The sequence below is a fragment of the Mesorhizobium sp. P171375 genome (assembly GCF_057786075.1).
This window is the reverse complement of record NZ_JBYNWF010000001.1, coordinates 901,951-1,011,110: the sequence shown is the minus strand read 5'-3', so window position 1 is coordinate 1,011,110 and position 109,160 is coordinate 901,951. Positions and strand designations below refer to the sequence as shown.

Below are 109,160 nucleotides of genomic sequence, written 5' to 3'. Positions count from 1 at the left end.
CAGCTGGTCGACGACCTCGTCCAGCGCACCATCGAGCCGTGCAAGGCGGCGCTCAAGGATGCCGGCCTGAAGGCTGGCGAAATCGACGAAGTGGTCCTGGTCGGCGGCATGACCCGCATGCCCAAGATCCAGGAGATCGTGAAGCAGTTCTTCGGCAAGGAGCCGCACAAGGGCGTCAACCCGGATGAGGTCGTCGCGCTCGGCGCCGCCATCCAGGCCGGCGTGCTGCAGGGCGACGTCAAGGACGTACTGCTGCTCGACGTGACGCCGCTGTCGCTCGGCATCGAGACGCTGGGTGGCGTGTTCACCCGCCTGATCGAACGCAACACGACGATCCCGACCAAGAAGAGCCAGGTGTTCTCGACCGCTGAAGATTCGCAGTCGGCCGTGACCATCCGCGTCTTCCAGGGCGAGCGTGAAATGGCCGCCGACAACAAGGCGCTCGGCCAGTTCGACCTGGTCGGCATCCCGCCGGCGCCGCGCGGCGTGCCGCAGATCGAGGTCACTTTCGACATCGACGCCAACGGCATCGTCAACGTTTCGGCCAAGGACAAGGGCACCGGCAAGGAGCACCAGATCCGCATCCAGGCCTCGGGTGGCCTTTCGGATGCCGACATCGAAAAGATGGTCAAGGACGCCGAAGCCAATGCCGAGACCGACAAGCAGCGGCGTGCGCTGGTCGAGGCCCGCAACCAGGCCGAGGCGCTGGTGCATTCGTCCGAGAAGTCGCTGAAGGAATATGGCGACAAGGTTTCGGAGACCGAGCGCACGGCGATATCGGATGCGATCACCGCGCTGAAGACCGCGGCGGAAGGCGACGACGCTGCCGATATCGAGGCCAAGTCGCAGACCCTTGCCGAAGCTTCGATGAAGCTTGGCCAGGCCATGTACGAGGCCTCGCAGAAGGAAGCGGCGGAAGCCGACGCCAAGGCGGACGCCGCCAAGGATAGCGACGTGGTGGACGCCGATTTCGAAGAAATCGACGAAGACGACGACAAGAAGAAGTCGGCCTGAACGGCCTGACGGCAAGATAGTGCAGAAAGCCCGGCGCAGGCCGGGCTTTTTTGCAACCCTCGCTGAAAAAAGTGCGGGTCCTGCCGAAAAAGTCACCGAAAAACACGGACAAGTCCGCGCCGGCCCTAGCATCCGGGCAGCACCGCTCCTAAATCGAGACAACGTGCCGGCAAACGACGCGACATGCATCAAGACGTTGAGCATCCGGACTGCGGGAAAAGATGAAAGCTGATTTCTACGAAACGCTGGGCGTACAAAAGGGCGCGGACGACAAGGAGCTCAAGAGCGCTTTCCGCAAGCTCGCCATGCAGTTCCATCCCGATCGCAACCCCGGCGATCATTCCTGCGAGCACAAATTCAAGGAAATCAACGAAGCCTACGAGACGCTGAAGGACCCGCAGAAGCGCGCGGCCTATGATCGTTTCGGTCACGCCGCCTTCGAGCAAGGCGGCATGAATGGCAGCGCGCAAGGTTTTGGCGCCGGCGGCTTCGCCGACATTTTCGAGGATATTTTCGGCGACATGATGGGCGGGCGCCAGCGCCGCTCTTCCGGCGGCCGCGAGCGCGGCGCCGATCTGCGCTACAATATGGAAATCACGCTGGAAGAGGCGTTTGCCGGCAAGACCGCGCAGATCCGCGTGCCGGCCTCGATCTCATGCACGGAATGCTCCGGCAGCGGCGCCAAGCCCGGTACCCAGCCGGTGACGTGCTCGATGTGCCATGGTCACGGCAAGGTCCGCGCCACGCAGGGTTTCTTTTCGATCGAGCGCACCTGCCCGCAATGCCAGGGCCGCGGCCAGACGATCAAGGACCCGTGCCCGAAATGCGCCGGCCAGGGCCGTGTCACCGAGGAACGCTCGCTGTCGGTCAACATTCCGGCCGGCATCGAGGACGGCACCCGCATCCGGCTTGCCAATGAGGGCGAAGCCGGCCTGCGCGGCGGCCCCTCGGGCGACCTCTATATTTTCCTGGCGGTGAAGCCGCACGAATTCTTCCAGCGCGACGGCGCCGACCTTTACTGCAAGGTGCCGATCTCGATGACGACGGCAGCGCTCGGCGGCTCCTTCGAGGTGACCACGCCGGACGGTAGCCAGACCAAGGTGAAAGTGCCCGAGGGCACCCAGAACGGCCGCCAGTTCCGTCTCAAGGGCAAGGGCATGCCGGTGCTGCGCCAGCCCAATGTCGGCGACCTCTACATCCAGACTGCGGTCGAGACGCCGCAGAACCTGTCGCGGCGCCAGCGGGAGCTGCTGGAGGAGTTCGAACAGCTGTCGTCAAAGGAAAACTCGCCCCAGTCGAGCGGTTTCTTCGCCCGCATGAAGGACTTTTTCGAATCCTTCAGCGAGCGCTGATTTCCACGCACAGGGCCGCCACACTTCCCGAACGTCATCAACATCTTATGCCAGATCGTGCCTTGCCTTGGACCTGTTAGCTGCTAAGTAGCATGCAGGGGGGTGGTTGAGGAGAACTTGCATGGCACGTGGTCCGGGATTGCGGAAAGCGCTGGCGGAGAAGTTCGACGACGAACTCAAATTCTTCAAGGGCTGGATCGACAAGCCGAAGACCGTCGGCTCGATCGTTCCGACAAGCTCCATCACCGCCCGCAAGATGGCTTCGATCGTCAATCCGAAGTCCGGCCTGCCGGTGCTTGAGGTCGGCCCGGGCACGGGCGTCATCACCCGCGCCATCCTCGCCCAGGGCGTTCGGCCCGAAAACCTCTACGCGGTCGAATACAACACCGATTTCGTGCGCCACCTGCGCCAGCTCTATCCCGGTGTCAACGTCATCGAGGGCGACGCCTTCAATCTCAATGCGACGCTCGGCGACAAGCGGGACATGGTGTTCGATTCCGTCGTCTCCGGCGTGCCGCTGCTCAACTTCCCGGTCGCACAGCGCATCGCCTATATCGAAAGTCTGCTCGACCGCATCCCGGTGGGGCGGCCGATCGTACAGCTGACCTACGGGCCGCTGTCGCCGATCCCGCCCGGCCGCGGCGACTACACGGTCAAGCATTTCGATTTCATCTTCCGCAACATCCCGCCGACGCAGCTGTGGATCTACCGCCGCGAGGCGCATTGATTTGAGTGATCCTTGGCTGTACCTGTCCCGGGACAAGGTTGGCCAATGGCAGTGATTCCGAAAATCCTCGTCTTTGCCGGCTCGGTGCGCAGCGGCGCCTTCAGCGGCAGGACCGCCGATGTGGCGCAGAAGGAGCTGGCCATGCAGGGCGCCGAGGTGACGCGTATCTCGCTGGCCGACTATACGCTGCCGATCCTGGACGAAGATCTCGAAAAAGAAAAAGGCGTCCCCGACAATGCCGTGAAGCTCGGCCGGCTGATCGCCGCCCATGACGGACTGCTGATCGCGACGCCGGAATATAACGGCTCGATCCCGCCGCTGCTCAAGAACACGATCGACTGGGTAAGCCGGGTGCGCACGGATAGCGGCCGCACGTTCAGGCCGTTTGCCGGCAAGGTCGCCGGGCTGTGCTCGTCTTCCAACGGACATTTCGCCGGGATACGCTGCATCAACCATCTGCGCGCCGTGCTGGTGCGCTGCCGGATGGAAGTGGTGACGCCGGAATGCTCGGTAGCTGATGGCGGCAGTGCCTTCGACGCCGACGGCAATTTCAGGGATGAGAGACTGAACAAATCGATGGAGCACCTATGCCGCACGCTGATCGAAACCTCGCGCATGCTGTCGACCCGGATCGGGGCATGATTGCCGGAGCCATGCAGGCACAGACCATGAGAGACAGACTGATTGTCGGCCTCGACTTGCCGACGGTGAAAGAAGCCGAACGTGCGGTGAGCGAGCTCGATGGCGTCGTCTCCTTCTACAAGATCGGCTACCAGCTGGCCTTCGCCGGCGGGCTCGACTTCGCCAAGGACCTGGCCAGCGGCGGGACAAAGATCTTCCTTGACATGAAGCTGCTCGATATCGACCACACGGTGGCCAAGGGGGTCGAGAACATCGGCAGGATGGGCATGACGATGCTCACCATCCACGCCTATCCCAAGGCGATGAGGGCAGCGGTTGAGGCGGCCGAGGGCAGCGGCCTCTGCTTGCTGGCGGTCAGCGTGCTGACCTCGATGGACGAACAGGACGTGATCGACGCCGGCTATGAGTACGATCCGCATACGCTGGTACTGAGGCGCGCCGAACAGGCGCTGCATGCCGGCATGGGCGGCATCGTCTGCTCGGCCGAAGAGGCGGAAGCGGTGCGCCGCATCGTCGGGCCTGATCTGGCGGTGGTGACGCCCGGCATCCGGCCCAAGGGCAGCGACCATGGCGACCAGAAGCGCGTGGTGACGCCCGGCCAGGCGATCCGCAATGGCGCCAGCCATCTTGTTGTGGGCCGCCCGATCGTCGCTGCAAGCGACAGGCGTGCAGCGGCGGAGGCCATACTGGAAGAGATGCGCGCCGCCTGACATTTTTCGAACCAGGAGAAGAACAATGCCAAAGGGATACTGGATCGCCCGCGTCGATGTGCGCGATGCTGAAGGCTACAAGGACTATGTCGCGGCCTCAAAACTTGCCTTCGACCGCTTTGGCGCGAAATTCCTGGCGCGCGGCGGCGAGCACGAAAAGGCCGAGGGCCAGGGCCGCGCCCGCAACGTCATCATCGAATTCGAATCGCTCAGCGTGGCGCATGATTGCTATCACTCGCCGGAATACCAGCGCGCCGTCGCCATCCGCCAGAAGGTGGCCGACGGAGAGATCGTGCTGGTCGAGGGTGTCTAGCGCTTGAACCTGTTCGCGGCGGTTGCGGCCATCGCATCGGCCAGTGTCATGCCCCACTGTGCTCGGCAATAGGCACGGAAATCGAAGCAGGGCAGACCGGGGCAGACCTCGAACTCGATGAGGTGGACGTGATCGTCGGCCTCGACCCTGAAGTCGATGGAAAACACATCGCGCAGGCCAAGCCCGCTCATTAGTCGCTCGGCAATACGACGGATGGTTGCCGCGGCAGCCGGCTGGGCGTCGACGACCGGCTCCAGCACCGGTTCGCTGTAGAGCCCGGCTGCCTTGGCGGCTTCGCCGGTGTCGCCGTAAAGCGCCATCGAGTCGGCCATGGTCTGGAAATCGCCGGCGGAATCGACAAAGGCGATGCCGAGCGCTTCGGCGCCGGTTTCCGGCTCAAGCCCGAGGAAGCTGGCGCGGACATTGCGCCCGGCGACATAGGGCTGGACGACGACATCGTCGCGATAGGCGGCATAGACACGCCGGCTAAGTTCCAGCGCGTGCTGCAGATCAGCCACACGCGAATCCGGCCAGATGCCGACCTTGGAGCCGAGCCGGTTCGGCTTGACGAACCAGCCGGCGGCTGATGGCCGCGGCTCGGCCAGCCAGCGGCCGTCGCGCGCGAGGCCGGCCTGCGGCACCGGCAGGCCGAGCGCGCCGAGCACGGCGCCGGAACGGAACTTGTCCTGGCAGAGCGCGAACATCGCATCGTCGGCGCCGATGGTCCTGAGTCCATTCAGCCTGGCAAGTGCAGGCGCCGCAGCGCCGCGGAAATAGGCGATTCCGTCGGTCAGAGTCCAGACCAAGGTCGTTTCAGAATCGGCTTTCGCCAGCGTTGCTGCCGCATCGTGGAGTTCGATCGGCAGGAAGTCGAGGCTGCGTCGCTCGCAAGCGGCGGCAAGTTCATCGAATTCGGGGGCAAGATCGGTCGATTGCGCCAAATAGGACGAGATTTCCAGGGCACGCTCGACAGGAAAGCCATCGGCAACCAGCCGGTCGAAACAGGCCTTTTCCGGCTCGTGGACGAGGATCAAGGTCGGGTGGTTCTGCGGCATCGGATGGTCGGCTCCCGGCGATAGAGGCTATTACCATCGCACGGCAGGCACCATCGGCTTGCGTGAAACCGACCGGGCCGGGCGGTTGCGTGACAACCCTCAACGAAGCACTGGTGCCTCTCAGGCGATCAGCACGCGCGGCTCGAAGCGGCCGTTGACGGGGATGTCGAGCAGGAAGGTCATGCCGGCCTGCGGGTCAAGCTTGCGTTGCTTGTCGTCCTTGCCCTTCCAGGCCGAGGTCACCGCCAACCGGTCGGCCTTGAAACCGACAAAGGCCGGGCAGGAGGACTGCGTTGCCGGCATCGGGATTTCGCGCAGCAGCGTGCCGTCGGGCGCATAAGCCTTGACCGCCTTGCCGCCCCAGACGGCGTTCCACAACACGCCGTCGCGGTCGACGACCGAGCCGTCGACATAGCCCTTCGAGGAGCGGTGGTCGACGAACACTTTCGATTCGCCAACCGGCAGGCCGGTCGCGGGGTCGCAGGCGACGCGCATCAAAAGGCCGGTCGCGGTGTCGGTGTAGTAGGCGATCGTCCCATCCTGCGAGAAACAAATCGAGTTCGACACGGTGATGCCGGTGTAAAGCGTACGCAGCTCGCCTTTGAAGAACCAGTAGATCGAGCCGGCGCCCTTGCCCTCGTTTTTGGCCATGGTGCCGACCCAGAAGGCGCCGCAAGGGTGGACGCGCGAATCGTTGGAGCGCGTCAGCGCATTGCCGGCTTCGATGGCCGTATGCAGCGTCAGCTTGCCGGTCGCCACATCGCGGACGTGCAGGCCGGTCTCGGTGGCGATAAGCTGGCGCTTGTCGTCGATGATGGCGATGGCGCTGGCCATCTGGCCGAGCTCATGGACTTTCAGCACACCTGAGGTGACGCCCTGCTCCAGCAACAGCCCGTTGACGATGTCGAACCAGAACAGCGTATCGGTGGCCGGATCGTAGCTCGGCCCCTCGCCGAGTTCACAGATATGATCCGAAAAGACCGAAACCTTGTCCATCATGCCTCTCCGCCGAACGCCGCATCCCAGGCCGTCACCGCCGCCCGGGCACGCGTGGCCACCTCGTCGACGCTCATGCCCGGTTTGAACAGGCTGGAGCCGAGGCCGAAAGCGGTCACCCCAGCTGACTTGTAGCCGGCAAAGTCTTTCTCCGAAACGCCGCCAACGGCGCCGACCACCGTATCGGCAGGCAGCACGGCGCGCATCGCCGAAATGCCGCCGGCGCCAAGCACGCTTGCCGGGAAGAATTTCAGCGCCGAGGCGCCAAGCCGGATGGCCAGAAACGCTTCGGTGGGGGTGAACACACCGGGCATCGTCACCATGCCATGGTGCATGGCGCGGGCCATGACCTCGGCATCGATGTTGGGGCTGACCAGCAGTCTACCGCCAGCCTTGTGCAGCGCGTCGACATCGGCCGACGTCAGCACCGTGCCGGCGCCGACCAGCGCCGTCCTGGGCAAAGCCGCGACAATGCTGGCGATCGAGACGAACGGCTCGGGTGAATTGAGCGGCACTTCGATTGCTTCGATGCCGGCATCAAACAGCGCCTGGCCGATGGCGACAGCCTCGCCGGGCTTCAGCCCGCGCAGAATGGCGACAAGACCACGCTTGAGCTTCGGGAAAGGTGCGGTCTGGGTCACGCGCTCACTCCATTTCTGGCAATCATGCCATTTTCCCGCGCGGCCTCGATCAGGCCGGCACGCACCGCTTCGTCGGCGTCGACCGTCCTGACAGAAAGCCCGGCAAGGTCGAGCGCCTGCCGGTAAAGCGCCGCAAGCGAGCCGGAAGCGACCAACACGATTGCGGTAGTGCTTTCGCCGTAGCGGCGACCTGCCGAGGCGATCTCCCCGCCGATCAGCAGGCCGGACAAGCAGGCGGAGGCGTCATCTGCCTTGAGGTCCTGCAACAGGCCGGCGGCGCGGATCGAAAACAGCCGCGACGTTACATCCCCGCCCTCGGCCAGCGCCTTGCGGCACCAGTCCTGGAAGAATGGATTGTCAGCTGTGACCGGCTTCGGATTCTCGCCCAGCGAATGGCGCAGGATCGAGTGAGTGGCCAGCACCGAAAAAAGCTCGCCCGTTGGCCAGGTGCAAAAACCATCGACCGCCCCGTCCTCGACGAGTACCCATTTCGAATGGGTGCCGGGCATGCAGACGAGATGGCGACCCTTTGCCGGCAAACCGGCGCCGGCAAGCTGGGTTTCCTCGCCGCGCATGACATCCGGCGCGTCTTCCAGGCGCTGCGCCAGGCCAGGCACGATGCGGATGTCGCGGCTCTGGCCGGGAATGCGGGCGGCACCCGCGAGAATGGCGCCGATCGGCGCCGGCACGGTGACGTAAGGCGCCTCCACCCAGCCCTGGCGCGAGCCGGCCATGCCGCAGATTATGACCGGCAGTGTGTCAGGTGCGCCAAGCGCCGCTAGATGGCCTTCGAGGATGGCCGAAAAACCTTTCTGCTGCGCGGTGATCAGGCCGTCATCGCCGCGACGTTCGGCAAGCACCCCACCCGCCTCGTCGACCAGCCAGACCCGCATACGGGTCGTGCCCCAGTCGACGGCGGCGACGGCCGGAGCTTTGCCCGCTGCTGCCTGGCTTGCCGGGCTCACAGGAAACCCCCGTCGACGATCAGCATTTGCGCCGTCAGCATGCGAGAGGCGTCGGAGGCAAGGAACAGCACGGTGCCGACAATATCGTCGGGCTGCATGACCTGCTTGATGCACTGCTTGGCTACATGAGCGGCGAGCCCCTGTTCGGTGACCCAGAGTTCTTTCTGGCGTTCGGTGATCACCCAGCCCGGCGCAATCGCGTTGACGCGGATGCCATCGACGCCGAGCTTGCCGGCGAGGCCTTTGGTGAGACCGAGGATGCCGGCCTTGGCGGCGGTATAGGCCGGCATGTCGGGGTGGTTGATGAGATAGGAGGTCGAGGTGAAGTTGATTATCGAGCCGCCGCCGGCCCGCTTCATGCCCGGCGCCACCGCCTGTGCGGTGAAGAAATGCGGGCGCAGATTGACGGCGAGGTTGTTGTCCCAGAACTCGACGCTGACGTCAGCCACATCGTGGCGCTCGTCCCACGCCGCATTGTTGACCAACACGGTGACGTCGCCATGCACTTCTGCCGCCTGGGCCGCAGAGGCGCGCAGCGCCTCGACATCACGCAAATCGGTCTTGAGGTAGAGCGGCCGCCGGCCAAGTTCCTTTTCGACGCGGTCGGCAAGCAGCGTGCTTGGGCCATCGGCGATGTCGATGAAGGCGACATTGGCGCCCTGGCGAACAAAACCCTCGGTCAGCGCCGCACCAATTCCCGAACCGCCACCGGTGATCAGCACCGAGGCGCCCCTGAGGTCGGCAAAATCCGCCGATGGCATCATATTTTTTGTCTCCCAGAGCGGTTCCCCGTTTCATGGCAACGGGTAACAGCCCTATCTCTTTGATTGACGCAATTCCCAAGGGAAAGCGCTACGCGTTTTTCCCGGGAAAACCGTTTCACACTTTTCCTGGAATTGCTCTGGTCCGGTCGGCGCGCATCCTATCCAGCCAAGTCCGGCGAGCAAGGGCGAAAACGGCGATTTGTTCGGCTTATGTCAGACAAAAAGACGCAAGACGCTGGGCGAAGCCTAGCCCGGCCTGAAACCGCTGACCTGCTCGATGAATGGCATGCCGGCGCTCAGATCGCCTTGGCGTAGACGGCGCCACGATAGGAATCGCGGAGATAGCCGAGCGTGGCGTCGGCATCGACCGGCTTGCCGAACAAATAGCCCTGGCCGCCGGCGCAGCCGAACTGGACGAGGCGGTCGGCTTGCGCCTCCTCCTCGATGCCTTCGGCGACGACATCCATGCCGAGCCCCTCGCACATGGCGAGAATGGCGCGGATGATGTGCTCCGACGGACGGTCGTCAAGGATCGAGGAGACGAAGGCGCGGTCGATCTTGAGCTTGTCGAAGTGGAATTCGCGCAAGCGGCCGAGCGAGGACTGGCCGGTGCCGAAATCGTCGAGCGAGACGCGGATGCCGACGCGGCGCAGATCCTCGACGATCTTCTCCGCCGAGGCCGGATCGTTCATCAGGCCGGTTTCGGTGATCTCGATCTCGAGCCGGCGCGGATCGAAGCCGGTCCGGTCGAGGATCGACAATATGTGCAGGCCGGTGTTCTGGTCGACGAGCTGCGAGGGCGACAGGTTGAAGGACAGGAACAGGTCCTTCGGCCAGCTGCGCGCCGCTTCGGTCGCCTTGCGCAGCACCAGCTGCGACAGCGGGCCGATGATGCCGCGCTCCTCGGCGATGGGAATGAACACGGTCGGCGGGACGACGCCGAGGTCGCGATCGGTCCAGCGCGCCAGCGTCTCGAAGCCGATGGTACGGCGGGTGTTGAGGTCGACGATGGGCTGGAAATGCGGCTCCACCTCGCCGGCCGAGACGGCGCGGCGCAGCGCCTGCTCGATGCGGGTGACGCGTTTGGCCGCCTCTTCCATCTCTCTAGTATAGACGACGACGCGGCCACGGCCCGAACGCTTGGCATGGTAGAGCGCCGTTTCGGCCTTGTTGACGAGGATTTCCGTGGTTTCGTCGCCGGAATAGAACAGCGAGCAGCCGACCGAAGCCGAAAGCCTGGCGGTGCGTTCGCCGACATCGTAGGGCGCCGACAGGATTTCGATCATCATGCGCGACTTCTCGGCCGCGGCTTCCTCCGAGAACACCATCGGATAGAGGAAGGCGAATTCGTCGGCGCCGATGCGGCAGACGGTGGAGTGGCTGTCCATCGAGGCGCGCAGCCGCATCGCCACCTGGATCAATATGTCGTCGCCGGCCTTGTGGCCGAACAGATCGTTGATCGGCTTGAAGCCGTCGAGGTCGAGAATGCCGACGGTGAAGGGCGCGGGATCGTCTGCACGGTCGCTGATCAGGCGGTCGACCTTGTCGAAGAAGCGGCGATGGTTGCCAAGCCCGGTCAGCGTGTCGGTGAACGCCAGATCCGAGTTTTCCCTGCTTGCCTGCCCGGTGCCAAACGTCGTTTGCATCGGTATCCCTGTTTTGACGTCCGAAATTTACGCTGAGACTGGCAGCAAAGCGTTTAGGAACCGTATCGCGAAATCGATTTTTCGCTGGCGAATGATGCTTTAGCGGACGCGGTAGAGTTCGACCGGGTTTCCGCGTGTTTCGGCCAGCGGTTCGAGCCAATCGGGGACGCTTCCCTGCATCAGCCCGGCCAGGAAGCCTTGCGGCGCCTTGGCGGCGAGCACCTTGCTTTCGGCGCTGCCGCGGCAGAGCGCCACCAGGCCGACATGGTGCTGCGCCACGATCGCCTTGGCCTGGTCCGCCGATCCGAGGAAGGCATCGAGCGCAAGCAGGTCGCCGGCGATGTTGCGGTGATAGGGGCCGGCAAAGACGCGGTGGCCGGAATAGGCCAGGATGGGTGAGCCGAGATTGGAAATGGCAAGCACCGTGGTGTCCGGCAGCCTGGCCAGCGTTGCGAAGGAGGCCTTGCGCGTGCAGGCCGGATCGGCGTCCTTGGCCTCGGCGGAGACCTTATCGGCCTCGAATGCGCTCGAGGTGGCGGCGGCAGCGCCGGCCCAGACGGCATTTACCGACACCAGCCAGACTGCCGCCATGCGCAGCGACACGCTGCGCGAAGGGCTGATGCTCGCCCGTTCGCGCCATGTTGCGATCCAGGCCGACAGCGGGATGACGGCAAAGGCGATCGAGAATGTCGAGCCGCGGACCTGCCAGGCGCTGACGATGAAGGCGGCGGCCAGCAAGGCGCCGACGAGGCTGTCCTGGCGGCGCCACGGTCCGCGCAGCCGAAGCGCCATCAGCGCGATCGCCACCAGCGGCGTGACATAGCGCGCCGCCACCGAGGCCGGGTCGCTGACGGCAATATGGAACAGCGACTGTGCCTCATCGATGTGGTCGAGCCACAATTCCTTGAGGCGCGGATCGAGGTTTGCGTAGGGCGCGGCAAGGCACTGCGGGAACAGCGCCACGACGACGGCGCCCAGCACAAGCGCGAGTAGACCGAGCGAGATCAGCCGGCGGCCGGCCGTGCCATTGGACGCCCTGAGCGACGTCACGACGGCAAGGCCCAGTCCGGCGATTGCCGCAACAACGAATTGCACGGCCGAAAAGGCATCGCACTGCGCCTGGCCCCAAGTCGATGGCGGGATGGTGGTGACGAAGACGAACGCCGAAACCCCGGCAAAGCCGAGACCGAAGTCCCTTGCGATCCGGTGCTCGCCGCCGGGGTCGGCGACAAACAGCATGGCGATGCAGGCGCCGATGGTGGCGACATAGGGCGCGGTTTCCATGCCGACGGCCAGCGTCAGTGCCGCGCACAGACCCGAAATCAGCGCCGCCCAGCGGTGTGCAGGCGCCTTGAGCAGCAGGCTGAGGCTGGCCATGGTCAGCGTCAGCTGGACATTGTGATGATCGAGCGCACCCGGCAAGAAGATGCCGATGAAATGCAGCGCCGCCGCGCCGATGACGATTGCGGGCAGTACGGCGCCGGCGCCGGCAAAGCTGCGCGCCGCGCGGGCGAGGAAGAACACCGCCAGGAAAAACAGCAGCGCCGGCCACAGCACCTGTGCGATCGCCTCGGCCATGGCCATGCTGCCGGTCAGCGCCGAAGCGACGAGGATGATGGCGGCGAGCGGCGCATCGACCAGCCGCGACCAGTGCATGACGAAGCCGCCTTCCGGCCCCATCCGGTACTGATGCAGGTCGAACCAGCCCTGGCCGGCCAGCATATCGCGAACCTCGACCAGCCGCAGCAGGCTGTCATTGTCGCCGCCGGCATTGCTCAATTCGCGAAAGCCCGTGGTGGCATTGACGGCCAGCGCCACCAGCATGGCAAGCAGCGCCAGCGTCATATCGGACTTCCAGGAGGAAGCACCCGCCTTGGCTGCGTTCATCATCACGGCCTTTGTCGGAAAGAAGCTCGGCTTAAACCTAGCCTTAACAGCTTCAATAAATAGTAAAGTCGCCTGAGCGAGGCCGCATTTGAGCGCGGCCGGAGGCTCCGCCGGGCATCGGGAGACGGAAATGCCGCACGAAGTCCGCCACGAGCCGGCCATTGCCGTGCTCCTGCCCTGCTACAATGAGGAACTGACCATCGCCGAGGTGGTGCGGCGGTTTCGCGAGACGCTGCCGTCGGCCGCGATCTATGTTTATGACAACAATTCCAGGGATTTGACCGCGCTCAAGGCGCGCGCGGCCGGCGCCATCGTCATCCGCGAGCCGCGTCAGGGCAAGGGCAATGTCGTGCGGCGCATGTTCGCCGACATCGATGCCGATATCTATCTGATGGCCGACGGCGACGGCACGTATGCGCCGGAAGATGCACCGCAGCTTATCAACATCCTGCAGACCGAGCGCTGCGACATGGTGGTGGGTACCAGGCGCGGCGTCGCCGACGATGCCGGCCGTTCCGGCCATGCCTTCGGCAACCGCATCTTCAACAGCCTCTACAAGCAGCTGTTCGGCACCGACTTCACCGACATCTTCTCCGGCTACCGCGTCTTCTCCAGGCGTTTCGTCAAGAGCTTTCCCGCCGTTTCCGGCGGCTTCGAGATCGAGACCGAAATGTCGGTGCATGCCTCGCAGCTCAAGCTGCCGGTCAGCGAGATCGCGCTCGACTATGGCCGCCGGCCTGAGGGATCGTCGTCGAAGCTGTCGACCTATCGCGACGGTGCCAGGATCCTGTGGATGTTCGCCATGCTGATGAAGGAGACGCAGCCGCTGCGCTTCTTCGGCGCCTTCGCGATTCTCTTCCTGGCATCGAGCCTTACCCTGATGACGCCGGTGTTGATCGAATTCGCCCAGACCGGCCTCGTGCCACGCATGCCGACCTGGGTGCTGTCGGTCGGCCTGCTGCTGTTGTCTATGCTGGCGATGGTGACCGGACTGATCCTCGATTCGGTATCGCGCGGACGCGCCGAGCAGAAGCGCATCTTCTATCTCTCGGTCCCGTCTGGCCGGATCGAACGGCGCGAACGCACTGGTGAAACCGCGAAGGCCGAACCGGGCAAGACGCCCCGGGCCGCCTGAGGCCGTGGGCAGGCTCGCCCGCTTCGTCTTTGCCGGCGCCGTCGGCTTCTTCGCCGACGCCGCGGCACTCTGGCTGCTTTTGGCCGTGACGCCGCTCGGCGCCTTCGTCGCGCGCTTGCTGTCGATCGGCTTTGCGCTCTGCGTCACCTGGCAGATCAACCGGCACCTGACGTTTTCGCCGTCGAGCCGCGGCGTAACGCAGGAGGGTGCGCGCTATGGCGGCGTCGGCATCGCCACCAGCATCGTCAACTATGTCGTCTATTGCGCCATCCTGTTCGCGCTGCCGGCAATGCCGCCGCTGGTGGCCCTTGCGATTGCCTCGCTGGCGGCGATGGCGCTGTCCTTCCTCGGGTACTCCCGGCTGGTCTTCGACCGCTGAGATCGTTTGGAAATTCTACTCTGGCGGCCATCTGACGGCGTTTTCTGCGCTTCCGGTGCTCACGGACCCAAACGTCCGCTGCGCTCCGGTTCTCGAAAACACCACCATCTGACTCACCAGAGCGAATTTCGAAACGATCTCCTAGCGCTTGCACCAAGCGAAGCGCCGCCCGGCAATAGGCTCTGGCCGATTGGCAGAAGCCCCCGAGTTCCGTATATCGGCGGCTTGCCTTGCCGCAATTCCGGACGGAAAACCGCTACGCACTTTTCCTGGACTTGCTCGACCCGCTGGAGACCAGAAGATGCCCCTGAAGATCGCCGTCCAGATGGACCATGTCTCCACCGTCTCGATCGCCGGCGACACGTCGTTTGCGCTGTCGCTGGAGGCACAGCGGCGCGGCCACCAACTGTTCCACTACACGCCCGACCGGCTGTCGATGCTGAGCGGCAAGGTGTTTGCCCGCATCGAGGAGATGAAGCTCCGCGACGAGAAGGGCGATCACTACACGCTGGGCGACAAGGTGCGCACCGACCTGTCGGAGATGGACGTGATCCTGCTGCGCCAGGATCCACCCTTCGACATGAACTACATCACCACCACGCATATCCTCGAGCGCATCCACCCGAAGACATTGGTCGTCAACGACCCGGCCTTGGTGCGCAACAGCCCGGAAAAGATCTTCGTCACCGAATTCCCCGACCTGATGCCGGAAACGTTGATCACCAAGGATCCGCAGGAAGTCGCCGCCTTCCGCAAGCAATTCGGCGACATCATCGTCAAGCCGCTCTACGGCAATGGCGGCGCCGGCATCTTCCATCTCAAAGAGGACGACCGCAACCTCGCCTCGCTGCTCGAGATGTTCGCCCAGCTGTCGCGCGAGCCCTATATCGTGCAGCGCTATCTGAAGGATGTGCGCAAGGGCGACAAGCGCATCATCCTGATCGACGGCGAGGCGGTTGGCGCAATCAACCGGGTGCCGGCCGACCACGATTCGCGCTCCAACATGCATGTTGGCGGCCGCGCCGAAAAGACCGAGCTGACGGAGCGCGAGCGCGAGATCTGCGCCCGCATCGGACCGTCGCTGAAAGAGCGCGGCTTCATCCTCGTCGGCATCGACGTGATCGGCGACTACATGACCGAGATCAACGTGACCTCGCCCACCGGCGTACGCGAAGTGCAACGTTTTGGCGGCGCCGACATTGCGAGCCTGTTCTGGGACGCGGTGGAAGGGAAGCGGAAATAGAGCAGTTTCGCGGAACCACAGAACCGCTCTATCTCTTTGCTTTCACGCAATTCCTGCAGGAAAACCGTTTCATACCTTGCCCTAGATCACAATGAAATCGTCCGCGGTGACCCAGGTGCCCGGGTCGACGGCGGCAAATTTGACAGCCGCCGCGCCGCCTACCCCGTCCACATCGAACAAAAGGTCGCCGGTCACGTCGTTGTAAAGGATGTGGTCGCTGTCATCGATGGCTTTGTCACCTATCGCGAAGACTGCCGCGAAAAGCGGTCCGGCCTGCAGTCCGACAAACACAGAGCTGTCCAGGCGGATCATATCGTCTTGCGCATCGAAGTCTTCGATCCTGTCGCAATTCGCCAATCCAAGCGCGTCGAACACGAAGACATCCCTGCCCTCGCCGCCGGCCAGCCGGTCGCCACCGGCTCCGCCGTTGAGGATGTCATCGCCAACGCCGCCGCGCAGGTCGTCGGAGCCGGCACCGCCGTCGAGGGCGTCGTCGCCCTCATCGCCACGGATGCCGTCCGTGCCCGCGCCGCCGCTTAATTCGTCGTTGCCGGCGCCGCCCTTCAGCCAATCGGTGCCCGCGCCACCGATCAGGGTGTCGGCGCCGGCGCCGCCGAACAGCTGGTCGTGGCCGGCACCGCCGTCGAGCGTATCGTTGAACCAGGTGCCGGTGATGCGGTCGCCGCCACCCATTGCGTCGATGAGCACGGCACGATCGTAGCTTCCATAGCTCACGGTGTTCGTGGCGTCGGTCAGCGTGATGGATTCGGCCGGTGGAACAACCGTGATCGTAATCGTCGCCAGGTTGCTGTTGCCCTGGCCGTCCGTGGCATAAACCGTAAAGCTGTCGGTGCCGACGAAGCCAGCCTCGGGCGTGTAGTCGAACAGATTGCCGTTCAGAAAGTCGGCATGATAGTGCAGACTGTTGCCATAGTGACCCTGGTGAAACGGATAGTGGTTGCCGTCGAAACGCGTGCTTTGCTCAAAGGTGCCATGGTCCGGCCCATCGACGACGACAAAGCTCAGGAGATCATAGTCGGCATCGGCGGCGCTGAATTTGATGTCGTCGAGAAATTCCCCCTGCGAAACCGACACATTCAGATTGGCGACCGCGGGCGCATGATTGACGAACGTGTCGGGCTGCAGCGTGCCGCCCTCCAGGATGATCTGGTGCTGGCCGTATTGGGTGTTTTCGCCGCCGAAATACTCGTTCGCCCCGATCCAGGTGACAGTGATGGTGTCGGGGCTGTCGGCGTTGACCGAGACGATCCGGGCCGACAGGTAGGCCGCCTGGTCGGACAAGGTGCGGAGAAGATTGCCGTCGTTGTCGAAGACCTGCGTCTCGACCGTCGTCCAGGTCTCGGTCCTGCCCTCATTGGTGAAGCTGGTGATGGTGAAGAAGCCGTCGAAGACATCGACCGAAGCCACGTCGATCCCGCCGAACGGGAAATCGGGCTTTGCCCCTATCGGCCCGATCACGTCGCCGTCGGGTTCCGTGATGCTGAAAAGCACCGCGTCTGGACTTGGATTGGGATAGTCGGGTTCTTCCCATACGGTGAGCTGACTGCCATTGCTTAAGGTCGGCATCCTGTTTTCCTCGCTTTGGCGCCTGGACGCGCTGCGGATGTCCCCCAGTCCCAACCATACCATAGTATGCGAGTCGGATCGGTGACACCCAACCGCGCCGCGCCTTTGTGGTTAATTCTGTCTCGGGCGAAGGCAGGCGTCGGCATCGTATGGTGCCGGAAGGACGCGACACTTGCATGTTCCTGTAATGTTCTTGCAGAGCCGCGAGCGGGTGCAGGCGGCACTCCATGCGTCGGGCCTGTCGATGCCGTCGAAAAAGGTCACGGTCAACCTGGCGCCCGCCGACCTGCCCAAGGAAGGCAGCCATTACGACCTGCCGATCGCGCTCGGCCTGATGGCGGCGCTTGGCGCCATCCCGGGCGATATGCTGGCCTCCTATGTCGTGCTCGGCGAATTGTCGCTCGACGGCACCATTGCCGCGGTCGCTGGCGCGCTGCCGGCGGCGATCGGCGCCAATGCCGAGGGAAAGGGCCTGATCTGCCCGTTCGGCTGTGGGCCGGAAGCAGCATGGGCTGGCAAGGATTTCGACATATTGGCGCCGCGCAGCCTGATTGCGATTGCCAATCATTTTCGCGGCACGCAGGTGCTGTCGCGGCCCGAGCCCGGCATCCATGTCTCGGCGCGCGACCTGCCAGACCTCTGCGACATCAAGGGCCAGGAGAGCGCCAAGCGGGCGCTGGAAGTGGCGGCGGCCGGCGGCCACAATCTGCTGATGGTCGGCCCGCCAGGCTCGGGAAAATCGATGCTGGCGCAAAGGCTGCCCTCGATCCTGCCGCCGCTGGCGCCGAAGGAGCTTCTCGAAGTCTCTATGATTGCCTCGGTGGCGGGCGAACTCGGCGAAGGCAAGCTCACCGACCGGCGGCCGTTCCGCGCTCCACATCATTCGGCTTCGATGGCGGCGATGGTCGGCGGTGGCCTCAGGGTGCGGCCGGGCGAGGTCTCGCTCGCCCATCACGGCGTGCTGTTCCTCGACGAATTCCCCGAATTCTCGCCGCAGACGCTGGATGCGCTGCGCCAGCCGCTGGAGACCGGCGACTGCATGATCGCGCGCGCCAACCACCGCGTCACCTATCCGGCGCGCATCCAGCTGGTGGCGGCGATGAACCCGTGCCGCTGCGGCATGGCCGGTGAACCCGGCTATCGCTGCCTGCGCGGCGAGCGCTGCCGCACCGACTACCAGGCGCGCATTTCAGGCCCGCTGCTCGACCGCATCGACCTCAGGATCGAGGTGCCGGCGGTCTCGGCCGCCGACCTGATCCGCCCCGACCGGGCGGAAAAGAGCGCCGCCGTAGCCCAGCGCGTGGCCCGCGCCCGCACCATCCAGCGCGAGCGCTTCGAACGGCTCGCCGTCACCAGCGCGACCACCAATGCGCATTGCTCGCCCTCGATCATCGAAGACATCGCCGTGCCGGATGCAGCCGGCCTGTCGCTGCTGAGAGACGCCAGCGAAAAGCTCGGCTTTTCGGCGCGCGCCTATCACCGCGTGCTGAAAGTGGCGCGCACGCTGGCCGACCTCGACGCCAGCGAGACCGTCGGCCGCATCCACCTGGCCGAGGCGATTTCCTATCGCATGATGTCGGAGCGGGTGGCGCAGGCGGCTTAGGCGCCGCCTTAACTGAGCCGGACGATGTGCATTTCGCGTCGGGGGGCCGTGCGTGCTATGATCGCGTAGATCCGCGGGGGCGAGGGATGATCTCAGTTTCACCGGCCCGTAGCGCCGAAGACTTCGAGACCTTGGCAGGGCTCTGTCGCAAGCTTGCGCAATGGGATGTCGACGCTTCGGCCCCCCACGGCGTTTCGGAGGAGGATATCAGGATCCTCTTCCAGCCGGAAACAAGCGGCCCGGAGCTGGCGATGCAATTCGGCGTGCCTGCTGCCATGGCGTTCATTGCACGATCGGAGCGCCGGCCGGCAGGCTGCCTCGCCTTTGACCAGTTCGACGACAACACAGTGGAGCTTCACAGATTCTTCGTCGACGCATCTTTCCGCGGATTAGGGATAGGTCGCGAGTTGATGGGCGCTGCATTGGCGGAGATCGAGAAAGGGCCAGCCCGCACGGTGCTGATCCACACGACCTTCTATATGAGCAACGCCGTTGCCGTGTACGAGGCGTTCGGCTTCAGGCCCTGCGCACCTTTCCGCGAAACTCCGGCGCATGTCAGGCATACCGACGTCTTCTTGTCGCGCTCGATCCAACGCGTGTGAGGTCACCGCAACCGGCGACCACATGCGGATCCCGCCTCAGATGCGGAGCGGCCAGTAACAAGCAATTACCTCCGGCCGGGCTGAATCAGACCGTGCCCTGCTTCGCCTTCAGCTCCAGCCGCCGCGCGTGAAGCACCGGCTCGGTATATCCATTCGGCTGTTCGCGGCCCTTGAACACCAGGTCGCAGGCGGCCTGGAAGGCGATGGAACTGTCGAAGTCGGCGGCCATCGGCCGGTAGAGCGGATCGCCGACATTCTGCAGATCGACGATTGCCGCCATGCGGCGCAGCGAATCCATGACCTGAATCTGCGAGCAGACCTTGTGGTGCAGCCAGTTGGCGATGTGCTGCGAGGAGATGCGCAGCGTGGCGCGATCTTCCATCAGGCCGACATCGTTGATGTCCGGCACCTTGGAGCAGCCGACGCCCTGGTCGATCCAGCGCACGACATAGCCCAGAATACCTTGCGCATTGTTGTCGAGCTCGCGCTGGATCTCGTCCGGCGTCCAGTTCGGACGCACCGCCACCGGCACCGAAAGGATGTCATCGAGCTTGGCCTTTGGCCGGCTCTTCAGCGCCACCTGGACGGCATGAACATCGACCTTGTGATAGTGGGTGGCGTGCAGCGTGGCAGCGGTCGGCGACGGCACCCAGGCGGTGTTGGCTCCGGCCTTGGGATGGGCGATCTTCTGTTCCAGCATCGCCGCCATCAGATCGGGCATCGCCCACATGCCCTTGCCGATCTGGGCGTGGCCGGCGAGACCACATTCCAAGCCCGTATCGACATTCCAGGCCTCATAGGCGGAAATCCAGGCGGCCTGCTTCATGTCGCCCTTGCGGATCATCGGCCCGGCTTCCATCGAGGTATGGATTTCGTCGCCGGTGCGGTCGAGGAAGCCGGTGTTGATGAACACGACGCGCTCTCTGGCCGCGCGGATCGCCTCCTTGAGGTTGACGGTGGTGCGCCGCTCCTCGTCCATGATGCCCATCTTGATGGTGTTTTTGGCCATGCCGAGCAGCGCTTCGACGCGGTCGAAAATCTCGACGGCGAAAGCCACTTCCTCAGGCCCGTGCATCTTGGGCTTCACCACATACAACGAGCCGGCGCGGGAATTGGCGCGGCGGCCGTTCGCGCCGACATCGTGCAGGGCGATCAGCGCCGTCAGTGCGGCATCCATGATGCCTTCCGGCACCTCATGGCCGTCGCGGTCGAGAATGGCGGGATTGGTCATCAGGTGGCCGACATTCCTGACCAGCATCAGCGAGCGGCCAGGCAAGCTCAGCGCGCCGCCATTTGGCGCGGTCCAGACGCGGTCGGGGTTGAGCTTGCGGACAAAAGTCTTGCCGCCCTTGCTGATTTCTTCGGCGAGATCGCCCTTCATCAGGCCGAGCCAGTTGCGGTAAACCACGACCTTGTCCTCTGCATCCACCGCCGCGACAGAATCCTCGCAGTCCTGGATGGTGGTCAGCGCCGATTCCAGGATGACATCGGCAATGCCTGCCGGATCGGTGCGACCGATCTGGTTGGCGCGGTCGATTGATATTTCGACGTGCAGGCCGTTCTGGGTAAGCAAAATGGCTTCAGGGTTGGCGGGCTCACCGCGATAGCCGGCAAACTGTTTCGGGTTGGCCAGCGTGGTGCCGCCGGCGCCGGCACTGAGCCGCAAGATGTTGCCCTGGACTGTAAGCCCGTTCACCCCTGCCCATTTGCCCGAGGTGAGCGGCACGGACTCGTCGAGGAAGTTTTTCGCCCAGGCCACCACCTTGGCGCCGCGCGCGGGGTTGAAGCTTTTGCCCTTCTCGGCGCCGCCGGCCTCCGGAATGGCATCGGTGCCGTAGAGCGCATCGTAGAGCGACCCCCAGCGGGCATTGGCTGCGTTGAGCGCATAGCGCGCATTCATCACCGGTACTACCAACTGCGGCCCGGCGACGACGGCGATTTCGGGGTCGACATTGTCCGTGCTGACGCTGAAGGCCGGACCTTCGGGAACGAGATAGCCGATCTCCTTGAGGAAAATCTTGTAGGCCGCCATGTCGATGGGCGCGCCATTGGCGCGGTACCAGGCGTCGAGCTTCTCCTGCATGGCGTCGCGCTTGGCCAGCAGCGCCCTGTTCTTCGGCGCGAGATCATGCACGATGGAAGAAAAGCCGTTCCAGAACGTGTCGGCCGTAATGCCGGTGCCCGGCAGCGCTTCGCCGGCGACAAAGTCATTGAGTTCGCGGGCAATCCGCAATCCGGCGATCTCGACGCGATCGGTCATCGGGGCTTCTCCAGATGAAAGGCTTTGCGGCCTTTGGCATGTCAGGGGTGAAGGGTCAATTCAGCTTAGGGTGAAGGCGGGATTTTGGCAGGTTGGCGAAGACGGCGGCGACAGCGTCCTTCTCCCCGTTCTACGGGGAGAAGATGGCGGCAGCCAGATGAGGGGCGGCGCGGTGATATGTGAGGTGGCGAGACCGTGAAACTGCGTGGGTTGGCGCTGCCCCTCATCCGCCCGGGCACCTTCTCCCCGTGAAACGGGGAGAAGGAAGAAGGCTTACACCGCAATCCTTGGCCGGCCCGACGCCACCGCAACCACATGCGCTTCGATGAACATGCGCTGAGCCTCGACTGTGGAGACGCGGAATTCGGTGGCTACTTCGATCTCGGCATTGTCGGTGCCGGCATCCTTCGCCCGTTCGGCAACAATGGCCCGCACATCGGCTTCCGCCGCCGCGATCGCCTTGGCCTCGTCGGTGAAATCGCGCACCGTCTGCCCCGACGCGAGTCGAAACAGGCCTTCCTTGGGCTGGCTGACGCGGGCTTCGGCCGAGACGCGGACCTGGCCGACGACGGCGCCGAGGGCGTTGGCGACGTCGGTGTCTTCCGGCACCACGCATTCATTGCCGACCAGCTCGGCCAAGCCGGCATAGTGCAGCGGCGCCGAGGCGCCGAGGCCGATGACCGGGCGGTCGAGCGCGACGCTGAGCCTGGCGATGCCGGGATGGGCATCGACGGCGCGCTGCACCAGCGCGTGGGCGACGGTTGCCGCGCCATCCAGCCCGTCCTCGGCGAAGGCGGTCTCGAGAATGTACTCGGCCGACCAGCGCGTCAGCATCACCAGCACGCGTTCGGAAATCACTTCCGGCGAGGCTGCGATGTTCTGGCCGCGGCCGTCGCGCTTGCGAGCGAAGAGTTCGGCGCCGAGCCGGGCGGTGGCCACATCCCAATTGGCCTGCTTGCCCAGCACATGGGCGGCGTCCGAAGGCGTAAAGCCGGAGATGTGCACGAGGCCGCGCGAGACCAGCCGGTTCAGCGTGGCGTTCTGGGCGTTCGAGGCCAGTAGCCTGTCGACGGCCAGCGGCACAGTGCCGATCTGGTCGTAGAGTTTTGCCTCGGGCGCCGTCAGACCAGCGGCAAGCCTGTCCGGCACGCCCGTGCGCAGCGCAAAACGGCCATCCATGCGGCCGGGATTGGGCGCGCGGAGCTGGCGTTCGAGTTCCGATGTCACTGCAACGCCATGCATCATTCCGGCCAGCGCCAACGGCACCAGGCGGCGCGGGCCGAGCAGGATCTTCGGGTTGAGCGCGCCATCTTCCAGCGCCACTTCGGAATCGCCGCCGAGGCCGAAGGTGCGCATGGCCACCGCCTCGACCATGGTGCGGAACCCGCCGACCGTGGCGCCTTCGGGATCGAGCCGTGGGCGGCCGCCATCGAGCACTGCGACATCCGTCGTGGTGCCGCCAATGTCGGAGACCATGGCGTTGTCCAAGCCGGTCATGTGGCGGGCGCCGACCAGGCTGGCGGCCGGGCCGGACAAAATCGTCTCGATCGGCCGCTGGCGGGCAAAAGCGGCCGAAACCAGCGCGCCGTCGCCGCGCACTACCATAAGGGGTGCGGCGATCTTGCGCGCCTCGAGAAAGCCCTCAGTCGCCGCCACCAGCGGGTCGATCATCGAGATCAGCCGGGCGTTGAGCAAAGTGGTCAGCGCGCGGCGCGGGCCGCCGAGCTTGGCTGACAATTCGTGACTGGCGGTGACCGGCAGGCCGGTCTTTTCGCGGATCAGGTCGCGCGCGGCGAGTTCATGCGCCGGGTTGCGGGTGGCAAAATAGGCGCAGACGGCAAAGCCCGACACCGAGGCGCCGAGTTCGGGCAGCGCCGCCTCGAGGCCTGCGAGGTCGAGCTTGGCCGCATTGCCATGGACATCATGGCCGCCCTGACAAAACACCACCGGGTCGGTGCCGAGCGCGGTCTTCAACCCGTCGCGGGCAAGGTCGGCTTCGGTAAAACCGATCATGATCAGCGCAACGCGACCGCCCTGGCCCTCGACCAGTGCGTTGGTGGCAAGCGTCGTCGACATCGACACGAGTTTGATCGCGGCCGGGTCGGTGGCGGATTTCTCCAGCACCGCGTCGACCGCACCGGAAATGCCGACGGCAAGGTCGTGCCGCGTGGTCAGCGCCTTGGCCTTGGCCAGCACCTTGCCTTTAGGACCACCTTGTTCCGACCACAGCACGGCGTCGGTATAGGTGCCGCCGGTGTCGATGCCGAGGAACAGGGGGTTGGGCTTGGTGGTCATTTCTGGCGGTCCGGAATTCTGTTCCCCGCCCTTAGCCGATACGGCCTCGCGGATAAAGGCGGGAGAGGTGGGCCAGTTTGACCCTCCTCCTCGCGAGTTCATGCCCGCCAAACTTTGTAACGGTCACATTTTTTCATTGGTGCGCGGCCTGCCTTTGCGTGCACCATGCGCCGATCTCATCCCTCTCAGGACTTCGTCATGACCACGCTTCCCGGCATTGCCGACATCCACGCCGCCGCCGCGCGACTCTCCGGCCTGATCGTCGAAACCCCGCTGATCGAATTGCTGGAACTCAACAAGCGCTTCGGCGGCCGCATCCTGTTCAAGCCGGAGACGCTGCAGCGCACCGGCTCGTTCAAGTTTCGCGGCGCCTACAACAAATTGTCGACGCTGAGCGAGGAAGAGCGCGGCCGCGGCGTGGTCGCCTTTTCTTCCGGAAACCATGCTCAAGGCGTCGCCGCGTCCGCCGCCATGTTCGGCGTCAAGGCAGTCATCGCCATGCCCGCCGATGCGCCGGCAATGAAGATCGCCAACGTTCGCAAGATGGGCGCCGAGGTGGTGCCGTTCGATCGTTTTCGCGACGACCGCATGACCGTGGTGCGCCCCTATATGGACAGAGGCATGGTGCTGGTGCCGCCCTTCGACGATCCGGCCATCATCTCAGGCCAAGGCACGATCGGCCTCGAACTGATGCGCCAGGCCAAGGCGCTCGGCGTCAGCCTCGACGCGGTTCTCATCCCTTGCGGTGGTGGCGGCCTGTCGAGCGGCATTTCGATTGCGGTCAAAGACGCCTCGCCAGATACGGCCGTCTGGGCGGTGGAGCCCGAGCATTTCGACGACACCCGCCGCTCGCTGGCCAAGGGCGAAAGGGTTTCCAACGAACCCGGCCACAGCTCGATCTGCGATGCCATCCTCACCGCAGAGCCTGGCGCGATCACTTTCGAGATCAACCGCAAGAACCTGGCCGGCGCGATCGCCGTCTCCGACAAGGCGGCGGCGCAAGCAATGCGCGACGCCATGGCCCATCTCAAGCTGGTGGTCGAGCCCGGCGGCTGCGTCGCGCTGGCAGCACTCTCGTCAGGCGAGATCGAGCTGTCGGGCAAATGCGTGGCCGTGGTGCTGTCGGGCGGCAATGTCGATTTCAGCACCTATGCCGAGATCATGGCCGCGGCCTGAGAACCGATATGGCAGACGCTGACATAAGAGCGGCTCTGGATCGCCACTGGGCTGCCTCCGATGCCAATGATTTCGAGACGGAGCATCAGATCTATCGCGACGACGCGGTGCTCGACTATCCGCAGTCGGGCGAGCGCATTCGTGGGCGGCGCAACATCCAGTCGTCGCGCGCCGCGCAGCCCAACCAGAAGCGCTTCGCGGTGCGGAGGATCATCGGCTCAGGCGATCTCTGGATCACCGAATATGTCCTGACCTATGACGGCGTTCCCTCCTATACGGTGAGCATCATGGAGTTCGTCGATGGCAAGGTGGCCCGCGAGACCCAGTATTTCGGCGATCCGTTCGAGCCGGGACCTTCGCGCGCGCTATGGGTCGAGCGGATATCTTGAAGCCAGGCGGCGATAGGCGTGGCCCGCCGCTCACTCGCTGCCTAGGCAGCTACGCTCGAACACTTAGCTCTGCGTCTTGCAAAGGTGGTAAGTGCGCGTAATTTCGTTGGGGCGAACATGAGTGCACGATGGCTTTTTCAATCTACCATTATACGAAGCGAAAACTGCTCGGTCATGGCGTGAGAAATACGGACGATGGCAGTCTCACTCTGGCCGACAAAAGGTTATTCCTGCTTTTCGTCAAACTCGAAAGAGCGCAACGGGGCAAATCCTTCGAAGCCGTTCAGGCAGCAGTTCATGCGATTGAGATTTATACAGGCTCTATTGGAAAGCGGCATGTGGCCATTTTCGCCTACATGTATCTAAGGTTTTCTGACGGAACACCCAAAATGACCCATCTCGACGAGACCCTGGAGGGCGGTGGTGTCAGGAAAACAAAGGACTACAGACGGCCGGTCATCGACGAAGAGATCGTCATCGCCGAATGGGCGAAAGTCAGATTCAACCGATACGAAAATAGCTTCTTTCGCGCATTGCATATCAATCGGCAGTAAGGCTTATGCGCAGCAACAGGGCCGACATCTACCGCCAGCTCGACCGCGCCGAACTCCCGGGTGATACAGCCGCCCTCGCCCGCTATCTCATCGGTAAGGTGGCGGTCCGAGAACTGCCTGAAGGCATCGTTAGCGGCCGTATCGTCGAGACCGAAGCCTATGTCGTCGGCGATGCTGCCGGCCATGGTTATCGCGGCATGACGCCGCGCAATCGCTCGCTATTTCTCGGACCCGGACACGCCTACGTCTATCTCGCCTATGGCGTCTCCTGGATGCTTAACGTCTCGAGCGAGAAGGCGGGGACCGGCACCGGCGTCCTGATCCGGGCGCTCGAACCGCTCGAAGGCATTCCGCTTATGCGGGAGAACCGAGGTGTCGAGCGCTTGCGTGACCTGGCACGCGGGCCGGGACGGCTTGCCCACGCCTTGCGGATCGACCGTTCGCTCGACGGCCTCGATCTGTGCCGGCAAGGTCCGCTATGGCTGGCCGAAGATGAGCATCAAGCCGGCGACATCGGCCAAGGCATCCGCATCGGCATTACCAAGGATGCAGACCGCCCGCTGCGATTTTACGTCAAGGGGAGCCCGTTCGTCAGCGGTCCAAAATCGCTCAACCCTTGAGAGCTAATCCAGTGTCCGCCTGAACCGCACCAATGCGACGCCGGCAAACAAAGCCGCGAAAGCAACCAGCCAGGTGATCTCGCCCGCCACCGCCGGCAGCTCGGCGCCTTTCAGCATCACCGCGCGGGTGATGCGCAAAAAATGCGTCAGCGGGAAAATCTCGCCAAAGATCTGCGCCCAGCCCGGCATGCCGCGATAGGGGAACATGAAGCCCGACAGCAGGATCGACGGCAGGAAGAAGAAGAAGGTCAGCTGCAGTGCCTGCATCTGCGTGCGGGCAATAGTCGAGATGGTGTAGCCGAGAAGCACCAGCGCCAGCACGAACACCAGCACGGCGGTGAGCAGCAACGACATCGAACCGGTGAACGGGATGGCAAACAAAAGCTTCGACGCTGCCAGCACCACCACTACCTGCACCGCGCCGACCGCCAGATAGGGCAGCACCTTGCCCAGCATGATCTCGAGCGGACTGGACGGCATAGCCAGCAGGTTCTCCATCGTGCCGCGCTCGGTCTCGCGCGTCAGCGCGATCGAGGTCATCATCACCATGGTCATCTGCAGGATAACGCCGAGCAGCCCGGGAACGATGTTGTATTGCGAGATGCCTTCCGGGTTGTAGCGCCGGTGCACCACCACGTCGAGCTGGCCCCTGGCGTTCTCGGCCGCCGCCTCCTGCATGCCTTGCGCCCGAAGCAGCGCCTGGCTGGCGACAGTGCTTAGAGTCGAGATGGCGCCGCTGGCGGCGGCCGGATCGGTGGCGTCGGCCTCGATCAGGATCTGCGGATTGTCGCCGCGTTCGACCCGGCGGCCGAAATCGGCGGGGATGGTGACGACGAAGGAAACGTCGCCGCGCGCCATAAGGAATTCGGCTTGCTCGGCACTTTGCGCGACATGGTCGAAGCGGTAGTAGCCGGTCGTCTGCAGGGCCGCGACAATGGCGCGGGTGTAGGGGTCGTTGCTGGTCGCCACGAGTGCGGCAGGCAGGCTTTTGGGATCGTTGTTGATGGCATAGCCGAACAGCACCAGCTGTAAAAGCGGCACGCCCAGCATCATGGCGAAGGTGATGCGGTCGCGCCGCATCTGGATGAATTCCTTGATCAGCAGCGCACTGAGCCTGGCGAAGGAGAAGACACTGTTCATGCCATATTGTCCTTCGAGCCGGACATGAACTGGATGAACACATCCTCGAGACTGGTTTCGCCGGGTTTTACGCTGACGCCCTTGTGCTCCTTCTCGACATCGGCGAGCGCCTTTTCGAGTGCTGCCTTGTCGGAACCGACGACATGCAGCGTGGCGCCGAACGGCGCAACCTGGTCGACGCCCGGCCGTTCCTTCAGGGCATCGGCGACCTGGTCGAGGCGCGACCCTTGCAGCACGAAGGTGGTCAGCCCGGCATTCTTCACCACCTCGTCCACCGTGCCGGTGGCCAGCATCTTGCCATAGGAGATATAGCTGATGCGGTGGCAGCGCTCGGCCTCGTCCATGTAATGGGTGGAGACCAGCACCGTCAGCCCGCCGCTGGCGAGGCGATGGATCTCGTCCCAGAACTCGCGCCGCGCCTTCGGGTCGACGCCGGCAGTCGGCTCGTCGAGCAGCAGCAGCTTCGGCTTGTGCATGATGCAGGCGGCAAGCGCCAGGCGCTGCTTCCAGCCGCCCGAAAGCGTGCCGGCGAGCTGGTTGCGGCGCGTCGTCAGGCCAAGTTCTTCCAGCGTGCGCGCCACATGCTCCTCGACCGGCTTCAGCCGGTAGAGCCGCGCCACGAATTCGAGGTTTTCGCCGATCGTCAGATCCTCGTAGAACGAGAATTTCTGCGTCATGTAGCCGACTTCGCGCTTGATCCGGAGCGACTCGGTGCGGATGTTGAATCCCAGCACCGTGCCTTCGCCCTCGTCGGGCGTCAGCAGGCCGCACATGATGCGAATGGTCGTCGTCTTGCCCGAGCCGTTCGGCCCGAGAAAGCCGACGATCTCGCCTTCGGCCACCGACATCGTCACATGGTCGACAACGGTCTTGTCGCCAAAACGCTTGACCAGGCCATGGACGTCAATGGCGTTCATTGTGTCGAGGCCGCCAGCTCGACATCGACGATCTGCCCCGGCTGCAGCGCTTGTGCATCACCCTCCGGCCGCGCCTCGACGAGGTAGACCAGCTTCTGCCGGTTCTCGAGCGAATAGATGACCGGCGGGGTGAATTCCGGATCGGGCGAGACATAGCTGACGCGGGCCTTCACGCCCTCGCCGCAGCCGTCGCAATGGACGGAAAGCAGCGTGCCGACCTTGATCGATGAAAAGGCTCTTTCCGGGATATAGACGCTGAGTTTCACGGCGCCGTCGGGCAGCATCGAGATGACGGGCGCGGTCGGGCCGGCGGTATCGCCGGGGTTGCGGATGACGTCGTTGACGCGGCCGGGCGAGGGCGCCGCCAGCACCCGCTTCGACAGCCGCCACTCAGCCTGTTCCAGGGCCGACTGCGCCTGCTTGACCTGGTTGTCGGCCGCCTTAATTGTTTCGGGCCGCGCCGGCAGGCCGCCGACCGCGAGATTGGCTTCCGCCTGGCCGACCCGCGCATTGGCCGTCTCCAGCGTTGCGGACGCGGTGTCGTAGTCGGCCTGCGTGCCCGTGCCGCGCTTGAACAGATCGCTGGCGCGGTCATAGCGGCGCCTGGCGTCGGTGGCTTGCGCGCGGGCCATGTCGACCTCGGCCTTCAGCACGGCAATCTCTTCCGGTCTTTTGCCAACCTGCAGGTCGGCAAGCTGCGCCTGCGCCTGGGCGAGCGCCGCTTCGGCTTGCGCCACGGCAATCTTGGCGTCGGCGCTTTCCAGCGTCACCACCGGCGTGTTGGGCTCGACACGGTCGCCGCGCTTGACCTTGACGGTCTCGACCTGCGCCACCTCGATCGGCGCCAGCAAGACATACTCGCCCTCGACATAGCCGACGGCCAGGGGTGCCGCCGGCGCGCAGGCGCTGAACAGCTGGGCCGCGAGCGGCAGGGAACAGAGAAAACTCATCGCTTGCCCTCCTTGCGGGCGGCCGGCTTTCGCGCGCCCAGCATGGCCTCGAGGTTGTTGGTGGCGACTGCCACCACCTTGGCGGCTTCCGCGGCGCCGATCTCGCGCCAGCCCATTCGGCGCAGCACCGCCTCGCGGCCGATGCGGAAATAGATGACCTGGCCGATCAGCGTGAAAACCGTGAGCTTGGTGGCCTCGCTCTCGGCCGGCTCGCCGGTCGCCTGTTCCCAGACCTGGCAGAGCCGCCGATGCGTCGGCTCGAACACGCCGGCATAGATGCGGTCGAGCGCCGCCGTGGGATGCGAGAGCTCGCGAAGTACGAATTGTACGATTTCGCCAGCCTCGGGACTCGCGACGATGAACCCCACCATGCGCTCCAGCGCCGCGAACAGCTGCGCCCTGGCAGCCTCGGGAGTGGACTGAGCCGGCGCAGTTCCGATCGCTTGTCCGGCGATTGTCTGGATGGTCTCGACGATGTGGTCGGCGGCGGCCGCGCGCAGCCCTTCCTTGCTGCCGAAATGATAGGCGATGGAACCTATATTGGCCTTGGCCTCCGCCGCGATCTCGCGCGTCGAGGTGCCGTCGAAGCCCTGCCGTCCGAACAGTTTGAGCGCGGCCAGCACAAGTGCGGCGCGCGTCTGCTCGGCAGGCGATGTCTCCTGGCGGGGCGTTCTACCGGGTGTTGGTTTGATCATGTCAACTACTTTAATCAATCGATTGATTAAAGTCAAATTGATTCTCTGTGCCGGCTTGCCATGTCGAGCCGCAGACGCTTAAGTGCGCGGCCATGGGCAAGGAAGTCGAACGCAAGTTCCTGGTCTCCAGCGCCGAGTGGCGTGATCTGGCCGAGGCGGATATCCGCATTCGCCAGTTCTACCTTGCCGCAGCCCCTGGCCGCACCGTGCGCGTGCGCATCAGCGACGGCAGCTCGGCGAAACTGACGCTCAAATTCGGCAGCCGCGCCCGCGAGCGCGACGAGTATGAGTATCCGATCCCGCTGGCCGATGCCGAGGAGATGCTGGCCTTCGCCATCGGACATGTCATCGAGAAGACACGCCACCATGTTAGGCATCGCGGCTATCTCTACGAAGTCGATGTTTTCGGCGGGATTCTTGCTGGCCTGGTGGTGGCCGAGCTTGAGACGCCGGAGGATGTACCTGACGAAATGCTGCCTGATTGGCTCGGCCGCGAAGTGACCGGCGAGCAAAGGTTTTACAACGCGTCGCTCGCCCTTGGGGGGATTCCGGAGATCGCCGCATGAGTTTTCGCATCGATCCGCGCCTGCCGCTGACCGGCGAGGTCAGACGCATCCTTGGCGAGGAAATCGGCAAGGCGCTTGCGCATCTGGCTGCGGCGCACGACCGGCCGGAGCCGGCGCTGCACAAATGCCGCAAGCGGCTGAAGAGCGCGCGCGCCTTGCTGCGCCTGGTCCATTCCGGTAACGAAACGTTTTGCCAAACTGAAAACCAGTGCTACCGCCAGGTGGCGGCTCTGCTGGCGGGTCCGCGTGAAGCAACCGCGCTGGTCGAGACCATCGACCGGCTGGCGGCCGCCTTTCCAGAGCATGTTGCCGGCGGCGGCCTCGACAGCGTGCGCGATCGGCTTATTGCCCGCCAGCATGAAATGCATGCCGGCGCCGGCCTCGACGCCGCCATAGGTGCTGCGACCGCCGCCTGCGAGGAAGGCCTGGTCCGGATAGAGCGGCTGCTGCTCCCGGATTTGCCCGAACACGCCGCCGACGTGCTCGCCGACGGCGCCCGCAAGACCTTGCGCCGCGCCAGGAAGGCGCTAGACAGGGCGGGATCGCGCGGTGAGGCCGAGGATTTCCACGACCTGCGCAAGGCGGCAAAGACCCACTCGATGCATTTGTCGCTGCTCGGCCGGCTGTGGCCAACGCCGATCAAGGTGCGGCGCAAGGCGGTCGACGAACTGGGCGAAAAGCTGGGCGAACTGCACGATGTCTTCGTCATGCGCGCCCTGCTCGAAGCCGACGACGAACCGCTCGGCGATGCCCAGGAAACCAAGCTTCTGGGCAAGCTTTTGAAGCGCTCGGAAAAGAGCCTGAAGAGGACCTGTCTCGCCGGGGCCGCCGACCTGTTCGGCGACAACCCCAAGCGATCGACAAAGAAACTTGCCCGCAATGCGCGCGACGACCTCGCCGGCCCAGCGCCGCAGGAAGAGACGGGCGTTCCGGTCGGTTGACGGCGCGCTGGCCCTTGCCGGTCGGCCCGTGCTAGTCACGCTCTACGATGACCGCGCCCGCCGAAACGCTTCTCGACCGACTTGGCCGCTGGCTTGCCGGCCGGCTGCAGGACGAATCCTCCGGCTATGAGCCCTACACGCCGTCCGACGCCGAGACGCTGCGTCGCGCGCTCGAACCCGGCGACATCCTGCTCATCGAGGGCAACCAGAAGATCTCCGCGGTCATCAAATATCTGACCCAGTCGACATGGTCGCACGCCGCCTTCTATGTTGGCGATGCCTTGTCCGAACCCGCTGATGGGTCGGAGCGGCCGCGCCTGATCGAGGTTACGCTCGGCGAAGGCTGTGTCGCCGTGCCGCTGTCGCGCTACCGCACCTACAACACGCGCATCTGTCGCGCGAGCGGCCTGACGCCGGAAGACCGCGACAAGGTCGTCGCCTTCATGATCGGCAAGCTCGGCCTGAAATACGACCTCAAGAACATCTTCGACATGCTGCGCTTTTTCCTGCCGGCACCGCCGGTGCCGGTGCGCTGGCGCCGCCGCATGCTGGCTTTCGGCTCGGGCGATCCGACGCGCGCCATCTGCTCGACGCTGATTGCCGAGGCCTATGGCGAGATCCGCTATCCGATCCTGCCCGAGATCACCCGCGCACCCGGCCGCGCCTCGGCGCAGTCGACCTATATGCGCAAGGAAATCCTGCACATCCGCCACCACTCGCTCTACACGCCGCGCGATTTCGACCTGTCGCCCTTTTTCCGCATCGTCAAGCCGACGCTGGAATATGGTTTCGACTACCGAACGGTGACCTGGGACGACAAGGCAAGCACAGACGCCGCATCCGCGAAGGCTGGCGCAATCGCCTCAAACACGTGATGGCTTTCGGCCGGGGTCAGGACATGCCCCTAGAGCGTTTTACCGTTTCACCGTTTCACGGGAACGGCGAACCGCTCTATCTCTTGTTTTGACGCAATTCCCAAGGGAAAGCGCTGCGCACTTTTCCTGAATCGTTCTATGCGCGGCTCGCATCATGCCGAAACCGCAATAGCGCCCTGGTTTTCGGCTCTGTGTTCGACCCAGACATGGACCGGTTCGTCCCGGCCGCGGATGCTCAACGGACCATGATCGCGCGCATTCAACTGTGTCGTGGGCGATTCCGCCTTCGCGGCCTCAATCAGTCGTGACCCAAAGCAAATATTCGCGTGAAGCTCACGGCAGAGCGACTGCAAACGGCTGGCGACGTTGACGGTGTCGCCCACCACCGCGAAGGACAGATTGCGCTCGCTGCCGACCGCGCCGATGACGACAGCGCCATATTGTGCACCGATCCGAACGTCCAGCCGCGGGTATCCCCTGGACACCCGCTGCACATTCCAGTCTTCGAGAGCGGCGATCATCGCTTCAGCGCACTGGATGGCCCGAGTCGCGTCGTCATGGCTGGCTTGCGGAACCCCGAATGTCGCCATGATGCAATCGCCGATATAGTTATCGACGGTGCCATGGTGGTCGAAAACGACCTGCTCCATGCGACGGTGGAACTGACGCAGAAGTTCGAACACTGCTTCGGCCGGATGATCCTCGGAATAGTGTGTGAAGCCGACGATGTCGGCGAACAGCACCGCGATATCCTGCCGGCGGACCGGGCCGAAGGGCTCGTCATCCGTGGCGAGCTGGTCCACGACATTGGGCGAAAAATGCCGGGCGAGATTGGCGCGCGCGCGCTCTGCCTTGACATAGTCTTCCGACAGATGTCGGGAACGAGAGACAACCAGCGCCATGATTGCGCCGATAATCAGCACGACCAACACGTTGGTCGCCTGCGCGAATGTATCGACGAAATTGGGGTTGAGATAGAGGTTCAGTCGCTCTGTGACCGGCATCGAATAGAGGTTCGTCGCCGGAATGACGGTTCCCGGACGAAGAATGACCCATCCCACGCCGATCGTCCACGTCAAGGCCGCGAGCGCGCCGAGATAGAGCGCCAATCGTGTCGAAAGGGTCAGCGCGCCAAGGCATACGAAAATCAGCAGGAATTTGAAGCTGCCCTCGCGCAGTTGCATCGCGGCCGGCGCGACCTCCTGTGAAAACGGGTTGGGCGTTATCAGCAGAACGGTCAACAGAATGATGTCCAGCGTACCGACGAGGTAACCGATCCACCATCGCGCCGTGCGACGGCGCGCAAAGCGAAACTGGATCAGGCCGATGAGCTGGAACAGCGCGAGGCCCGCCAGCACGAAGAGCAGCGAGGCATCCCAGCGGCTGATCACTGAAAAGAAGCAGGAGATCACGGCGAGCGATGCCGTACGCGCCCAGAACTGCAATGCAGCACCCTGGCGTTCTGCGCGCGCCCGCAAATTTTTCAGGCGCGAATAGCGGCGAAGTTCAAGTGTTGGCGCGGTCGGCATGGGATCACTTCGATTTCACGGGGACGTGTCACGCATTCGGCAAACCCGACCTCTACAGTCTGGCAAATCAGTGCGCGAACTCTATCATGAATGTGGTTTCATTTTTGAAATGGGGCTGCAAAGAGCAAAGGCGTCCAGACAAAAGATCATGTTGAAAACCGAAGCAGGACAGGCGGTGGCTTGGCCGTGTCAGGCCGGCAGAGGACGGCGTCCCTTTGCCGGAGCCGCGGGTCGGTCGAACGCTCCGGCATCCCTGGGGTGCGGGCCGATCGGCATGATCGCCGGAAACGGCGTTGCGCCGAAAGCAAACGTCCATTTGTAGCCGGTCAGCCCGTCTTCCGGCGTCGTGTGCTGGTCGTGATGAGCGAGCAGCTTGACGCGATCGGCCAGTTCCTCGGCCTCGCGCTTCACCATCTCCGCGGTCTCCGGCCGCATCCGCCGCGAGAACGAGACGAAGGTCGCTTCCCGCTCCAGATGGGTGATCGCCCAGCCGATGAAATTCTTGTTGGTCATCTCGAACAGCGGCCTGAGCGGCCCTTCGAAATTCCACTGGATCGGCGTGTCGACCAGCAGCCGCGCCGACAGCCCGCTGCCCAGCGCAATCAGCCCGAGCGCTTCGAGATCGCGCAGATAGAGGAACATCGAGGCTTCGCTCAGGCCTTGCGAATGCATGACGCCCTCGGGCGTGAATTTCTCCGACAGCATGACGAAGATGAACAGCAGCGCCGGCCGTCCCGCGAGCTTGCGCTCGATCTCCGGTGCGATGCGGTTGACCGGTCCCGGTCCCCTGTTCATCGAACCCAACACGTTTTCCAGCTCGACTCCGGCAGCAGCGCAAATCTCCACCAACCGGTCGAGCTTGCAATTGCGCTCGTGGAAGATGCGCTTCACCGTCGGCTCGGAAACGCCCATGCGCTCGGCAAGGTCGCGATAGGTGACGCCCTTGGCCTTCAGCGTCCGCTTCAGCGCCTCGAAGATCAGGCCATTCATGGGATGCACCTCTTTTGCGCCATTTGGTATCGGGTTTCGATACTAGCGACAATCGGACTTTCCGAAAAGTATCGAAATCTCTAGCTCTCCGCCCGTCATCAGGAGACCTGGCCATGAAAACCTTCATCACCTCGATTTGTTTCGCCGCCTTCGGCATCGCGCTTGCACCGGTCGCCCAGGCCGGCGAAGTCTGGCGCGCTTCCGGCTTCCAGCAGCCGGAATCGGCGCTGTTCGACGCCGCCAACAATCGTATCATCGTCTCCAACATCGTCGGCAATCCCGGCGAGGCCGACGGCAACGGCTATCTCTCGGTGCTGTCTGCGGACGGCAAGGTCGTCGCCCAGCACTGGACCGACGGCATGGATGCGCCGAAGGGCTCGGCGATCTCCGGCGGCAAGCTCTACGTTGCCGACATCACCAAGGTGCGCGTCGTCGATCTCGCCAGCGGCAAGCTCGTGTCGGCCATCGATGTGCCTGGCGCCGTCTTCCTCAACGACGTGACGTCGGACAGTTCGGGCAAAATTTATGTTACCGATATGCTGGCCGACGCCATCTACCGCATCGACGGCGACAAGCCCGAGCTGTTCGTGAAGGACGCGAAGCTCGCCGCACCCAACGGCATCTTTGTAGAAGGAGGTAGGCTGATCGTGGCGTCCTGGGGCAAGGGCATCAAGGCCGATTTCAGCACCGCCGAACCCGGCAGCCTGCTGTCGGTCGATCTCGCCAGCAAGACGGTTTCACCGTTGCCGGGCGCACAAAACTTTGCCGACCTCGACGGCGTCGTCGCCATCGGCGACAGCATCTACGCCACCGCCTACATGACCGGCACGCTCTATCGCTACAAGGTTGGCGGCGCTCCGGAAGCAGTAGTGCAGTTCAAGCCGGGCAGCGCCGATATCGGCACAGACGGCACGCGAATCTTCGTGCCGCTGATGAACGAAGGCGAGATCGCCGCGGTGAGCTTCGATGGAACATCGCAGTGATCGACCGCCGGCCGGTCCCCGGCTGGCGGCTACTTCTCCGGGGCCAGTTGCGCCCGCGCATCGTTGATCGAGGCAGCAAAGGTCACCAGCGGCCGCTTGACGCCGTGGTTGATGAGCATGCGCCGCGTCTGCGGCGAGGCGCCGGCGATGATGAATCGCACCCCGGCGCGCTTCGCCTTGTGCGCCGCGCCCTCGATGACATTGGCCGCGGTGGAATCGAAGAACGGCACCGCCGAGCAATCGAGGATAAAGTTCTTGCGCTGGTCGGCGATGCGGTCCAGCACCGTGCCGACGGTCGAGGCGGCGCCGAAGAAGAAGGCGCCGGAGATGCGATAGACGACGGTGTCGGCATCGCTTGCCTCGCTGGCATCGTAGGCGCGGCCGCTGCTGTCGGCGACATCGTCCTGCACCAGTGGCAGGTCCGCCTCCACCGCGATCGACTTGGCCATGCGGTCGATGAACAGGATCGAGCCCAGCGCGAAGCCGACGACGATCCCTTCGGTGAGGTCGCGGAAGACGACGATCAGGAACGTCGCCATCAGCACCAGCGCATCGCCACGCGAAGCGCGCAGCAGCGTGACGAAGGCCTGCTTCTCGAACATGTTCCAGCACACCACCGCCAGCACCCCGGCAAGAGCGGCAAGCGGGATGTAGCTGGCCAGCGGTGCGGCCACCAGCATGAAGACCAGCAGGAACAGCGAATGCAGCATGCCCGAAACCGGCCCGTGGGCGCCGGCCCGCACATTGGTGGCGGTGCGGGCGATGGTGCCGGTGGTGCAGATGCCCCCGAACAGGGCAGACGCGATGTTGGCAAAGCCTTGCGCGACGAGCTCGCAATTGGAGCGATGCCGCCGCCCGGTCATGCCGTCGGCGACCACGGCCGAGAGCAGCGATTCAATGGCGCCGAGCAGCGCAAAGGCCACGGCGTCCGGCAGCACCGCAATCGCCGTGTCGAAGCTGAGCGCCGGCAGCGCCGGAAACGGCAGGCTGCGCGGAATGCCACCATAGCGAGTGCCGATCGTTTCCGCCGGCAAGGAAAGCAGCGCCACGACAAGCGAGGCCAGCCCGACGGCGATCAGCATGCCCGGCCAGCCGGGCCGCCAGCGCTTCACCGCGACGATGGTGGCGATGGTCAGCACCGCCACCAGCGTCGCCGAGATGTTGATCGTGCCGGCCGCCTTGCCGATCGCCATCAGCTTCGGCAGCAGCGGCCCGGGCTCCGGCCCGGCAAGCCTCAGCCCGAACAGTTCGACGATCTGGCCAGAAAAGATGATGATGGCGATACCGGCGGTGAAGCCGACCGTCACCGGATAGGGGATGAATTTGATGTAGGTGCCGAGCCTGAGATAGCCGATGGCGAGCAGGAGGACACCGGCCATCATCGTTGCCAAGAGCAGCCCGTCAATGCCTTCGCGCTGCACCGTCGCCGCCACCAGCACGATGAAGGCGCCGGCCGGGCCGCCGATCTGGAAGCGGCTGCCGCCGAGTGCCGAGATGATGAAGCCGCCGACAATGGCCGTGAACAGGCCGCGCTCCCGCGTCACTCCCGACGCGATCGCAATCGCCATCGACAGCGGCAGTGCCACGATGGCGACGGTCAGCCCGGCCATGAAGTCGGCCTTGAACTGCGGCAGGCGGTAACCCTCGCGCCAGACCGTCACCAGCTTGGGTGTGAACAGCTCGGAAAATGTCGGCTTTGCCGATTTCTGGGCCGACTTCTGGGCCGGTTGATGTACTGCCCGCCGGATCTGATCCATGGACTGCCTTCCGCTTGCGTGAAGGCGGCGGGATCGTCGGCAGGACTGTCGGCGGTCGCCGTCGCGACTAATGCCGGCTCAGCCTTGCGGGTTCGGCGCGACCGGCTTGAGGCGCACGCCCCGGCCGCCGCGCTCGCTGGTCTGATTCTCGCCGATCAGTTCCACCCCGGCCTCGTCGAGTGCCTGGATGACCTTCATCAGCGTGTCGACCACGCCCCTGACCACGCCGTCGCTCGCTTCCATACGCTGGATGGTCGGAAGCGAAACCCCGGCACGCTCGGCGAGCGTCTTCTGATCGATGCCGGCAAGCGCCCTTGCGGCGCGCATCTGCGCGGCAGTGATCATCGGCTGGAATCCCCGTCTGAGTCTGCGGGGTGGAGGTATAATATAATCATTGTGATGTTTCAACCATCATGATGCATACATGAAACATGATCCGCCTGTGGAGCCGGACGGTGGGAAAACAAGATAAGCATGCTACGCTATCCGCCTTGGTTCTCTTTGGCGGGGAGATATCAGTTGAAGATTTTCAAGATCTTGATGACATCGGCAGCCTTGCTGCCGGCGGTTTTTCTGCTGGCAGGCTGCGGGCACGGGCTGATCAACCGGCTGATCTGATTTCCGCTCCGGACCGTTAGTTTTCTTCAAGCTCGCTGTCACTATCCGCCACCGCATACCGCCGCTGCAGTAGCCGCGCTGCCAGCCAGCACAGCATTGCCCAGGCGAAGCCGGCGCACCAGCCGGCGAGCACGTCGGAAGGCCAGTGGACGCCGAGATAGACGCGGCTGACGCCGACCAGAAGCGTCGTCAAAACCGCCAGGCAGAGCACGAAGATCTTGGTCGTACGTCCCGGCAGGAACCGGGCCGCCAGCGAGCCGAGTGTTAGATAGGTCACTGCCGAGACCATCGCGTGGCCACTTGGGAATGACAGCGACGTCTCTGTGGCGAGGTGCGAGACAAGGTCCGGGCGCGGCCGGTCGACGCCGGCTTTCAACAGGCTGGACAGCGCCTGGCCGCCGGCCACCGCCACCAGGATGAACAGCGCCGTTCCTGCCTTGCGGATCAGCAGCAGATAGACAATCACCGCCGCCACGATCAGCACCAGCACCGTGGAGCTGCCGAGGCTGGTGATGTCGCGCATCGCTCCCTGCAGCCAGAGCGGGCCGAGCGGGACATCGGGATGGCCGGCCTGGCGGAAGGCAAGCAGGATCTCGGTATCGAAAGCATGCGGGGTGGTGTCGCGCGCCACTTCCATCAGCTCCTCGAATCCCCACAATCCGCCGGCGATGATCAGTCCGGCGAGCAGCACCGGAAATTCGATCCAGTTGGCGAGGGTGCGGAGGGCGGTCTTCATCGGACTATAGCCGCCCCTGCAGATAGGGCCCGAGCGTGATCAGCGCCACCGCGCCGATCGCCAGCACAATGCCGGTTGCCTGCAAGGCGTTGACGCGTTCGCCGAAGAACACCAGCGCCACCGCATTGACCGCCACCAGCTGGATCACCGCCGACAGGCTGAACGACACCGACATGCCAAACTCGCGGACCAGCCGCAGCATCATCAGATTGCCCGCCGTATAGAGCGCCAGCGTCAGCACGATCTTGCCGAGGCTCGGCGCCAGCCCCCATTGCTTGGCCGCGATTGCCGCCAAAAGGAAAATGACCGTCGAAATGACGAGCTGCGCCAGTCCCCAGAAACTCACTTTTGTGCCTCGCTGTCGTTTGTGGCAGCCCTTGTTTCGCAAGCGTGCCGGCACGTCAAGCAGACTGCGGTGGAACAGGCCCGACCCAGAGGCACCCGGGTGGGTGGCAGCAAGATCGCAGTCTGATTGCCAACGCTCGGGCCGGAGTCACCCAAATCCAGGCGACTGCTCTACTCAAGCGTCGGGAAAGATTGGACATTTATTCTTGGCGCCCTAGGTCTTGTGGAGGAGGCTGCCATGCCGAAGTCTGTTTATGACCGTGGCCTGCTCAGGCCCGACGACATCGCCAAGCTGCAACGTGTGTTCGACGAGGCTTGCCGCACGCGCGACGTGCATCCCGATTCGGCCGAGGCGCGGGAGATCGCGCTGAACTTGCTCGCGCTCCACAATGCCGGGATGGTCGAGGAGGAAATGCTTATGGAAACCGTCGGTTTCCGCCGGTTGGAGCCGAAATCAGCCTGAGCCCCCAAGGTGGCCTAGCCGGCGCGCTGCACGACGGCCACGTTCATCTTTGACCTCAGCCGGAAGCCGATGGATTCGTACAATCCGATCGCGTTGGCATTGTTGGCATAGGCGTGCAGGTAGGGAACCTCGCCGCGTGCCATGATCCGGTTGGACACGAACACCGACAGCAGCCGGCCAAGGCCACCGCCGCGAAAGTCCGGATGCGAGCACACGCCGCTGAGTTCGCTGTAGCCGGGCTGCTTCATGCGCTCGCCGGCCATTGCCGCCAGCCTGCCATTGATCTTTACGCCCCAGAAATCGCCCAGACTCAACGCCTTGAGCGTGAACGGGCCTGGCCTGGTCAGCGACGCCAGAGCGAGCATCTCGGCCGCATCGTCCAGCGTCAGCTGCTGCACACGCTCGTCCGACACGGCCGGCAAGGGCTTCTCAGCGACCATCTGCACGGCATCGGCGGTCGAGATTGCCGACAGGCCGTCCGGGAGGGCGATGGCGTCGGCCTGGGCCATGATCACGCTTTCGCCTGGCGAAACCAGCCTACCGAATGCTTGCAGGCTTTCGGCATCGTCCGTCGCGGTGGCGGCGAAGGGGACGATCGATGCGGGATAGCGCCTGGCGAGCTTGTCGCCATTGGCAAAGATTCGATGCCGCGTGTCGAGCGCGCTCCAGACGGGACGGTCGAGGATATGGCTCATGGCGCGACACCCTGCTTTACACGACGATCGAGCGGAGCCGCCGCCAGGCCGTCCTCGATGGCCGAGAGCTGTTCGAGAAGCGGCCCTGCAAGGCCTTTGCACAGGTCGGCGACGGCATTCTCGATGCGCGGCCACACGTCCCGCTTCGCTCTGTCGACCAGACGTTGACCATTCTTGGTCAGCGAGACCATTCGCCGCCGCTGGTCGCCGTCCGACTGGATGACCTCGACCAGCCCCAGCTCGGCCAGCAGCGCCACGCTGCGCGTCACGCCCGGCTGGGTGATGCCGAGCGACTGCGCCAGCTCGCCGACCGGCAGCGGCCCAAGCCGATCGAGCGCGGCCAGAAGCGGGTACTGGCTCGATTGGACCGGCACCTCAAGACCATCGAGCATGCGCTGCGTATCGGCCTGCAGCTGCTCGCCGATGCGCTTCAGCCTGCTGCCTAGGGTGAGGTAGCCAAGAGATCGAATGATGTCTTCCATTGCGGTCCGCTCACTTATTCATTACATGTTATATAACAAGGCAAGAAACGGAATCAAGACTGCCCTAGTCCCGGAGCCTCTCAGCTTCGTCGTCCCTGGGCGGAGCAGCCGCGCAGCGGCGTCGCGAAGACCCCGGGATCTGCGCTGCGTCGCTTCGCTCCTTGCTTCGCCCGTGGATGACGAAGGGACGGGGGTGCCTCAGCCAATCGCCAAGGCCGCTACGACCCTCTGACGATCTGCCTGGCGATCGCTTCGGCCTGCAGGCCGGCGCTGTGGAAATAGCTGGTCAGACTGGGCCGCATGCCGATGAACCACAGGCCGGGCTGGCCGCTCGGCGTGCCGCCATTGGCTTTCGGCACGCCCTTGGCGTCGAGCACGCCGAGATCGCCCAGCATGGCCTCCAAGCCGGTGCGATAGCCGGTCGCTGCGATCACCACATCCGGTTCAATCACCGTATCGTCGTTCAACCGCACGCCCGGGCCTTCGAAGGCCGTCACCGGCGCCACCACCGAAATCCGTCCGGCCTTCAACGCGGCGACGGCGCCGTCGTCGACGGCAATCGCAATCTGCTCGACGCCGAGCCGGCTGGCGCCGCCTTTCGGCGCCGGCGGCAGGCCGAAGCGGGTGAGGTCGCCGAACACCAGGCGTTGCGTCGCGGCGATCACGGCGTCGGCAATCCACGTCGGCAGCATCGCCATGAAGCCGCCGAAGCGCGCGACGGCAACCTTGCCGATCCGCTTCGGCATCAGCGAAGGACCTTGCCTGGCCGACAGCCACACAGCTTCTGTGTCGGCGCAGGCAAGATGATTGAGCACGTCGAAGCCGGAATTTCCGGCCCCGACCACCAGCACTTTTTTGCCGGCATAGTCTTCCGCTGTGCCGAAATCAGCGGCGTGGACGAGCTTGCCGGTGAAAGTCGCCTTGCCTGCCCAGTCCGGCGTCCACGGCAAGCGGTCACGGCCGGTGGCAACGATGACGTGTCGTGCGTTCAGCACTCCTTGGCTGGTATGGACGAGCCAGTGGCCGCCGTTGCGCTCGATCCGTTCGACGGCGGTGCCGAATTCGACCCTTATGCCACGGGTGCGGGCAAAATCATTGAGATAGCCGACGATGACATCCTTGTTCGGAAAGGCGGCGGTGCGCGGCGGATAGGCAAGACCGGGCAGGGCCGACAGCGCACGATGCGTATTGAGTGTGAGCTTCTCGTGTCGTCGCCGCCACGGTTCGGCGATCCGCTGTTCCTTGTCCAGCACAACCGCCGCCATGCCGCGCCGGCCAAGCGCGTCGGCAGCTGCCAACCCGGCTGCCCCGGCGCCGATGACGATCACCGTCTCATCAGAGCCTTTCGGCCCCCGGACGATAGGGATCGCTTCGCTTGTCGTTGCCGCCATTCGGTCGAGATTCCCTTTTAGCTGCGCCATGGGGACCCGTCCTGTATGGCACGTCCTGTATGGCACATGGGCGATATGATCGATAATGAGGTCGCGTCAATGCGACTGATTCGAGGCCTTGGGGGCAGGCCTCTGTTTATCATCGGCACGCGGAAGCTCGACCATGCCCTCCTTGCGTATCTTTCTCGACAGACTGCTGGAGGGCGCCGCAGCCAAGGTGCCGCGCCAGGATTTGACCCATGTCGAGCGGCTGGCGCTGGTCCGCCGGCACGGCGACTTCTCGCTGGCCTATTCGACCGCCGTGCAGCAAAAACTGTCCTATTTCGGCGACACTGAGGGCTATATCGCCTTCGGCACCAAGATGAAGCACCATTTCGCGCTCGGTGACCCGGTGGCCTATCCGCCCGATCGGCCCGACTACATAAGACGCTTCGTCGAAGCCGCCGACAGCCCGTGGTTCGTACAGATCGGCGAACCGACGGCGCGCGTGCTGTCCGGGCTCGGCTACCAGGTCAACCGTCTCGGAATCGACACGCGGCTGGAGCTTCCCGCGCACGACTTTTCCGGCAAGCGCAACGAAACCGTGCGCTATTCCGAACGCTGGCTGTTGAAGAAGGGGTTTTCCTTTGGCGAGGGAGCGGTCTATCTCGACGAGGTCCAGCGCCTGTCGCAGAACTGGCGGGCCGACCGCATCGTCAAGCGCTGGGAGATGGCGTTCCTCAACCGCCCCTTTGCGGATCATCTCGGCATCGATATGCGCCGTTTCGTTCTCTACAGCCCGGAAGGCGAACTCGTCGCCTTGCTCGATTTCGACCCGCTGTTCAGGGACGGCAAGGTGATCGGCTACACCACCTCGTTCAAGCGCAAGCACATCGATGCCTCGCCGCATGCCGAAATCGGCCTGACCAAATTCGCCGTCGACCGCTTTCGCGGCGAGGGCATTTCCGTCGTCACGCTCGGCCTGTCGCCGATGCTTGACGTCGGGGACAATGAATTTGCCGAATTGAGCTTCTGGCGCAACGCCTTCGAGCGCGCCTATGAATCGCCCTGGGTCAACCGCAGCAAGTTCAACCTCAAGGGCCAGGCGGCGTTCAAGCGCCGCTTCCACGGCACCGAGGAGCCAACCTACATCGCCTTTCGCAAGGGCACGCTGGTCGAGATGCTGGGATTGCTGCGCCTGATCAAGGCGGTCTAGCCCTTGGCCGAAGCCACGGTTCGTCAGTTGCGCAGCCGGTAGCCGGTCCGGAATATCCAGGCGACGATGGCGATGCAGATGGCGAGGAACACCACGGTCATGCCGAGGCTGACGCCGACCGAGACGTCGGACTTGCCATAAAAACTCCAGCGGAAGCCGCTGATCAGGTAGACGACCGGGTTGAACAGCGTCACCGTGCGCCAGACCTCGGGCAGCATGTTGATCGAATAGAAGCTGCCGCCAAGGAAGGTCAGCGGCGTGATGATCAAAAGCGGCACCAGCTGCAGCTGCTCGAAGCTTTTCGCCCAGATGCCGATGATGAAGCCGAACAGGCTGAAGGTCACCGCCGTCAGCACCAGGAAGGCCAGCATCCAGAACGGATGCTGGATGTGCAGCGGCACGAACAGCGAGGCCGTGGCCAGGATGATCAGGCCGAGGATGATCGACTTGGTCGCCGCGCCACCGACATAGGCAATGACGATCTCAAGATAGGACACCGGCGCCGACAGCAGTTCGTAGATCGAGCCGACGAATTTCGGGAAGTAGATGGCGAATGAGGCATTGGAAATCGACTGCGTCAACAGCGACAGCATGATCAGGCCGGGCACGATGAAGGCGCCGTAGCTGATGCCGTCGATCTCGGTGATGCGCGAGCCGATGGCCGAGCCGAAGACGACGAAATAGAGCGATGTCGAGATCACCGGCGAGACGATGCTCTGCAGCACGGTGCGGAACGCTCGCGCCATCTCGACCCGGTAGATCGCCCAGACTGCGCGCCAATTCATGGTTCTTGCCTCAGCAGATTGACGAAAATCTCCTCGAGCGAGCTGTTTTGCGTGTCCATGTCGCGGAACTGGATGCCGGCCGCCTCGAGCTCGCGCAGCAGCGAGGCGACGCCGGGGCGTTCGCTCTGATTGTCATAGGTGTAGGTCAGCTGTGCGCCATCCGGCGAGAGCTCCAGTCTATAGCGCGAGAAAGCATCGGGAACGGCGGTCAGCGGCGTGCGCAGCTCCAGCAGCAGCCGCTTGCGTCCAAGCTTGTGCATCAGCTCGGCCTTGCCTTCGACCAGGATGATCTCGCCCTTGTTAATGACGCCGACGCGGTCGGCCATCGCCTCGGCCTCTTCGATGTAATGCGTGGTGAGGATGATGGTGACGCCGTCGTCGCGTAGCCGGCGCACCATCGCCCACATGTCCTGGCGCAGCTCGACGTCGACGCCGGCCGTCGGCTCATCGAGGAACAGCACGCGCGGCTCGTGCGACAGCGCCTTTGCGATCATCAGCCTGCGCTTCATGCCGCCAGACAGCGTGATCGCCTTGGCGTCCTTCTTGTCCCACAGCGAGAGATCGCGCAGCACCTTCTCGACGAAGCCCGGGTTGGGCGCCTTGCCGAACAGGCCGCGGCTGTAATTGACCGTCGTCCACACGGTCTCGAAGGCGTCGATGGTCAGCTCCTGCGGCACAAGCCCGATCAGGCTGCGCGCGGCGCGGTAATCGCGGTTGATGTCATGGCCGTCGACCGTGACGGTGCCCGACGAGCGGTTGACGATGCCGCAGACGATCGAGATCAGCGTCGTCTTGCCGGCGCCGTTCGGCCCCAGCAGCGCGAAGATCTCGCCGCGTTCGATGTCGAGGTTGATTTCCTTCAGCGCCTTGAAGCCGGTGGCATAGGTCTTGGTGACCCCAGAAATCGAAATGATGGCGGGCAAATTCGTGGAAGACATGGGGCGGGAAACGACTGCTTGAAAGGGATTATTATTGCGCTGAATGTCGGTGCGCGCACCCGGAAGTCAATGCCGCTGCTGACAATTGTGGACAAACGTTCCCTTTTGGCCGTTTCGCCGGGGGTAGCCGGGACCGCTGACGGATTGGCTTCATCTGCTGCGACAACGCGCCCCGCGTGGCGCCACGCCGCTTTGACCGCATCGCATCAGCAGCCTATTCTGGGACAAGAAACAGCAGCCGGAGCCCGCCATGGACCCGCTCATCCTGTCGCGAATGCAGTTCGGGGCGAACATTTCGTTCCACATCCTGTTTCCGACGATCACCATCGCGCTTGGCTGGGTGCTGCTGTTCTTCAAGCTCCGCTACAACGCCACCAACGATTCCGCCTGGATGCGCGCCTATTTCACCTGGGTGAAGGTGTTCGCGCTGTCCTTCGCCATGGGCGTGGTCTCGGGCGTCACCATGAGCTTCCAGTTCGGCACCAACTGGCCGGGCTATATGGAAAAGGTCGGCAACATCGCCGGGCCGCTGCTCGCCTACGAGATCCTCACCGCCTTCTTCCTCGAAGCGGCCTTCCTCGGCATCATGCTGTTCGGCTTCCGCCGCGTGTCGAACCGCGTCCACACGCTGGCGACCGTGCTTGTCGCCGGCGGCACCACGCTGTCCGCCTTCTGGATCATCGCGCTCAATTCCTGGATGCAGACGCCGGCCGGCTTCGAGATGATCGACGGCAAGGCACATCCCGTCGACTGGTGGGCGATCGTCTTCAACCCGTCCATGCCTTACCGCCTCGTGCACATGCTGCTCGCCTCGGGGCTCACCGTCTCGTTCCTGATCGCCGGCCTGTCGGCGCTACGCTATCTCAGCGGCGACCGGTCGGAATCGATGTGGAAGGCGCTGCGCACCGGCGTCTTCACCGCCGCCATCCTGATCCCGATCCAGATCTTTGCCGGCGACCAGCACGGGCTGAACACGCTGGAGCACCAGCCGCAGAAGATCGCCGCCATGGAGGCCAACTGGAACACCGGCCCCAACGTGCCGCTGGTGCTGTTTGCCTGGCCGGATGAGGCGACGAAGGAAAACAAGTTCGAGGTCGCCATTCCCGACGGCGCCAGTGTTGTGCTGCGGCACTCGACCACTGGCGTCGTGCCGGGGCTGAACGACTATCCCGGCCTCCATCCGCCGGTCCTTCCGTTGTTCTGGGGCTTTCGCATCATGGTCGGCACCGGCATTTTGATGCTGATCGTCTCCTGGTCGGCGACCTTCTTTCTCAAGCGCCGCCACAGCCTGCCGAGGCCGCTGGCGATGCTGATGGTGCCGATGTCGCTGTCGGGCTGGCTGGCCACACTGGCCGGCTGGTACACGACCGAGATCGGCCGCCAGCCCTGGCTGGTCACCGGCGTGCTGAAGACGGCGGATGCGGTCGGCCCGGTCGCCGGCAGCCATGTCGCGCTGACGCTGGCGATCTATCTCATCCTCTATGTGCTTTTGCTGATCGCCTATCTCGGCGTGCTGGTGCACCTGGCGCTGAAGGCGGCCAAGGACGGCGACACCTCGCCGCTGCCGGGCGTGATGAAGACGGCGATGTCGCAACCGGCTGCTGGAGAGTGAGGATGCACATATTCAAGGTCAGCGCCGCCCCTCACCTGCCTGCCGGCATCCTCTCCCCGTATAGGGACGGGGATAGGGGCGCTGTCGTCGCCGCTTTCGCCAATCGCCGGCATTGCAGGAAGAGACCCGGCATTGCGGCCAGCCCCTTTCTCCCCGTCACTATACGGGGAGAAGTGCCCGGCAGGGCGATGAGGGGCGGCGCCAATCTCGGTAATCGATCTGAGGATATCGAGTCAGGCGCCGTGCATTCTGTCCATCGTTGTCGCGGAGGAAGCAAATGACCTTCGACTGGCCAACCGCGCTCCCCCTCATCTTCGCCGGGCTGATGGGCCTCGCCATCCTGATCTACGTCATCCTCGACGGTTTCGATCTCGGCATCGGCATCCTGTTCTCGGTCGCCGAGGATCACGAGCAGGACACGATGATTGCCGCCATTGGCCCGTTCTGGGATGCCAACGAGACCTGGCTGGTGCTGGCCGTCGGCCTGCTGCTGGTCGCCTTCCCGATGGCGCATGGCGTCATCCTGACCGCCCTCTACATTCCGGTCTTCGTGCTGCTGGTCGGCCTGATCCTGCGCGGCGTCGCCTTCGACTTCCGCGCCAAAGTGCCGTCTGGAAAGAAGCATCGCTGGAATCGCATCTTCTTCCTCGGCTCCATCATCGCCTCGCTGGCGCAGGGCTATATGCTGGGCGTCTATGTGCTGGGCCTCGATGTCGGCCTGGGCGGCATCGCCTTCGGCGCGCTGGTGGCGCTGTGCCTATCAGCCGCCTACGCCGCGATGGGCGCCGCCTGGGTGATCTACAAGACCGAGGGCGAATTGCAGAGGAAGGCGGTGCGCTGGCTGCGCACAGCCCTTGTGCTGACCGCGCTCGGCATGGCAGCGGTGTCGCTGGCCACACCCTTCGCCAGCCCGCGCATTTTCGCCAAATGGTTCGTCTGGCCCGAAATGCTCTATCTGTCGCCGCTTCCGATCCTGTCGGCGCTGCTGTTCCTGTGGCTGTGGCGGCAGACCTTCCATCTGCCCAAGCCCGACGACCGCCATGCGCTCCGGCCGTTCCTGACGCTGGCCGCCATCTTTGCCCTCGGCTTTGCCGGGCTGGCGTGGTCGTTCTACCCCTTCGTGGTGCCCGACAAGCTGACCATCTGGCAGGCGGCGTCAGCGACGGAAAGCCTCGCCATCATCCTCGCCGGCACGGTCGTCGTGCTGCCGGTGATTATCTTCTATTCGTTCTATGCGTATCGCGTGTTTGGCGGGAAGGCGACGGATTTGACGTATGATTGAGCGTGGATGACGGCGTCTTTCTCCCCGTCACTATACGGGGAGAAATGCCCGGCAGGGCAATGAGGGGCAGCGCAAACCTGTCACGTTGGGTGCGCCGATAACCTTTCGATGCCGGCGCCGCCCCTCATCCGCCTGCCGGCACCTTCTCCCCGTATAGTGACGGGGAGAAGGCCCTGCTCAACTCTTCCCCGCCAGCACCAGCACTGGCTTTTCGCTATAAAGCGCCGGGAACAGCGACTTCAAATTCGCCACCTTGGGCAGGTCGTTGTAGACGATGTAGGGGTAGGTCGGGTTGAGCGTCAGGAAGTCCTGGTGGTACTCCTCGGCCGGATAGAAGGTCTTGCCCGTCTCCAGCGTGGTGACGATGGGCTTGGGAAACACCTTGGCCTTGTCGAGCTGGGCGATGTAGCTCTGGGCGATCTTCTGCTGCTCGCTGTTCTCGGCAAAGATCGTCGAGCGGTACTGGGTGCCTGAGTCCGGGCCTTGGTAGTTTAGCTGCGTCGGGTTGTGGGCGACCGAGAAATAGACCTGCAGCAGCTGGCCGTAGGTCACCTTGGACGGATCGTAGGTGATCTCGACCGATTCGGCATGGCCGGTGCGGCCGCTGCCCACCGTTTCGTAGACGGCATCATCCTTGGCGCCGCCGGTGTAGCCGGAGACGGCCTTGGTCACGCCCTTGACGTGCTGGAACACGCCTTGCACACCCCAGAAGCAGCCGCCGGCGAAGATCGCCGTCTCGCTGCCGCTGGCGGCTTTCTCGTCCATTGCCGGCGGCGGGATCACCACCGCATCTTCGGCCGAGCGCGCCGGGCTCTGCCAGAAGGCGGCTGCCGCCGCGGCGACGATGAGTGCGGCAAGCGCGCTCTTGAAGATCGGCGTTCTCGTCCTTGCAATGCCGGTCATGTCTGATCTCCTTGATGGTGGCGACGACTATACGACAGATCGTCCCGTCTGGTTTCTCAAATTGCCGTGCGCCGCCCGGCCGCCATACGGCCGGGCCACGGGTTCAAGCCTTATTGCGCGGGCGCCATCGCGTCCGCCGGCTTCATCGCATCCGTTGCGGGTTTCATGGCATCGGCCGGCTTCATGGCGTCGGTGGCGGGTTTCATCGCATTCGTCGCCATCGGGTCGGCGGGCTTCATGGCGTCCGTTGCCGGCTTCATCGCCTCGGTGGCCATCGGATCGGCCGGCTTCATGGCGTCTTCGGCGCGGGCGCCGGCGGCGAAGGCCGTCATCGAAAGCGCAAAGGCGAGTGCCGTCAGGGTCTTGGTCATGGTGGTATTTCCTCTCTGATGAGGGCGCGCGGATGCGAGCCCGGTTATGCCGCGCTAGCGGCGTTGGGTGGACAAAGAAAAATCAGTCGGCGACTGCTGCCAGGATCGGCCCGCCGCCCGGGGTCTGCACCAGCACCGCGGTGCTCAAGCCCCCGGAGGCCGCCGGCAGCGGCAGCGAAGTAGCGTCCCCGCTCCAGCTGCCGAGTTTCTCCAGCGAGTGCACGACGTTGGCATGCGGCAGCGTGCGGCCGGTGTTTTCGCCGCGCGCCACCGGTACCTCGATGACGCCCTTGTTGTAACGAACCAGCCAGACATCGGCCTTGCCGCCGGGCGCGGAACCCGCTCCAATGCTGATCTTGCCGCCATCGAGCGACAGCGACGGTCCCTTAGCGTGGCCACTCGAGGAAATCAGCTGCTCGATCTCGCCGGGTGCAGCACCCACCGCATCGGCGCCGCCATTGACCACGACCTGCGGCGTGAACGGCCCGGAGCGGCCGAGCGACGGCTCATAGCGCACCTGACGCTGGGTGAACTCCTCGCGGCCGAACGTGTCCTTCCAGCCGAGATAGTCCCAGTAGGTGACGTTGAACGACAACGCCAGCACGCCCGGCTGGTCCTTGACCTTGATCAGATTGGCATTGGCCGGCGGGCAGGACGAGCAGCCCTGGCTGGTGAAGAGCTCGACCACGGTGAGCGGCTGGGCGAAGGCGGTGCCGATCGACGACAACAGCGATGCTGCGAGGAGGCCGGACAAGGCGATAAGTTTTGTGGACATTGGGCTTGCTCCGTGGGGGCGCTGGGATGCACCGGTCATCACTCACTTCGCCGCCGCCCGAGGCTTCGTTACAGCGCTCACCGGTTTGTGATGTGTGCCGTGCAGGACGACACATGTTCCGGGCGTTGGCGCTGCCCCTCACCTGCCTGCCGGCATCCTCTCCCCGTATAGAGACGGGGAGAGGGACGCTGTCATCGCCGGTTTCGCCAATCGCCAATGTTGCAACAAGAAGAGCACCGCGGCTGCGGCCAGGGCCTTTCTCCCCGTCACTATACGGGGAGAAATGTCCGGCAGGACAATGAGGGGCAGCGCAGACATTGGTCATTGCGGCTTCATTCCCGGCAGCGTTGCTCTGCAAACCCGCTCCCGCTTGCCCCTGCAACCCGCCCCTGCTAAAGCCGCCCCATCATGAGCACGCCTCTCAACCACATCCGCAATTTCTCCATCGTCGCCCATATCGACCATGGCAAATCCACGCTTGCCGACCGGCTGATCCAGTCCACCGGCGGGCTGGAGCTGCGCGACATGAAGGAGCAGGTGCTGGACTCGATGGACATCGAGCGCGAGCGCGGCATCACCATCAAGGCGCAGACGGTGCGGCTGAAGTACCGCGCCAACAATGGTGAGGACTATATCCTCAACCTCATCGACACACCCGGCCATGTCGACTTCGCCTATGAAGTGTCGCGGTCGCTGGCCGCCTGCGAGGGTTCGCTGCTGGTCGTCGACGCCTCACAAGGCGTCGAGGCGCAGACGCTGGCCAATGTCTACCAGGCCATCGACAACAACCACGAGATCGTCGTGGTGCTGAACAAGGTCGACCTGCCGGCCGCCGAGCCTGAGCGCATCCGCGAGCAGGTCGAGGAGGTCATCGGCATCGACGCCTCCAACGCCGTGCTGATCTCGGCCAAGACCGGCCTCGGCATTCCCGATGTGCTGGAAGCGATCGTCCACCAATTGCCGCCGCCGCGCGAGGGCGACGCCACCGCGCCCTTGAAGGCGATGCTGGTCGACAGTTGGTACGACGCCTATCTCGGCGTCATCGTTCTGGTGCGCATCATCGACGGCGTGCTGAAAAAGGGCCAGACCATCCGCATGATGGGCACCGGCGCGAAGTATCTGGTCGAGCGCACCGGCGTGTTCACGCCGGCCCGCATCAATGTCGACGAGCTCGGCCCCGGCGAGTTCGGCTTCTTCACCGGCTCGATCAAGGAAGTGGCCGACACACGCGTCGGCGACACCATCACCGAGGACAAGCGCCAGACGGCAAAGGCACTGCCCGGCTTCAAGCCGGCGCAGCCGGTGGTGTTCTGCGGCCTGTTCCCGGTCGACGCCGCCGATTTCGAGGATCTGCGCGCCGCCGTCGGCAAATTGCGCCTCAACGACGCCAGCTTCTCCTATGAAATGGAAACCTCCGCCGCGCTCGGCTTCGGCTATCGCTGCGGCTTCCTGGGCTTGCTGCATCTCGAAATCATCCAGGAGCGGCTGGAGCGCGAGTTCAACCTCGACCTCATCGCCACGGCACCCTCGGTCGTCTACCGGCTGCTGCTTACCGACGGCTCGATGAAGGAACTGCACAACCCGGCCGACATGCCCGACGTGGTGAAAATCTCGGCCATCGAGGAGCCGTGGATCCGCGCCACCATTTTGACGCCGGACGACTATCTCGGCGGTATTCTAAAACTCTGCCAGGACCGGCGCGGCATCCAGGCCGACCTCTCCTATGTCGGCAAGCGCGCCATGCTGACCTACGATCTGCCGCTCAACGAAGTCGTCTTCGACTTCTATGATCGCCTGAAGTCGATCTCCAAGGGCTACGCCTCCTTCGACTATCATCTCACCGACTACAAGGAAGGCGACCTGGTAAAAATGTCGATCCTGGTCAATGAGGAGCCGGTCGACGCGCTGTCCATGCTGGTCCACCGCACGGCAGCGGAAAAGCGCGGCCGGCAGATGTGCGAGAAGCTGAAGGAGCTGATCCCGCACCACCTCTTCAAGATCCCGATCCAGGCCGCGATCGGCGGCAAGGTCATCGCCCGCGAAACCATCTCGGCCCTGCGCAAGGACGTGACCGCGAAGTGCTACGGCGGCGACGTGAGCCGCAAGCGCAAGCTGCTGGACAAGCAGAAAGAGGGCAAGAAGCGGATGCGGCAGTTCGGGAAGGTCGATATCCCGCAGGAGGCGTTTATCCAGGCCTTGAAGATGGGCGATTAAGCGGTCCGGCCGGCACTTATCGCTCATCCTCCGGAAACAGGCTAATCTGCTTCGTGGGCATTTGCTCGCTGGCTTTTGCGGGGTTCGCTATTCTGTCAACGATGTCCTCGCATTTAGCTTGGTTCTTGCACAGGTGCGCAAGGTAGTCGTTGGGAAATATTTCGGCGACGCAGCTTGCTACAGCCTCAAACACAGGAGGCACAGCAGAGCGAACGGATGACATCAAGGTGTCCAAATCCGAATGTTCATTGTCGATTTTTGATACATGTGGATCTTGGAAAACCAGATGCAGTATCAATCGGTTCAAGTGTATGCAGACCATGTCGATGCGATTTGAAGATGCCGCCTTACGCAGCCGATGAAGCTCCTCGTCTACGGTTCGCATCACGACCACTGCGCGCCATAGAGTGGTAGCCGTCAATTCGCGATTGAAAAGATCTGTATATGGTGGGGAGTCCGTATCGGCCCACACGGCTCCAATCTCACGTTTGACCAGTACAGCCAAAGCAATAGACTTTTTGCATCCGAGGGCTTGGGTCGCCTCGACGATACTACACCCATCCTCCCCTCGCGGATCCGCATCGCCGGATTTGTAAACGTAACGACGTTTGTCCAAAGCGAAATCGGATGACAACCGGTGTTGCAACGGATCCATGGCGGCAAATTCTCGACTGCCAACCGCGTTTTGCAGATTAGCCGCGCGAGTAATTCGGCGGCTAAAATCGTCAGGCGTTTTCTCTAACGAGATGATCCTCACCTGCACCCATGAGGCGATACTGTCGGGTGGTGAATCGCCCGGCGCGTCAAACGGAATATCGGCCTTGCCGATAGTGCCAACGGTTTGAGCACCGTTCACGATGCTGGCGCCATTACAATTAAAGATGCCAAAATTTTTGACTGGTTGACCGATAAGCCCGCGATGAACATTCTTACAGATTATTGTGATCCCGTTGTTAAAATACCAGAAGTACTCAGGAAATTTATTGACGGTCTGACTCAAGGCGTCGTTTACAGGTGAGCTGGGATAGTACAATCGGAGATTCTGATCAAATAGTGAGTTCCCATGTTCGGTCCACCATTGCTTAATTTCGCGAACATGAACCCGGCCATAAAAGGCGAGAAATGGCGTCTCGATACTGCCAAAATCGTAAAGCCCAACTTGAAGTTTTATGTCGGGCGCTTTCGACTCAGACGTGACCAACTCATACACGCCAGTTTGATCCATTACGTCCAGCTGAGAATTCTGGATAGGATCGTTTAGGACAGCAACAAACTCCCCAAGCCGGCGTTGCGCATCGGGAGGGATGGGTTGCGTCGAGACATGAAGTACCAATAGGCGGATTCGCAGGTCGCGCTCCGACTCCAGAAGCGCCTTTATCTCCGCCTCCCGCGCCCTCATTTTCGGTCCAAAGGTCTCAAACTTGGCGGCGAGAAGGTCGTAAACGCCTTCAATGAACTTCAATATGGCCTCTGTATCCGGGGGCTTGTTTGCTTGCTCAGACCACTTTGATTGAACGAGAAAGAGCGTGTCCGATCGGCTGTCGAAGAACAGCGCGTCAATACCATTGTCGCCGAAGCCATCTGTGATGGATTGTCCGGCGGTTTTGGCGTCAACCTTGCAGATATTTTTGATCGCAAGAGCGGCCAAGGATCGCTGCAAGAAACAGACCCTCTTTTGGGTGGGCCGACTGTCAAAGTCGCTCATGTCAATAAGATTGGTAAATTGACCCTCTAATACGGTAGTTATTCGGGAGAGCGCGAAGCCAACCATATGTAAGTGTTCCCCTCAATTTGAGGATCCTATCATGCGGTTGCTAATTTTGAAGCGGCCGGTCTGGTTTTGCTGCGATTGATCACGTCGGAAGTAGCAGGCGCTGCGTCTTTCGGGGTTACCCTTTAAGAACGCCCGACCCCAGCGTATCCTCTTCCCGGTTTACGGAGCCACCACATGCGTTCAGACACGACCGTCGCAATCGGCCTCGCCATCGGCGGCGCCTTCGGCCTGGCCGGGACCTTCGTCGCGAGCGCCCCGCTGCGCGAAACGCTGTGGGCAATCGACGGCGTGGCGCTCGTGGTGGCCACCGCGCTGCTGACCATGAAATACCAGCGGCTGGGCAATGACTGCGTCGCGGCCGGGTTTCTCACTTTCCTCGCCGGCGAGAGCTTGCTGCTCGCCGGCAATGCGGCGGGGCTGGAGGCCAGCGTGCCCTCCTATGTCGGCGGCATCTCGCTGTGGGCGGCAGCGCTCGTCCTGATCAGCGTGGCGAACACCTTTGCGCTGTGGATACGGCTCACCGGCCTCATCGCCGCCATCCTGTTTGTAGTGACGGTGGCCATGGTGCTGTGGGGCGCGCCCTTGCTGCCCACTTCGGCGCCGCTGCCCGCCGCCGGCTATCCGTTCCTGGTGCTGACTTTTGCCGGCTGGATCTGGACACTTGTGCGGCCCACGCAATGAGCGGTAACAGAGGCGACAGGTCCAGCTTGCTGGGGATTTCAATTGCGCAAATTCACCTTGCCGTTTCTCGGCCTCATACTCGATTTCTTTTGGATCGATGCGGCCGTTGGCCTGATCGATCAATTGTTTCCGGGCATCGCGGCGACCATTCTCGGTCAGTCGATGTCGTGGTCGGCCCGCATCGTCGTCTCATTAGCCTTGCTATCCCTAGCGCGGCTGGCAAACCTTTCGGTGGGCGATTGGTTGTTGCACTACGCGCTTACCGAGCGAGAGGCCGGCGTCAGCCTGCGCCAATGGCCTAACCTTCTGCTTGGCACGATCGGCTTCCTGTCCGCGATATGGCAACTGGTGCAGTTGACCCAACCCAGCAACGGCATGCCATTTCTGTTTATGGTCGAAGACACACCGCTGAAGATGTTGGCGCTCGCACTTCACGCCGCTTTTCATGGCTGGGGCGGCGCCATGCTGCTGAGATTTGCTCACAGGGCGAGATTGTTCAACGCCGTGCTGTTCTCGGCCACATTGCCGTTGACCGCGATAAACTATCTGTTCTTCCGTGATGCGATGGTTGCGGCCATGATGGTCCGCCCCACCTATGGACCTCTACGCTCGGCGGACCAAGCAGAGAGGATCGTCGCCTTCTCACCTATCTACGCGGTTGTGCTTGTCGCCATGTTGCTGGCGATTTTGTACTTCTGCCGGGAGCGGCCGGCCCCTGCTCGCCAAGGCGCGCCTGCCAGCCCGGCATAGACCTCTCGACTCCCGCGGCGTTCAGTTTCAATCTTGTCCGATGTCCGCGCCGCTCGAACTCCGCAACAGCGTCACGGGAAAGATCTTCCCGGCAATCGGGCCGTTGCTGATCGGCGCGATTGCCGGTTTCGGCGCGCTGCGCGGGCTGGCGGCGGGCGCCGATGGCGGGCATGTGCTGGTCATCGCGCTGGTGGCGCTCGGCTGCCTTGGGCTGGGCTATGTCATCGCGCGCGGCGCCTTCGACAGGTCGGTCCAGGTCACCCTGGACAGCCAAGGCTTTCGCGATGCTCGTGCCGGCGATGTCCTGGTGCCATGGGCGATGGTGAAGAGCGTGCATCTGACCTCCGGCAAGGGCGCGGCAATGCTCAATTTCGAGCTCACGCGGGAGCCGCCCGACGAAATCAAATATGCGCCCGCCAATGCGCTCGACCGGATGCTGCCCTTCGGCAAGAACATCGTGCACATGGAGGTGTCGTCGCTGGATGTGCGCGGCCAGGACATGGTTGAAGCCATAAAGACATTCGCGCCGCATGTGGTGGTGAGGCGCTGATTCTTCCTTCTCACTCAGGCAAAGAAACTCAACACTCGGAAACCACCGAAATGTCCGCGCCGATAGAACTCCGCAACAGTCCCACCAACAAGTTCAGTTCCGTCGCCGGGTCGTTGCTGATGGTGGCGATCTTCGGCTTCTACACGCTGAAGGGGCTGGTCAGCGGCGCCGACGGCGGGCGGGTGTTGCTGGTGGCGCTGCTGGCGCTGGGCTTCCTCGGGCTCGGCGGCTACATCGCGCGCGCGCCTTCGACACCTCGGTCAAGGTGGTGCTCGACGAAAACGGCTTCCGCGATCGCCGCCTCGGCGACGTGCTGGTGCCATGGGACAAGGTGGTGAGCGTGCACCTCTCCTCCCCCGGCAAGGGCTCGGGAATGGTCAATTTCGAACTGACCGGGGAGCCGCCCGACGAGATCAAATATGCGCCCGCCAATGCGCTCAACCTGGTGCTGCCCTTCGGCGGAAACACCGTGCACATGGAAGTGTCGTCGCTGGATGTGCGCGGCCAGGACATAGTCGAAGCGATAAAGACATTTGCGCCGCATGTGGTGGTGAGGCGGTAGGGCTCTCCCCCTTGAGGGGGAGATGGCCGCGCAGCGGCCAGAGGGGGTCGCCTCGCGTGGAGCGCTAGCCTTCCTTGGCGTCAATGAAGTCGAGTCCGGTCGGACCGACCCCCTCTGTCGCCTTTGGCGACATCTCCCCCTCGAGGGGGGAGATTACCCCGCTCTACCGCCGCTTCTCCGCTCATGCTCTAGTTCCCGTCTCCGATTCGGGTCCCACCATCATGCTCCGCCTCACCCTTGCCGCCCTTCTCCTCGCCACCCCGGCGCATGCCGCCGACATGGCGTTTTTCGTCAAGAACCTGCGCAGCCAGGCGGTGGCGGTGGAGTTGTTCAGCCGTGACCGCAAGATGTCGTGGCCGGGCGGCGACCAGGTGTTTCTGATCGAGCCCAACTCACAGAAATCGGTGCCGATCTCGTGCTCTCAGGGCGAAAACATCTGCTATGGCGCCTGGGTGAACGGCAACGATGCGATTTCGGCAGGGGTCGGGCCGGACAATGACCAGCCATGCGATACGTGCTGCTTCATTTGCGTGGAGAAGACGACCGAGACGATTGATCTGGTGGAGTGAGGAGTGGTCGGCCGCAGGCCGATCAATCGACAACGATTTGTCGATTGAAGCGACGAACGCCCGAAGCCATAGCGGAGGGCAGGCGCGCCTCGTCTCCCTCCTTGAGGGGGGAGATCACGCGCCTCGCCTTCCCGGCCGGCTTGCGCCCTTGCCGCCACCGCCCTAGCCTCTTGTCACCCACCACGAGGAGAGCTCCATGGCAGGCACGGTCGAAGGCGAGAAGATCGACATTTCCTTCAACGGTAAGCGCTGCATCCATTCGCGCAATTGCGTGCTCGGCAATCCTGATGTTTTCGTGCCCAATGCGCCCGGCGAGTGGATCCACCCCGAGGCGGCTGATGTCGAGCAAGTCGTGACGCTGGCTCAGAACTGTCCGTCCGGCGCCATCGGCTATCTGAGGAAGGATGGCGGGCCGCAGGAGAAGCCGCCGGTGGTCAACACCGTGCGGCTGCGCGAGAACGGGCCGCTGGCCGTCCATGCCGAGATCGTGCTGGGCGGCGAGACCTTGTTTCGCGCCACGCTCTGCCGCTGCGGCGCCTCGCAGAACAAGCCGTTCTGCGACAACAGCCACATCAAGGCCGGCTTCACAGCCACCGGCGAGCCGCCGCTGAAGGAGGCGCCGGCGACGCTCGAGGCGCGCAACGGCCCGCTGACCATAACGCCAACCACCAACGGGCCGTTGAAGGTCGAGGGCAATGCCGAGATCGTCACCGGCACCGGCCACACGATCGACCGCACCACCCGCACCTTCCTGTGCCGCTGCGGCCACTCGGCCAACAAGCCGTTTTGCGACGGCAGGCACAAGAGAGTGGGGTTTGTGGGGTAGGCGGGGACGCGGTCGCCAATCACCCCAAAATCAGTCAGCGACCGCCCTTCAATGTCAGCCGCCGGCATGCGATGCTGACGCTCTCGGCCGAGGGGGCCGATTCTCATTCGGGGAATGCCATGTCTCTCACCATCACGCGCCGCATCGTCGCAGCGCTTTCGCTTGCCGCGCTGTTTGCGCCATCGGCCTATGCCGCCGACATCACCTTTGCCGTCAAGAACAGCCATCCCAACGCCATGCGCCTCGAGCTCTACAGCCAGGACCGCGACTATGTCTGGCCGGGCGACGACAAGGACTTTTATCTCGACGATGGCGAGACCAAGCAGATCCCGGTCTCGTGCAACGAAGGCGAGTCGATCTGCTACGGCGCCTGGGTCGATGGCGACGAGGAAACCTATTGGGGCGTCGGCCCCAACAACAAGGAAAAATGCGAAGACTGCTGCTACACCTGCGAAGGCGGCGAGACGGAAGAGATTGATCTGGTGCCGTGAGGCGGAGCGGCCGAAGCTGCTAATCTCCCCCCGTGTGGGGGAGATGTCCGGCAGGACAGAGGGGGGCGCCGTAGAGTACCAACCTAGACAACCACCAATGCCGCACACACCATTGCCGCCTCGACATCGCGCAAACGCCAGGTCGATGCGCAAAGTCCTGACGCCAGCCGAGCTCAAGCTCTGGAACGAACTTCGTGCGCACCGGTTGATGGGGCTTGGCTTCCGACGGCAATTTTCCATCGCCGGCTACATTGTCGACTTCGCTTGCCCGGAGAAGAAGCTGGTCGTTGAAGTAGATGGCTCGCAGCATGCGGATGCTGCCGGCGATGAAACGCGGACAGCGCGGCTCGAACAAGATGGCTGGACCGTCCTGCGGTTCTGGAATGACGACGTCATTCGCGACATCGAAAATGTCTGCCAGCATATTGTGATTGCGGCTGGGCTTGGAGGCGTATGCTGAACGGATGACGGGTGCTGGGCTGCAGGCAGCAGGGAGGTCGGCGGGACAGCGCCCCCCTCTGTCCTGCCGGACATCTCCCCCACGAGGGGGGAGATCAGCAGCTTCGGCCGCTCACCCTAACAACGCCCTCTGCCGCTTCGCTCCACCTGCCTTGCGCCAGGCATTGAACCTGTGCGTGGCGGCGGCAAACGAGATCTTCATCTGCTGGGCGACGGAATAGCGCGACTTGCCTTCGTCGAACATGCGGTAGCAACACTCGACGCCTTCCTCGGTCAGCTTGCCGTCGGGGGCCTTGTTGTGCGGATTTGCGGGGTCGAATTTTTCGACCTGCTGCTCAACCAGGCCTTTCAGCCGCTGCAGGTCGGCCTCGATGCTGGCGATGAGATCGAGGACGGGTTTGGGATCGAAGTGGTCGTGCGGCTTTGCCGTCATCTCCAGGATACCTTTCGCTTTGCGTGTCGCCGTCAATATAGGTGAACATTCGCTGATAATGAAGGGTACGCCGCAGCACGGGCGCTTCAACACTTGGTGACCGGCGATTGACCGGAGAAGCGCCAGCGCCTAGTTTAGAACCATTCTAAACTAGGGTGAATTTATCATGCTTTCCCGTGTCTTCGGTTTCGGCCGCCGTCCCTTTGAAACGCTGTCGGAACAGGAGATCCTGGCGCTGGCAATTTCGTCGGAAGAGGATGACGGGCGCATCTACCGCGCCTATGCCGAGGGACTGGCCGAAAGCTTTCCGCAATCGGCAAAAGTGTTCGAGGCGATGGCGCTCGAGGAAGACGGCCATCGCGATTCCCTCATCGAGCTTTACCGCAAGCGTTTCGGCGAGCGCATTCCGCTGCTGCGCCGCGAGCATGTAAAGGGCTATTACGAGCGCAAGCCCGACTGGCTGGTGCGGCCGCTCGGCGTCGAAAATGTTCGGCGGCAGGCCGAAGAGATGGAGCGGCAGGCCTATCGCTTCTATGTCGAAGCGGCCAAGCGCACCAGCGACGCTTCGACCAGAAAACTGCTCAACGACCTCGCGGCGGCGGAGCAAAGCCATGAGAATTCGGCGCATCGGCTGGAGCAGAAGCATGTTCCGGGCGAGGTGAAGGACGAGGAGGCCAGCGCCGAGCAGCGCCAGTTCATCCTGACCTATGTGCAGCCGGGGCTGGCCGGGCTGATGGACGGCTCGGTGTCGACGCTGGCGCCGATCTTTGCCGCCGCCTTCGCCACGCATGACACCTGGCAGACGCTGCTGGTCGGCCTTGCCGCCTCGATCGGCGCCGGCATTTCGATGGGCTTCACCGAAGTCGCCTCCGACGACGGCAAACTGTCGGGCCGCGGCTCGCCGATCAAGCGGGGGCTGACCGTCGGCATCATGACGACGCTGGGTGGCCTCGGCCACGCGCTGCCCTATCTCATCCCGCATTTCTGGACAGCAACGGCGGTGGCCGCGGTGGTGGTGTTCTTCGAACTGTGGACGATCGCCTTCGTCCAGAACCGCTATATGCAAACCCCTTTCCTGCGCGCGGCGTTTCAGGTGGTGCTGGGCGGGGCGCTGGTGTTTGCGGCCGGGGTGCTGATCGGGAATGCTTAGGTAAAGCGAAGGTCGGCGCTGCCCCTCATCTGCCTGCCGGCATCTTCTCCCCGTAACGGGGAGAAGGGGGCTATCGCGAATTTCGCAGCTTGTTCTGCAACGCTGGCGATTGGCGAAACCATCGGCAACAGCGTCTTTCTCCCCGTCACTATACGGGGAGAAATGTCCGGCAGGACAATGAGGGGCGGCGCGATGGTCGACGGTTATGAATGCCGCTGCACATCGTCAGCTTCACCCATTCACCGCCCGACTATCCGCCGGCGCTTCATCCCGCTCCGTCAGACCATAGTCCCGCACCACATGCGCAATCCGCAACCTATAGCCGGCAAAGATTCCGCCACGGCCGGCCTTTTGCGCCTCCCGGTGCTCCTCGGTGTTGCGCCAGGCCTTGACCGCTTCCTCATCGCGCCAGAAGGACAGCGACAGGATGCGGTTCGGGTCGACCAGGCTCTGAAACCGCTCGATGGAGATGAAGCCATCGATACCGTCGAGCAGCGGCCGCAGTTCCGCGGCGATGCCGAGATAGGCATCGCGCTTGCCCTGTGCCGGCTCGACCTCGAAGATGACAGCGATCATGCTTCCTCCTTGACCGCGGGCTGGAACAGCTGCCGCGGTCCATGCGGTCCGGACACCAGCTTCAAGAAGATGCGGTCTTCTTTCAAGATGAACTTTTCGCGGCGGGCGAATTCGTAATTGGCCTTGCCGGCGGGATCGGCGGCGAGCCGGGCGCGGTAGGCTTCATAGGCGGCCAGGCTGTCGATGTTGTAGGCGGCGTAGGCGGTGGTGGCCGAGCCCTCGTGCGGGGCGTAGTAGCCGATCAAATCGGCGCCGCAGCGCGGGATCGCCTGGCCCCAGGCCTTGGCATATTGCTCGAACGCCGCCTTGCCGAACGGGTCGATCTCGTAGCGGATGAAGCAGGTGATGGTCATCGTGATCTCCTTGGGTTTTCTGCGTCGATAGTTCGAGCGGCGTCGAAACGTTGCGCCGCCGGGCCTGCTAAGCAAAATGCCGGCGGTCAGGCCTGCCAGAAGGATTTAGCGCATTCGCGGCGCACATCCTCCCGGGTCAGACCAAGATCGCGCAGCAGATGGTCGTCGATCTCGGCGAGGTCGAGCCGCTGCAGGTGGCGGTCATACCAGCGGGCGAGCAGATGCCGGTGCAGCCAGGTGACGAACGGGAATGTCTGGCGGCTGGCGAGTGGGGCGGAAGCGGTTGGCATCGGCGTTCTCCTTGATCTCAGCCGACATTAGTGATTATCTCGCAAGAATGCTTCGATGGAGACCTAACTATGCGTGAAGGACCCGACATTGCCCGCATCGCCAGCCTGGTCGGCGATCCGGCGCGGGCAAACATGCTGAATGCGCTGATGGGCGGCACGGCTTTGACGGCAAGCGAACTGGCGCTGGAAGCCGGCGTGTCTCTGCCGACGGCGTCCTCGCATCTGTCCAAACTGATGGAGGGCGGGCTGCTGACTTTGGCCAGCCAGGGCCGGCACCGCTATTACGGCCTCGCCGGGCCGCAGGTGGCGGGCATGATCGAAGCAATCACCGGCGTGGCGGAAGCCGTTGGCCCCAAGCGTGTGCGGCCGGGTCCGCGCGACGGCGCCATGCGCGTGGCACGCGTCTGCTACGACCACCTTGCCGGCGAGCAGGCGGTGGCGATGCTGGACCGGCTCGTGGCGCGCGACATTCTTTTGCGCGACGAGCAGGAGATCAGGCTCGGGCCATCAGCGGCCTCGCATTTTTCGGCCATCGGCATCGATGTCGATGCCAAGCCGCGTCGGCCGGTCTGCCGCGCCTGCCTCGACTGGAGCGTGCGCCGCTCCCACCTCGCCGGCACGCTGGGCGCGGCGATCCTCGACAAGATCCTGGCCGAGAAATGGGCAAGGCGGGAGAAGGATAGTCGCGCCGTGGTGTTTTCGCCGCCGGGGAAACAGGCGTTTGAGCGGGTTTTTTTGGGTTGAGGTAGACGTCGGCGGGACAGCACCCCCCTCTGGCCTGCCGGCCATCTCCCCCGCAAGGAGGGAGATCAAGCGCACCTTGGATTTCGCCAATCTCCAACCTCGCAAGAAGAGCGACGCTTTGAAGCTGCCAATCTCCCCCCTTGCGGGGGAGATGTCCGGCAGGACAGAGGGGGGTGTGACGGATCGCTACGTCGGCCTTTTCACCCCCGCTTCAACACCTTCGCCTGCTTGAAGAAATCCGCCCAAGGATCAGCTTTCTCCAACTCCTTCAATGTCGTCTTGTCGCCGATCGGGAAAGAATTCGGCGCCAGCCCCGCTTCCACCTCCGCCCAGGTCACCGGGATCGACACCGTCGCGCCCTTCTTGGCGCGTGAGGAGTAGGGCGCGACCGTCGTCGAACCCCTACCGTTGCGTAGATAGTCGACGAAGATTTTTCCGGTGCGCGCCTTTTTCGATAGCGTTGCCGTGTAGCGATCAGGCGCGGCCTGCTCCAGCGCCTTGGCGAAATCATGGGAGAAGGTTTTGACCGCCTCCCAGTCCGCCGATGGTTTCAGCGGCACCAGCACGTGGTAGCCCTTGCCGCCCGATGGCTTGACGAAATTGGACAGCGACAGATCGTCGAGCTTGCCTCGGATGTCGAGCGCGGCCTCGCGCACCGCCTTGACGTCGACGCCCTCGTCGGGATCGAGATCGAAGATGATCTGGTCCGGCTTTTCCAGCTCGTCGGTCGTGCAGCCCCAGATGTGGACCTCGACCACGCCGTACTGGACCAGAGCGGCAAGGCCGTCGAAATCCCGGATGAACAGGATCTCCTCGCCGTCGGTCGGGTCTTTCATCCGGGCGATCTTGTCGCTCATGCCGGCCGAGGCGTGTTTCTGGAAAAAGCGCGGGCCACCTATGCCGTCCGGCGCCCGCACCAGGCTGAGTGGCCGGTTGACGACGAATTGCTGCATGCGTGGCCAGACCAGCGCATAGTGCTCGAGCAAAGCCTGCTTGGAGATCTTCTCTTCGGGCCACAGCAGCTTTTCGGGATGGGATAGTTTTACGCTGGTGGTCATTGCCCCAGCTTTGGTCCCGGCAGCCTTGCCGGCGCTGCTTGCCGCGGGCTTTGCCTTGCTGTCGGCCTTCGATGGCTTTTCCTGCACGACTTCCTCCGCCGGCTTGTCCTCGCGCAGTCCCTGGAACGACGCGTGGCGTATTATACGGTCCGAGGTCCAGCTGCGGAACTCCACTTCGCCGACAAGTTCTGGCTTGACCCAGACCAGGCCTTTGCCGTTTGGCACGGCTGCGGCGAAGGGCGACGATTTTGCCTTCAACGCATCGAGCTTTTTCTTCAGATCGGTGGCGCCCTTGACCGAAAAGCCGGTGCCGACGCGGCCGGCATAATTGAGCTTGCCGCCTTCGAAATAGCCGACCAGCAGCGAGCGCAGGCCGCGGCCGGTCTTTTCCGACGGCAGATAGCCGCCGATGACGAATTCCTGGCGCGCCGTGCATTTCGACTTCACCCAGCTCGGGCCGCGGCCGCTGCGATAGGGTGCGTCGGCGCGTTTGGAGACGATGCCTTCCAGCCCCATGCGACAGGCGTGCTGGAGCATGATCTTGCCGGGTTCGGCAAAATGGTCGCTGAAGCGGACGGCGGCATTTTCGGCCGGCTCGCCGAGCAGCTCCTGCAAGGCCTGCTTGCGCTCGACCAGCGGCTCGCGGCGCAAATCCTTTCCGTCGAGCCGCATCAGGTCGAAGACGTAGTAGGTAAAGCGGCTGGTTCGATTGGCGGAGAGATCCTGCTGGAGCAGCGAGAAAGAAGAAACGCCGCTGTCGGCCAGCACGACGATCTCGCCATCGATGATGGCGTCGCTGCATTTCAGTTGGGCCAGTTCGGCAACGATCTCGGGGCCGAATTTCTCCGTCCAGTCGAGGCCGGTGCGGGTCAGCAGCCGCACCTCGGTGCCGGCGATCTGCGCCTGCATGCGATAGCCGTCGAATTTGACTTCGTGCAGCCAGTCCTTGCCGGGCGGCGCGTCGCGCTCCAGCGTCGCCAGCTGCGGCTCGATGAAGTCGAGGCGTTTTCCGCGCGCTGCTTTCGCCTTGCCGGCGGCAGGCTTGTTGGAATGCCAGACTTTCGGCTTCTTGCCGTCGGCGGTCTTGCCCTCCGCGACCTGTTCGATGGTCAGGCCCGACTTCACCGACTTCGGTGCGTCCTTCAGAATATCTTCGCCCGGGCGGGCAGCGGCATCGTTTGATTTGATCAGCAGCCAGTTGTCGCGTTTTTCGCCCGCGCGTGGCTTCAGCCGCACCAGATGCCACAGGCCGTTCAGCTTCTTTCCTTTGAGCTCGAATGAGATGTGGCCCTTCTTCATCGCCTTGGCGGCGTCGATCTCGGGCGTCCATGTGCCTTCGTCCCAGACGATGACCGTGCCGCCGCCATATTCGCCCTTGGGAATGGTGCCCTCGAAGGATGCATAGTCGAGCGGATGGTCCTCGACATGCACGGCCAGCCGCTTTTCGTGCGGATCGAGGCTCGGGCCGCGCGTCACCGCCCAGCTCCACAAGACGCCGTCATGCTCGAGGCGGAAATCGTAATGCAGCCTGGTCGCATCGTGCTTCTGGATAACGAAGATGCCGCCGGGCTGCTTGCCGCGCGTAACCTTGCCGGCAGGCTCGGAGGTCTTCTTGAAATCGCGCTTGGACTGATATTGTTCGAGGCTGGCCATGGTGCTCACGCCGATTTGCGTTTGGGCGCGGCGGCTTTCGCCTTGCCGCTTTTGGCCGCCGGCCTCGCCTTCTTGGCCGAGCCCTTCGCCGCGCCGCCATCCGACAGGCTCTTCTTCAGCGCGTCGAACAGATTGACCACGTTGGACGGCTTGGGCGCGGCCTGTGGCCTCGGCGCCTTCTTGCCGGCCTTCTTGGCGCGGATCAGTTCGAGCAGCGCGTCCTCATACTTGTCCTCGAATTTCGACGGATCGAACTTCGCCTTCTTCTTGTCGATGATGAGTTCGGCGAGATCCGTCATCTCCTGGTCGGTCTTCACCGCCTCGATGTCGCCGAAGACGGTTTCGGGCTGCCGCACCGTGTTGTCGTAGCGCAAAGTGGTCAGCACCATGCCTTTGCCGAGCGGCTCGATAGCGACGGGACGTTCCCGCTGATAGAGCACGATGCGCGCCAGCCCGGCCATCTTCTTGCCGGCCATGGCGTCGCGGATGACGGCAAAGGCTTCCTCCGACACCTTGTCGGCCGGCGCGACATAATAGGGCGTGTCGAGATAGATCTGCTGGATCGAGGCTTTGTCGACGAAACCGTCCAGCGCCATGGTGTGCGACGACTCGATCTGCACCGCGGCGATCTCGTCTTCCTCGATATGGACGAAGTCGCCGTCGTCGAGTTCATAGCCCTTGATCTCATTGCCTTCCTCCAGCGGCTTGCCGGTTTCGGCATCGACATAGATGCGCTTGACCGTGTTGCCGGTCTTGCGGTTCAGCACCCTAAACGAGACCTTTTCGGTGTGGGTGACGACGTTGGTCAGTTCGACGGCGCAGGTGACCAGCGACAGTTTCAGATAGCCCTTCCAGGCGGGGCGGGGTGCCATGGCAAAACTCCTGCGCGATGCGGTTCAACCGAGAACGGGCAAAGCCCGTTCCGGTTCCGGGCGCTGCCAGAGGAGCTTTCCGGCCGTGCGCACGGAAATTTCGCAGAGCTCGCCGAAATTGAAACAGAACCGCGCCCAAGCGACATCGAGACGAAACATATGTGATGCAAAAGTCACAATGCCCGAAATGGCGACGAACCACACTGAAAGACCCCGAAACAGCCGCATTCCGGCCACGAAGCGACGGGTTTTCGACCGAAGATTAACATCGTGTTCACCGACTATTCACGCCTCGACGCTATGATCCCCGCAATCGGACGGGACATCCGAAAATCGGGACAGGGACTAAGTAAAATGAAATTCTGGGGCCACATCGCCGGCTATGCCGCCGCCATCCGCGAATTCATCGCGCCGACCTATCGGCCGGAGCGCTATTACATGCGCGGACCGGGCCCGGCCTGCGCCCGTCGCGGCAGCTCGCTCGGCGCGCACTGATCATGACGTTCGAAAGCCGTCACGACAGCCGGATCTGCAGACCGGCCGCCGACTACCGCGCAACCACCTATCGCGCCGAGCGCCCCGCTCTGGCCGCGAGAAGCCGTGCGACAACGCCGCGGCTTTGATCCCGTAGCCGGCAGGCTTAGTGTCGCCTGACACAAGCTGCCGGATGTCCCGTGACTTCTCCTCCTGAACCCTTCGATGCCAGCCAGCCGTTGATCGTTTTCGATGGCGTCTGCGTGCTGTGCTCTGGCTTCGTACGCACGGTGGTCAGGCTCGACCGCAAAAACCGCTTCCGCTTCGCCACCGCGCAGTCGCCCTTAGGCGAGGCGCTGTTCCACAAACATGGACTGCGCACAGACAGCTATGAGACCAATCTGGTCCTCATCGGCGGCGCTCCTTTCATGCGGCTGGACAGTTTTGTTGCCGTGATGGCCGAACTCGGCTGGCCATGGCGGGCGGCGAAAGCCCTGCTGCTGTTGCCGCGCCCCTTGCGCGACTGGCTCTACGAACGCATCGCCAAAAACCGCTACGCCATCTTCGGCCGCAAGGACAGTTGCGAGATCCCGTCCGCCACGATGCGTGCGCGGATGATTGGCTGATCCCATGTCGCCCAAAAGTGACCTCGGTTTTGGGGAAACGACATGCATGGAGGCAACAGCGCGATGAGGCTTCTGGTCGTCGGCGGCTATGGCATTTTCGGCGGCCGCATCGTGCAGTTGCTGGAGAGCGAACCGCGCCTGACGCTGATCGTCGCCGGGCGCGGGCTGGCCAAGGCCGAAGCCTGGTGCAAAACCCGCATCGGCGCGGCGGCGAAGATGGTGCCCCTTGCGTTCGATCGCGGCGGTGATCTGCCGGCTCAGCTTTCGGCGCTCAAACCCGATTGTGTCGTCGACGCCAGCGGTCCGTTCCAGGCCTATGGCGCGGGCCGCTACCGGCTGATCGAGGCCTGCATCGCGCAAGGCATCCATTATCTCGACCTCGCCGACGGGTCGGACTTCGTCGCCGGCGTCTCCGCGTATGACGATGCGGCGCGCAAGGCAGGCCTGTTCGTGCTGTCCGGCGTGTCGAGTTTCCCGGTGCTGACCGCAGCGGTGGTGCGTCGTCTTTCCGCCGGCATGGCGCGGGTCGACACAATCCAGGGCGGTATCGCGCCGTCGCCCTTTGCCGGCGTCGGCGAAAATGTCATCCGCGCCATTGCCGGTTACGCCGGCCAGCCGGTCGACCTGAAACGCGATGGCGGTAAGGCGCAGGGCCATCCGCTGACCGAGCAGATGCGCTATACGATTGCCGCGCCGGGCAAGGTGCCGCTGAACAGCACGCTGTTTTCGCTGGTCGACGTGCCGGATTTGCGCGCGCTGGCGGACCTGTGGCCGCAGGCCAAAACCATCTGGATGGGCGCCGGGCCGGTTCCCGAAATCCTGCACCGCGCCTTGATCGGCCTTGCCTGGCTGGTGCGGATCGGACTGGTGCGGTCGCTGTCGCCGCTGGCGCCGCTGATGCACTGGGCGTCCAACCGGCTGCGCTGGGGCGAACATCGCGGCGGCATGTTCGTCGCGGTGGAGGGGGTCGACAAGGCGGGTGAAGCGATCAAACGCTCCTGGCATCTGCTGGCCGAAGGCGATGACGGGCCGCTGATCCCGGCCATGGCGGTGGAGGCGCTGGTGCGCAAGACGCTGGAAGGACAGGCGCCGGCCCCAGGGGCGCGAGCGGCGGTGCGCGACCTGGAACTTGACGACTATCAGGCGCTGTTTGCCGGCAAGGCGATCTATACCGGCTTCAGGGGTGACACTGCCGACGTCGAAAAGCCCCTCTATCCGCAAGTGGTCGGCGGCACCTGGCAGGATCTGCCCGAAGAAATCCGCGCCATGCATGAGCGCGTTGGAACGGCCGAGGGACGCGGCAGCGTTGAACGCGGCGCCGGTATTCTTAGCCGGCTATCTGGCTGGTTGGTTGGATTTCCTCCCGCCAGTGCCGACGTGCCGGTCCAGGTCCGCTTCGACTCCGGCAAGGATGGCGAGACGTGGACGCGAACGTTTGGCGCTCACACTTTCTCCAGCCGCCAGTTCGTCGGTAAAGGCCGATCACAGCGGCTGTTGTGCGAGCGCTTCGGCCCGCTGAACTTCGCCATGGCGCTGGTGGCAGAGCAGGGAAGACTGTCGCTGGTGCTGCGCCGCTGGAGCTTTCTCGGCCTGAAGCTGCCGATGTGGCTCTGCCCGCGCTCGGCATCCTATGAGAGCGTCGAGGACGGCCGCTTCCGCTTCCATGTCGAGATCTCGCACCCGCTCACCGGGCTGATCGTGCGCTATCGCGGCTGGCTCGAGCCGAACGCCTGATCCATCCCCGCGACCTCAGTCCGGCAGCGCGGCGACGGCGACGATCTCGATGACGATGTCGGCCTGGGCAAGCGCTGCGACGCCGATCACTTCCGAAGGCGGCGGATTGTTGTAGCTGCAGTGCTTCGGACAATGCTCTGCGAAGAACGCGTCCAGCACGTCGAGGCGAAAATTGGGAGAGCTGAGCACCCCGCCGTCGGGAAATGGCCCTCTGACGAAGAAGGTCAGCCTGATGAGGTGATCGAGGCTGCTGCCCAGTTCCTCCAGATCCGATTTGATGTTGCCGAGAACTTCACGCCACTGCGCCGCCGCATCGCCGGCGAAGCCGCCGCCTTTCTTGCCGGCTGGATCATAGTCGGCCGATGTCGCGGTGTTGCCGCAGAGATAGACGGTTCCTCTCGCTCCACTGACGACTGTGCCCTTTGCCCATGGCATCAACCGGCCGTTCTTGAATTTCTTGTGGGTCACGAGTTCCATTCTCTCCTCCCATGCCTCGCGTGACGTGCCCGCCACGACAGAGGATAGTGCTGCGCGCGACCGCTGCCAGTCCGGTGCTGCCATCGTCCAGCCAGGAAAGATCTGGTCCTTGCGAAATCTCCTTGTGAAGATGAAAGTTTTTCTGAAGCCTGTCGAAATCGGGCATGGCCACACGACATACGTCCGGCACGCAACGACGCGGCCTTCGAAAAACAGGAGAAGACCATGCGATACATGCTTTTGATATACGCGAACGAAGCCGCGATGGCGGCCGCGCCGAGCGACAAGACCTACGAGATCAGCGCCGCATACGGCGCCTACACCGAAGCGTTGAAGAAATCCGGAGCGTGGCTCGCCGGCGACCGACTGAAGCCGACCCAGCTTGCCACCGCGGTGCGGACGGCCAACGGCAAGACCAATGTGCTCGACGGCCCCTACGCCGACACCAAGGAGCAGCTTGCCGGTTTCTATATGATCGAGGCCGAGGACGCCGACGCGGCGATCGCATGGGCAGCGCGCTGTCCAGGTGCCAGCGCCGGCACTATCGAGGTGCGGCCGATCTGGGAAATGACCGAGTACCCTTCTCAGAAATGACCCAGTGATGGACAGTCGACCGGAGATCGCGCGCGCGGCGGCCGAGGCGGCCGCCCGGCAAAGCTACGGCAAGCTCGTCGCCTGGCTCGCGGCGCGCACGCGCGATGTCGCCGGCGCCGAGGACGCGCTTGCGGATGCCTTTGCCGCAGCACTTGAGCGCTGGCCGAAAACCGGCGTGCCCGAAAAGCCGGAGGCCTGGCTGCTGGCCGTGGCGCGCCGCCGTGGCGTCGATGCGGTGCGCCGTCGGCTGACCAGCGAGGCGAGCCGCGACCATCTCAAGCTGATGGCCGAGGAGATGGAGGCAAGCATGCAAGACGAAGACCTGCCCGACGAGCGTCTCAGGCTGATGTTTGCCTGTGCCCATCCTGCGATCGAGGCCAGCGTGCGGGCGCCGCTGATCCTGCAGACGGTTCTGGGTTTCGACGCGGCGACCATCGCCTCGGCCTTCCTGGTCTCGCCGGCGACGATGGGCCAGCGCCTGGTGCGCGCCAAGAGCCGGATCCGCGAGATCGGCATTCCGTTCCGCGTACCGGAGCGGGCCGAACTCGGCGAGCGGCTGGATACGGTGCTGGAGGCGATCTACGCCGCTTTCGCCGAAGGCTGGACCGACCCGGCCGGCACTGAAACGCAACGCCGCAACCTGGCGACCGAAGGCATCTGGCTCGGGCGGCTGGTGGCGTCGCTGATGCCCGACGAGCCGGAAGCGCTCGGTCTGCTGGCGCTGATGCTGTTCGCCGAGGCCCGCCGCCCGGCGCGGCGCGATGAAGCCGGCGACTATGTTCCGCTTGCCGATCAGGATTGCCTTCTGTGGGATCATGCGCTGATCGACGAGGCCGAAGCGCTGCTCGGCCACGCTGCGACCATGGGCGTGATCGGCCGCTACCAGCTCGAAGCGGCCGTGCAGTCGGTGCACGCGACGCGGCGGCGAGCCGGCCAGACCGACTGGGCGGCGATCCGAAATTTTTACGATGCGCTGTCGGCGATTGCCGGGTCGCCGGTGGTGGCGATCAACCGCGCCGTGGCGATCGCCGAGGTCGACGGGGCGGCGGCGGGACTGGCGGCGCTTTACGTGCTCGGCGACGACAAGCGGCTTAATGACTATCAACCCTACTGGGCTGCCCGCGCCGGCCTGCTGGCCAGGCTCGGCAATGCAGCGCAAGCGGTCGAAGCCTATGACCGGGCGATCGGCCTCGAGCGCGACCCGGCCGTGCGCCGCTTCCTGCAGGGGAAACGGGCGGCGCTGAAGAATTGAGCGGCGGCAGATAGCGCCGGGGTCTGGTCTTGCAACTGGTGCCAGTTTGCGCAAACCTCAGCCTCAACAGACCGGTCATCCGGTGGATGCCTGATTGCCTGAATCTGGGGGGCGAAGTGTTCGGCGGGCCTATTACCGTTCTCATGGTCAATGAGTATCCTGACTACATCGATGCACAGGTATGGGCTGCCGAGCTGAAAACCCGCGTGCCGCAGCTCGAGTTCAGGCTTTGGCCAGATGCCGGGAACAAAAGTGACATAGATGTTGTGCTGATCGACAAGGGCGCCAGTCCTGGCTTTTTTGACGCCATGACGGGGCTAAGCGCCGTCGTCTATTTGGGGGCCGGTGTCGAGGGTATTGATCTTCAGAGCTTTCCCAAGAGTGTTCCGCTCATCAGGCTCGCAACGCGTGAGCAGGCTTCGGAAGTGGTGCAGTACATCGTCCTTCGCGTTCTCTGCCAGCAACGGCATGTTGTGGATTACATGGGTCTGCAAACCCGCAAGGTTTGGAATCCGCTTGCGCCGCGGAAGATCTCCGAGACAAGAATTGTTGTACTGGGTGCAGGCCGCATCGGTGGCTGGGCCGCAAAGCTGTTTGCAGACTTGGGCTACGACACGGCAGTCTGGTCCCGCCATCAAAAGACGCTTCCTGGCATACATAGTTACTTTGGCCGTGCCCAGCTTGCGGACGCACTAACAAGCCGGGACTACGTTATCTGTTCACTTCCCCTGACTGGTGACACTCGTGGGATACTGAACTCCAGTACCTTTGGAAAAATGAAGCGAGGTGCCTACCTTGTGAATGTCGGCAGGGGCGCGCATGTCAACGAAGCCGACCTAATCCGCGCTCTCGACGAGGGTCAACTTTCTGGTGCTTGTCTGGACGTGTTTGAACGTGAGCCGCTGGAGGCTTCATCGCCGTTATGGAGTCATCCCAGGGTGACTATCACACCTCATGTCGCGAGCTTCTGGGTTGATTCTGGTATCGACCAGACCGCCGATCTCTGCGGTCAAATCGCAAGAGGAGAGCCTCTGTCCAACAAGATCGACCTCGAACGGGGTTATTGAATCGAACGAGGCTCCGATCTTCATGAAGCGCGGACATCAGCGCGTGCTTCCCCGGCTATTGCATCGGGTCCGAATATCTCGAGCCTCTGGCCGCCGAAGGTCAACGTCCCTCCACCTTCGGCAGCTTTAACGCATCGGAAGCAGCGGCCTCGCTCAAGCAGGCCCGCCACGGACGCTTTTTCAGCAAGTTCACCCGGGACTAGGCGCCAAGCCCGTCGAACAGAATCGTCGACAGATAGCGCTCGGCGAAGGAGGGGATGATCACCACCAGGTTCTTGCCCTTGTTCTCCGGCCGTGAGCCGACGACGATCGCCGCCTGGAGTGCGGCGCCCGACGAGATGCCGACCGGCACACCTTCGAGGCGGGCGACGAGGCGGGCGTTGGCGACCGACTCCTCGTTTGAAACCTTGACGATCTCGTCATAGATCGTGGTGTCGAGGATCTTTGGCGCAAAGCCGGCGCCGATGCCCTGGATTTTGTGCGGGCCGGGCTGGCCGCCCGACAGCACCGGCGATGCCTCAGGCTCGACGGCGACGACATGCACCGAAGGCTTGCGCTGCTTCAGCACCTGGCCGACGCCGGTGATGGTGCCGCCGGTGCCGATGCCGGCGACGAAGATGTCGACACCACCATCGGTGTCGTTCCAGATCTCCTCGGCCGTGGTGCGACGGTGGATCTCCGGATTGGCCGGGTTTTCGAACTGCTGCGGAATGACAGCATCGGGCAGGGTCGCCGCCAGCTCGTCGGCCTTGGCAATGGCACCCTTCATGCCCTTGGGACCTTCGGTCAGCACCAACTCGGCGCCGAGCAGCGCCAGCATCTTGCGGCGCTCCACCGACATGGTTTCAGGCATGGTCAGGATCAGCTTGTAGCCCTTGGCGGCGGCGGCGAAGGCGAGCGCAATGCCGGTATTGCCGGAGGTCGGCTCGATCAGCGTCGTCTTGCCGGGCCTGATGCGGCCCGACGCTTCCAGCGCCTCTATCATCGAAACGCCGATGCGATCCTTGACCGAGGCGATCGGGTTGAAGAATTCGAGCTTGGCCAGAAGGTTGGCAACGACGCCTTTCTCCTTGGCGAATTTGTCGAGCCGCACCAACGGCGTGTCGCCGATCGTCTCGGTGATCGAATTGTAGACGCGGCCGCGGCCGGGCACGCGCGGCGAAGAGACGGGCTTGTTCATTGGTTTCGCTCCCAAGTCAAATCAGGCAATTGGTCAGGCAATTGGCATCGGCGGACAGAATAGGGCTTTCGACCGCGCAAGATAGGCTGCCGGCCGAAAATATCGAGTGGGGTGCTTGCTGAAAAGACCGACCTCCCGGAAACGCATTTCCCGGATGGCCCGATTGGCGGAATGGATTGGCTGAAACCGGTCTACTGACGCGCCGCAATGGCTGCGGCTGCGCCAACCATGAAGCCGGCTGCGGTGCGGTTCAGCGCCTTCAGCGCGCGCGGCGATTTCAGAAACCAGCGCGCCTTGGCGGCCAGCGCCAGATAAGGCACCAGCACCACGAAGAGCACGATGACGGTGAGCGCGACCAGGATGCCGTAGTCGGCGAGCGTGATGGTCTTCAGGTCGACGATGGTCGGCGTGATTGCGAGATAGAAGATCATCGTCTTCGGGTTGCCGAGCGTGACGGTGAGGCCGGCAAGGAAGCTCGATGCCAGACCACCCTTGCCTTTCTTGGCCTCGACCGTTTCGGGCGTGATGCCGGCGATCCAGAACCGCCAGCCGAGGAAGGCGAGATAGGCGACGCCCAGCCATTTGATGGCGAGGAAGACCATGCCGAAGGTCTGCGCGACAAAGGCAAGGCCGAGCACCACGGCGGTGAGATAAATGAGATCGCCGAGCATCAGTCCGAAGGACATGGCCAGCGACGAGCGGAAGCCGGAGCCCAGCGCCCGCGCCACAAGCGCGGTGACGCCAGGGCCGGGAATGGCGGCGGCGATGCCGAGTGCGGCGCTATAGGCGAGAAAGCCGGTGAGGGTCATGACGGTTGCACCCCGTAAAGTGCCCCTGATGCCATGAAAGTCGGCAGGGGTAAAACGGATTCGAATGCGCCAGCAAGGTCGGACGGTCGTCAGGGCACGGCCGATAACGAGAGATGGTTCACTTACGCGCCGTGGGAGAGCGGCTATCCCCCATCCGCCCCACCGCACTTTGCAATCCCTAATAGCTGCGCTCTTGCGCGGCTACACCGACAGGAGCTGCCCATGCTAGCGAAACGACTTCACATCCAGCTTCTGCAATGGAAGCCCCATTCCGGGGCGCGCGGGCACGAGCTGGAATGGTATCTGTGGTTCGAGGGGCGGCAGGCCTTCAGCCTGTTCGACAAGGGCACGAGCGATATCGTCCGAGCGCCTGGGTACTTTGCCGACAGCCGGAACCCCGGCGCTCACCCCGTTCATCCGATGATCTATCCGCTGGTCGTCAACAACCGCTTCAAGGTGCGGCTGGTCGCGTTAGAGCGCGACTCCCCGGACCCCGATGACACTGCCAAGGGCGAATTCTACATCGACCTCGACACCAAATATCCGCCGGTTTCCGACTGGCGCATCGTTGCTTCCGATCCGCGCAACAGCGACCTCAACGTGGAAGCGTCGTTCCAGCTGCAATGGCTGGACTATGTCGACACCAATGAGATCCCCGACACCGGCGTGCGGCGCATCGTCGACAAGTCCAATTATCCCTACCCCTGGGGCGCCAATGTGATGATGTTCGAGCACTGGCTCGGGCTTGGCCGCAAGGCAGCGCTCAAGCTTGACGACCAGAACCGCGCATCGCGCCGCGAATACTGGATGATCAACGGCAATGCGGCCCGGCGCATGGTGCAGGACGTCTATCGCTTCAACGTCAACCAGCTGGGCGTCGCCAACGACACGATCAGCAGTGTTTACGTGCCGAAGCTCAATGACGGTCACGTCACGGTGACGCTCTACGAACACGATTTCAGCGACAGCCGATTCGCGCAAGGGGCGAAGAAGTCCTTCGGCTCGGTCGGCCTCTTCAATCTCAGGGATACCGGTTTCGACGACCGCGTCTCATCGGCCGAGGTGATCCATACCTATCCCAAGGCGATACATCGGGACGTGCACTGGGGCAGCTCTTTGCCAAACCAATGGGCTCAGGAAGGCCCGTCGACATGAGTGATGCGCCAGATGGTGCCGTTGGCATCCTCGGTGAGGATGAGCGCGCCGTCTTTGGCCACCGCGACGCCGACAGGCCGGCCCCAGACGGAGTCATTGGAAATGACGAAGCCGGTGATGAAATCCTCATACTCGCCGGTCGGCTTGCCATCCTTGAACTTCAGTCGCACCACCTTGTAGCCCGTGCGTACGCCGCGGTTCCAGGACCCGTGCAGGGCAACGAAAGCATCGCCCTTGTACTCGGCCGGGAAATTGCTCCCCTCATAGAAGACAATGTTGAGCGGCGCAGAATGCGCCTGCATCAGCACGTCGGGGATGGTCGCCTTGCCGGCAAGGTCTGGGCGCTCACCCTTGCGGCGCGGATCCTCATTGTTGCCGATGTAGTACCAAGGCCAACCGTAGAAGGCGCCGTCCTTTACGGTGGTTGCGAATTCGAACGGAATGTTGTCGCCGAGCGAGTCCCGCTCGTTGACGACGCACCACAGCGCGCCGGTCGCCGGCTGCACGGTCAGGCCAGAACAATTGCGCAGGCCAGTGGCAACGATGCGGCCATTCTTGCCGTCTACGTCGAAGGCCAACACGTCGGCGCGACCGTCCTCCTCGCCCCAGGCGGCACCTGAAGGCATGGATTTGATCCAGGCGTCGAGGCCGCCGCGCGGTTCCTTCCCCATGCCCTCGGCGATATTCGATTCGGAGCCGACCGAGACATAAAGCGTCTTGCTGTCGGGCGAGAAGGCGATGTCGCGAGTCCAGTGGCCGCCCGAGGGAATGCCGGAGACAATCGTCTCCGGTTCACCGGAGGCTTTCAGATCGCCGTCGCGATAGGCGAAGCGCACCACGCTATCGGTGTTGGCGACATAGACCCACTGCGCCTTGTCGCCCGGCGGATAGAAGGCAATGCCGTAGGGTCGGCTCAGGTTGCTGGCAAAGATCGCTTTCTGGACGGGTTTTGCGCTACCCTTTCCGAGACGATAAACGCGTATCTCGTCGTAGTTGCTGTTGGCAACAAACAGGTCGCCATTCGGAGCAACGCGAACGACGCGCGGGTTGGCGATACCGGAGGCGATAAGCTCCGCTGTAAAACCCGGCAGCACAACTGGATTGGCGCCTTCGGGCCTCTCCGCCACGCCGGGGCCATTGGATGCGGATTCGGTGACAAAGGGCGCCTGCAGGTCCTGCGGCTTGATCAGCCGGCGCACGCCCGGTTTGTCCGCCTTCCAGTCGCCGAAAGCGTCCTTGCCGGTCAGCAGCGGTTGATCGGCTTGCTGAGCGAAGGCACTGGTGGCCACAAGCAGGGCAAGGCTCGCGAAGCCGGCAATCCGGATCATGCTGTCCTCCTCGAATTCACGCCGGTCGGGGCGCCATGCAAAGAAGAGATATCGCGCGAGCGCCACAAAAGAGAAGCGTGCGCGCGCAGATTCAAGCGAAACCCGTCAGCTGTCTTCTTCCTCGACGTCGAGATCGTCGTCGAGCCGCTTTTCCAGCGCGACGAGATCGTCCGGCAGCGGCAGGCCCATGGCGCGCATTTCGCGAAGTTTTTCGCGTAGCTGCTCCTGGATTTCGTGCTCGTCCTCGGGCTGGTTGACCATTTCCTCGAGCAGCAGACTGATCTGGGCCTTGAACGATTCAAGCGCCATTCTGCGCCCTCCTTTGCGGTGATCCCGGCTTCGGCTTATCTCAACATCCGGGTAATCAATTGGGCAGTGTAGTCGACCATGGGCACGATGCGGGCATAATTCAGCCTGGTAGGGCCGATGACGCCGAGCGCGCCGACGACGCGGGCATCCTTGTCGCGGTAAGGCGCCACCACCAGCGACGAGCCGGAGAGCGAAAACAGCTTGTTTTCCGAGCCAATGAAGATGCGCACGCCGGGGCCGTCCTCGGCGAGGTCGAGCAGCTGGATCAGCCCGTCCTGCGTTTCCAGGTCCTCGAACAGGTGCCTGAGCAATTCGATGTCGGCCTGGGCGGTGACATTTTCGAGCAGATTGGCACGGCCGCGCACGATGAGACGCGCCGGCAGGCCGCTGTCGGCGCCCGCCCACACCGCCAGGCCTTTTTCGACGAGATCCTGCGACAGCGTGTCGAGGGCGGCCCTGGTCTCGTCCTTGATACGAGCGATCTCGATGCGCGCCTCGGCGAGCGTGCGGCCCCTGATATGGGCGTTCAGGAAGTTGGAGGCTTCGTGCAGCTGCGAGACGGTGATGCCGGCCGGCAGGTCGACGACACGGTTCTCGACATCGCCGTTCTGCGACACCATCACGGCCAGCGCCTTGGTCGGCTCAAGCTGGATGAACTCGATGTGCTTCAGCGCCACCTCGTTCTTGGTGGCCAGCACCAGGCCGGCGCCGCGCGACATGCCTGACAGCATCTGGCTGGCCTCGGTCAGCATGTGTTCCAGCGTCGCGCCCGAGCCGGAGGCGCGCACCTGCGCCTCGATGACGCGGCGTTCCTCGTCGGAAAGATCGCCGAGCTCCATGAAGGCATCGACAAAGAAGCGCAGGCCGGTCTGCGTCGGCAGCCGCCCGGCCGAGATGTGCGGGGCATAGATCAGGCCGAGATGTTCGAGATCGCTCATCACATTGCGGATGGTGGCCGGTGACAGCGACGACGGCAGGATGCGCGACAGGCTGCGCGATCCCACAGGCTCACCATCCTTGAGGTAGGAATCAACGATGCGCCGGAAAATGTCGCGCGAGCGCATGTCGAGCGACTGCAGCGCGGGTGCCAGCAGACTGGGTTCGGTGACTGCCTTGGTCATTCGGGCCAAAAACCTCCGGCTAAAGGATATAGACTTCCTTCGCCCCTGCGCAACCCGCTGCCGCACTTGCGGTCAGCGGCGTCTGTTCCAGATCGCCCGCTGCCGCGTTTGCGGCCAGCGGCGTCGCTCTTGCGATCGCCCAATGCCGTATGCGGTCACCGCGCCGCGTTTGCGGCCATTTTCCTTTGCGCCATGGGCTGCATGCGTCTACAAGCCGCCCACGCAACCGCAAAAAGAACAGAAAGAGGCCTCGATGCGCCCCTCCAAACGCCAAGCCGACGAAATGCGCCCCATCTCCTTCGAGCGCGGCGTGTCCAAACACGCCGAAGGCTCGTGCCTGGTGAAATTCGGCGACACGCATGTTCTGTGCACGGCGAGCCTGGAGGAAAAGGTGCCGGGCTGGATGCGCAATTCCGGCAAGGGCTGGGTGACGGCTGAATACGGCATGCTGCCGCGCTCGACCGGCGAACGCATGCGCCGTGAAGCTTCTGCCGGCAAACAAGGCGGCCGCACGCTGGAGATCCAGCGGCTGATCGGCCGTTCGCTGCGCGCGGTCGTCGACCTGCAGGCGCTGGGCGAACAGCAGATCACCGTCGACTGCGATGTCATCCAGGCCGATGGCGGCACCCGCACGGCCTCGATCACCGGCGGCTGGGTGGCGCTCTACGATTGCCTGCGCTGGATGGAAGCACGGCAGATGGCCAGCGTTGCCAAAGTGCTGAAAGACCATGTCGCGGCGATTTCCTGCGGCATCCATGACGGCCAGCCGGTCATCGATCTCGACTACATCGAGGATTCGTCGGCCGGCACCGACGCCAATTTCGTCATGACCGGCAAGGGTGGCATCGTCGAGATCCAGGGCACCGCCGAGGGCGAGCCTTTCTCCGAAGGGCAGTTCGCGGAGCTGATGGGTCTGGCCAAGAAGGGCATCCAAAGGTTGGTGAGTTTGCAGCAGATGGCTGTGGCCTGATTGAATTTAGTGCGATGACGTCGGCGATCCTTCACACCCCCCTCTGGCCTGCCGGCCATCTCCCCCGCAAGGGGGGAGATCAGAGGTCGCTACCGTTTTCGCCAACCATCAACGTTGAGACGCTGCCAGCGGAACTGCCAATCTCCCCCCTTGCGGGGGAGATGCCCAGCAGGGCAGAGGGGGGTGCCTCGTGACTCCCTCTGCTATTTTGGAATCCGCTCTCTACGTCTCCGATCTTGCGGCCGCAGAAACCTTCTACCGCGATGTACTCGGCCTCGACCTCCTCGGCAAAGTCGACGGCCGCCATCTCTTCTTCCGCTGCGGCGCCGGCGTTTTGCTGATCTTCAACGCCGAGGCGACCAAAATCCCGCCGGCGCCGGATGCGCGGCTGAAAGTGCCGCCGCATGGCACGGTCGGCGAGGGCCATCTCTGCTTTGCGGCAAGCGCGGATGAACTCGGGCGCTGGAAGGCGCAGCTTGAGGCGAAAGATATCGCCATTGAAAGCGAATTCGACTGGCCGCAAGGCGGGCGTTCGATCTACATACGCGACCCCTCGGGCAATTCGATCGAATTTGCCGAGCCACGGATCTGGGGCCTTTGATGCATTCTCTCGATGGAAAGAAGATCGTCGTCGCCAGCCACAATGCAGGCAAGCTGCGCGAATTCGCCGATTTGATGGGTCCGTTCGGCTTCGAGGCGAAGTCGGCCAAGGACTGCGGCTTGCCGGAGCCGGACGAGACCGGCGCCACTTTCGAGGAAAATGCCTACATCAAGGCTTTTGCGGCGGCCAAAGCCACCGGCCTGCCGGCGCTGTCGGACGATTCGGGCCTCTGCGTCGACGCGCTCGACGGCGCACCCGGCGTCTACACCGCCAACTGGGCCGAAACCCCGGAAGGCACGCGCGATTTCGGCATGGCCATGCAGCGCACCGAAGTGGCGTTGCAAGAGGTCGGCGCAGCGGAGCCCAAGCAACGGACGGGGCGCTTCGTCGCCGTCATCTGCCTCGCCTTCCCAGACGGCGAAGCCGAATATTATCGCGGCGAGGCCGAGGGAACGCTGGTGTGGCCGCCGCGCGGCGAACTCGGCTTCGGCTACGACCCGGTGTTTCTACCCGACGGTTTCGACAAGACGTTCGGCGAGATGAGCGCCGAGGAGAAGCATGGCTGGAAGCCCGGCCAGCCAACGGCGCTGTCGCACCGCGCCCGCGCCTTCCAGAAATTCGCCCGCGCCAGACTTGGTTCGGCCTGAGATGTCGCTGGACCGCAGCCCGGGCTTCGGCGTCTATATCCATTGGCCGTTCTGCGCGGCCAAATGCCCGTATTGCGACTTCAACAGCCATGTCCGCCACCAGCCGGTCGACCAGCAGCGCTTTGCCCGCGCCTTCGAGACCGAGCTCGCGACGATGCGCGGGCGCACCGGGCCGCGCGAAGTGACCAGCATCTTTCTCGGCGGCGGCACGCCCTCGCTGATGCAGCCGCAGACGGTGGCGACGGTGCTCGACGCCGTGGCCAAGAACTGGACCGTGCCCGATGGCATCGAGGTGACGCTGGAAGCCAATCCGTCCTCGGTCGAGGCCGAGCGTTTTCGCGGCTACCGCGCCGCCGGCGTCAACCGGGTGTCGCTCGGCGTGCAGGCGCTGAACGACAAGGATTTGCGTTTTCTCGGCCGGCTGCACAATGTCGAGGAAGCACTGCATGCCATCGGGCTGGCGCGTGAGATTTTTCCGCGCCTTTCCTTCGACCTGATCTATGCCCGTCCCGGCCAGACGTTGGACGCTTGGCAAGCGGAGCTCGAACAGGCGATCGGCCACGCCGCCGACCATCTGTCGCTCTACCAGCTGACCATCGAGGAAGGCACGCCGTTCCACGCGCTGCATGCGGCGCACAAATTCACCATTCCCGACAATGACCGGGCAGCCGATCTCTACGCGCTGACGCAAGAGGTGACCACGGCGCATGGTTTGCCGGCTTACGAGATTTCCAACCACGCCCGGCCAGGCGCCGAAAGCCGGCACAATCTGACCTACTGGCGCTATGGCGAATATGTCGGCGTCGGGCCGGGCGCGCATGGCCGTTTCATCGAGAACGGCCACCGCACCGTCACCATCGCCGAGCGGATGCCGGAGACCTGGGCCAATCTGGTCGAGGCCAAGGGCCATGGCGTCACCGGCGGCGAAGTCTTGACGCGTTCGGAGGAGGCCGACGAGTTCCTGCTGATGGGGTTGCGGCTCGCCGAAGGCATCGACCTTACCCGCTACGAGACGTTTTCCGGGCGCGGCTTGTCCAGCGCGCGGCTGTCGGTGCTGCAGGACGAGGGGCTGGTGGCGCCGATCGGCAACGCCCGCCTGCGCGCCACGCCGGCCGGCATGATCGTGCTCGACGCCGTGGTGGCGGATCTGGCGCGGTAAGCATGATCCCGAAAAGTGGAGGCCCGGTTCTCGGATAAGATCATGCTTGAGAAAAGGCTTTGAAGAACGTCCTCTTCGTCTGCAGCCAGAATCGTTTGCGCAGCCCGACTGCCGAGCAGGTGTTTTCCAAACGCCAGGATATCGAGGTCGCCTCAGCCGGCACCAATCACGATGCCGACACGCCGCTAACGCATGAACTGGTGGCGTGGGCCGACATCATCTTCGTCATGGAAAAGGCGCACCGCTCCAAGCTGCAGAAGAAATTCAAGGCGAGCCTGAAGAAGGCTCGGCTGATCTGCCTCGATATCCCGGATGACTATGAATTCATGGATCCGGTGTTGGTGCGATTGCTCGAAGTGAGGGTTCAGAGATATCTGGGCTGACCGATGTGGTTGGGGCGTTCCACGCCCGAGCGTTCGTCATCCTCGGGCTTGACCCGAGCATCCATGCCGCGAGGTTAAGGCGTTGCAACGGTTCAGAATTCTGATCCCCGCATCCTTCGGCAGACGTCACGGAATGGATCCTAGGGTCTGCGCCGCGTCGCTTCGCTCGTTGCTTCGCCCTAGGATGACGAAGGCAGCGATGCCGCACCTATCGGCAATTAAGCGTCGTGCTTGAAGCGGCGCTTGCCACGGTGCTTTTCGGCATGCGCGTTGCCGGGTCGGGCCGGCTTGGCGTCGGCCTTGTCGCGACGGACGCTGTGCTGGTCGTTCATCGGATGCGGCGGCACGCCTTCTCTGGCGCTCTTGGTTTCAAGACGGGTGATGAAGATATCGAAGCGATTGGGCATCGTCCGGTCAGTGCTCCGTCGTGCTGCTTGGCTGGGGCTGATTGTCGGAAAGCCTGACATTCGTCGGCAAGGGGGTGGTGGCCCGCCTGGTCAGGCTGGTCTCGCTCTTGGCGAGCAGACGCTTGTCCTTTGGCGCGGGCACGCGGTTGCGCCCGGCATAGTAGGGCTCGAAAACGTCCTGCAATTTGAGGCTGTCCATCCTGTCCTCCTCCTCAAGAGACTCAGGTATTCAATCCGCCGGCCACGGTTTCGTTCCCCACTATGGCAAAGACATGGCGGCCGGATTACATCGGCGTCAGGTTTGGGGCGGTCAGGTTGAGGCGGGACGCCGGGCTTTTGCAACCGCGCCTGCGCCGTGCCAAACAGGGCTGAACGGAGAGTGAGCGGTGACCGGCGAAAAACGCAGCTATGTGATCGGCCAGACCGAGATGCCGGCCCGACCGCTCGAGCCGGCGCTCTATCTGGTGGCGACGCCGATCGGCAATCTCTCCGACATCACGCTGCGCGCGCTTGAAACGCTGGCCGCCGCCGACATTGTCGCCTGCGAGGACACCCGCGTCTCGCGCGTGCTGCTCGACCGCTACGGCATCCGCCGTCGCACCACCGCCTATCACGAGCACAATGCCAGCGAGGCCGGGCCGAAGCTGATCGCAGCGCTCGAGGCCGGACAGAGCGTGGCGCTGATCTCCGACGCCGGCACGCCGCTGATCTCCGATCCCGGCTACCGGCTGGTCGGCGAGGCGCAGGAGCGCGGCCTGCGCGTCGTGCCGATCCCGGGTCCGTCGGCGCCGCTGGCGGCGTTGACGGCGTCGGGCCTGCCGTCCGACGCCTTCCTGTTCGCTGGGTTTTTGCCGGTGAAATCAGGGCAGCGGCTTACCAAGCTGGAAACCTTCAGGGCGGTGCCGGCGACGCTGATCTTCTTCGAATCGCCACGCCGGCTCGCCGAAACGCTGGCTGCCATGGTCGAGGCGCTGGGTGGCGAGCGCAAGGCAGCCATCGGCCGCGAGCTGACCAAGACCTTTGAGGAAATGCGCACCGGCACTTTGCAGGGGCTGGCCGACCACTATGCGGCGGCCGACACGCCGAAGGGCGAGATCGTCGTCTGTGTCGGCCCGGCTGAGGTCAAGGCCGACCAACCCGCCGACATCGACCGGCTGCTTCTGTCGCTGGCCGCCGAAATGCCGGCCTCCAAGGCGGCGGCGGAAGCGGCGAAGATGACCGGCGGGCAGAAGCAGGCGCTGTACCGGCGGCTGCTTGAGCTGAGGGATGCCGCTGGAGAAGGCGAAGGTGGCTGAGCGCCCGAGCGCCAGCCGCCAAAAGGCCTATCGGCGCGGCCATCGCGGCGAGTGGCTGGCGGCAGCGGCGCTGATGCTGAAGGGCTACCGCATTCTTGCGCGCCGCCATCGCACGCGCTTCGGTGAAATCGACTTGATCGCCAGGCGCGGTGACCTCGTGCTGTTCGTCGAGGTCAAGGCGCGGCGCACGCTGAGGGAGGCGATGGAGGCGATCGGCCATGAATCCGAGCGCCGCATCGAAGCCGCCGCCGATATCTGGCTGTCGCGGCAGCAGGACTACGGCAAATTGTCGATGCGCTTCGACATGGTGGCCGTGCTGCCCTGGCGCTGGCCGGTGCATGTCGAGAATGCGTTTTATGGGAGGGGTTGAGGGGCTAGTGGCAGGCGTCGCTCGCCCTTCGCTGGCTCCCCGCCCTCCGGGCGTTCAGTCCCCTTAAAAAGGTTCACTGGACCTTTTTATCCGCCCGGAGGCGGACCGGGCCTTCACCGTTCGTCGTTCGGAAAGCCAAGCAATTGGCTTTCCGTCCGCTTCGCGGACCACTCCTCACCCCCAAATCATCAACGCCACCAAGCCCACACCACCCACCACCAGGCGCCACCAGCCGAACAGCGAGTAGCCGTTGCGTGAGACGTAATCGAGCAGGAAACGGACGACGATCAGCGCGGCGACGAAGGCGGCGACGAAGCCGATGACGATGATCGGCAGGTCGGCCGTGGTCAGCACATTGCGGTTCTTGAACAGGTCGAAGGCGAAGGCGCCGACCATGGTCGGGATGGCAAGGAAGAAGGAGAATTCCGCCGCCGCGCGCTTGTCGACGCCCAGCAGCAGGGCGCCGACGATGGTCGAACCGGAGCGCGACGTGCCGGGGATCAGCGACAGGCATTGGAACAGGCCGATCTGCAGATAGAGCCGGGTAGGGAAGCGTTCGACGTCGCGGTAGACCGGTTGCAGCTTCATGCGGTCGACCGCCAGCAGCACGACGCCGCCGATGATCAGCATGATGCAGATCAGCCGCGGCGATTCGAACAGGATGGTCTTGATGAAATCATGCGCCAGCGCGCCGATGATGGCCGCCGGCAGGAAGGCAATCAGGATGCCGAGGACGAAATGCCGCGTCAGCCGGTCATCCGGCAGGTCGAGCAGCATCTGCCACAGGCGGCGGAAATAGACGCTGAGGATCGCCAGGATGGCGCCGAGCTGGATCAGGATCTCGAAGGCCTTGCCTGTGGAATGGAAGCCGAGGAAATGGCCGGCAAGCAGGATATGGCCGGTCGAGGACACCGGGATGAACTCTGTCAGCCCCTCCAGCAGGCCGAGCAGCAGGGCTTCGACAATGGTGTGGCTATCCATGGCAACCTCGGCATTCAAGTGACGGAAGGAAACGGCTTGCAAATGGCTTGCTTGTCACGGCGCAGAAGTCCCCCTATAGGTCGCAACACCGTGACGGCCGCATGACGGGCCGCCAAGACTTACCGGTGCGCCCTGCGATTCGCCAGTGCGCTGAATTATCGCGGAACCATGCTGACGCTTTTCCATCACCCGATGTTCGCCACCTGCCGCTTCGTTCGCCTCGCCTTTGGCGAGTATGGCGAGGAGCTGGCGCTGATCGAGGAAAAACCGTGGACACGGCGCAAGGAGTTCCTGGCGCTGAACCCGGCCGGCACCTTGCCGATCCTGCTGGCCGAAGGCGACGTGCCGATCGTCGGCGCCATGGTGATCGCCGAATATCTCGATGAAACGCGCGGTGTCCTGAAGCGTGACAAGCGCCTGTTTGCCGAAGACCCGATGCAGCGCGCCGAGATCCGCCGGCTGACCGACTGGTATCTCAACAAGGCTGAGGGCGAAGTGACCAGGCATCTGGTGCGCGAACGCGTGCTGAAGCCGATCATGCCGGAGACGGCGGGCGGCGGTTCGCCCGATTCTGGCGCGATCCGGGCCGCGCGCGCCAACATCCGCCAGCATATGAAATACACCAACTGGCTGGCCGGCACCCGTCATTGGCTGGCCGGCAGCAAGGTGACCTATGCCGACTTGGCAGCCGCCGCGACGCTGTCGGTGCTCGATTATCTCGGCGAGATCGACTGGCGCGAGCATGCCGCGGCGCGCGAATGGTACACGCGGGTGAAATCGCGGCCGTCGTTCCGGCCGCTGCTCTCCGACCGGGTGCGCGGCCTGTCGCCGGTGTCGCATTATGCGGACCTCGACTTCTAAACGCGAAACCCTGCGCGCGCTGATCGACGCGGAGGCGCGGCGCGCCGGCTTCGATGCGGTGGCCGTCACCACGCCTGACTCGATCCCGCTGGCGCCGGGACGGCTCGCCGAATTCGTCGCCGATGGTTTTCATGGCTCGATGGCGTGGATCGCCGAGACGCTCGAGCGCCGCAGCGAACCGTCGACGCTGTGGCCCGAAGTACGCTCGATCATCGTGCTGGCGATGAATTACGGCCCCGACCATGATCCGCGTGCGCTGCAGGCAAGACGCGACCGCGGCGCGATCTCGGTCTATGCGCAGAATCGCGACTACCACGAGGTGATGAAGGGCCGGCTGAAGGAGATCGCCGGCAAGATCGTGGCGCGGGCCGGCGGCGACGTCAAAGTGTTCGTCGATACCGCGCCGGTGATGGAAAAGCCGCTGGCCGAGGCCGCCGGGCTCGGCTGGCAAGGCAAGCACACCAATCTGGTCAGCCGCGAGCACGGCTCGTGGCTGTTTCTTGGCACCATCTTCACCACCGCCGAGCTTGAGCCCAATGCCCCCGACGAGGACCATTGCGGCTCCTGCCGCGCCTGTCTCGATGCCTGCCCGACGGATGCCTTTCCCGCGCCCTACCGGCTCGATGCCAGACGATGCATTTCCTACCTGACCATCGAGAATAAGGGGCCGATCCCGCACGAGTTCCGCGAAAAGATCGGCAATCGCATCTATGGCTGCGACGATTGCCTCGCCGCCTGCCCGTGGAACAAGTTCGCCCGCGCCGCCTCGGAGGCAAAACTCGCCGCGCGCGACGAATTGCGCGAGCCGGCGCTGGCGGAACTGTTGCAGCTGGACGATGCCACGTTCCGGTCTTTCTTCTCGGGCTCGCCGATCAAACGTATCGGCCGCGACCGCTTTGTCCGCAATGTGCTGATCGCCGCCGGCAATTCCGGGGATTTTTCGCTGACCGGCCCGGTGCGTGCCTTGCTGAGCGATCCGTCTCCGCTGGTGCGCGGCGCGGCCATCTGGGCGCTGGCGCGGCTGGTGCCAGAGGCCGAATTCAGGGATAGGGCCGCCGTCAACCTAAAAACCGAAACCGACGCGACAGTGCGCGACGAATGGCTGTCCGCGCTGCCAACAGAGGCGCATGCATGAGCGAAAAGCAGGTCTTCATCTTCGGCGCCGGCTATTCCGGCAAGGCCTTTGCCGGGGCCAACAAGGAAAAGGCGACGATTTTCGGCACCACGCGCACGCCGGAAAAGGTCGAATCGCTCAAACAGGCCGGCATTGCGCCGCTGCTGTTCGACGGCGCGCTGACGCCTGAGGTTGGCGAGGCGCTGGAGAATACCACGCATCTGATCGTCTCCGTGGCGCCGGAGGAGGCCGGCGACCCGGTGCTCAACGCCGCGCGCCTGACGATAACGGCGATGCCCGCCCTTCGCTGGATCGGCTACCTCTCCACCGTCGGTGTCTATGGCGACTATGGCGGCGGCTGGGTCGACGAGACGGCGGCATGCCGGCCGGTATCGAAGCGCTCGGTGATGCGGGTGGATGCCGAGCAGGATTGGCTGGAGCTTGGCCGCGAGATCGGCAAGCCGGTGGCTATCCTGCGGCTTTCCGGGATTTACGGGCCAGGCCGCAATGCGCTGGTCAATCTGGAGAACGGCACCGCGCGGCGGCTGGTCAAGCCCGGCCAGGTGTTCAACCGTATCCATTGCGACGACATTGCCGGTGCGCTGTGGCATCTCGTCGACGGCAATACGGGCGGCATTTTCAACGTCACCGATAACGAGCCGGCGCCGCCGCAGGATGTCGTCACCTATGCCGCTTCGTTGATGGGCGTCGAACCGCCGCCGGAAATTCCTTTCGAGACCGCCCAACTTTCGCCCATGGCGCGGTCTTTCTATGGCGAGAACAAGCGCGTCGCCAACACAGCGATCAAGGCGGTGGGCTATCGGTTCCGCTTTCCGGACTACCGCCAGGCATTCGACCAGATGTGGGCTGACGGGAGCTGGCGCGATGGCGAGCCGCGCAGCCCGATCAAGGGTGGATAATCGAAACGCGGCGCCGGGCGTGCTATGATTCGCTTGAATAAGCTGCCTGCAGCAGAGGGGGCTCATGACGATTTCGATGCGATCCTTGCCCGGCAGGCGGCCGTTCCTGACGGCGGCGCTGGCGATCGTTGCCTTGGCCGGGCTGGCGGCGGGCGCTATCACGGCCGAGCCCAGGGCAAAAGACCTGTTCGGCGCCAAGAAGCTGCCGGCGGTGGCGGCGGCGCAATCCTTCGGCTTCTATTCCAAGGGCTGCTTCACCGGCGGCGTCGCCATTCCCATGGACGGTCAGAACTGGGAGGTGATGCGTCCCTCGCGCAACCGCCGCTGGGGCCATCCGACGATGATCGCGCTGATCGAGAAACTGTCGCGCGATGCCGCCGCCGACGGCTGGCCGGGGCTTTTGATCGGCGATATCTCGCAGCCGCGCGGCGGGCCGATGCTGACCGGACACGCCTCGCACCAGATCGGCCTCGACGCCGACATCTGGCTGACACCAATGCCCGACCGCAAGCTCACGACCCAGGAGCGCGAAAACATCAGCGCCACGCTGATGGTCGACGAAAAGACGCATCTGGTGAAGGACAGGCTGTGGAAGCCGATGCACACGCAGCTGCTGAAGCGTGCGGCAAGCTACCCGGAAGTCGAGCGCATCCTGGTCAATCCCGGCATCAAGAAGAAGCTTTGCGACACCGTCACCGGCGACCGTTCCTGGCTGCGCAAGATCCGGCCGTTCTGGGGCCATGACTATCATTTCCATATCCGTATCGGCTGCCAGCCGGGCTCGCCCAACTGCAAGGGACAGGAAGCGACACCAGACGATGACGGCTGCGGCAAGCCGCTGGCCTGGTGGTTCACCGCGGAGCCGTGGAGGCCCAACAAGAACCCGGACGCACCCAAGGCACGCGACGTGATGACGATGGCGAACCTGCCGAAACAATGCCAGTTCGTGCTCGACCAGCCCGATGCCGACTCGGTTGAAGCCGTCACCTATCGCGGCGGCGGCGTGCCGATCGCGGCCAGGGCGCCCGAACCTGATGCGCCTTTGCCGCCCATCAACGGCAACGCGGCGGGCCTGCCAAGCGCCGCTAACGCCTTCACCGCGACGCCGGAGATCGGCATTCCCCTGCCGAGGCGACGGCCGCCGGCAAACGTCGGACAGTAAAGGCGACCTGACGCTTCCCCTTTCCTGGGTCATGCGCTAGTCAATCGATTGAAACGGGCGCAACGGCGTCGCAAAGGGGACGATCAAGAGCATGTCAGGCGACGACGACGCAGCGTTGCGGTTTCCAGTGTTGATCGGCGATATCGGCGGCACCAATGCGCGCTTTTCGATCGTGCTCGATGCGAATTCGGAAGCCGGCGAGCCGCAGATCGTGCAGACGGCCAATTTCAACACCATCGACGAGGCGATCCAGGCGGCGGTGCTCGACCGCTCGTCCATCCGGCCGAATTCGGCGGTGCTGGCGATCGCCGGGCCGGTCGATGGCGACGAGATCCCGCTCACCAACTGTCCCTGGGTGGTGAAGCCGAAGCAGATGTTTTCCAATCTCGGCCTGAGCGACATCGTCGTGCTCAACGATTTCGAGGCGCAGGCGCTGGCCGTCGTCGCGCTCGGCGAAGAGCATATGGAAAAGATCGGCGGCGGCACGCCGGAGGAGAATGCCGGGCGCGTCGTGCTCGGCCCCGGCACCGGGCTCGGCGTCGCCGGGCTGGTGCATGCGCTCAACCATTGGATACCGGTGCCCGGCGAGGGCGGCCATATGGATATCGGGCCGCGCACAGCCCGCGATTTCGAGGTATTCCCGCATATCGAGAAGCTCGAAGGCCGCATTTCAGGCGAACAGATCCTGTGCGGGCGTGGTCTGGTCAATGTCTACCGGGCGGTGGCCAAGGCCGACGGAAAACCTTCTCCCTTCACCACGCCGGCCGAGATCACCGGGGCAGCGTTGGCCAAGACTGATGCGGTCGCCGAGGAGGCGCTGGCGCTGTTCGTCACCTGTCTCGGCCGCACCGCCGGCGATCTCGCGCTGGTGTTCATGAGCCGCGGCGGCGTGTTTTTGACCGGCGGCATCGCACAAAAGATCGTGCCGGCGCTGAAGGAGGGCAATTTCCGCGCCGCCTTCGAGGACAAGGCGCCGCACAGCGCGCTGATGGCCTCGATGCCGGTCTATGTCATCACCCACCCGCTGGCGGCCCTTCTTGGGCTCGCCGCCTATGCCCGCAACCCGTCGCTGTTCGGCGTCCAGACCGCGGGGCGGCGCTGGCGGGCGTGATCCCGCTTTGCCTTTCTTTGGGCCCCTTTCAGGCTGCGATCCCGGCCGCGACGAAGTTTCGCCATAGGCAAGCCGTGGCCGGGGCGCTAAGAGGGGGCCAAATTCAGCCCGCTCTACCCTGCGGAAACCGACGAAGCGCTGCAGATTTGACACTTCAAAGCCCAAACAGATTGAAGGCGAGACCGGCCGAGGTCTCGGCGGTGCTGCGCCGCATCCTGGCTGAAAACAGCCGCGACTATCGCTGGCACTATGCCGTCGCCATCATCTGTTCGCTGCTGGTTTCGGGCACGACGGCCTTCAGCGCCTGGATCATGGCGCCGATGGTCAACCAGATCTTCTACGAACGGCAGGGCGGCGCCGTCTTGTGGATCTGCGCCGGTTTCATGGGCGCCTTCATGATCCGCGGCTTCGCCGGCTACGGCCAGGCGGTGGCGCTGGCCACGATCGGCAACAATCTGGTGGCGCGCTACCAGAGACGCATCTTCGATCATCTGATGAAGCTCGGCGTCGACTTCTTCAACGACACGCGTTCGGGCCGGCTGGCGGCGCAGGTCAATGAGAATGTCGGCGGTATTCGCGACCTTTTGTCGTTGACCATCGTCTCGATCACCCGCGACGCCGTCACGCTGGTCGGCCTTGTAGGCGTCATGATTTACCAGGATCCGGTGCTGTCGCTGAGTTCACTGCTGATCGGACCGCCGCTGATCTGGGCCGTCGTCTACATCACGCGCCGGGTACGCAAGATCAACCGGGAATCGGTGCTCATCAATTCCCGGCTGATCGGGGCCGTGCAGGAGGCCACGCAAGGCATCGCCATCGTCAAGGCCTTCACCATGGAGGAGGAGCTGTCGCGCCGCATTGGCGACCTCGCGGCAAGCGCCGAACAGCGCAGCAACAAGATCGCCCGCGTTTCGGAACGGCTGTCGCCGATCTCCGACATGCTGGCCGGCCTCGCGGTGACCGCGGTCATCGGTTATTCCGGCTATCGGGCACTGGTCCTCGGCCAGCCACCGGGCGCGGTGTTTTCGTTCATCACCGCGCTGATCCTGGCCTATGACCCGGCCCGGCGTCTGGCGCGCATGCAGGTCTCGATGGAGCGGGCGCTGGTCAATGCGCGCATGATCTACGAGCTGCTCGACCGCGAGCCGAAGCAAGGCGACGCGCCAGGCGCCACGGAGGCGCATTTCACCACCGGCGCGGTGCGGTTCAACAACGTGTCATTCCGCTATGTCGAGGAAGTGCCGGTGCTGCAAGATCTGAGCTTTACCGCCGCCGCCGGCAAGATGACGGCCATCGTCGGCGCCTCGGGCGCCGGCAAGACGACGCTGGTGGCGCTGCTGCAGCGTTTTTACGATGTCGATGCAGGCACGATCGAGATCGACGGCCAGGACATTTCCAAAGTCACCAAACACTCGCTGCGAAGTTCGATCGCCTATGTCTCGCAGTCGCCCTATCTATTCGAAGGCACCATCCGCGACAACATCCGGTATGGCCGGCTTTCGGCCACCGACGCCGAGATCGAGCAGGCGGCGATCCAGGCCGCGGCCGACGACTTCATCCGCCAGCAGCCGCAAGGCTACGACACGCCGGTCGGCGAAAGCGGCGCGACGCTGTCGGGCGGCCAGCGCCAGCGCGTCTCGATCGCTCGCGCCATCGTGCGCAACGCACCGATACTGCTGCTCGACGAAGCGACCTCGGCGCTCGACAACGAGGCCGAAGCCCGCGTCCAGGAAGCGCTCACCCACGTCATGGCCGGCCGCACCACCATCGTGATCGCGCACCGCCTGTCGACCGTGGTCAATGCCGACCACATCATCGTCATGGAGCAGGGCCGGCTGGTCGAGGAAGGCACCCACGCCTCGCTGATGGCCGATCCGCACAGCGTCTATGCCCGCTTCCACCGCGTGCAGGGCAAGAAGGGGCTGGGGCTTGTCGACGACGCCAAGCCAATCCAAACTCCGCTGCCGCGTTCGCGTGGAAAGAAGGTGTTGGGGAGGACGGTATGAGCGAATCCGGCGATATGGGCCTGGTGGTGGTAGGGGCGGCCGGCCGCATGGGCCAGACGCTGATCCGCGCCATCCATTCGATCCCCGGCGCGCGCGTGGTCGGCGCGGTCGAACGCGCCGGATCGCCCTATCTCGGCAAGGATGCGGGCGAACTTGCCGGCATCGGCACCATCAACGTGACGATCTCAGACGACCCGCTGCCGGTGTTCGCCAAGGCCGACGGCGTGCTCGATTTCACCGCTCCGGCCGCTACCGTCGAATTCGCCGGCTACGCCGCGCAGGCGCGCATTGCCCATGTCATCGGCACCACCGGCTGTTCGGCGGAAGACAACGCCAAGATCGAAGCCGCGGCGCGCCACGCGACGATCGTCAAATCCGGCAATATGAGCCTCGGCGTCAATCTGCTGGCGGTGCTGGTGGAACAAGCGGCGCGCGCGCTCGACGCCGACGATTTCGACATCGAGATCCTCGAAATGCACCATAAGCACAAGGTCGACGCGCCGTCAGGCACCGCCTTGCTGCTCGGCGAAGCGGCGGCGGCGGGACGCGGTATTGCGCTTGCCGGCAACGATGCGCGCGCGCGCGACGGCCATACCGGCGTGCGCAAGCCTGGAACGATCGGCTTTGCCAGCTTGCGAGGCGGCTCGGTGGTCGGCGACCACAGCGTGATCCTGGCCGGCACCGGCGAGCGCATCACCCTGTCGCACCATGCCGAGGACCGCGCGATCTTTGCCCGCGGTGCTGTGAAGGCGGCGCTTTGGGCTCGTGCGAAGAAGCCTGGACTGTATTCGATGCGGGACGTGCTCGGCCTGAGCTGAGGCATCTATTTTTCTTACGCAATTCCGGACGGAAAACCGCTACACACTTTTCCTGGAATTGCTCAGACCCACCCCACAACTCGAAGGAGCAAACATGTCGGGAACTCTCGTGCTCGTGCGCCACGGCCAGAGCGAATGGAACCTGAAGAACCTGTTCACCGGCTGGCGCGATGTAGACCTGACCGAGCAGGGCCACAAGGAGGCCAAGGAAGCCGGTGCGAAGCTCAAGGCGCGCGGCCTGAAATTCGACATCGCCTTCACCTCGGCGCTGATCCGGGCGCAGAAGACCTGCCAGCACATTCTCGACGCCGTGGGCCAGAGCGACCTCAAGACGATCCGCGACCAGGCGCTGAACGAGCGCGACTATGGCGACCTCTCCGGCCTCAACAAGGACGACGCGCGCAAGAAGTGGGGCGAAGAGCAGGTGCACATCTGGCGCCGCTCCTACGACGTGCCGCCGCCCGGCGGCGAAAGCCTGAAGGACACCGGCGCCCGCGTCTGGCCGTACTATCTGCACGACATGCAGTCGCATGTGCTGAGGGGCGGCACGGTGCTGGTCGCAGCGCATGGCAATTCGCTCAGGGCGCTGATCATGGCGCTGGACGGCAAGAGCGGCGAGGAGATCGTCAAGCTCGAGCTCGGCACCGGCGTGCCGGTGATCTACAAGCTCAACGCCGATTCCACCGTGGCGTCGAAGGACGTGCTGGAAAACTGAGCCGGCGCGTCGCCGCGGGCGTTTCTTGATTGAGCATTTCCGAAAACCGGTTCCCACTTTTCGGGATCATGCTCTGAAAAAGCGCGTTGACACCTGTTGCTAGCCCGCTTACATGAGCCCGCACCAGCCCAGATGGCGGAATTGGTAGACGCGCACGGTTCAGGTCCGTGTTCCGCAAGGAGTGGAGGTTCGAGTCCTCTTCTGGGCACCAAATTCCCGTTTCGGACCGCTTCGCGTGGTTGAGACGCCTGACAAAAAAGCCCGGTTCGTCCGGGCTTTTTTGTTATTCCGCGGCAGCAAGCTGGCGGCTCTGGCTGTACTCAACCCAGGCCTGTCTCAGGATCTGGACGGACGAGGTCAGGAATATTCCCGCCATCAGCGCGGCGACGACAAGATCCGGCCAAGCGGTGGCTGTGCGCCAGACTCCTACGGCGGCAGCCATCACCACCACATTGCCGATGGCGTCATTGCGCGAGCAAAGCCAGACCGAGCGGACATTGGCGTCGCCATCCTTGTAGGGGCGCAGCAGCAGCACGGAGCCGAGGTTTGCAGCCAGCGCCAGGAAGCCGATGACCCCCATGACCTCCGCGCTCGGAGCGCCGAGCACCAGGGTCTGGTAGACCGTCGAACCGAACACCCACAGCGCCATGACGAACAGAGACAGCCCCTTGAACAAGGCCGCGGTCGCACGTGTTTGGAGCGTTGCACCGATCACGGCGAGGCTGAGGCCATAGGTGACGGTATCGGCGAGGAAATCCAGAGCGTCGGCCTTGAGCGCTTGCGAGCCGGCGAGCTGGCCGGCGACCATCTCGGTGAGGAACATCGCGCCGTTGATCGCAATGACCGCCCAAAGCACCCGTTTGTAACGAACGTCCATGCCGTCAAAAACAGCCACTCCGCCCGAGCAGCATGAAGCACCCGGCGCTCCATGATCTTCCGCTTCTGCCCTGTCGGTCCTGGCTGGCAGCACCAAGGGCGCCGGACCCGCGCAGGTCGTTGTTTCGTGCGCGCAGCAATCGTCAGCCATTGAAAATCTCCATGCTTGCGATCACCTTAGTTCCTCTAGCCACTAGAGGTTCAAGAGGTTTCTTATGGATTTCTCAATCGGCGAACTTTCGCGCCGAACGGCGGTGAAGGTCCCCACCATCCGCTACTATGAGCAGATCGGGCTGCTGCCGGTGCCGCCGCGCACCGAAGGGCAGCAGAGACGGTACGAGAAAGCCGCCGTTTCAAGGCTGGCTTTTATCAGGCACTCCCGCGAACTCGGCTTTGAAGTCGAAGCCATTCGCGCGCTGCTGTCGCTTCAGGACAACCCGGAGCAATCTTGCGCGACAGCTGATGCGATCGCCAAGACCCGGCTGGCGGAAGTCGAGAGCAGGATCGCCAGCCTCAACGCCCTGCGCCTGGAACTGACACGCATGGTCGATGAGTGCGCCTGCGGCAGAGTGGCGGAATGCCGGGTCATCGAGACTCTAGCGGACAGGAGCCATGGACACGGTCCTTTGGCTCTGGGATGAGCTATCCTATGCCGCTTGGGCTCTGCTTCGCGGCTAGCCGTATGCCAGATGATGGCGGAATTGGTAGACGCGCACGGTTCAGGTCCGTGTTCCGCAAGGAGTGGAGGTTCGAGTCCTCTTCTGGGCATCAAATTCCCGTTTCGAGCCATTCGATATGGTTCAGACGCCTGACAGAAAGCCCGGTTCGCCGGGCTTTTTTGTTGCCTATGGTTCTGTGGGCGTCAGCGACCTGACGAAAGCCGATCCGTTCTTCCTTCCCGGCGTCAGGGACTGCCCCGAGAATTGAACCCGTTGGCCCTCTTGCCTATAAGCGCATGTGGCCCGCGATGTGCTCGACCTCACCAAACAGCGCCAGGTCGATCGGCGACTTGTATTCTCGACTATTCGCTTTGCCTTTGCGTCGATGCCCATAGATGAAAGAGGCCGACGACTTCGAGAAGCGAATGAGATAAGATCCAACGCGCCGGCACGCACATTGTCGAACCGTGCACCCGCCAATCGACAGTGATTATCGAGCGGATCGGCCTTGGTACGAAGTCTTAATATGTCTCACCTAGGTTCATCTTTGACTTCGAGAGCGCTGCGTTAGACAGAAACACCCCTACACATGATCGCGAGTCTGACAGCGCTCCGCACTGGAATGGATGTCTCAGAATGCGCGACGTCACTCCTTCTCGACCGCACCCGAGAACCCTGGGATGGATGGGCACGACAGCGCTCGCCATGGGTGGCAGCAATCAAAGCCTCTTTCTGATCGCCGCTCTTTTTGTCGGCCAGGGGAATATTCCCGGTCAAGGAAGCGCCGCGGTACCGTTGCTCGTTATTGGTCTGCTTCTAAGCTGGGCCGCCGCGCCGGCGTGGACCGAACTGGTTCTCATGTGGCCAAACCGCGTCGGCGGTATCTCTGCAGCGTGCGCGGAAGCTTTCCGACCCTACAGTCCCGTTCTCTCGGCCTTGACGGGCACTTGCTATTGGTGGGGCTGGGTTCCGACCTGCGGACTGACAGCGGTTCTTTCGGCGTCTGCAATCCAGCAATGGTACTTGCCAGGCCTCCCCGTGGAGGCGGTCGCCTGCGCGCTCATCGCATTCTTTACGGCGGTCAATTTGTGTGGAATCAAGTGGGTGGTCAGACTGGCGATACCGATCGCCACAGCCTCCGCAATGCTTGCGTTTCTGTCATCCCTTGTCCCGGTCATCAGTGGCGAGGTCGACTGGCGGCAGGCGACGGATTTTACGCTGACCAGCCCGTTTGCCGGCCTTTTTGGCGACATCACGTCAGTGATGGCGGGGCTGTACCTGATCGGATTTGCCGCGCCGGCATTTGAAGCCGCAGCCTGCCATGTTGGCGAAACCATCGATCCCAACCGCAACATTCCTCGGGCGATGTGGGCCAGCGCGGGAATGGCCGGCATCTATTTCCTTGTCCTGCCGGTCGTTTGGCTGGGCGTGCTTGGACCAGAACCACTCGGCACGGACCTCGCCATGGCCCTCGGGCCGACGTTTGCGCCCCTGTTGGGCGGTTTCGGCAAAGCCGCCGCCATCTGGTTCATCATGTTCAACATGTTCCATGGAACGTTGCAGCCATTGGCAGGCGCCGCGCGGACCCTTGCACAGCTAAGCGAAGACGGCCTGCTGCCGAGATTCCTGGCCAGCCGCACCTCAACAGATTGTCCATGGGCGGCAACGCTGCTCACAGCTGCCGCGGCAATCGGTTTCATGCTGTGCGGGTACCCGCTCTGGATGATCGCTGCAGCCAATTTTACGTACCTGATCAGCATCTGCATGCCGAACATCGCAGTCTGGCTCTTGCGCCGCGACCATCCCGATGCCGCGCGGCCTTTCCGAGCTCCCAGAGGAACGATCGCCCTTGGCGTGGGCGCGGCGGCAATATGGCTGTTGACCGCCATACTGGGCTTCCAGCAGTTTGGGCTTCCTACCGTCCTGTTCGGTCTGGCGTTGGCCTATTCGGGTGCTGCGCTTTACGCCTGGCGCGCCATGGAGGATCGCCACGCGCTGGGTCTGCCCTTGCTGCCGCATACGCTTCACCTGAAGCTTACTGGAGCCATGCTATTTGTGCTGGTGCTCGACGGTGCCGGCTATTTCCTGGCGATCGGCAGCGTTCCCAACGTCGATGCTCCATTGATCGCCGCCCTGGAGGACATTTTTGTCGTTGTCGCGTTGCTGACCATCAGTGTCGGCCTGATTTTGCCGGGAATGATCACCCATTCGGCGACCGAGGTGAGCAACGCAGCGAAGCGTCTGACATCCGGAACGCTGAAGGACTTCTCTCTCGCCATGGCTGCTCTGGGGCGTGGAGACCTTGCTGCAGCGCATGCCTCCGTGAACATCATGCCGGTGACGGTAAACTCTCGCGACGAGCTTGGAGAGATGGCCGAAAGCTTCAACCTGCTCCAGGATAAGGTGAGGGAAGCCGCCCACGGCCTGGACGACGCGCGCGAGAATATGAACGTAGCGCGCACCGAACTCATGGCACGGCACGAGGAAATCGCGCATCTCGCTCACCACGATCCGCTTACCGGTCTGGCGAACCGAACTGCGCTTGCAGCGCACCTGGCCACGGCGCTCGAGCGGGCGAGAGCAAAGCATGCCAGCTTTGTCGTGTTCAGCATTGACCTTGATCATTTCAAAGAGACCAACGACGTTTTTGGGCACGCCGCCGGCGACGATCTCCTGTGCACCATCTCCCGGCGTCTGCAAGCGGCGGCGCCGGAGGCCTTTATCGCCCGCATGGGCGGCGACGAATTCACTCTTGTCCTGGCCTTGGATGAACGACCCGCCGGAGCCAAGGAAGTCGCCGACCGTCTGTTCGATTCGGCGGCAGGCGAATTCGAAATCCGGGGCCAGCACATTTCAATCGGGCTGAGCATCGGCGCGGCGATCTATCCGAGGGATGGAGAGAGTGCCGCATCGCTGATGGCAAATGCCGACGCCGCGCTCTACCGAGCCAAGGCGGACGGTCGCCGAATGCTGCAATTCTTCGATCCGGAAATGGACCGGCGACTAAGAGAACGCTACGCCCTGCAGCAAGATTTGCGATCGGCAGTCACACGTGGCGAACTTGTGCTCCACTATCAGCCGCAAGCCCGGATAGACGGCGAAATCTTTGGTTTTGAGGCACTTGCTCGTTGGCACCATCCAAAACACGGGCTCGTCTCGCCGACTGCGTTTGTTCCCCTTGCCGAACAGGATGGCACGATCGTTGAAATAGGCGAATGGACGCTCCGGCAGGCATGCAACGAAGCCGCCTCCTGGGCCAACCCCCTGCAGATCGCCGTCAATCTTTCCCCGGTGCAATTCCGTTTCGGCGACCTGGTGGGCCTGGTTCATTCGATCCTCTACGAGACCGGCCTGGCGCCAGGACGCCTGGAGCTGGAAATCACGGAAGGAGTTCTCATCCGGGATCGGGCAACTGCATTGTCGGTTTTGCGGCGACTGAAGGCGTTGGGCGTCAGGATTTCCATGGATGATTTTGGAACCGGATATGCATCACTTTCCTCGCTACAGGCGTTTCCATTCGACAAGATCAAGATCGATCGCAGTTTTGTTTCGGGTGTCGGTTCGAACGTCCAGTCAGCCGCCATCGTGCGCACGATACTCAGTCTGGGGAGTGCACTGACATTGCCCGTCATCGCAGAGGGTGTCGAAACAGAAGAGGAGCGTGCTTTCCTGATGAAGGAAGGATGTCCCGAGATCCAAGGATATCTGGTGGGGCACCCGCACCCGATAGCGCTCTACAAGGATGTGACGAATGGCCTCTTGCCCGGATCTGCCTTGGGGGCACCGGGGATTCCGCTGCAGACTCCGCGGCTACCCGGACGCTTGGCGTGACCCGATAGTACTGGACGGACGTCGTCGCCTACGCGATCCAGGCGCTGTCGGCCGCATCATCGATCAGGCTCATTCCCGAACGGATCCAGAAGTCCCCTCAAAGTGCACGACCGGGGCCGTACGGTCGAAACCATGGCAGGAGCTGGAAGTGATCGAGTATCTTAAGACGCCGCCGTCGCGCGAAAGGCTCGTCGAGCTGATTGCGGCGATGGGAATGACACCGCGCAACTTGCTACGCGAGAAGGGTACCCCTATGCCGAGCTCAACCTCGGCGATCCCAAATGGAGCGACGGCGAGATCCTCGATGTCATGCTGGCGCATCCGATCCTGATCAACCGGCCGATCGTGGTGACACCGCTCGGCGTCGTGCTGGCGCGGCCGTCGGAAGCCGTTCTCGACATCCTTCCAAATCCGCAGATCGGCGCCTTCACAAAGGAGGATGGTGAGCTCGTCATCGATGCCGAGGGCAAGCGCGTCATCTGAGCAGCGCGTTATTTCGATGGCAGTCGAAATAACGCTTGACGGCCTCGATCACTGGCGTATTGTATTTCGATGAAACTCGAACAAGCAGCAAAACAGCTTGAAGCGCTCGGCAACCCGACGCGGCTGACCCTCTATCGCACGCTGGTCAGGGCCGGTGCAGCCGGCAGGCCGGTCGGTTATTTGCAGGAGAGTCTCGGCGTCGCTGCCTCGACCTTGTCGCATCACCTGCACCGGCTGATCCTCACCGGCCTGGTGACTCAGGAGCGGCAGGCGACGACGCTGATCTGCCGCGCCAACTATCCCATCATGCAGGATCTGGTCGGTTTCCTCGCCGACGAATGCTGTGCCGATGCCGCCTGCACTCCCGCCACCGGAGAAGTGGCCGCGTAATTTTTTTGCTTGTTATTTCGATAATCCCGGAAGGATGGAAGATATAGAAATGACCCTGCAAGGCGATCTACCCATTGCCGTCATCGGCGCCGGTCCGGTTGGGTTGGCGGCAGCGGTCCATCTGTTGGAACAGGGCCTGCCGGTAAAGGTCTATGAGTCCGGCAGCGGCGTTGCGTCCAACCTGCGGGATTGGGGCCATGTCAGGGTGTTCACGCCCTGGCGCTATTGCATCGATCACGCGGCGAGAAAATTGCTCGAGGCCCATGGCTGGCACATGCCGGAGCCCGAGGCATTCCCCACCGCCGGCGAGCTTGTCGAGCATTACCTGGAACCGCTTACCGGGCTGCCGGTACTGGCGACGGTGATCGAAACCGGCGCTCGCGTCGTTGGTATCTCGCGCTGGGGCGCCGACAAGGTGCTGAGTAAAGCACGCGAGACGCGGCCCTTCATGCTGGTGGTCGAAACGGCCAATGGCACAAGGCGAGACAGCGCCCGCGCCGTCATCGATGCCTCCGGCACCTGGCAGATGCCCAATCCGCTCGGCGCGGGCGGAATCGCGGCCGAGGGCGAGGCAGAGAATGCCGACCGTATCGCCTATGGCATCCCCGATATTCTCGGCCGTGACCGCGCTCTTTATGCCGGCCGCACGACGCTGGTTGCCGGTTCGGGGCACTCGGCCGCCAATGCGTTGCTCGACCTTGCCAGACTGGCCGATGCCGAGCCCGGCACCGCGTCCATCTGGGTGACGCGCGGCACCGACCTCGTGCGCATCTATGGCGGCGGCGATGCCGATGCTTTGCCGGCGCGCGGCGAGCTTGGTGCCGATGTTCGCGAACTGGCGGAAAGCGGCCGCGTCTCGCTGGTAACAGGATTTGCGACCGTCGCCATCCGTGCGCAAGAAGATCGTCTGATCGTCGAAGGCGAGACCGCAGGCGGTTTGCGCCAGGTCGGCCCTGTCGACCGCATCATCGCCGCAACCGGGCAGCGGCCCGATCTCTCGCTGACCAGGGAGCTTCGCCTCGACCTCGATCCGTGGCTTGAAGGCGTCAAGGCACTGGGGCCACTCATCGATCCCAACGAGCATTCTTGCGGTGATGTGCCGCCGCATGGCCACCGTGAGCTCAGCCACCCCGAGCCCGACTTCTACACGGTCGGCATCAAGAGCTATGGCAGGGCGCCAACCTTCCTGCTGCTGACGGGTTATGAGCAAGTCCGCTCTGTCGCTGCTGCTCTTGCCGGCGACATGGTTTCCGCCGATGCAGTGCAACTGGTGCTACCGGAAACCGGTGTCTGTACGGTGCCGTCTTCTTCACTTGGCGATGCCTCAAAAGGCTGTTGCGGCGGCCCGGCAGCAAAGGAGGCGGATGCCTGCTGCGTCGCCGATGCCGAGGCAAAAGCTGTCGGCAAGGGTGGGTGCGGTTGCGGCGTTGCCGCGTGAACTCGCCGCCGCCATCGACGGCCGGCAGCCGCAGCCTAAAGCGGCAGATGCTTCATGAAATAGATGGAGACTTTCGGCTGGCCATGCGGGTCGACAAAGTGATGCGGGACAGAACCGACCTCATGCCAGTCGAGCCGCCTGTAAAGTCGCTCGCTGGCCCCGCCCTCGACCGTATCGAGGAGGAGCAGAGACCGTTTTCTGCTGATGGCCTCACGCTCGACAGCCTGCATGAGAGCGAGACCGATGCCTTGCCGCTGGAAGTCGCGATGAACGAGGAGTTTGTAAACCTCGGCCCGGTGTGGTGCGTTCGGCTCCGGCGAAAGATAAAGTTGAACCGTGCCGACGACACGGCCGTCGATATCGGCGCAGATGAGAAGCCGTTCGCCTTCCCTCACCGAACGAAAAACACCCTCCCAATGTGTCAGCGCCTGAGGCTCGTCGAAAGGAAGCACGAAGCCGACGAGCGCGCCGTCTTCGACGCTCTGGGTCAGCATCTCGACCAGGGCCTGCACATGAAGCCTTGCCTCATTCTCATCAAACACGGCGATGCGCATCAGGCCTTTCCTCTTGAGTGCTCAGAAATAGCGGGCTTTGACGGGCGCGTGAAGGCACCGACGATAGCCGCTCCACTCGTTTCTCGGGAGCATGCCTGAGTGGCTACAATCCCAAGTCGTCCGGTCATCGTCACGACCCTCGGCCTCACGCAAATCATGGCATGGGGCTCCTCCTACTATCTGCCGGCCGTCATTGGCCCTGCCGTGTCGGCTCAGACCGGCTGGCCCTTTCCCTGGGTGATCGGCAGCCTGTCGCTCGGGCTGCTTGTCGCGGGCCTGATATCGCCGCATGTCGGTGCCGCGATCGAACGCCACGGTGGCCGCATGACGCTCGCCTTCAGCGCCGTTTGCCTGGGCATTGGCCAGCTCGTTCTTGCCGCGTCGCCGACGCTGGCCGTCTTCGTCGCCGGCTGGCTGATCATGGGTTTCGGCATGGGCGCCGGCCTTTATGACGCCGCCTTCAGCACGCTCGGACGGCTGTATGGGCGCAATGCCCGTTCGACCATCACCAGCCTGACGCTGTTTGGCGGTTTTGCCAGCACGGTGTGCTGGCCGATTTCGGCGTTTCTGCTCGATGCGTTCGGCTGGCGCGGCGTGTGCCTAGTTTATGCGGCACTCCAGCTTGTGGTGGCATTGCCGGCCTATCTGCTCATCCTGCCGCGCGGCGTTCCCGCCGAAGCGTCTGCGCAGACGACTGTCGCGCCGGAAACGGGCCTGGCGCCGCGCAGCCTGCCGCTGATGGCGACGCTGGCGGCAAGCATCACGTTCTCAGCGGTCATATCGTCGACCTTGTCGGTGCATCTGCTGACCGTGCTGCAATCCACCGGCCTGGCGCTCGGCGCGGCGGTCGGCCTCGGCGCGCTGGTCGGTCCTGCCCAGGTCGGCGCCCGCGCCATCGAGATGATGATCGCGCGCTATCACCATCCGATCTGGACCAAACTTGCCTCGGTGACGTTTGTTGTCATCGGTGTGGCGACACTCTGGACCGGGCTGCCGGTACTGCCGGTCGCCCTGGTGTTCTACGGCGCTGGCATCGGCCTGGAATCGATCGCGCGCGGCACGTTGCCGCTCGCCCTGTTTGGCGCCACCGGCTATGCGAAGCTGATGGGTCGGCTCGCCATGCCGAGTTTGATCGCTCAAGCCGCGGCGCCCTCCGTCGGCGCGCTGCTCCTGCAACATACCGGTGAGCGCGGATTGCTGACCGTACTGCTCGGGCTCGCCCTGATAAACGTCGCACTGGTCGGCGCGCTGTTTACCCTCAGGCGCAGTGCCATGCGACGTGTCCGCATCAGCTAGCGGTAAGTTGCCAGCCGCGCCATTTCGCGCGGAAAGGTGTTTCAGGTCAGGATCAAGCCGGCCAACAAGACCGCGAAGATCACCGAAGCCGGCACGGCAAGAAGCCACCGAGCTTCCAATACGCTGTTGTGTGGATCATCCATTGTCTTGTTCCCCGGTGAAAAGCTGGCTCCAGCGCTCCTCCCGCGCTGGAGCCGCAGCCGATCGGCTCAACCGCCGTTGGCGGGAGCCGGGGCTGGAGCCGCTGGCGCGGGCGCAGGTGCCTCAACCTTGGGCGCAGAGGCAGGCGCCTCGGCCTTGGGAGCAGAGGCGGGCGCCTCAACCTTAGGCACGTCGACTTTCACGTTGATGTCTTGTCCACCACCGCCGCCATTGAGATTGATGACGCCGGTGACGAAAAGCAGGGCAAGGATGGCGACGATTGCGACAACAATCGCTACCGCCGTTCCTGCGCCTCCTCCAGAATTCACTACAGTTGGTCCGTCAGCCATTTCGTCCTCCTTTTAAGTTCTCGAGGGGCAACGGGGGCTGTAAGCCTTTGTTCCTGCTCAGGGTATTCAGTCGTAAAGCGTTAAGACTTCAGTCCGAACCGGAGCGGCTTCCGAGACGCTCGAGTCCCCCGTGTCCGGTCAGCCAAGGAAGCACGCGCCACTCGCACTTGCTGTCACCAGACATTCCGAGCCTCGTTCGGCGGCCCAGAACGTGTTTCGCCTGAATAGGACGTAAGTCCGATAAAACGAGCAATGGTCCTATGGGCAGGACTTTTTGGGAACACGGAGCACGTCTGACTGTTGTTTGAGATCGCGGTTTGAAGCCGGAGTTTGCCTGCGATTTAGGTTTTGGTGTGAACAGGGAGAGCCGTCGTGAACAGGATCATATGGGCCGTTGGGGCTGTTGTTATCGTCATCGCCATACTGAGCTTTTTTGGGCTCCGGTAGGACACGGATTTGAGGTGCAAAGTTATGACGCAATCCGTGCAAGCACCGCTCCTGCCCGAGACCAGCCAAGATCGGGAGATCAATTGTGAAGTCGCATTGGAGGCGGCATTTGGCGAGCTGGTGGCGGCGGCATTGGCTCAAGGGTGGACACCCCAGGAAACAGCTGCCGCTTTGGTCAACATAGCTGCCGAGCACGCCCAGAAAGTTGACGAGCTTGTCGTAGACGCCTCACCTGCTCACACTGCCTAGGTGGCCGGTCTGGTTGGCCTCAGAAGGAGCGTTGCTCCTCCTGCAGACGAAGTCGCGAGGCCAAACCTGCCCTTCCGGTCAGGCTGCCAACAAACTGCTTCAAACCCGACGTCCATGACGCTACGCTCCCAACCATGGCCCCACCCGCCCAGCCGATCACAGTCACCCGCCGCGACCAGATGTTTCCCATCCTGGGCGACGCCGATATCGAGCGCATGCGCCGGTTCGGTGAGGCGAGTTCTTATGAAGCGGGCGAGCATATCGTCACCGCCGGCACTGTGGCGCCGGGGCTGATCGTCATCCTGTCGGGCGCGGTCGACATCACCCAGGATGTGGGGCCTGGCCGGCGCGAGACCATCGTCACCCATGGTCCCGGCAATTTCATCGGCGAACTGGCGCAGCTTTCGAGCCGGCCGTCGCTGGTCAATGCCGAAGCGAAAGAGCCGGTCGAGGCCTTCGTCATTGCCTCGCAGCGGCTGCGCGACCTGATGGTGCAGGAGGCCTATCTCGGCGAGCGGATCATGCGGGCACTGATCCTGCGCCGCGTCGGGCTTCTTGAAAGCGGCAGCAGCGGACCGATCGTCATCGGCCCGGCCGGCAATGGCGATACGCTGCGGCTGCAGGGGTTTCTGCGCCGCAGCGGGCAGCCGCACCGGGCGCTGGACTCCGACACCGACCCGTGCGCCAAAACGCTGATCGGGCATTTTCATGTCGACCCGCACCATCTGCCGATCGTGCTGTGCCCCAACGGCAAGCTGATGCACAATCCCGGCGACACCGAACTCGCCCGCTGCATCGGCCTGCTGCGGCCGATCGACCCCGACAAGGTCTATGACGTCGCCATTGTCGGCGCCGGCCCGGCGGGGCTGGCGGCGGCGGTCTATGCGGCGTCCGAAGGCCTGTCGACCATCGTGCTCGATTGCCGCGCCTTCGGCGGCCAGGCCGGCGCCTCCGCGCGTATCGAGAACTATCTCGGTTTTCCCACAGGGATCACCGGCATGGCGCTGATGGCGCGCGCCTACAACCAGGCGCAGAAATTCGGCGTCGAAATCGTCATCCCCGACGAGGCGAAGCTGCTCGGCGCCGCCGGCGACGCGCCGGGTTACAAGCTCGACGTCGGCGACGGCGAGAGCGTCAAGGCACGCACGGTCGTGATCGCCAGCGGCGCGCGCTACCGCCGCCTCGACATTGCCAATCTGGCCGAGTTCGAGGGAACGTCGGTGCACTATTGGGCTTCGCCGATCGAGGCGCGGCTGTGCGCTGGACAGGAGGTGGCGCTGGTCGGCGCAGGCAATTCGGCGGGGCAGGCGGCGGTGTATCTAGCCAGCCAGGTGCGCAAGGTGACGCTGCTGGCGCGCCGCGACAGCCTCGACTCCACCATGTCGCGCTATCTGGTCGAACGCATCAAGGCGCAGCCGAACATCGAGGTGGTGACCGAGACCGCGATCGAGGCGCTGGAGGGCGAGGCGGGTAACCTGACCGCGCTGCGCTGGCGTAACCAGAGGACGGGCGTCGAGACGACACGCCCGATCCAGCATCTCTTCCTGTTCATCGGCGCCGACCCCAACACCGACTGGCTGGCGCACTGCAATGTCGCGCTCGACGCCAAGGGTTTCGTGCGCACCGGCGCTGAGATAGCGGCGGACCAGATGGAGACCAGCCGCAGCGGGGTCTTTGCCATCGGCGATGTGCGCTCCGGCTCGGTCAAGCGGGTGGCGGCGGCCGTCGGCGAAGGCGCCCAGGTGGTGGCGGCATTGCACGCCTATCTCGCGCGCGGCGACGCCGCGGCAAATCAAACAGCCGGGAGACCATGATGGACGAATGCAGGCACACGGCAGGCATCAAGACGGTGACGCCGAGCGCGCTTGGCTGCGAGGAATGCCTGAAGAGCGGCTCGATGTGGGTGCATCTCAGGCTCTGCCGCACCTGCGGCCATGTCGGCTGCTGCGACGACTCGCCCAACCGCCACGCCACCAAGCACTTTCATGCCACCAAGCACCCAGTCATCGAAGGCTACGACCCGCCTGAGGGCTGGGCCTGGTGTTTTGTCGACGAGGTGTTCATCGACCTCGACGGCGACGTGACGCCGCAGAACGGCCCGATCCCGAAGTTTTTCTGAGGCGGCGCGACCCTAGGCCGGCCGTGTTTAGCTTTCCTCCGGGGAGAGCTGAACCGTCAAAGACCGGTGCCCTGTCCTCTAGGCCTCACCAAAGTGCGAGCTGAACCAATCCAGTACCAGCTGCGGGTTCTTGCCAAAGTAATTGTAGCCTTCGAAACGCTGGTCCGTGCCGTCGATCCAGAACAGTTTCTTGTCCTCCGAGGAGATGGTGTCGTAGATCTCCTGCACATTGGAGGGCTTGGTCAGGAAATCGTTGCGGACCTGGGCGACGAGTGTCGGAACCGTCACCGCCCTGGCATAGTCCATCGGCCAGACGTCGGCGAGGTGGAAGCCGGTCCGCTTGTGGAAGGCCGCGTCGAACCGTTCCAGGCCGTTTGCGATCTTCTGGTTTTCCACCGCTGTCTGGACAAACACCGCCGGCGACACCGGCTGCAAGGCAATCATCGCCTTGATATGCCTGAATTCCTCGGGGTGTTTCTTCATGCCGACGATCGTGGCATTCGCTCCGAGGCACCGGCTGTAAAGGGCCGTCTTCATGTCCTTGGTATCTGGCCGGGACTTGGCGTAGCGCAACGATCCGATCACGTCCCGATACTCCAACACGCCGTGGCCATTGACGCCGCCGCTGCCGATGCCGCTGCGGCCATGGTTGCGCATGTCGTAGGTGATGATGTTGTAGCCGGCGTCATGCAGTATCTTGTATTCCGGCAGGAAATTCACCTCGAAGCCGCCGAAGTTGGTCCATGGCTCCAGGTGCCCCGGATAGCCGTAGCGGTTGCAGGGCATGGGGTGATTGAAGATGAGCAACCTGTCCGAGTCGGCCGGAATGAACCAGCCCTCGACCGTCACCCCATCCATCGCCGGGAAGAATATCTCTTCGTAGTCCATGCCGTATTCATGCGGCCAGCGCAGAATAGGCGTGCGGGTCGAATGCGCCATCAAATCGGCCATGTCGTTGATGAAGTCTTCGGATCTTTGATCGGTCATGATTGCACCTGATGTCGTTTGATTGTCGGCAGCCTGCGCACCCGCGGAGGTGCCGGCGATGAGAGGGAGCGTGGCGAGTGCCGCGCCGGCTTTCAGAAGCTGGCGTCGGCTGCTCGATGGCGCGCCGTCCTGCTGAACGGCATTGTCCGGTTGATTGCCCATGACGAGTTCCTTGGTTTCTGCCTGAGAATTCATGTCGGCTGAGATTCGGAGCAGGGCGCGCCCGTCGTCGCCCCCCTCATTCACCTGTTACTGCTTCGCAGATACAAAACCTTCGGTGATGATGACCGAACCTTCGGTCGAAGCGGTACGGAACTTCCTGGCGGCGCTATATTCGGGCGAGTTGTAGAAGCGCCGCGCATCGGCCACGCTGGGGAATTCGGCGATGGCCATGACCTTTTTCGGCTCGCCTTCGACGGCGGTTGCATTCAGGTTGAAGACAATGATCCTGCCGCCGAATCTCGGAGCGAGCGGACCGGCGGCTTGCATGTACCTGTCGTATCCGGCCTGGTCCTTGATCGTGTAGTTGGCGATCATGTAGCCCGGCGGCTGGGTATCCTGCGCACGGACGGTTGCGGCAAGAGCGATGGTAGCGGCCGCAACTGTGGCCGCGCCGATAACAAGTTTCTTCATTTTGTAGTTCCTCTTGGTTTTGGGCGGCGCGACTAGAACGAGCCGTCGGTCGACCGGGACAGATCTCTGTAGGCGCGCAGCTCCTTCAGGCGGCCTTCGAGGACCGGTTCGAATGCCGCGAGCGCATCGCTGCCGGCGACGAACTCTCGCGGCGGATTTTCCATCCCGGCAAGCTTCACAAAGACATCGCCGAGCCTGGCCGGATCGCCCTGTTGCTTGCCGTCATAGCCCGACCACATGTCTTCGGCGCTGCCCTCAGCGGCGTAGTCCGCGATGGTGCTGGCGCTATATTTGGCGTTGCGCGCAGCGAGGAGATCGGTGCGGAAGAAACCCGGTGCGACCGCCACGATCTTGATGCCGAACTGTTCGACCTCCTCGGCCACCGAAAGCGAAAGCCCTTCGACGGCGAACTTGGCGGCGCTGTAGGCGCTGCAGTGTTTGAAACCCATTACCCCGGCAAGCGAACTGACGTTGATGATCCGGCCCGACCGCTGCTTGCGCATGATCGGAAGGACGGCGCGCATGACATGGATCACGCCGTACAGATTGGTCGAGATCAGCCCCTCG

114 protein-coding genes, 1 tRNA gene and 2 pseudogenes (2 of these 117 only partly in view) are annotated in these 109,160 nt (G+C 63.6%); 67 read left to right on the top strand and 50 right to left on the bottom strand.

Annotated elements, in window-relative coordinates; all coding sequences use genetic code 11:
* The 6 genes from dnaK to ACYHH6_RS04975 form a co-directional block, all read left to right on the top strand.
* Nucleotides 1–1,014: the 3' portion of a molecular chaperone DnaK gene (dnaK, locus tag ACYHH6_RS05000; protein ID WP_112559044.1), read on the top strand. It extends 903 nt beyond the left edge of the window; 1,014 of the gene's 1,917 nt are visible here — the last part of the coding sequence; the start codon falls outside the window, past its left edge; the stop codon is at nt 1,012–1,014.
* 221 nt (nt 1,015–1,235) lie between these two features.
* On the top strand, nt 1,236–2,366 hold the full coding sequence (gene dnaJ, locus ACYHH6_RS04995) for a molecular chaperone DnaJ (RefSeq protein WP_352582922.1): 1,131 nt from the start codon (nt 1,236–1,238) through the stop codon (nt 2,364–2,366).
* A 121-nt stretch (nt 2,367–2,487) separates the two neighbouring features.
* Entirely contained in the window at nt 2,488–3,093 is a 606-nt protein-coding gene (pmtA, locus tag ACYHH6_RS04990) for a phospholipid N-methyltransferase PmtA (protein ID WP_352582924.1), read from the top strand.
* Between the two features lie 45 nt (nt 3,094–3,138).
* Complete coding sequence (locus ACYHH6_RS04985; RefSeq protein ID WP_112559047.1) at nt 3,139–3,735, top strand: NADPH-dependent FMN reductase; 597 nt, start codon at nt 3,139–3,141, stop codon at nt 3,733–3,735.
* Nucleotides 3,732–4,445: an orotidine-5'-phosphate decarboxylase gene (gene pyrF / locus ACYHH6_RS04980; RefSeq protein ID WP_352582927.1), complete on the top strand. Its 714-nt coding sequence runs from the start codon at nt 3,732–3,734 to the stop codon at nt 4,443–4,445. Before ACYHH6_RS04985 ends, pyrF begins: the two co-directional genes overlap by 4 nt.
* A gap of 25 nt (nt 4,446–4,470) precedes the next feature.
* Nucleotides 4,471–4,758 carry a DUF1330 domain-containing protein gene (locus tag ACYHH6_RS04975; protein WP_112559048.1) on the top strand — a complete coding sequence of 96 codons (288 nt, stop codon included), beginning with the start codon at nt 4,471–4,473 and terminating at the stop codon, nt 4,756–4,758.
* Here ACYHH6_RS04975 and ACYHH6_RS04970 read toward each other — a convergent pair.
* The 7 genes from ACYHH6_RS04970 to ACYHH6_RS04940 form a co-directional block, all read right to left on the bottom strand.
* Complete coding sequence (locus ACYHH6_RS04970; protein WP_352582929.1) at nt 4,755–5,813, bottom strand: D-alanine--D-alanine ligase family protein; 1,059 nt, start codon at nt 5,811–5,813, stop codon at nt 4,755–4,757. The genes ACYHH6_RS04975 and ACYHH6_RS04970 overlap by 4 nt on opposite strands.
* Nucleotides 5,814–5,933: 120 nt before the next feature.
* A complete protein-coding gene (locus ACYHH6_RS04965) occupies nt 5,934–6,809 on the bottom strand; it encodes an SMP-30/gluconolactonase/LRE family protein (RefSeq protein WP_352582930.1) in 876 nt (291 codons plus the stop codon).
* A complete protein-coding gene (locus tag ACYHH6_RS04960; protein WP_352582932.1) occupies nt 6,809–7,450 on the bottom strand; it encodes a 2-dehydro-3-deoxy-6-phosphogalactonate aldolase in 642 nt (213 codons plus the stop codon). Before ACYHH6_RS04960 ends, ACYHH6_RS04965 begins: the two co-directional genes overlap by 1 nt.
* Entirely contained in the window at nt 7,447–8,415 is a 969-nt protein-coding gene (locus ACYHH6_RS04955) for a 2-dehydro-3-deoxygalactonokinase (RefSeq protein WP_352582934.1), read from the bottom strand. The genes ACYHH6_RS04960 and ACYHH6_RS04955 overlap by 4 nt, the downstream gene beginning before the upstream one ends.
* Nucleotides 8,412–9,179 (bottom strand): SDR family NAD(P)-dependent oxidoreductase, encoded by a 768-nt coding sequence (locus tag ACYHH6_RS04950; RefSeq protein ID WP_352582936.1) that lies wholly within the window; start codon nt 9,177–9,179, stop codon nt 8,412–8,414. Before ACYHH6_RS04950 ends, ACYHH6_RS04955 begins: the two co-directional genes overlap by 4 nt.
* 296 nt (nt 9,180–9,475) lie before the next feature.
* Nucleotides 9,476–10,825 (bottom strand): putative bifunctional diguanylate cyclase/phosphodiesterase, encoded by a 1,350-nt coding sequence (locus ACYHH6_RS04945; RefSeq protein WP_352582938.1) that lies wholly within the window; start codon nt 10,823–10,825, stop codon nt 9,476–9,478.
* A 99-nt stretch (nt 10,826–10,924) separates the two neighbouring features.
* Nucleotides 10,925–12,712 carry a GtrA family protein gene (locus ACYHH6_RS04940; protein ID WP_352582940.1) on the bottom strand — a complete coding sequence of 596 codons (1,788 nt, stop codon included), beginning with the start codon at nt 12,710–12,712 and terminating at the stop codon, nt 10,925–10,927.
* A gap of 130 nt (nt 12,713–12,842) precedes the next feature.
* Between ACYHH6_RS04940 and ACYHH6_RS04935 the strand changes: the two genes are divergently transcribed.
* The 3 genes from ACYHH6_RS04935 to gshB all read left to right on the top strand — a co-directional run bounded on the left by ACYHH6_RS04935 (nt 12,843) and on the right by gshB (nt 15,469).
* Nucleotides 12,843–13,847: a glycosyltransferase gene (locus tag ACYHH6_RS04935; RefSeq protein ID WP_352582942.1), complete on the top strand. Its 1,005-nt coding sequence runs from the start codon at nt 12,843–12,845 to the stop codon at nt 13,845–13,847.
* A gap of 4 nt (nt 13,848–13,851) precedes the next feature.
* Nucleotides 13,852–14,226, top strand: coding sequence for a GtrA family protein (locus tag ACYHH6_RS04930; RefSeq protein ID WP_352582944.1), 375 nt, complete (start codon nt 13,852–13,854; stop codon nt 14,224–14,226).
* Nucleotides 14,227–14,527: 301 nt separating this feature from the next.
* Nucleotides 14,528–15,469, top strand: a complete 942-nt coding sequence (gene gshB / locus ACYHH6_RS04925; protein WP_352582946.1) for a glutathione synthase — start codon at nt 14,528–14,530, stop codon at nt 15,467–15,469.
* An 81-nt stretch (nt 15,470–15,550) separates the two neighbouring features.
* Here the strand turns inward: gshB and ACYHH6_RS04920 are convergent, their stop codons facing one another.
* A complete protein-coding gene (locus ACYHH6_RS04920; protein ID WP_352582948.1) occupies nt 15,551–17,056 on the bottom strand; it encodes an Ig-like domain-containing protein in 1,506 nt (501 codons plus the stop codon).
* A 196-nt stretch (nt 17,057–17,252) separates the two neighbouring features.
* Between ACYHH6_RS04920 and ACYHH6_RS04915 the strand changes: the two are divergent.
* Together ACYHH6_RS04915 and ACYHH6_RS04910 are read left to right on the top strand one after the other, a co-directional pair.
* A pseudogene (locus ACYHH6_RS04915) lies at nt 17,253–18,659 on the top strand (YifB family Mg chelatase-like AAA ATPase); the annotation flags it as partial.
* Nucleotides 18,660–18,745: 86 nt separating this feature from the next.
* Nucleotides 18,746–19,261 (top strand): GNAT family N-acetyltransferase, encoded by a 516-nt coding sequence (locus tag ACYHH6_RS04910; RefSeq protein WP_352582950.1) that lies wholly within the window; start codon nt 18,746–18,748, stop codon nt 19,259–19,261.
* Between the two features lie 85 nt (nt 19,262–19,346).
* Here the strand turns inward: ACYHH6_RS04910 and ACYHH6_RS04905 are convergent, their stop codons facing one another.
* Nucleotides 19,347–21,521: a malate synthase G gene (locus ACYHH6_RS04905; protein ID WP_352582952.1), complete on the bottom strand. Its 2,175-nt coding sequence runs from the start codon at nt 21,519–21,521 to the stop codon at nt 19,347–19,349.
* 273 nt (nt 21,522–21,794) lie between these two features.
* Nucleotides 21,795–23,816: a hydantoinase/oxoprolinase N-terminal domain-containing protein gene (locus ACYHH6_RS04900; RefSeq protein WP_352582954.1), complete on the bottom strand. Its 2,022-nt coding sequence runs from the start codon at nt 23,814–23,816 to the stop codon at nt 21,795–21,797.
* A gap of 198 nt (nt 23,817–24,014) precedes the next feature.
* Between ACYHH6_RS04900 and ACYHH6_RS04895 the strand changes: the two genes are divergently transcribed.
* The 4 genes from ACYHH6_RS04895 (at nt 24,015) to ACYHH6_RS04880 (ending at nt 26,555) form a co-directional block, all read left to right on the top strand.
* Nucleotides 24,015–24,992 carry a threonine ammonia-lyase gene (locus ACYHH6_RS04895; protein ID WP_488500403.1) on the top strand — a complete coding sequence of 326 codons (978 nt, stop codon included), beginning with the start codon at nt 24,015–24,017 and terminating at the stop codon, nt 24,990–24,992.
* Between the two features lie 8 nt (nt 24,993–25,000).
* Entirely contained in the window at nt 25,001–25,381 is a 381-nt protein-coding gene (locus ACYHH6_RS04890; RefSeq protein ID WP_352582957.1) for a nuclear transport factor 2 family protein, read from the top strand.
* A 128-nt stretch (nt 25,382–25,509) separates the two neighbouring features.
* Complete coding sequence (locus ACYHH6_RS04885) at nt 25,510–25,935, top strand: hypothetical protein (protein ID WP_352582958.1); 426 nt, start codon at nt 25,510–25,512, stop codon at nt 25,933–25,935.
* Between the two features lie 5 nt (nt 25,936–25,940).
* A complete protein-coding gene (locus ACYHH6_RS04880) occupies nt 25,941–26,555 on the top strand; it encodes a DNA-3-methyladenine glycosylase (protein WP_352582960.1) in 615 nt (204 codons plus the stop codon).
* A 3-nt stretch (nt 26,556–26,558) separates the two neighbouring features.
* Here the strand turns inward: ACYHH6_RS04880 and ACYHH6_RS04875 are convergent, their stop codons facing one another.
* Genes ACYHH6_RS04875 through ACYHH6_RS04860 form a run of 4 tightly spaced genes read right to left on the bottom strand, consistent with a single transcriptional unit; the run spans nt 26,559 to nt 30,257 of the window.
* Entirely contained in the window at nt 26,559–27,695 is a 1,137-nt protein-coding gene (locus ACYHH6_RS04875) for an ABC transporter permease (RefSeq protein ID WP_352582962.1), read from the bottom strand.
* Nucleotides 27,692–28,612, bottom strand: coding sequence for an ABC transporter ATP-binding protein (locus tag ACYHH6_RS04870; RefSeq protein WP_352582964.1), 921 nt, complete (start codon nt 28,610–28,612; stop codon nt 27,692–27,694). Before ACYHH6_RS04870 ends, ACYHH6_RS04875 begins: the two co-directional genes overlap by 4 nt.
* The gene (locus ACYHH6_RS04865) at nt 28,609–29,562 is read right to left on the bottom strand and encodes an HlyD family secretion protein (protein WP_352582966.1); all 954 of its coding nucleotides are present in this window, start codon (nt 29,560–29,562) and stop codon (nt 28,609–28,611) included. The genes ACYHH6_RS04870 and ACYHH6_RS04865 overlap by 4 nt, the downstream gene beginning before the upstream one ends.
* Nucleotides 29,559–30,257 (bottom strand): CerR family C-terminal domain-containing protein, encoded by a 699-nt coding sequence (locus ACYHH6_RS04860; RefSeq protein ID WP_352582968.1) that lies wholly within the window; start codon nt 30,255–30,257, stop codon nt 29,559–29,561. Before ACYHH6_RS04860 ends, ACYHH6_RS04865 begins: the two co-directional genes overlap by 4 nt.
* A gap of 92 nt (nt 30,258–30,349) precedes the next feature.
* Between ACYHH6_RS04860 and ACYHH6_RS04855 the strand changes: the two genes are divergently transcribed.
* From ACYHH6_RS04855 to ACYHH6_RS04845, 3 genes are read left to right on the top strand one after another with little or no spacing between them, the layout of a single operon-like run.
* A complete protein-coding gene (locus ACYHH6_RS04855; protein WP_352582970.1) occupies nt 30,350–30,823 on the top strand; it encodes a CYTH domain-containing protein in 474 nt (157 codons plus the stop codon).
* Entirely contained in the window at nt 30,820–31,764 is a 945-nt protein-coding gene (locus tag ACYHH6_RS04850; RefSeq protein ID WP_352582972.1) for a CHAD domain-containing protein, read from the top strand. Before ACYHH6_RS04855 ends, ACYHH6_RS04850 begins: the two co-directional genes overlap by 4 nt.
* A 47-nt stretch (nt 31,765–31,811) precedes the next feature.
* Nucleotides 31,812–32,639 (top strand): C40 family peptidase, encoded by an 828-nt coding sequence (locus tag ACYHH6_RS04845; RefSeq protein ID WP_352582974.1) that lies wholly within the window; start codon nt 31,812–31,814, stop codon nt 32,637–32,639.
* 152 nt (nt 32,640–32,791) lie between these two features.
* Here the strand turns inward: ACYHH6_RS04845 and ACYHH6_RS04840 are convergent, their stop codons facing one another.
* Together ACYHH6_RS04840 and ACYHH6_RS04835 are read right to left on the bottom strand one after the other, a co-directional pair.
* Entirely contained in the window at nt 32,792–34,168 is a 1,377-nt protein-coding gene (locus ACYHH6_RS04840; protein WP_352582976.1) for an adenylate/guanylate cyclase domain-containing protein, read from the bottom strand.
* Nucleotides 34,169–34,357: 189 nt separating this feature from the next.
* On the bottom strand, nt 34,358–35,158 hold the full coding sequence (locus tag ACYHH6_RS04835) for a helix-turn-helix domain-containing protein (protein ID WP_352582978.1): 801 nt from the start codon (nt 35,156–35,158) through the stop codon (nt 34,358–34,360).
* 113 nt (nt 35,159–35,271) lie between these two features.
* Between ACYHH6_RS04835 and ACYHH6_RS04830 the strand changes: the two genes are divergently transcribed.
* Nucleotides 35,272–36,141 carry an SMP-30/gluconolactonase/LRE family protein gene (locus tag ACYHH6_RS04830; RefSeq protein WP_352582979.1) on the top strand — a complete coding sequence of 290 codons (870 nt, stop codon included), beginning with the start codon at nt 35,272–35,274 and terminating at the stop codon, nt 36,139–36,141.
* A 29-nt stretch (nt 36,142–36,170) separates the two neighbouring features.
* Here the strand turns inward: ACYHH6_RS04830 and ACYHH6_RS04825 are convergent, their stop codons facing one another.
* From ACYHH6_RS04825 to ACYHH6_RS04810, 4 genes are all read right to left on the bottom strand, one after another.
* Nucleotides 36,171–37,898, bottom strand: coding sequence for a SulP family inorganic anion transporter (locus ACYHH6_RS04825; protein WP_352582981.1), 1,728 nt, complete (start codon nt 37,896–37,898; stop codon nt 36,171–36,173).
* Nucleotides 37,899–37,976: 78 nt separating this feature from the next.
* Nucleotides 37,977–38,243 (bottom strand): helix-turn-helix domain-containing protein, encoded by a 267-nt coding sequence (locus ACYHH6_RS04820; protein ID WP_352582983.1) that lies wholly within the window; start codon nt 38,241–38,243, stop codon nt 37,977–37,979.
* 289 nt (nt 38,244–38,532) lie between these two features.
* Entirely contained in the window at nt 38,533–39,252 is a 720-nt protein-coding gene (locus ACYHH6_RS04815; RefSeq protein ID WP_352582984.1) for a phosphatase PAP2 family protein, read from the bottom strand.
* 4 nt (nt 39,253–39,256) lie between these two features.
* Entirely contained in the window at nt 39,257–39,598 is a 342-nt protein-coding gene (locus tag ACYHH6_RS04810; RefSeq protein ID WP_352582986.1) for a hypothetical protein, read from the bottom strand.
* Nucleotides 39,599–39,835: 237 nt separating this feature from the next.
* On the opposite strand from ACYHH6_RS04810, the gene ACYHH6_RS04805 reads away from it, so the two are divergent.
* A complete protein-coding gene (locus ACYHH6_RS04805; RefSeq protein ID WP_352582988.1) occupies nt 39,836–40,060 on the top strand; it encodes a hypothetical protein in 225 nt (74 codons plus the stop codon).
* A gap of 14 nt (nt 40,061–40,074) precedes the next feature.
* Here the strand turns inward: ACYHH6_RS04805 and ACYHH6_RS04800 are convergent, their stop codons facing one another.
* The 3 genes from ACYHH6_RS04800 to ACYHH6_RS04790 all read right to left on the bottom strand — a co-directional run bounded on the left by ACYHH6_RS04800 (nt 40,075) and on the right by ACYHH6_RS04790 (nt 42,658).
* Nucleotides 40,075–40,755 (bottom strand): GNAT family N-acetyltransferase, encoded by a 681-nt coding sequence (locus ACYHH6_RS04800; protein WP_352582990.1) that lies wholly within the window; start codon nt 40,753–40,755, stop codon nt 40,075–40,077.
* The gene (locus tag ACYHH6_RS04795) at nt 40,752–41,237 is read right to left on the bottom strand and encodes a MarR family winged helix-turn-helix transcriptional regulator (RefSeq protein ID WP_192257150.1); all 486 of its coding nucleotides are present in this window, start codon (nt 41,235–41,237) and stop codon (nt 40,752–40,754) included. Before ACYHH6_RS04795 ends, ACYHH6_RS04800 begins: the two co-directional genes overlap by 4 nt.
* Before the next feature lie 218 nt (nt 41,238–41,455).
* Nucleotides 41,456–42,658 (bottom strand): flavin-containing monooxygenase, encoded by a 1,203-nt coding sequence (locus tag ACYHH6_RS04790; RefSeq protein ID WP_352582992.1) that lies wholly within the window; start codon nt 42,656–42,658, stop codon nt 41,456–41,458.
* Between the two features lie 133 nt (nt 42,659–42,791).
* On the opposite strand from ACYHH6_RS04790, the gene ACYHH6_RS04785 reads away from it, so the two are divergent.
* Nucleotides 42,792–43,823 carry a phosphatidylglycerol lysyltransferase domain-containing protein gene (locus ACYHH6_RS04785; protein WP_488500402.1) on the top strand — a complete coding sequence of 344 codons (1,032 nt, stop codon included), beginning with the start codon at nt 42,792–42,794 and terminating at the stop codon, nt 43,821–43,823.
* A gap of 23 nt (nt 43,824–43,846) precedes the next feature.
* Here the strand turns inward: ACYHH6_RS04785 and ACYHH6_RS04780 are convergent, their stop codons facing one another.
* Nucleotides 43,847–44,608 (bottom strand): ABC transporter permease, encoded by a 762-nt coding sequence (locus ACYHH6_RS04780; protein ID WP_112559080.1) that lies wholly within the window; start codon nt 44,606–44,608, stop codon nt 43,847–43,849.
* A complete protein-coding gene (locus ACYHH6_RS04775) occupies nt 44,605–45,531 on the bottom strand; it encodes an ABC transporter ATP-binding protein (RefSeq protein WP_352583296.1) in 927 nt (308 codons plus the stop codon). Before ACYHH6_RS04775 ends, ACYHH6_RS04780 begins: the two co-directional genes overlap by 4 nt.
* Before the next feature lie 265 nt (nt 45,532–45,796).
* On the opposite strand from ACYHH6_RS04775, the gene ACYHH6_RS04770 reads away from it, so the two are divergent.
* Together ACYHH6_RS04770 and ACYHH6_RS04765 are read left to right on the top strand one after the other, a co-directional pair.
* Nucleotides 45,797–47,158: a cytochrome ubiquinol oxidase subunit I gene (locus tag ACYHH6_RS04770; RefSeq protein ID WP_352582995.1), complete on the top strand. Its 1,362-nt coding sequence runs from the start codon at nt 45,797–45,799 to the stop codon at nt 47,156–47,158.
* Nucleotides 47,159–47,435: 277 nt separating this feature from the next.
* Nucleotides 47,436–48,440 (top strand): cytochrome d ubiquinol oxidase subunit II, encoded by a 1,005-nt coding sequence (locus tag ACYHH6_RS04765; protein WP_352582997.1) that lies wholly within the window; start codon nt 47,436–47,438, stop codon nt 48,438–48,440.
* Nucleotides 48,441–48,617: 177 nt separating this feature from the next.
* On the opposite strand, the gene msrA is transcribed toward ACYHH6_RS04765, so the two are convergent.
* The 3 genes from msrA to ACYHH6_RS04750 all read right to left on the bottom strand — a co-directional run bounded on the left by msrA (nt 48,618) and on the right by ACYHH6_RS04750 (nt 50,489).
* Entirely contained in the window at nt 48,618–49,343 is a 726-nt protein-coding gene (gene msrA / locus ACYHH6_RS04760) for a peptide-methionine (S)-S-oxide reductase MsrA (RefSeq protein ID WP_352582998.1), read from the bottom strand.
* A 110-nt stretch (nt 49,344–49,453) separates the two neighbouring features.
* The gene (locus ACYHH6_RS04755) at nt 49,454–49,714 is read right to left on the bottom strand and encodes a hypothetical protein (protein ID WP_352557836.1); all 261 of its coding nucleotides are present in this window, start codon (nt 49,712–49,714) and stop codon (nt 49,454–49,456) included.
* A gap of 82 nt (nt 49,715–49,796) precedes the next feature.
* Nucleotides 49,797–50,489: a DUF1223 domain-containing protein gene (locus tag ACYHH6_RS04750; RefSeq protein WP_352583000.1), complete on the bottom strand. Its 693-nt coding sequence runs from the start codon at nt 50,487–50,489 to the stop codon at nt 49,797–49,799.
* Between the two features lie 408 nt (nt 50,490–50,897).
* Between ACYHH6_RS04750 and lepA the strand changes: the two genes are divergently transcribed.
* The gene (gene lepA, locus ACYHH6_RS04745) at nt 50,898–52,703 is read left to right on the top strand and encodes a translation elongation factor 4 (RefSeq protein WP_352583002.1); all 1,806 of its coding nucleotides are present in this window, start codon (nt 50,898–50,900) and stop codon (nt 52,701–52,703) included.
* A 16-nt stretch (nt 52,704–52,719) separates the two neighbouring features.
* Here lepA and ACYHH6_RS04740 read toward each other — a convergent pair whose 3' ends face one another.
* A complete protein-coding gene (locus tag ACYHH6_RS04740) occupies nt 52,720–54,351 on the bottom strand; it encodes an AIPR family protein (RefSeq protein ID WP_352583004.1) in 1,632 nt (543 codons plus the stop codon).
* A gap of 300 nt (nt 54,352–54,651) precedes the next feature.
* On the opposite strand from ACYHH6_RS04740, the gene ACYHH6_RS04735 reads away from it, so the two are divergent.
* The 9 genes from ACYHH6_RS04735 to ACYHH6_RS04695 all read left to right on the top strand — a co-directional run bounded on the left by ACYHH6_RS04735 (nt 54,652) and on the right by ACYHH6_RS04695 (nt 59,366).
* Nucleotides 54,652–55,158, top strand: coding sequence for a hypothetical protein (locus ACYHH6_RS04735; protein ID WP_352583006.1), 507 nt, complete (start codon nt 54,652–54,654; stop codon nt 55,156–55,158).
* Between the two features lie 42 nt (nt 55,159–55,200).
* On the top strand, nt 55,201–55,908 hold the full coding sequence (locus ACYHH6_RS04730; RefSeq protein WP_352583007.1) for a hypothetical protein: 708 nt from the start codon (nt 55,201–55,203) through the stop codon (nt 55,906–55,908).
* 40 nt (nt 55,909–55,948) lie between these two features.
* Nucleotides 55,949–56,458, top strand: coding sequence for a hypothetical protein (locus ACYHH6_RS04725; protein ID WP_352583009.1), 510 nt, complete (start codon nt 55,949–55,951; stop codon nt 56,456–56,458).
* A 50-nt stretch (nt 56,459–56,508) separates the two neighbouring features.
* On the top strand, nt 56,509–56,796 hold the full coding sequence (locus ACYHH6_RS04720) for a hypothetical protein (protein WP_352583011.1): 288 nt from the start codon (nt 56,509–56,511) through the stop codon (nt 56,794–56,796).
* Complete coding sequence (locus tag ACYHH6_RS04715; protein WP_352583012.1) at nt 56,727–57,020, top strand: hypothetical protein; 294 nt, start codon at nt 56,727–56,729, stop codon at nt 57,018–57,020. The genes ACYHH6_RS04720 and ACYHH6_RS04715 overlap by 70 nt, the downstream gene beginning before the upstream one ends.
* Nucleotides 57,021–57,241: 221 nt before the next feature.
* Nucleotides 57,242–57,589 carry a hypothetical protein gene (locus tag ACYHH6_RS04710; RefSeq protein ID WP_352583014.1) on the top strand — a complete coding sequence of 116 codons (348 nt, stop codon included), beginning with the start codon at nt 57,242–57,244 and terminating at the stop codon, nt 57,587–57,589.
* Nucleotides 57,590–57,785: 196 nt separating this feature from the next.
* Nucleotides 57,786–58,415 carry a CDGSH iron-sulfur domain-containing protein gene (locus ACYHH6_RS04705; RefSeq protein WP_352583016.1) on the top strand — a complete coding sequence of 210 codons (630 nt, stop codon included), beginning with the start codon at nt 57,786–57,788 and terminating at the stop codon, nt 58,413–58,415.
* 119 nt (nt 58,416–58,534) lie between these two features.
* Complete coding sequence (locus ACYHH6_RS04700; protein WP_352583018.1) at nt 58,535–58,906, top strand: hypothetical protein; 372 nt, start codon at nt 58,535–58,537, stop codon at nt 58,904–58,906.
* A 97-nt stretch (nt 58,907–59,003) separates the two neighbouring features.
* On the top strand, nt 59,004–59,366 hold the full coding sequence (locus ACYHH6_RS04695; RefSeq protein ID WP_352583298.1) for an endonuclease domain-containing protein: 363 nt from the start codon (nt 59,004–59,006) through the stop codon (nt 59,364–59,366).
* Between the two features lie 111 nt (nt 59,367–59,477).
* Here the strand turns inward: ACYHH6_RS04695 and ACYHH6_RS04690 are convergent, their stop codons facing one another.
* Nucleotides 59,478–59,798, bottom strand: coding sequence for a hypothetical protein (locus ACYHH6_RS04690; RefSeq protein WP_112559095.1), 321 nt, complete (start codon nt 59,796–59,798; stop codon nt 59,478–59,480).
* A gap of 166 nt (nt 59,799–59,964) precedes the next feature.
* Between ACYHH6_RS04690 and mbfA the strand changes: the two genes are divergently transcribed.
* Complete coding sequence (mbfA, locus tag ACYHH6_RS04685) at nt 59,965–60,948, top strand: iron exporter MbfA (protein ID WP_352583020.1); 984 nt, start codon at nt 59,965–59,967, stop codon at nt 60,946–60,948.
* Nucleotides 60,949–61,179: 231 nt separating this feature from the next.
* Here mbfA and ACYHH6_RS04680 read toward each other — a convergent pair whose 3' ends face one another.
* The 3 genes from ACYHH6_RS04680 to ACYHH6_RS04670 form a co-directional block, all read right to left on the bottom strand.
* Nucleotides 61,180–61,524, bottom strand: coding sequence for an antibiotic biosynthesis monooxygenase family protein (locus tag ACYHH6_RS04680; RefSeq protein ID WP_352583021.1), 345 nt, complete (start codon nt 61,522–61,524; stop codon nt 61,180–61,182).
* A complete protein-coding gene (locus tag ACYHH6_RS04675) occupies nt 61,521–61,877 on the bottom strand; it encodes an NIPSNAP family protein (protein WP_112559163.1) in 357 nt (118 codons plus the stop codon). The genes ACYHH6_RS04680 and ACYHH6_RS04675 overlap by 4 nt, the downstream gene beginning before the upstream one ends.
* Nucleotides 61,878–61,963: 86 nt before the next feature.
* Entirely contained in the window at nt 61,964–62,167 is a 204-nt protein-coding gene (locus tag ACYHH6_RS04670) for a DUF1127 domain-containing protein (RefSeq protein WP_352583024.1), read from the bottom strand.
* A 69-nt stretch (nt 62,168–62,236) separates the two neighbouring features.
* Here ACYHH6_RS04670 and ACYHH6_RS04665 point away from each other — a divergent pair, with 69 nt between their 5' ends.
* Entirely contained in the window at nt 62,237–62,911 is a 675-nt protein-coding gene (locus tag ACYHH6_RS04665; RefSeq protein ID WP_112559099.1) for an ArsR/SmtB family transcription factor, read from the top strand.
* A gap of 200 nt (nt 62,912–63,111) precedes the next feature.
* Here ACYHH6_RS04665 and ligD read toward each other — a convergent pair whose 3' ends face one another.
* On the bottom strand, nt 63,112–65,622 hold the full coding sequence (gene ligD, locus ACYHH6_RS04660; protein ID WP_352583300.1) for a DNA ligase D: 2,511 nt from the start codon (nt 65,620–65,622) through the stop codon (nt 63,112–63,114).
* Nucleotides 65,623–65,627: 5 nt separating this feature from the next.
* A complete protein-coding gene (gene ku, locus ACYHH6_RS04655) occupies nt 65,628–66,494 on the bottom strand; it encodes a non-homologous end joining protein Ku (protein WP_352583026.1) in 867 nt (288 codons plus the stop codon).
* A 354-nt stretch (nt 66,495–66,848) separates the two neighbouring features.
* Here ku and ACYHH6_RS04650 point away from each other — a divergent pair, with 354 nt between their 5' ends.
* The 3 genes from ACYHH6_RS04650 (at nt 66,849) to ACYHH6_RS04640 (ending at nt 69,328) form a co-directional block, all read left to right on the top strand.
* Nucleotides 66,849–66,989, top strand: coding sequence for a hypothetical protein (locus ACYHH6_RS04650; protein ID WP_023672040.1), 141 nt, complete (start codon nt 66,849–66,851; stop codon nt 66,987–66,989).
* 179 nt (nt 66,990–67,168) lie between these two features.
* Nucleotides 67,169–67,594, top strand: a complete 426-nt coding sequence (locus ACYHH6_RS04645) for a thiol-disulfide oxidoreductase DCC family protein (protein WP_352583028.1) — start codon at nt 67,169–67,171, stop codon at nt 67,592–67,594.
* A gap of 63 nt (nt 67,595–67,657) precedes the next feature.
* Entirely contained in the window at nt 67,658–69,328 is a 1,671-nt protein-coding gene (locus tag ACYHH6_RS04640; protein ID WP_352583030.1) for a saccharopine dehydrogenase family protein, read from the top strand.
* Between the two features lie 15 nt (nt 69,329–69,343).
* Here the strand turns inward: ACYHH6_RS04640 and ACYHH6_RS04635 are convergent, their stop codons facing one another.
* The gene (locus ACYHH6_RS04635) at nt 69,344–69,805 is read right to left on the bottom strand and encodes a RidA family protein (RefSeq protein WP_192258678.1); all 462 of its coding nucleotides are present in this window, start codon (nt 69,803–69,805) and stop codon (nt 69,344–69,346) included.
* 225 nt (nt 69,806–70,030) lie between these two features.
* Between ACYHH6_RS04635 and ACYHH6_RS04630 the strand changes: the two genes are divergently transcribed.
* The 3 genes from ACYHH6_RS04630 to ACYHH6_RS04620 are packed head-to-tail and all read left to right on the top strand — an operon-like array spanning nt 70,031 to nt 72,718.
* Nucleotides 70,031–70,399: a YciI family protein gene (locus ACYHH6_RS04630; protein ID WP_352583032.1), complete on the top strand. Its 369-nt coding sequence runs from the start codon at nt 70,031–70,033 to the stop codon at nt 70,397–70,399.
* Nucleotides 70,400–70,406: 7 nt separating this feature from the next.
* A complete protein-coding gene (locus ACYHH6_RS04625; RefSeq protein WP_352583034.1) occupies nt 70,407–71,651 on the top strand; it encodes an RNA polymerase sigma factor in 1,245 nt (414 codons plus the stop codon).
* A 38-nt stretch (nt 71,652–71,689) separates the two neighbouring features.
* A complete protein-coding gene (locus ACYHH6_RS04620) occupies nt 71,690–72,718 on the top strand; it encodes a 2-hydroxyacid dehydrogenase (protein WP_352583302.1) in 1,029 nt (342 codons plus the stop codon).
* A 199-nt stretch (nt 72,719–72,917) separates the two neighbouring features.
* Here the strand turns inward: ACYHH6_RS04620 and cysK are convergent, their stop codons facing one another.
* Both cysK and ACYHH6_RS04610 read right to left on the bottom strand, forming a co-directional pair.
* Nucleotides 72,918–73,898 carry a cysteine synthase A gene (gene cysK, locus ACYHH6_RS04615; RefSeq protein WP_352583036.1) on the bottom strand — a complete coding sequence of 327 codons (981 nt, stop codon included), beginning with the start codon at nt 73,896–73,898 and terminating at the stop codon, nt 72,918–72,920.
* A 191-nt stretch (nt 73,899–74,089) separates the two neighbouring features.
* Nucleotides 74,090–74,707 carry a LysE family translocator gene (locus tag ACYHH6_RS04610; protein WP_352583038.1) on the bottom strand — a complete coding sequence of 206 codons (618 nt, stop codon included), beginning with the start codon at nt 74,705–74,707 and terminating at the stop codon, nt 74,090–74,092.
* 222 nt (nt 74,708–74,929) lie between these two features.
* Here ACYHH6_RS04610 and ACYHH6_RS04605 point away from each other — a divergent pair, with 222 nt between their 5' ends.
* The gene (locus ACYHH6_RS04605; protein ID WP_352583040.1) at nt 74,930–75,862 is read left to right on the top strand and encodes a hypothetical protein; all 933 of its coding nucleotides are present in this window, start codon (nt 74,930–74,932) and stop codon (nt 75,860–75,862) included.
* Here the strand turns inward: ACYHH6_RS04605 and ACYHH6_RS04600 are convergent.
* From ACYHH6_RS04600 to hrcA, 3 genes are all read right to left on the bottom strand, one after another.
* Nucleotides 75,841–77,190, bottom strand: a complete 1,350-nt coding sequence (locus ACYHH6_RS04600) for a PQQ-dependent sugar dehydrogenase (RefSeq protein WP_352583042.1) — start codon at nt 77,188–77,190, stop codon at nt 75,841–75,843. The genes ACYHH6_RS04605 and ACYHH6_RS04600 overlap by 22 nt on opposite strands.
* Before the next feature lie 105 nt (nt 77,191–77,295).
* A complete protein-coding gene (locus tag ACYHH6_RS04595; RefSeq protein ID WP_192258685.1) occupies nt 77,296–77,499 on the bottom strand; it encodes a hypothetical protein in 204 nt (67 codons plus the stop codon).
* 35 nt (nt 77,500–77,534) lie between these two features.
* Complete coding sequence (gene hrcA / locus ACYHH6_RS04590) at nt 77,535–78,620, bottom strand: heat-inducible transcriptional repressor HrcA (protein WP_112559112.1); 1,086 nt, start codon at nt 78,618–78,620, stop codon at nt 77,535–77,537.
* 253 nt (nt 78,621–78,873) lie between these two features.
* Between hrcA and rph the strand changes: the two genes are divergently transcribed.
* The 5 genes from rph (at nt 78,874) to ACYHH6_RS04565 (ending at nt 82,380) form a co-directional block, all read left to right on the top strand.
* Complete coding sequence (rph, locus tag ACYHH6_RS04585; RefSeq protein ID WP_352583045.1) at nt 78,874–79,590, top strand: ribonuclease PH; 717 nt, start codon at nt 78,874–78,876, stop codon at nt 79,588–79,590.
* A 190-nt stretch (nt 79,591–79,780) separates the two neighbouring features.
* Nucleotides 79,781–80,191 carry a VOC family protein gene (locus tag ACYHH6_RS04580; protein ID WP_352583047.1) on the top strand — a complete coding sequence of 137 codons (411 nt, stop codon included), beginning with the start codon at nt 79,781–79,783 and terminating at the stop codon, nt 80,189–80,191.
* Complete coding sequence (gene rdgB, locus ACYHH6_RS04575; protein ID WP_352583049.1) at nt 80,191–80,838, top strand: RdgB/HAM1 family non-canonical purine NTP pyrophosphatase; 648 nt, start codon at nt 80,191–80,193, stop codon at nt 80,836–80,838. The genes ACYHH6_RS04580 and rdgB overlap by 1 nt, the downstream gene beginning before the upstream one ends.
* 1 nt (nt 80,839) lies before the next feature.
* The gene (gene hemW, locus ACYHH6_RS04570; protein ID WP_352583051.1) at nt 80,840–81,997 is read left to right on the top strand and encodes a radical SAM family heme chaperone HemW; all 1,158 of its coding nucleotides are present in this window, start codon (nt 80,840–80,842) and stop codon (nt 81,995–81,997) included.
* Nucleotides 81,998–82,056: 59 nt separating this feature from the next.
* Complete coding sequence (locus tag ACYHH6_RS04565; RefSeq protein ID WP_352583053.1) at nt 82,057–82,380, top strand: low molecular weight protein tyrosine phosphatase family protein; 324 nt, start codon at nt 82,057–82,059, stop codon at nt 82,378–82,380.
* A gap of 218 nt (nt 82,381–82,598) precedes the next feature.
* Here ACYHH6_RS04565 and ACYHH6_RS04560 read toward each other — a convergent pair whose 3' ends face one another.
* Nucleotides 82,599–82,787, bottom strand: coding sequence for a hypothetical protein (locus tag ACYHH6_RS04560; RefSeq protein ID WP_352583055.1), 189 nt, complete (start codon nt 82,785–82,787; stop codon nt 82,599–82,601).
* Between the two features lie 7 nt (nt 82,788–82,794).
* Complete coding sequence (locus ACYHH6_RS04555) at nt 82,795–82,986, bottom strand: hypothetical protein (protein ID WP_352583057.1); 192 nt, start codon at nt 82,984–82,986, stop codon at nt 82,795–82,797.
* Nucleotides 82,987–83,173: 187 nt separating this feature from the next.
* On the opposite strand from ACYHH6_RS04555, the gene rsmI reads away from it, so the two are divergent.
* Both rsmI and ACYHH6_RS04545 read left to right on the top strand, forming a co-directional pair.
* Nucleotides 83,174–84,082 carry a 16S rRNA (cytidine(1402)-2'-O)-methyltransferase gene (gene rsmI, locus ACYHH6_RS04550; protein ID WP_352583059.1) on the top strand — a complete coding sequence of 303 codons (909 nt, stop codon included), beginning with the start codon at nt 83,174–83,176 and terminating at the stop codon, nt 84,080–84,082.
* Nucleotides 84,075–84,452: a YraN family protein gene (locus ACYHH6_RS04545; RefSeq protein WP_352583061.1), complete on the top strand. Its 378-nt coding sequence runs from the start codon at nt 84,075–84,077 to the stop codon at nt 84,450–84,452. The genes rsmI and ACYHH6_RS04545 overlap by 8 nt, the downstream gene beginning before the upstream one ends.
* Before the next feature lie 174 nt (nt 84,453–84,626).
* On the opposite strand, the gene ACYHH6_RS04540 is transcribed toward ACYHH6_RS04545, so the two are convergent.
* Nucleotides 84,627–85,433, bottom strand: coding sequence for an undecaprenyl-diphosphate phosphatase (locus tag ACYHH6_RS04540; RefSeq protein ID WP_352583063.1), 807 nt, complete (start codon nt 85,431–85,433; stop codon nt 84,627–84,629).
* Nucleotides 85,434–85,601: 168 nt separating this feature from the next.
* Here ACYHH6_RS04540 and ACYHH6_RS04535 point away from each other — a divergent pair, with 168 nt between their 5' ends.
* The 9 genes from ACYHH6_RS04535 to ACYHH6_RS04495 all read left to right on the top strand — a co-directional run bounded on the left by ACYHH6_RS04535 (nt 85,602) and on the right by ACYHH6_RS04495 (nt 94,351).
* Nucleotides 85,602–86,294 (top strand): glutathione S-transferase family protein, encoded by a 693-nt coding sequence (locus ACYHH6_RS04535; RefSeq protein ID WP_352557875.1) that lies wholly within the window; start codon nt 85,602–85,604, stop codon nt 86,292–86,294.
* Nucleotides 86,275–87,429 carry a tRNA epoxyqueuosine(34) reductase QueG gene (queG, locus tag ACYHH6_RS04530; protein WP_352583065.1) on the top strand — a complete coding sequence of 385 codons (1,155 nt, stop codon included), beginning with the start codon at nt 86,275–86,277 and terminating at the stop codon, nt 87,427–87,429. Before ACYHH6_RS04535 ends, queG begins: the two co-directional genes overlap by 20 nt.
* Entirely contained in the window at nt 87,426–88,328 is a 903-nt protein-coding gene (locus ACYHH6_RS04525) for an SDR family oxidoreductase (protein ID WP_352583067.1), read from the top strand. The genes queG and ACYHH6_RS04525 overlap by 4 nt, the downstream gene beginning before the upstream one ends.
* A 64-nt stretch (nt 88,329–88,392) precedes the next feature.
* Nucleotides 88,393–89,490 carry a penicillin-insensitive murein endopeptidase gene (gene mepA / locus ACYHH6_RS04520; protein ID WP_352583069.1) on the top strand — a complete coding sequence of 366 codons (1,098 nt, stop codon included), beginning with the start codon at nt 88,393–88,395 and terminating at the stop codon, nt 89,488–89,490.
* An 82-nt stretch (nt 89,491–89,572) separates the two neighbouring features.
* Nucleotides 89,573–90,601: a glucokinase gene (locus ACYHH6_RS04515; protein ID WP_352583304.1), complete on the top strand. Its 1,029-nt coding sequence runs from the start codon at nt 89,573–89,575 to the stop codon at nt 90,599–90,601.
* A 146-nt stretch (nt 90,602–90,747) separates the two neighbouring features.
* On the top strand, nt 90,748–92,607 hold the full coding sequence (locus ACYHH6_RS04510; protein WP_352583071.1) for an ABC transporter ATP-binding protein: 1,860 nt from the start codon (nt 90,748–90,750) through the stop codon (nt 92,605–92,607).
* On the top strand, nt 92,604–93,425 hold the full coding sequence (dapB, locus tag ACYHH6_RS04505; protein WP_352583073.1) for a 4-hydroxy-tetrahydrodipicolinate reductase: 822 nt from the start codon (nt 92,604–92,606) through the stop codon (nt 93,423–93,425). Before ACYHH6_RS04510 ends, dapB begins: the two co-directional genes overlap by 4 nt.
* 94 nt (nt 93,426–93,519) lie before the next feature.
* Entirely contained in the window at nt 93,520–94,140 is a 621-nt protein-coding gene (locus tag ACYHH6_RS04500) for a 2,3-bisphosphoglycerate-dependent phosphoglycerate mutase (protein WP_352583075.1), read from the top strand.
* A gap of 126 nt (nt 94,141–94,266) precedes the next feature.
* Nucleotides 94,267–94,351 (top strand) — tRNA-Leu (locus tag ACYHH6_RS04495).
* Nucleotides 94,352–94,423: 72 nt separating this feature from the next.
* Here ACYHH6_RS04495 and ACYHH6_RS04490 read toward each other — a convergent pair.
* Nucleotides 94,424–95,167, bottom strand: a complete 744-nt coding sequence (locus ACYHH6_RS04490; RefSeq protein ID WP_352583077.1) for a cation efflux transmembrane domain-containing protein — start codon at nt 95,165–95,167, stop codon at nt 94,424–94,426.
* Nucleotides 95,168–95,231: 64 nt separating this feature from the next.
* On the opposite strand from ACYHH6_RS04490, the gene ACYHH6_RS04485 reads away from it, so the two are divergent.
* The 5 genes and pseudogenes from ACYHH6_RS04485 (at nt 95,232) to ACYHH6_RS04465 (ending at nt 101,817) form a co-directional block, all read left to right on the top strand.
* Entirely contained in the window at nt 95,232–95,657 is a 426-nt protein-coding gene (locus ACYHH6_RS04485; RefSeq protein ID WP_352583079.1) for a MerR family transcriptional regulator, read from the top strand.
* A 654-nt stretch (nt 95,658–96,311) separates the two neighbouring features.
* The gene (locus ACYHH6_RS04480; protein WP_352583081.1) at nt 96,312–99,506 is read left to right on the top strand and encodes an amino acid permease; all 3,195 of its coding nucleotides are present in this window, start codon (nt 96,312–96,314) and stop codon (nt 99,504–99,506) included.
* A 237-nt stretch (nt 99,507–99,743) separates the two neighbouring features.
* A pseudogene (locus ACYHH6_RS04475) lies at nt 99,744–99,989 on the top strand (ArsC/Spx/MgsR family protein); the annotation flags it as partial.
* A 69-nt stretch (nt 99,990–100,058) separates the two neighbouring features.
* Nucleotides 100,059–100,379 (top strand): ArsR/SmtB family transcription factor, encoded by a 321-nt coding sequence (locus tag ACYHH6_RS04470; protein WP_352583083.1) that lies wholly within the window; start codon nt 100,059–100,061, stop codon nt 100,377–100,379.
* Between the two features lie 49 nt (nt 100,380–100,428).
* Nucleotides 100,429–101,817 carry an NAD(P)-binding protein gene (locus tag ACYHH6_RS04465; RefSeq protein ID WP_352583085.1) on the top strand — a complete coding sequence of 463 codons (1,389 nt, stop codon included), beginning with the start codon at nt 100,429–100,431 and terminating at the stop codon, nt 101,815–101,817.
* A gap of 35 nt (nt 101,818–101,852) precedes the next feature.
* On the opposite strand, the gene ACYHH6_RS04460 is transcribed toward ACYHH6_RS04465, so the two are convergent.
* Entirely contained in the window at nt 101,853–102,371 is a 519-nt protein-coding gene (locus tag ACYHH6_RS04460) for a GNAT family N-acetyltransferase (RefSeq protein ID WP_352583087.1), read from the bottom strand.
* Nucleotides 102,372–102,527: 156 nt separating this feature from the next.
* Here ACYHH6_RS04460 and ACYHH6_RS04455 point away from each other — a divergent pair, with 156 nt between their 5' ends.
* A complete protein-coding gene (locus tag ACYHH6_RS04455) occupies nt 102,528–103,667 on the top strand; it encodes an MFS transporter (protein WP_352583306.1) in 1,140 nt (379 codons plus the stop codon).
* 209 nt (nt 103,668–103,876) lie between these two features.
* Here the strand turns inward: ACYHH6_RS04455 and ACYHH6_RS04450 are convergent, their stop codons facing one another.
* Nucleotides 103,877–104,158 (bottom strand): hypothetical protein, encoded by a 282-nt coding sequence (locus tag ACYHH6_RS04450; protein WP_352557890.1) that lies wholly within the window; start codon nt 104,156–104,158, stop codon nt 103,877–103,879.
* 471 nt (nt 104,159–104,629) lie between these two features.
* On the opposite strand from ACYHH6_RS04450, the gene ACYHH6_RS04445 reads away from it, so the two are divergent.
* The 3 genes from ACYHH6_RS04445 (at nt 104,630) to ACYHH6_RS04435 (ending at nt 106,973) form a co-directional block, all read left to right on the top strand.
* A complete protein-coding gene (locus ACYHH6_RS04445) occupies nt 104,630–104,854 on the top strand; it encodes a hypothetical protein (RefSeq protein WP_112559139.1) in 225 nt (74 codons plus the stop codon).
* Nucleotides 104,855–104,988: 134 nt separating this feature from the next.
* On the top strand, nt 104,989–106,668 hold the full coding sequence (locus ACYHH6_RS04440; protein WP_352583088.1) for an FAD-dependent oxidoreductase: 1,680 nt from the start codon (nt 104,989–104,991) through the stop codon (nt 106,666–106,668).
* Complete coding sequence (locus ACYHH6_RS04435; protein WP_352583090.1) at nt 106,665–106,973, top strand: UBP-type zinc finger domain-containing protein; 309 nt, start codon at nt 106,665–106,667, stop codon at nt 106,971–106,973. The genes ACYHH6_RS04440 and ACYHH6_RS04435 overlap by 4 nt, the downstream gene beginning before the upstream one ends.
* A 78-nt stretch (nt 106,974–107,051) precedes the next feature.
* Here ACYHH6_RS04435 and ACYHH6_RS04430 read toward each other — a convergent pair whose 3' ends face one another.
* From ACYHH6_RS04430 to ACYHH6_RS04420, 3 genes are all read right to left on the bottom strand, one after another.
* Nucleotides 107,052–108,122: an alpha/beta hydrolase gene (locus tag ACYHH6_RS04430; RefSeq protein ID WP_352583092.1), complete on the bottom strand. Its 1,071-nt coding sequence runs from the start codon at nt 108,120–108,122 to the stop codon at nt 107,052–107,054.
* A gap of 87 nt (nt 108,123–108,209) precedes the next feature.
* Nucleotides 108,210–108,593: a DUF1330 domain-containing protein gene (locus ACYHH6_RS04425; RefSeq protein ID WP_352583094.1), complete on the bottom strand. Its 384-nt coding sequence runs from the start codon at nt 108,591–108,593 to the stop codon at nt 108,210–108,212.
* Between the two features lie 32 nt (nt 108,594–108,625).
* Nucleotides 108,626–109,160 carry the 3' portion of an SDR family oxidoreductase gene (locus ACYHH6_RS04420; RefSeq protein ID WP_352583096.1) on the bottom strand. It continues 302 nt past the right edge of the window, so 535 of the gene's 837 nt are visible here — the last part of the coding sequence; the start codon falls outside the window, past its right edge; its stop codon occupies nt 108,626–108,628.

What these genes read in the sequence shown, in the direction of transcription:
- dnaJ (WP_352582922.1), top strand. Translation starts at nt 1,236, where the DNA reads ATGAAAGCTGATTTCTACGAAACGCTGGGCGTACAAAAGGGCGCGGAC.
- pmtA (WP_352582924.1), top strand. Translation starts at nt 2,488, where the DNA reads ATGGCACGTGGTCCGGGATTGCGGAAAGCGCTGGCGGAGAAGTTCGAC.
- ACYHH6_RS04985 (WP_112559047.1), top strand. Translation starts at nt 3,139, where the DNA reads ATGGCAGTGATTCCGAAAATCCTCGTCTTTGCCGGCTCGGTGCGCAGC.
- pyrF (WP_352582927.1), top strand. Translation starts at nt 3,732, where the DNA reads ATGATTGCCGGAGCCATGCAGGCACAGACCATGAGAGACAGACTGATT.
- ACYHH6_RS04975 (WP_112559048.1), top strand. Translation starts at nt 4,471, where the DNA reads ATGCCAAAGGGATACTGGATCGCCCGCGTCGATGTGCGCGATGCTGAA.
- ACYHH6_RS04970 (WP_352582929.1), bottom strand. Translation starts at nt 5,813, where the DNA reads ATGCCGCAGAACCACCCGACCTTGATCCTCGTCCACGAGCCGGAAAAG.
- ACYHH6_RS04965 (WP_352582930.1), bottom strand. Translation starts at nt 6,809, where the DNA reads ATGGACAAGGTTTCGGTCTTTTCGGATCATATCTGTGAACTCGGCGAG.
- ACYHH6_RS04950 (WP_352582936.1), bottom strand. Translation starts at nt 9,179, where the DNA reads ATGATGCCATCGGCGGATTTTGCCGACCTCAGGGGCGCCTCGGTGCTG.
- ACYHH6_RS04945 (WP_352582938.1), bottom strand. Translation starts at nt 10,825, where the DNA reads ATGCAAACGACGTTTGGCACCGGGCAGGCAAGCAGGGAAAACTCGGAT.
- ACYHH6_RS04940 (WP_352582940.1), bottom strand. Translation starts at nt 12,712, where the DNA reads ATGAACGCAGCCAAGGCGGGTGCTTCCTCCTGGAAGTCCGATATGACG.
- ACYHH6_RS04935 (WP_352582942.1), top strand. Translation starts at nt 12,843, where the DNA reads ATGCCGCACGAAGTCCGCCACGAGCCGGCCATTGCCGTGCTCCTGCCC.
- gshB (WP_352582946.1), top strand. Translation starts at nt 14,528, where the DNA reads ATGCCCCTGAAGATCGCCGTCCAGATGGACCATGTCTCCACCGTCTCG.
- ACYHH6_RS04920 (WP_352582948.1), bottom strand. Translation starts at nt 17,056, where the DNA reads ATGCCGACCTTAAGCAATGGCAGTCAGCTCACCGTATGGGAAGAACCC.
- ACYHH6_RS04910 (WP_352582950.1), top strand. Translation starts at nt 18,746, where the DNA reads ATGATCTCAGTTTCACCGGCCCGTAGCGCCGAAGACTTCGAGACCTTG.
- ACYHH6_RS04905 (WP_352582952.1), bottom strand. Translation starts at nt 21,521, where the DNA reads ATGACCGATCGCGTCGAGATCGCCGGATTGCGGATTGCCCGCGAACTC.
- ACYHH6_RS04900 (WP_352582954.1), bottom strand. Translation starts at nt 23,816, where the DNA reads ATGACCACCAAGCCCAACCCCCTGTTCCTCGGCATCGACACCGGCGGC.
- ACYHH6_RS04895 (WP_488500403.1), top strand. Translation starts at nt 24,015, where the DNA reads ATGACCACGCTTCCCGGCATTGCCGACATCCACGCCGCCGCCGCGCGA.
- ACYHH6_RS04890 (WP_352582957.1), top strand. Translation starts at nt 25,001, where the DNA reads ATGGCAGACGCTGACATAAGAGCGGCTCTGGATCGCCACTGGGCTGCC.
- ACYHH6_RS04885 (WP_352582958.1), top strand. Translation starts at nt 25,510, where the DNA reads ATGGCTTTTTCAATCTACCATTATACGAAGCGAAAACTGCTCGGTCAT.
- ACYHH6_RS04880 (WP_352582960.1), top strand. Translation starts at nt 25,941, where the DNA reads ATGCGCAGCAACAGGGCCGACATCTACCGCCAGCTCGACCGCGCCGAA.
- ACYHH6_RS04875 (WP_352582962.1), bottom strand. Translation starts at nt 27,695, where the DNA reads ATGAACAGTGTCTTCTCCTTCGCCAGGCTCAGTGCGCTGCTGATCAAG.
- ACYHH6_RS04870 (WP_352582964.1), bottom strand. Translation starts at nt 28,612, where the DNA reads ATGAACGCCATTGACGTCCATGGCCTGGTCAAGCGTTTTGGCGACAAG.
- ACYHH6_RS04865 (WP_352582966.1), bottom strand. Translation starts at nt 29,562, where the DNA reads ATGAGTTTTCTCTGTTCCCTGCCGCTCGCGGCCCAGCTGTTCAGCGCC.
- ACYHH6_RS04860 (WP_352582968.1), bottom strand. Translation starts at nt 30,257, where the DNA reads ATGATCAAACCAACACCCGGTAGAACGCCCCGCCAGGAGACATCGCCT.
- ACYHH6_RS04855 (WP_352582970.1), top strand. Translation starts at nt 30,350, where the DNA reads ATGGGCAAGGAAGTCGAACGCAAGTTCCTGGTCTCCAGCGCCGAGTGG.
- ACYHH6_RS04850 (WP_352582972.1), top strand. Translation starts at nt 30,820, where the DNA reads ATGAGTTTTCGCATCGATCCGCGCCTGCCGCTGACCGGCGAGGTCAGA.
- ACYHH6_RS04845 (WP_352582974.1), top strand. Translation starts at nt 31,812, where the DNA reads ATGACCGCGCCCGCCGAAACGCTTCTCGACCGACTTGGCCGCTGGCTT.
- ACYHH6_RS04840 (WP_352582976.1), bottom strand. Translation starts at nt 34,168, where the DNA reads ATGCCGACCGCGCCAACACTTGAACTTCGCCGCTATTCGCGCCTGAAA.
- ACYHH6_RS04835 (WP_352582978.1), bottom strand. Translation starts at nt 35,158, where the DNA reads ATGAATGGCCTGATCTTCGAGGCGCTGAAGCGGACGCTGAAGGCCAAG.
- ACYHH6_RS04830 (WP_352582979.1), top strand. Translation starts at nt 35,272, where the DNA reads ATGAAAACCTTCATCACCTCGATTTGTTTCGCCGCCTTCGGCATCGCG.
- ACYHH6_RS04825 (WP_352582981.1), bottom strand. Translation starts at nt 37,898, where the DNA reads ATGGATCAGATCCGGCGGGCAGTACATCAACCGGCCCAGAAGTCGGCC.
- ACYHH6_RS04820 (WP_352582983.1), bottom strand. Translation starts at nt 38,243, where the DNA reads ATGATCACTGCCGCGCAGATGCGCGCCGCAAGGGCGCTTGCCGGCATC.
- ACYHH6_RS04815 (WP_352582984.1), bottom strand. Translation starts at nt 39,252, where the DNA reads ATGAAGACCGCCCTCCGCACCCTCGCCAACTGGATCGAATTTCCGGTG.
- ACYHH6_RS04805 (WP_352582988.1), top strand. Translation starts at nt 39,836, where the DNA reads ATGCCGAAGTCTGTTTATGACCGTGGCCTGCTCAGGCCCGACGACATC.
- ACYHH6_RS04800 (WP_352582990.1), bottom strand. Translation starts at nt 40,755, where the DNA reads ATGAGCCATATCCTCGACCGTCCCGTCTGGAGCGCGCTCGACACGCGG.
- ACYHH6_RS04795 (WP_192257150.1), bottom strand. Translation starts at nt 41,237, where the DNA reads ATGGAAGACATCATTCGATCTCTTGGCTACCTCACCCTAGGCAGCAGG.
- ACYHH6_RS04790 (WP_352582992.1), bottom strand. Translation starts at nt 42,658, where the DNA reads ATGGCGCAGCTAAAAGGGAATCTCGACCGAATGGCGGCAACGACAAGC.
- ACYHH6_RS04785 (WP_488500402.1), top strand. Translation starts at nt 42,792, where the DNA reads ATGCCCTCCTTGCGTATCTTTCTCGACAGACTGCTGGAGGGCGCCGCA.
- ACYHH6_RS04780 (WP_112559080.1), bottom strand. Translation starts at nt 44,608, where the DNA reads ATGAATTGGCGCGCAGTCTGGGCGATCTACCGGGTCGAGATGGCGCGA.
- ACYHH6_RS04770 (WP_352582995.1), top strand. Translation starts at nt 45,797, where the DNA reads ATGGACCCGCTCATCCTGTCGCGAATGCAGTTCGGGGCGAACATTTCG.
- ACYHH6_RS04765 (WP_352582997.1), top strand. Translation starts at nt 47,436, where the DNA reads ATGACCTTCGACTGGCCAACCGCGCTCCCCCTCATCTTCGCCGGGCTG.
- msrA (WP_352582998.1), bottom strand. Translation starts at nt 49,343, where the DNA reads ATGACCGGCATTGCAAGGACGAGAACGCCGATCTTCAAGAGCGCGCTT.
- ACYHH6_RS04755 (WP_352557836.1), bottom strand. Translation starts at nt 49,714, where the DNA reads ATGACCAAGACCCTGACGGCACTCGCCTTTGCGCTTTCGATGACGGCC.
- ACYHH6_RS04750 (WP_352583000.1), bottom strand. Translation starts at nt 50,489, where the DNA reads ATGTCCACAAAACTTATCGCCTTGTCCGGCCTCCTCGCAGCATCGCTG.
- lepA (WP_352583002.1), top strand. Translation starts at nt 50,898, where the DNA reads ATGAGCACGCCTCTCAACCACATCCGCAATTTCTCCATCGTCGCCCAT.
- ACYHH6_RS04735 (WP_352583006.1), top strand. Translation starts at nt 54,652, where the DNA reads ATGCGTTCAGACACGACCGTCGCAATCGGCCTCGCCATCGGCGGCGCC.
- ACYHH6_RS04725 (WP_352583009.1), top strand. Translation starts at nt 55,949, where the DNA reads ATGTCCGCGCCGCTCGAACTCCGCAACAGCGTCACGGGAAAGATCTTC.
- ACYHH6_RS04720 (WP_352583011.1), top strand. Translation starts at nt 56,509, where the DNA reads ATGTCCGCGCCGATAGAACTCCGCAACAGTCCCACCAACAAGTTCAGT.
- ACYHH6_RS04710 (WP_352583014.1), top strand. Translation starts at nt 57,242, where the DNA reads ATGCTCCGCCTCACCCTTGCCGCCCTTCTCCTCGCCACCCCGGCGCAT.
- ACYHH6_RS04705 (WP_352583016.1), top strand. Translation starts at nt 57,786, where the DNA reads ATGGCAGGCACGGTCGAAGGCGAGAAGATCGACATTTCCTTCAACGGT.
- ACYHH6_RS04700 (WP_352583018.1), top strand. Translation starts at nt 58,535, where the DNA reads ATGTCTCTCACCATCACGCGCCGCATCGTCGCAGCGCTTTCGCTTGCC.
- ACYHH6_RS04695 (WP_352583298.1), top strand. Translation starts at nt 59,004, where the DNA reads ATGCCGCACACACCATTGCCGCCTCGACATCGCGCAAACGCCAGGTCG.
- ACYHH6_RS04690 (WP_112559095.1), bottom strand. Translation starts at nt 59,798, where the DNA reads ATGACGGCAAAGCCGCACGACCACTTCGATCCCAAACCCGTCCTCGAT.
- mbfA (WP_352583020.1), top strand. Translation starts at nt 59,965, where the DNA reads ATGCTTTCCCGTGTCTTCGGTTTCGGCCGCCGTCCCTTTGAAACGCTG.
- ACYHH6_RS04680 (WP_352583021.1), bottom strand. Translation starts at nt 61,524, where the DNA reads ATGATCGCTGTCATCTTCGAGGTCGAGCCGGCACAGGGCAAGCGCGAT.
- ACYHH6_RS04675 (WP_112559163.1), bottom strand. Translation starts at nt 61,877, where the DNA reads ATGACCATCACCTGCTTCATCCGCTACGAGATCGACCCGTTCGGCAAG.
- ACYHH6_RS04670 (WP_352583024.1), bottom strand. Translation starts at nt 62,167, where the DNA reads ATGCCAACCGCTTCCGCCCCACTCGCCAGCCGCCAGACATTCCCGTTC.
- ACYHH6_RS04665 (WP_112559099.1), top strand. Translation starts at nt 62,237, where the DNA reads ATGCGTGAAGGACCCGACATTGCCCGCATCGCCAGCCTGGTCGGCGAT.
- ligD (WP_352583300.1), bottom strand. Translation starts at nt 65,622, where the DNA reads ATGGCCAGCCTCGAACAATATCAGTCCAAGCGCGATTTCAAGAAGACC.
- ku (WP_352583026.1), bottom strand. Translation starts at nt 66,494, where the DNA reads ATGGCACCCCGCCCCGCCTGGAAGGGCTATCTGAAACTGTCGCTGGTC.
- ACYHH6_RS04650 (WP_023672040.1), top strand. Translation starts at nt 66,849, where the DNA reads ATGAAATTCTGGGGCCACATCGCCGGCTATGCCGCCGCCATCCGCGAA.
- ACYHH6_RS04640 (WP_352583030.1), top strand. Translation starts at nt 67,658, where the DNA reads ATGAGGCTTCTGGTCGTCGGCGGCTATGGCATTTTCGGCGGCCGCATC.
- ACYHH6_RS04635 (WP_192258678.1), bottom strand. Translation starts at nt 69,805, where the DNA reads ATGGAACTCGTGACCCACAAGAAATTCAAGAACGGCCGGTTGATGCCA.
- ACYHH6_RS04630 (WP_352583032.1), top strand. Translation starts at nt 70,031, where the DNA reads ATGCGATACATGCTTTTGATATACGCGAACGAAGCCGCGATGGCGGCC.
- ACYHH6_RS04625 (WP_352583034.1), top strand. Translation starts at nt 70,407, where the DNA reads ATGGACAGTCGACCGGAGATCGCGCGCGCGGCGGCCGAGGCGGCCGCC.
- cysK (WP_352583036.1), bottom strand. Translation starts at nt 73,898, where the DNA reads ATGAACAAGCCCGTCTCTTCGCCGCGCGTGCCCGGCCGCGGCCGCGTC.
- ACYHH6_RS04610 (WP_352583038.1), bottom strand. Translation starts at nt 74,707, where the DNA reads ATGACCCTCACCGGCTTTCTCGCCTATAGCGCCGCACTCGGCATCGCC.
- ACYHH6_RS04605 (WP_352583040.1), top strand. Translation starts at nt 74,930, where the DNA reads ATGCTAGCGAAACGACTTCACATCCAGCTTCTGCAATGGAAGCCCCAT.
- ACYHH6_RS04600 (WP_352583042.1), bottom strand. Translation starts at nt 77,190, where the DNA reads ATGATCCGGATTGCCGGCTTCGCGAGCCTTGCCCTGCTTGTGGCCACC.
- ACYHH6_RS04595 (WP_192258685.1), bottom strand. Translation starts at nt 77,499, where the DNA reads ATGGCGCTTGAATCGTTCAAGGCCCAGATCAGTCTGCTGCTCGAGGAA.
- hrcA (WP_112559112.1), bottom strand. Translation starts at nt 78,620, where the DNA reads ATGACCAAGGCAGTCACCGAACCCAGTCTGCTGGCACCCGCGCTGCAG.
- rph (WP_352583045.1), top strand. Translation starts at nt 78,874, where the DNA reads ATGCGCCCCTCCAAACGCCAAGCCGACGAAATGCGCCCCATCTCCTTC.
- rdgB (WP_352583049.1), top strand. Translation starts at nt 80,191, where the DNA reads ATGCATTCTCTCGATGGAAAGAAGATCGTCGTCGCCAGCCACAATGCA.
- hemW (WP_352583051.1), top strand. Translation starts at nt 80,840, where the DNA reads ATGTCGCTGGACCGCAGCCCGGGCTTCGGCGTCTATATCCATTGGCCG.
- ACYHH6_RS04560 (WP_352583055.1), bottom strand. Translation starts at nt 82,787, where the DNA reads ATGCCCAATCGCTTCGATATCTTCATCACCCGTCTTGAAACCAAGAGC.
- ACYHH6_RS04555 (WP_352583057.1), bottom strand. Translation starts at nt 82,986, where the DNA reads ATGGACAGCCTCAAATTGCAGGACGTTTTCGAGCCCTACTATGCCGGG.
- ACYHH6_RS04540 (WP_352583063.1), bottom strand. Translation starts at nt 85,433, where the DNA reads ATGGATAGCCACACCATTGTCGAAGCCCTGCTGCTCGGCCTGCTGGAG.
- ACYHH6_RS04535 (WP_352557875.1), top strand. Translation starts at nt 85,602, where the DNA reads ATGCTGACGCTTTTCCATCACCCGATGTTCGCCACCTGCCGCTTCGTT.
- queG (WP_352583065.1), top strand. Translation starts at nt 86,275, where the DNA reads ATGCGGACCTCGACTTCTAAACGCGAAACCCTGCGCGCGCTGATCGAC.
- ACYHH6_RS04525 (WP_352583067.1), top strand. Translation starts at nt 87,426, where the DNA reads ATGAGCGAAAAGCAGGTCTTCATCTTCGGCGCCGGCTATTCCGGCAAG.
- mepA (WP_352583069.1), top strand. Translation starts at nt 88,393, where the DNA reads ATGACGATTTCGATGCGATCCTTGCCCGGCAGGCGGCCGTTCCTGACG.
- dapB (WP_352583073.1), top strand. Translation starts at nt 92,604, where the DNA reads ATGAGCGAATCCGGCGATATGGGCCTGGTGGTGGTAGGGGCGGCCGGC.
- ACYHH6_RS04500 (WP_352583075.1), top strand. Translation starts at nt 93,520, where the DNA reads ATGTCGGGAACTCTCGTGCTCGTGCGCCACGGCCAGAGCGAATGGAAC.
- ACYHH6_RS04490 (WP_352583077.1), bottom strand. Translation starts at nt 95,167, where the DNA reads ATGGCTGACGATTGCTGCGCGCACGAAACAACGACCTGCGCGGGTCCG.
- ACYHH6_RS04485 (WP_352583079.1), top strand. Translation starts at nt 95,232, where the DNA reads ATGGATTTCTCAATCGGCGAACTTTCGCGCCGAACGGCGGTGAAGGTC.
- ACYHH6_RS04480 (WP_352583081.1), top strand. Translation starts at nt 96,312, where the DNA reads ATGCGCGACGTCACTCCTTCTCGACCGCACCCGAGAACCCTGGGATGG.
- ACYHH6_RS04470 (WP_352583083.1), top strand. Translation starts at nt 100,059, where the DNA reads ATGAAACTCGAACAAGCAGCAAAACAGCTTGAAGCGCTCGGCAACCCG.
- ACYHH6_RS04465 (WP_352583085.1), top strand. Translation starts at nt 100,429, where the DNA reads ATGACCCTGCAAGGCGATCTACCCATTGCCGTCATCGGCGCCGGTCCG.
- ACYHH6_RS04460 (WP_352583087.1), bottom strand. Translation starts at nt 102,371, where the DNA reads ATGCGCATCGCCGTGTTTGATGAGAATGAGGCAAGGCTTCATGTGCAG.
- ACYHH6_RS04455 (WP_352583306.1), top strand. Translation starts at nt 102,528, where the DNA reads ATGGCATGGGGCTCCTCCTACTATCTGCCGGCCGTCATTGGCCCTGCC.
- ACYHH6_RS04450 (WP_352557890.1), bottom strand. Translation starts at nt 104,158, where the DNA reads ATGGCTGACGGACCAACTGTAGTGAATTCTGGAGGAGGCGCAGGAACG.
- ACYHH6_RS04445 (WP_112559139.1), top strand. Translation starts at nt 104,630, where the DNA reads ATGACGCAATCCGTGCAAGCACCGCTCCTGCCCGAGACCAGCCAAGAT.
- ACYHH6_RS04440 (WP_352583088.1), top strand. Translation starts at nt 104,989, where the DNA reads ATGGCCCCACCCGCCCAGCCGATCACAGTCACCCGCCGCGACCAGATG.
- ACYHH6_RS04435 (WP_352583090.1), top strand. Translation starts at nt 106,665, where the DNA reads ATGATGGACGAATGCAGGCACACGGCAGGCATCAAGACGGTGACGCCG.
- ACYHH6_RS04430 (WP_352583092.1), bottom strand. Translation starts at nt 108,122, where the DNA reads ATGGGCAATCAACCGGACAATGCCGTTCAGCAGGACGGCGCGCCATCG.
- ACYHH6_RS04425 (WP_352583094.1), bottom strand. Translation starts at nt 108,593, where the DNA reads ATGAAGAAACTTGTTATCGGCGCGGCCACAGTTGCGGCCGCTACCATC.